This window comes from Streptomyces sp. NPDC050448 (assembly GCF_040655295.1).
Lineage (GTDB): Bacteria > Actinomycetota > Actinomycetes > Streptomycetales > Streptomycetaceae > Streptomyces.
On record NZ_JBFAJR010000009.1, the window covers coordinates 1 to 115,343 of the forward strand.

General features: G+C 71.9%; 97 protein-coding genes and 1 pseudogene. 37 read left to right on the top strand and 61 right to left on the bottom strand.

The features are described from left to right. Positions 1–10: 10 nt before the first annotated feature. The 3 genes from AB0I68_RS13525 to AB0I68_RS13535 form a co-directional block, all read right to left on the bottom strand. Positions 11–544: a flavoprotein gene (locus AB0I68_RS13525; protein WP_363177415.1), complete on the bottom strand. Its 534-nt coding sequence runs from the start codon at positions 542–544 to the stop codon at positions 11–13. Positions 545–584: 40 nt separating this feature from the next. Beyond that, a complete protein-coding gene (locus tag AB0I68_RS13530) occupies positions 585–731 on the bottom strand; it encodes a hypothetical protein (RefSeq protein WP_363177416.1) in 147 nt (48 codons plus the stop codon). A 276-nt stretch (positions 732–1,007) separates the two neighbouring features. Next, the gene (locus tag AB0I68_RS13535; RefSeq protein ID WP_363177417.1) at positions 1,008–2,024 is read right to left on the bottom strand and encodes an alpha/beta hydrolase; all 1,017 of its coding nucleotides are present in this window, start codon (positions 2,022–2,024) and stop codon (positions 1,008–1,010) included. Positions 2,025–2,099: 75 nt separating this feature from the next. On the opposite strand from AB0I68_RS13535, the gene AB0I68_RS13540 reads away from it, so the two are divergent. From AB0I68_RS13540 to AB0I68_RS13550, 3 genes are all read left to right on the top strand, one after another. Further along, positions 2,100–2,681, top strand: a complete 582-nt coding sequence (locus AB0I68_RS13540; protein ID WP_363177418.1) for a TetR/AcrR family transcriptional regulator — start codon at positions 2,100–2,102, stop codon at positions 2,679–2,681. A gap of 157 nt (positions 2,682–2,838) precedes the next feature. Next, on the top strand, positions 2,839–4,071 hold the full coding sequence (locus tag AB0I68_RS13545) for an MFS transporter (protein WP_363177419.1): 1,233 nt from the start codon (positions 2,839–2,841) through the stop codon (positions 4,069–4,071). 464 nt (positions 4,072–4,535) lie between these two features. Continuing rightward, a complete protein-coding gene (locus AB0I68_RS13550) occupies positions 4,536–5,201 on the top strand; it encodes an HAD family hydrolase (protein ID WP_363177420.1) in 666 nt (221 codons plus the stop codon). Here AB0I68_RS13550 and AB0I68_RS13555 read toward each other — a convergent pair. Continuing rightward, a complete protein-coding gene (locus AB0I68_RS13555) occupies positions 5,182–5,457 on the bottom strand; it encodes a hypothetical protein (protein WP_363177421.1) in 276 nt (91 codons plus the stop codon). The genes AB0I68_RS13550 and AB0I68_RS13555 overlap by 20 nt on opposite strands. A gap of 205 nt (positions 5,458–5,662) precedes the next feature. Here AB0I68_RS13555 and AB0I68_RS13560 point away from each other — a divergent pair, with 205 nt between their 5' ends. The 5 genes from AB0I68_RS13560 (at position 5,663) to AB0I68_RS13580 (ending at position 12,001) form a co-directional block, all read left to right on the top strand. Further along, positions 5,663–6,166 (top strand): hypothetical protein, encoded by a 504-nt coding sequence (locus AB0I68_RS13560; RefSeq protein WP_363177422.1) that lies wholly within the window; start codon positions 5,663–5,665, stop codon positions 6,164–6,166. A gap of 475 nt (positions 6,167–6,641) precedes the next feature. Continuing rightward, a complete protein-coding gene (locus AB0I68_RS13565; RefSeq protein ID WP_363177558.1) occupies positions 6,642–7,940 on the top strand; it encodes a DUF692 domain-containing protein in 1,299 nt (432 codons plus the stop codon). Further along, a complete protein-coding gene (locus AB0I68_RS13570; protein ID WP_363177423.1) occupies positions 7,937–9,052 on the top strand; it encodes a TIGR04222 domain-containing membrane protein in 1,116 nt (371 codons plus the stop codon). The genes AB0I68_RS13565 and AB0I68_RS13570 overlap by 4 nt, the downstream gene beginning before the upstream one ends. A gap of 32 nt (positions 9,053–9,084) precedes the next feature. Next, positions 9,085–9,837 (top strand): TIGR04222 domain-containing membrane protein, encoded by a 753-nt coding sequence (locus tag AB0I68_RS13575; protein ID WP_363177559.1) that lies wholly within the window; start codon positions 9,085–9,087, stop codon positions 9,835–9,837. A 97-nt stretch (positions 9,838–9,934) separates the two neighbouring features. Further along, positions 9,935–12,001 (top strand): alpha/beta hydrolase, encoded by a 2,067-nt coding sequence (locus tag AB0I68_RS13580; RefSeq protein WP_363177424.1) that lies wholly within the window; start codon positions 9,935–9,937, stop codon positions 11,999–12,001. 169 nt (positions 12,002–12,170) lie between these two features. On the opposite strand, the gene hemQ is transcribed toward AB0I68_RS13580, so the two are convergent. From hemQ to AB0I68_RS13595, 3 genes are all read right to left on the bottom strand, one after another. After that, positions 12,171–12,884: a hydrogen peroxide-dependent heme synthase gene (gene hemQ, locus AB0I68_RS13585; protein WP_030294100.1), complete on the bottom strand. Its 714-nt coding sequence runs from the start codon at positions 12,882–12,884 to the stop codon at positions 12,171–12,173. Positions 12,885–12,907: 23 nt separating this feature from the next. Beyond that, positions 12,908–14,398, bottom strand: coding sequence for a protoporphyrinogen oxidase (gene hemG / locus AB0I68_RS13590; protein WP_363177425.1), 1,491 nt, complete (start codon positions 14,396–14,398; stop codon positions 12,908–12,910). A gap of 93 nt (positions 14,399–14,491) precedes the next feature. Next, positions 14,492–14,734 carry a hypothetical protein gene (locus AB0I68_RS13595; RefSeq protein ID WP_363177426.1) on the bottom strand — a complete coding sequence of 81 codons (243 nt, stop codon included), beginning with the start codon at positions 14,732–14,734 and terminating at the stop codon, positions 14,492–14,494. A gap of 52 nt (positions 14,735–14,786) precedes the next feature. On the opposite strand from AB0I68_RS13595, the gene AB0I68_RS13600 reads away from it, so the two are divergent. Further along, complete coding sequence (locus AB0I68_RS13600; protein ID WP_363177427.1) at positions 14,787–16,187, top strand: FAD-dependent oxidoreductase; 1,401 nt, start codon at positions 14,787–14,789, stop codon at positions 16,185–16,187. Between the two features lie 116 nt (positions 16,188–16,303). Here AB0I68_RS13600 and hemE read toward each other — a convergent pair whose 3' ends face one another. After that, positions 16,304–17,311: a uroporphyrinogen decarboxylase gene (hemE, locus tag AB0I68_RS13605; protein WP_363177560.1), complete on the bottom strand. Its 1,008-nt coding sequence runs from the start codon at positions 17,309–17,311 to the stop codon at positions 16,304–16,306. A 187-nt stretch (positions 17,312–17,498) separates the two neighbouring features. Between hemE and AB0I68_RS13610 the strand changes: the two genes are divergently transcribed. The 11 genes from AB0I68_RS13610 (at position 17,499) to AB0I68_RS13660 (ending at position 32,385) form a co-directional block, all read left to right on the top strand. Continuing rightward, positions 17,499–18,155: a DUF3000 domain-containing protein gene (locus AB0I68_RS13610; protein ID WP_363177428.1), complete on the top strand. Its 657-nt coding sequence runs from the start codon at positions 17,499–17,501 to the stop codon at positions 18,153–18,155. A gap of 341 nt (positions 18,156–18,496) precedes the next feature. After that, positions 18,497–19,159: a response regulator transcription factor gene (locus AB0I68_RS13615; protein WP_069922445.1), complete on the top strand. Its 663-nt coding sequence runs from the start codon at positions 18,497–18,499 to the stop codon at positions 19,157–19,159. Positions 19,160–19,284: 125 nt separating this feature from the next. Continuing rightward, positions 19,285–20,559, top strand: coding sequence for a ribonuclease D (locus tag AB0I68_RS13620; protein ID WP_363177429.1), 1,275 nt, complete (start codon positions 19,285–19,287; stop codon positions 20,557–20,559). A 309-nt stretch (positions 20,560–20,868) separates the two neighbouring features. Then, the gene (locus tag AB0I68_RS13625; protein WP_363177430.1) at positions 20,869–22,095 is read left to right on the top strand and encodes an acetyl-CoA C-acyltransferase; all 1,227 of its coding nucleotides are present in this window, start codon (positions 20,869–20,871) and stop codon (positions 22,093–22,095) included. After that, on the top strand, positions 22,092–24,230 hold the full coding sequence (locus AB0I68_RS13630) for a 3-hydroxyacyl-CoA dehydrogenase NAD-binding domain-containing protein (RefSeq protein WP_363177431.1): 2,139 nt from the start codon (positions 22,092–22,094) through the stop codon (positions 24,228–24,230). Before AB0I68_RS13625 ends, AB0I68_RS13630 begins: the two co-directional genes overlap by 4 nt. Before the next feature lie 271 nt (positions 24,231–24,501). After that, positions 24,502–25,407: a signaling protein gene (locus tag AB0I68_RS13635; RefSeq protein ID WP_363177432.1), complete on the top strand. Its 906-nt coding sequence runs from the start codon at positions 24,502–24,504 to the stop codon at positions 25,405–25,407. 159 nt (positions 25,408–25,566) lie between these two features. Further along, a complete protein-coding gene (locus tag AB0I68_RS13640) occupies positions 25,567–27,561 on the top strand; it encodes a hypothetical protein (protein ID WP_363177433.1) in 1,995 nt (664 codons plus the stop codon). Positions 27,562–27,633: 72 nt separating this feature from the next. After that, entirely contained in the window at positions 27,634–29,139 is a 1,506-nt protein-coding gene (locus AB0I68_RS13645) for a bifunctional cytidylyltransferase/SDR family oxidoreductase (RefSeq protein WP_363177434.1), read from the top strand. Between the two features lie 2 nt (positions 29,140–29,141). Then, complete coding sequence (locus AB0I68_RS13650; protein ID WP_363177435.1) at positions 29,142–29,948, top strand: rhamnogalacturonan acetylesterase; 807 nt, start codon at positions 29,142–29,144, stop codon at positions 29,946–29,948. Positions 29,949–29,960: 12 nt separating this feature from the next. Further along, on the top strand, positions 29,961–30,770 hold the full coding sequence (locus AB0I68_RS13655) for an Ig-like domain-containing protein (protein WP_363177436.1): 810 nt from the start codon (positions 29,961–29,963) through the stop codon (positions 30,768–30,770). Between the two features lie 13 nt (positions 30,771–30,783). After that, positions 30,784–32,385, top strand: a complete 1,602-nt coding sequence (locus tag AB0I68_RS13660; RefSeq protein WP_363177437.1) for a glycosyltransferase family 2 protein — start codon at positions 30,784–30,786, stop codon at positions 32,383–32,385. A gap of 36 nt (positions 32,386–32,421) precedes the next feature. Here AB0I68_RS13660 and AB0I68_RS13665 read toward each other — a convergent pair whose 3' ends face one another. Beyond that, the gene (locus AB0I68_RS13665) at positions 32,422–33,567 is read right to left on the bottom strand and encodes a hypothetical protein (RefSeq protein ID WP_363177438.1); all 1,146 of its coding nucleotides are present in this window, start codon (positions 33,565–33,567) and stop codon (positions 32,422–32,424) included. Positions 33,568–33,693: 126 nt separating this feature from the next. Between AB0I68_RS13665 and AB0I68_RS13670 the strand changes: the two genes are divergently transcribed. After that, positions 33,694–34,758 carry an LCP family protein gene (locus AB0I68_RS13670; protein WP_363177439.1) on the top strand — a complete coding sequence of 355 codons (1,065 nt, stop codon included), beginning with the start codon at positions 33,694–33,696 and terminating at the stop codon, positions 34,756–34,758. An 84-nt stretch (positions 34,759–34,842) separates the two neighbouring features. On the opposite strand, the gene AB0I68_RS13675 is transcribed toward AB0I68_RS13670, so the two are convergent. The 6 genes from AB0I68_RS13675 to AB0I68_RS13700 form a co-directional block, all read right to left on the bottom strand. Beyond that, the gene (locus tag AB0I68_RS13675; protein ID WP_363177440.1) at positions 34,843–36,339 is read right to left on the bottom strand and encodes an amino acid permease; all 1,497 of its coding nucleotides are present in this window, start codon (positions 36,337–36,339) and stop codon (positions 34,843–34,845) included. Positions 36,340–36,467: 128 nt separating this feature from the next. Continuing rightward, entirely contained in the window at positions 36,468–38,417 is a 1,950-nt protein-coding gene (gene dxs, locus AB0I68_RS13680) for a 1-deoxy-D-xylulose-5-phosphate synthase (RefSeq protein ID WP_363177441.1), read from the bottom strand. A gap of 253 nt (positions 38,418–38,670) precedes the next feature. Further along, the gene (locus AB0I68_RS13685; protein WP_363177561.1) at positions 38,671–39,930 is read right to left on the bottom strand and encodes a sugar ABC transporter permease; all 1,260 of its coding nucleotides are present in this window, start codon (positions 39,928–39,930) and stop codon (positions 38,671–38,673) included. Positions 39,931–39,974: 44 nt separating this feature from the next. Next, positions 39,975–40,763: an ATP-binding cassette domain-containing protein gene (locus AB0I68_RS13690; protein ID WP_363177442.1), complete on the bottom strand. Its 789-nt coding sequence runs from the start codon at positions 40,761–40,763 to the stop codon at positions 39,975–39,977. A gap of 276 nt (positions 40,764–41,039) precedes the next feature. Then, positions 41,040–42,155, bottom strand: coding sequence for a substrate-binding domain-containing protein (locus tag AB0I68_RS13695; protein ID WP_363177443.1), 1,116 nt, complete (start codon positions 42,153–42,155; stop codon positions 41,040–41,042). Between the two features lie 117 nt (positions 42,156–42,272). Then, the gene (locus tag AB0I68_RS13700) at positions 42,273–43,475 is read right to left on the bottom strand and encodes an ROK family transcriptional regulator (protein ID WP_363177444.1); all 1,203 of its coding nucleotides are present in this window, start codon (positions 43,473–43,475) and stop codon (positions 42,273–42,275) included. Positions 43,476–43,848: 373 nt separating this feature from the next. Here AB0I68_RS13700 and AB0I68_RS13705 point away from each other — a divergent pair. Next, positions 43,849–44,252 (top strand): annotated as a pseudogene (locus AB0I68_RS13705) (hypothetical protein); the annotation flags it as partial. On the opposite strand, the gene AB0I68_RS13710 reads toward AB0I68_RS13705, so the two are convergent. The 5 genes from AB0I68_RS13710 to AB0I68_RS13730 form a co-directional block, all read right to left on the bottom strand. After that, positions 44,245–45,180, bottom strand: coding sequence for a carbohydrate ABC transporter permease (locus AB0I68_RS13710; protein WP_363177445.1), 936 nt, complete (start codon positions 45,178–45,180; stop codon positions 44,245–44,247). The pseudogene AB0I68_RS13705 and the gene AB0I68_RS13710 overlap by 8 nt on opposite strands. 13 nt (positions 45,181–45,193) lie before the next feature. Continuing rightward, positions 45,194–46,138, bottom strand: a complete 945-nt coding sequence (locus AB0I68_RS13715) for a sugar ABC transporter permease (RefSeq protein ID WP_363177446.1) — start codon at positions 46,136–46,138, stop codon at positions 45,194–45,196. A gap of 23 nt (positions 46,139–46,161) precedes the next feature. Next, positions 46,162–47,595 carry an N-acetylglucosamine/diacetylchitobiose ABC transporter substrate-binding protein gene (ngcE, locus tag AB0I68_RS13720; protein WP_363177447.1) on the bottom strand — a complete coding sequence of 478 codons (1,434 nt, stop codon included), beginning with the start codon at positions 47,593–47,595 and terminating at the stop codon, positions 46,162–46,164. 297 nt (positions 47,596–47,892) lie between these two features. Next, entirely contained in the window at positions 47,893–50,622 is a 2,730-nt protein-coding gene (gene acnA / locus AB0I68_RS13725) for an aconitate hydratase AcnA (RefSeq protein ID WP_363177448.1), read from the bottom strand. Between the two features lie 351 nt (positions 50,623–50,973). Continuing rightward, a complete protein-coding gene (locus AB0I68_RS13730) occupies positions 50,974–51,879 on the bottom strand; it encodes a S41 family peptidase (RefSeq protein ID WP_363177449.1) in 906 nt (301 codons plus the stop codon). Between the two features lie 57 nt (positions 51,880–51,936). Between AB0I68_RS13730 and AB0I68_RS13735 the strand changes: the two genes are divergently transcribed. Next, positions 51,937–52,491 (top strand): winged helix-turn-helix domain-containing protein, encoded by a 555-nt coding sequence (locus tag AB0I68_RS13735; protein ID WP_363177450.1) that lies wholly within the window; start codon positions 51,937–51,939, stop codon positions 52,489–52,491. Between the two features lie 92 nt (positions 52,492–52,583). On the opposite strand, the gene AB0I68_RS13740 is transcribed toward AB0I68_RS13735, so the two are convergent. Further along, a complete protein-coding gene (locus AB0I68_RS13740; protein WP_363177451.1) occupies positions 52,584–53,870 on the bottom strand; it encodes an MFS transporter in 1,287 nt (428 codons plus the stop codon). A gap of 74 nt (positions 53,871–53,944) precedes the next feature. Between AB0I68_RS13740 and AB0I68_RS13745 the strand changes: the two genes are divergently transcribed. From AB0I68_RS13745 to AB0I68_RS13755, 3 genes are all read left to right on the top strand, one after another. After that, entirely contained in the window at positions 53,945–54,925 is a 981-nt protein-coding gene (locus tag AB0I68_RS13745) for a DUF5937 family protein (RefSeq protein ID WP_363177452.1), read from the top strand. 216 nt (positions 54,926–55,141) lie between these two features. After that, positions 55,142–55,384, top strand: a complete 243-nt coding sequence (locus tag AB0I68_RS13750) for a hypothetical protein (protein WP_363177562.1) — start codon at positions 55,142–55,144, stop codon at positions 55,382–55,384. A 102-nt stretch (positions 55,385–55,486) separates the two neighbouring features. After that, on the top strand, positions 55,487–57,016 hold the full coding sequence (locus tag AB0I68_RS13755) for a UDP-N-acetylglucosamine 1-carboxyvinyltransferase (RefSeq protein WP_363177453.1): 1,530 nt from the start codon (positions 55,487–55,489) through the stop codon (positions 57,014–57,016). A 145-nt stretch (positions 57,017–57,161) separates the two neighbouring features. Here AB0I68_RS13755 and AB0I68_RS13760 read toward each other — a convergent pair whose 3' ends face one another. Then, positions 57,162–57,752, bottom strand: a complete 591-nt coding sequence (locus tag AB0I68_RS13760; RefSeq protein WP_363177454.1) for a hypothetical protein — start codon at positions 57,750–57,752, stop codon at positions 57,162–57,164. Between the two features lie 462 nt (positions 57,753–58,214). On the opposite strand from AB0I68_RS13760, the gene AB0I68_RS13765 reads away from it, so the two are divergent. Continuing rightward, positions 58,215–58,859 carry an excalibur calcium-binding domain-containing protein gene (locus AB0I68_RS13765; RefSeq protein WP_363177455.1) on the top strand — a complete coding sequence of 215 codons (645 nt, stop codon included), beginning with the start codon at positions 58,215–58,217 and terminating at the stop codon, positions 58,857–58,859. 115 nt (positions 58,860–58,974) lie between these two features. Then, positions 58,975–60,366 (top strand): cytochrome P450, encoded by a 1,392-nt coding sequence (locus tag AB0I68_RS13770; RefSeq protein ID WP_363177456.1) that lies wholly within the window; start codon positions 58,975–58,977, stop codon positions 60,364–60,366. A 29-nt stretch (positions 60,367–60,395) separates the two neighbouring features. On the opposite strand, the gene AB0I68_RS13775 is transcribed toward AB0I68_RS13770, so the two are convergent. Continuing rightward, positions 60,396–61,943, bottom strand: a complete 1,548-nt coding sequence (locus AB0I68_RS13775) for an MFS transporter (protein WP_363177457.1) — start codon at positions 61,941–61,943, stop codon at positions 60,396–60,398. Positions 61,944–62,040: 97 nt separating this feature from the next. Here AB0I68_RS13775 and AB0I68_RS13780 point away from each other — a divergent pair, with 97 nt between their 5' ends. Continuing rightward, complete coding sequence (locus AB0I68_RS13780) at positions 62,041–64,122, top strand: prolyl oligopeptidase family serine peptidase (RefSeq protein WP_363177458.1); 2,082 nt, start codon at positions 62,041–62,043, stop codon at positions 64,120–64,122. 199 nt (positions 64,123–64,321) lie between these two features. On the opposite strand, the gene AB0I68_RS13785 is transcribed toward AB0I68_RS13780, so the two are convergent. From AB0I68_RS13785 to AB0I68_RS13860, 16 genes are all read right to left on the bottom strand, one after another. Next, complete coding sequence (locus AB0I68_RS13785; protein WP_363177459.1) at positions 64,322–65,107, bottom strand: class I SAM-dependent methyltransferase; 786 nt, start codon at positions 65,105–65,107, stop codon at positions 64,322–64,324. A gap of 177 nt (positions 65,108–65,284) precedes the next feature. Beyond that, complete coding sequence (locus AB0I68_RS13790) at positions 65,285–66,220, bottom strand: oligopeptide/dipeptide ABC transporter ATP-binding protein (protein WP_363177563.1); 936 nt, start codon at positions 66,218–66,220, stop codon at positions 65,285–65,287. A gap of 98 nt (positions 66,221–66,318) precedes the next feature. Next, positions 66,319–67,368 (bottom strand): ABC transporter ATP-binding protein, encoded by a 1,050-nt coding sequence (locus tag AB0I68_RS13795; protein WP_363177460.1) that lies wholly within the window; start codon positions 67,366–67,368, stop codon positions 66,319–66,321. Next, entirely contained in the window at positions 67,368–68,354 is a 987-nt protein-coding gene (locus AB0I68_RS13800; protein ID WP_363177461.1) for an ABC transporter permease, read from the bottom strand. Before AB0I68_RS13800 ends, AB0I68_RS13795 begins: the two co-directional genes overlap by 1 nt. Then, positions 68,351–69,355: an ABC transporter permease gene (locus AB0I68_RS13805; protein ID WP_363177462.1), complete on the bottom strand. Its 1,005-nt coding sequence runs from the start codon at positions 69,353–69,355 to the stop codon at positions 68,351–68,353. Before AB0I68_RS13805 ends, AB0I68_RS13800 begins: the two co-directional genes overlap by 4 nt. A 22-nt stretch (positions 69,356–69,377) precedes the next feature. Beyond that, positions 69,378–71,120 (bottom strand): ABC transporter substrate-binding protein, encoded by a 1,743-nt coding sequence (locus tag AB0I68_RS13810; RefSeq protein ID WP_363177463.1) that lies wholly within the window; start codon positions 71,118–71,120, stop codon positions 69,378–69,380. 178 nt (positions 71,121–71,298) lie between these two features. Further along, positions 71,299–72,015 (bottom strand): hypothetical protein, encoded by a 717-nt coding sequence (locus AB0I68_RS13815; protein ID WP_363177464.1) that lies wholly within the window; start codon positions 72,013–72,015, stop codon positions 71,299–71,301. A gap of 182 nt (positions 72,016–72,197) precedes the next feature. Beyond that, complete coding sequence (locus AB0I68_RS13820; RefSeq protein ID WP_363177465.1) at positions 72,198–72,908, bottom strand: GntR family transcriptional regulator; 711 nt, start codon at positions 72,906–72,908, stop codon at positions 72,198–72,200. Positions 72,909–72,963: 55 nt separating this feature from the next. Then, positions 72,964–73,923 (bottom strand): ornithine cyclodeaminase family protein, encoded by a 960-nt coding sequence (locus tag AB0I68_RS13825; protein WP_363177466.1) that lies wholly within the window; start codon positions 73,921–73,923, stop codon positions 72,964–72,966. Beyond that, positions 73,920–74,963 (bottom strand): proline racemase family protein, encoded by a 1,044-nt coding sequence (locus tag AB0I68_RS13830; RefSeq protein ID WP_363177468.1) that lies wholly within the window; start codon positions 74,961–74,963, stop codon positions 73,920–73,922. Before AB0I68_RS13830 ends, AB0I68_RS13825 begins: the two co-directional genes overlap by 4 nt. Continuing rightward, a complete protein-coding gene (locus tag AB0I68_RS13835; RefSeq protein ID WP_363177469.1) occupies positions 74,960–75,964 on the bottom strand; it encodes a proline racemase family protein in 1,005 nt (334 codons plus the stop codon). Before AB0I68_RS13835 ends, AB0I68_RS13830 begins: the two co-directional genes overlap by 4 nt. 16 nt (positions 75,965–75,980) lie before the next feature. Continuing rightward, a complete protein-coding gene (locus tag AB0I68_RS13840; protein ID WP_363177470.1) occupies positions 75,981–76,907 on the bottom strand; it encodes a dihydrodipicolinate synthase family protein in 927 nt (308 codons plus the stop codon). 76 nt (positions 76,908–76,983) lie between these two features. Continuing rightward, positions 76,984–78,372, bottom strand: coding sequence for an FAD-dependent oxidoreductase (locus AB0I68_RS13845; protein ID WP_363177471.1), 1,389 nt, complete (start codon positions 78,370–78,372; stop codon positions 76,984–76,986). A gap of 127 nt (positions 78,373–78,499) precedes the next feature. Beyond that, entirely contained in the window at positions 78,500–78,814 is a 315-nt protein-coding gene (locus AB0I68_RS13850; protein WP_363177472.1) for a (2Fe-2S)-binding protein, read from the bottom strand. Positions 78,815–79,098: 284 nt separating this feature from the next. Beyond that, a complete protein-coding gene (locus AB0I68_RS13855) occupies positions 79,099–80,289 on the bottom strand; it encodes an FAD-binding oxidoreductase (protein ID WP_363177473.1) in 1,191 nt (396 codons plus the stop codon). Between the two features lie 250 nt (positions 80,290–80,539). Beyond that, positions 80,540–82,939 carry a collagenase gene (locus tag AB0I68_RS13860; protein WP_363177474.1) on the bottom strand — a complete coding sequence of 800 codons (2,400 nt, stop codon included), beginning with the start codon at positions 82,937–82,939 and terminating at the stop codon, positions 80,540–80,542. A gap of 192 nt (positions 82,940–83,131) precedes the next feature. On the opposite strand from AB0I68_RS13860, the gene AB0I68_RS13865 reads away from it, so the two are divergent. Next, on the top strand, positions 83,132–84,502 hold the full coding sequence (locus AB0I68_RS13865; protein WP_363177475.1) for an aminopeptidase P family protein: 1,371 nt from the start codon (positions 83,132–83,134) through the stop codon (positions 84,500–84,502). Here AB0I68_RS13865 and AB0I68_RS13870 read toward each other — a convergent pair whose 3' ends face one another. The 3 genes from AB0I68_RS13870 to AB0I68_RS13880 form a co-directional block, all read right to left on the bottom strand. After that, positions 84,503–85,105 (bottom strand): hypothetical protein, encoded by a 603-nt coding sequence (locus tag AB0I68_RS13870; protein WP_363177476.1) that lies wholly within the window; start codon positions 85,103–85,105, stop codon positions 84,503–84,505. Between the two features lie 101 nt (positions 85,106–85,206). Beyond that, positions 85,207–85,605 carry a RidA family protein gene (locus tag AB0I68_RS13875; RefSeq protein WP_363177477.1) on the bottom strand — a complete coding sequence of 133 codons (399 nt, stop codon included), beginning with the start codon at positions 85,603–85,605 and terminating at the stop codon, positions 85,207–85,209. After that, positions 85,602–86,711, bottom strand: coding sequence for an acyl-CoA dehydrogenase family protein (locus tag AB0I68_RS13880; RefSeq protein ID WP_363177478.1), 1,110 nt, complete (start codon positions 86,709–86,711; stop codon positions 85,602–85,604). The genes AB0I68_RS13875 and AB0I68_RS13880 overlap by 4 nt, the downstream gene beginning before the upstream one ends. Positions 86,712–86,849: 138 nt before the next feature. Here AB0I68_RS13880 and AB0I68_RS13885 point away from each other — a divergent pair, with 138 nt between their 5' ends. The 5 genes from AB0I68_RS13885 to AB0I68_RS13905 all read left to right on the top strand — a co-directional run bounded on the left by AB0I68_RS13885 (position 86,850) and on the right by AB0I68_RS13905 (position 91,245). Continuing rightward, entirely contained in the window at positions 86,850–88,616 is a 1,767-nt protein-coding gene (locus tag AB0I68_RS13885) for an AMP-binding protein (protein WP_363177479.1), read from the top strand. Then, entirely contained in the window at positions 88,586–89,392 is an 807-nt protein-coding gene (locus AB0I68_RS13890) for a PaaX family transcriptional regulator C-terminal domain-containing protein (RefSeq protein ID WP_363177480.1), read from the top strand. The genes AB0I68_RS13885 and AB0I68_RS13890 overlap by 31 nt, the downstream gene beginning before the upstream one ends. Positions 89,393–89,518: 126 nt before the next feature. Then, complete coding sequence (locus tag AB0I68_RS13895; protein ID WP_363177481.1) at positions 89,519–89,902, top strand: hypothetical protein; 384 nt, start codon at positions 89,519–89,521, stop codon at positions 89,900–89,902. Between the two features lie 42 nt (positions 89,903–89,944). After that, on the top strand, positions 89,945–90,784 hold the full coding sequence (locus AB0I68_RS13900; protein WP_363177482.1) for a GNAT family N-acetyltransferase: 840 nt from the start codon (positions 89,945–89,947) through the stop codon (positions 90,782–90,784). Then, on the top strand, positions 90,781–91,245 hold the full coding sequence (locus AB0I68_RS13905) for a hypothetical protein (protein ID WP_363177483.1): 465 nt from the start codon (positions 90,781–90,783) through the stop codon (positions 91,243–91,245). The genes AB0I68_RS13900 and AB0I68_RS13905 overlap by 4 nt, the downstream gene beginning before the upstream one ends. Before the next feature lie 7 nt (positions 91,246–91,252). On the opposite strand, the gene AB0I68_RS13910 is transcribed toward AB0I68_RS13905, so the two are convergent. From AB0I68_RS13910 to AB0I68_RS13970, 13 genes are all read right to left on the bottom strand, one after another. Continuing rightward, on the bottom strand, positions 91,253–93,538 hold the full coding sequence (locus AB0I68_RS13910; protein ID WP_363177484.1) for a bifunctional salicylyl-CoA 5-hydroxylase/oxidoreductase: 2,286 nt from the start codon (positions 93,536–93,538) through the stop codon (positions 91,253–91,255). Between the two features lie 4 nt (positions 93,539–93,542). Further along, positions 93,543–94,370, bottom strand: a complete 828-nt coding sequence (locus tag AB0I68_RS13915) for an enoyl-CoA hydratase family protein (protein WP_363177485.1) — start codon at positions 94,368–94,370, stop codon at positions 93,543–93,545. Positions 94,371–94,529: 159 nt separating this feature from the next. Then, the gene (argF, locus tag AB0I68_RS13920; RefSeq protein WP_363177486.1) at positions 94,530–95,543 is read right to left on the bottom strand and encodes an ornithine carbamoyltransferase; all 1,014 of its coding nucleotides are present in this window, start codon (positions 95,541–95,543) and stop codon (positions 94,530–94,532) included. A 103-nt stretch (positions 95,544–95,646) separates the two neighbouring features. After that, positions 95,647–96,873 carry an arginine deiminase gene (locus AB0I68_RS13925; RefSeq protein WP_363177487.1) on the bottom strand — a complete coding sequence of 409 codons (1,227 nt, stop codon included), beginning with the start codon at positions 96,871–96,873 and terminating at the stop codon, positions 95,647–95,649. 100 nt (positions 96,874–96,973) lie between these two features. Beyond that, the gene (locus tag AB0I68_RS13930) at positions 96,974–97,471 is read right to left on the bottom strand and encodes a hypothetical protein (RefSeq protein ID WP_363177488.1); all 498 of its coding nucleotides are present in this window, start codon (positions 97,469–97,471) and stop codon (positions 96,974–96,976) included. A 188-nt stretch (positions 97,472–97,659) separates the two neighbouring features. Continuing rightward, positions 97,660–100,251: a polynucleotide kinase-phosphatase gene (locus AB0I68_RS13935; RefSeq protein WP_363177489.1), complete on the bottom strand. Its 2,592-nt coding sequence runs from the start codon at positions 100,249–100,251 to the stop codon at positions 97,660–97,662. Next, on the bottom strand, positions 100,248–101,729 hold the full coding sequence (locus AB0I68_RS13940) for a 3' terminal RNA ribose 2'-O-methyltransferase Hen1 (RefSeq protein WP_363177490.1): 1,482 nt from the start codon (positions 101,727–101,729) through the stop codon (positions 100,248–100,250). The genes AB0I68_RS13935 and AB0I68_RS13940 overlap by 4 nt, the downstream gene beginning before the upstream one ends. 38 nt (positions 101,730–101,767) lie before the next feature. After that, positions 101,768–102,667, bottom strand: coding sequence for a homocysteine S-methyltransferase (gene mmuM / locus AB0I68_RS13945; protein WP_363177491.1), 900 nt, complete (start codon positions 102,665–102,667; stop codon positions 101,768–101,770). A gap of 15 nt (positions 102,668–102,682) precedes the next feature. Then, complete coding sequence (locus AB0I68_RS13950) at positions 102,683–103,606, bottom strand: LLM class F420-dependent oxidoreductase (RefSeq protein WP_363177492.1); 924 nt, start codon at positions 103,604–103,606, stop codon at positions 102,683–102,685. A 309-nt stretch (positions 103,607–103,915) separates the two neighbouring features. Further along, complete coding sequence (locus AB0I68_RS13955) at positions 103,916–104,401, bottom strand: DUF6099 family protein (RefSeq protein ID WP_053788447.1); 486 nt, start codon at positions 104,399–104,401, stop codon at positions 103,916–103,918. A gap of 123 nt (positions 104,402–104,524) precedes the next feature. Continuing rightward, entirely contained in the window at positions 104,525–104,866 is a 342-nt protein-coding gene (locus AB0I68_RS13960; protein ID WP_363177564.1) for a nucleotide pyrophosphohydrolase, read from the bottom strand. A 95-nt stretch (positions 104,867–104,961) separates the two neighbouring features. Further along, complete coding sequence (locus tag AB0I68_RS13965; protein WP_363177493.1) at positions 104,962–106,242, bottom strand: ATP-binding protein; 1,281 nt, start codon at positions 106,240–106,242, stop codon at positions 104,962–104,964. A 67-nt stretch (positions 106,243–106,309) separates the two neighbouring features. Next, the gene (locus tag AB0I68_RS13970) at positions 106,310–106,705 is read right to left on the bottom strand and encodes a cell division protein SepF (RefSeq protein ID WP_030293940.1); all 396 of its coding nucleotides are present in this window, start codon (positions 106,703–106,705) and stop codon (positions 106,310–106,312) included. A 162-nt stretch (positions 106,706–106,867) separates the two neighbouring features. Between AB0I68_RS13970 and AB0I68_RS13975 the strand changes: the two genes are divergently transcribed. Together AB0I68_RS13975 and AB0I68_RS13980 are read left to right on the top strand one after the other, a co-directional pair. Next, entirely contained in the window at positions 106,868–107,581 is a 714-nt protein-coding gene (locus AB0I68_RS13975) for a DUF2470 domain-containing protein (RefSeq protein WP_363177494.1), read from the top strand. A gap of 53 nt (positions 107,582–107,634) precedes the next feature. Next, positions 107,635–108,555, top strand: coding sequence for an NADP-dependent oxidoreductase (locus AB0I68_RS13980; RefSeq protein WP_363177495.1), 921 nt, complete (start codon positions 107,635–107,637; stop codon positions 108,553–108,555). Positions 108,556–108,648: 93 nt separating this feature from the next. Here AB0I68_RS13980 and AB0I68_RS13985 read toward each other — a convergent pair whose 3' ends face one another. From AB0I68_RS13985 to AB0I68_RS14010, 6 genes are all read right to left on the bottom strand, one after another. Continuing rightward, positions 108,649–109,980 (bottom strand): LLM class flavin-dependent oxidoreductase, encoded by a 1,332-nt coding sequence (locus AB0I68_RS13985; RefSeq protein WP_363177496.1) that lies wholly within the window; start codon positions 109,978–109,980, stop codon positions 108,649–108,651. Positions 109,981–110,456: 476 nt separating this feature from the next. After that, positions 110,457–111,578, bottom strand: a complete 1,122-nt coding sequence (locus AB0I68_RS13990) for an ABC transporter permease subunit (RefSeq protein ID WP_363177497.1) — start codon at positions 111,576–111,578, stop codon at positions 110,457–110,459. Beyond that, positions 111,575–112,390, bottom strand: coding sequence for an ABC transporter ATP-binding protein (locus AB0I68_RS13995; protein WP_363177498.1), 816 nt, complete (start codon positions 112,388–112,390; stop codon positions 111,575–111,577). The genes AB0I68_RS13990 and AB0I68_RS13995 overlap by 4 nt, the downstream gene beginning before the upstream one ends. Before the next feature lie 6 nt (positions 112,391–112,396). Next, a complete protein-coding gene (locus AB0I68_RS14000) occupies positions 112,397–113,443 on the bottom strand; it encodes an ABC transporter substrate-binding protein (RefSeq protein ID WP_363177499.1) in 1,047 nt (348 codons plus the stop codon). A 49-nt stretch (positions 113,444–113,492) separates the two neighbouring features. Continuing rightward, a complete protein-coding gene (ssuE, locus tag AB0I68_RS14005; RefSeq protein WP_363177500.1) occupies positions 113,493–114,053 on the bottom strand; it encodes an NADPH-dependent FMN reductase in 561 nt (186 codons plus the stop codon). 45 nt (positions 114,054–114,098) lie between these two features. Beyond that, positions 114,099–115,049: a TauD/TfdA family dioxygenase gene (locus AB0I68_RS14010; protein WP_363177501.1), complete on the bottom strand. Its 951-nt coding sequence runs from the start codon at positions 115,047–115,049 to the stop codon at positions 114,099–114,101. Positions 115,050–115,343: the final 294 nt, after the last annotated feature.

The window sequence follows — 115,343 nt, forward strand, 5'->3', positions numbered from 1 at the left end:
GCCTCGGCCTTCAACCAGGGGCCCACCGTGTTGACGAGGAAGGCCGCGGCCATCGGGCGGGCGTGGCCCGCGCCGAGTTCGTCGAGGATGTCCGCAAAATCTCCAGCGACAGCGGGAACTGCGGGTGCTGGGCGTACGCCGAGTTCACGCACGGCATCGTGGTCAGTGGGATGCCCTTGCCGATCGCCTCGGCGACGAACCCGACGAGCCACGCGCCGGTGATCCCGAGCGCCCACGAGTTGATCGTGTTCATCGTCGCCGGAGCCACGAGGACGGCGTCCGCTGGCGGCCACACGTCCGGGTGGCTGGGCCGCTTATAGCGCGAGCGCACCGGGTGCCCAGTCAGGGCGGCCGGCCCGGGCAGGGAATCCTCCAGCCAGTCGGCGGCCGTCGGCGTCAACCCCAGACAGACATCCCAGCCGCGGCGCTGCGCCTCCTCCACCACCCCGGCAATCTCGAAGATGGGCGGTGCAGCCGAGCAGAGATACGACCTCGGGCCGAAACCAGACCTCGCAAAGGTCCGGCCGGAGCCGGTCCTCGTCACCGAGGCCGACACCCTGTGCCAGCAGGTACGGGCCACCCACCTACGCGAGAGCGCTGACCACGGCCCCCCAGCCGTAGAGGCGGTCGTCGAGGTCGCGGACGTACTGCTCGTGCTCCCACGGGCCGAGTGCGCGCCGCACCTCACGGACCCGCTCCAGCAACGGGCCCGGGCAACGGGCATGGGGCAAGGGCCGATCGGGAGAAGTGGATCACGACAGGCCGTAGCCTGCCGTGACCTCTCCCCGGCCCGTCCGGCAGGATGCGGGCACGCCCGCACCGCTTGGCCGCAGCCGAGTACCTGCACGTGATGCCTGTATGCCGCGAGGGCCCACAGGTTGCGTCCGCCTGGGGTACCGATTGCCCTCTGGCAGGTGATCATGACCGTTTGACAGACGACTTTGACCGCCCGGTTCGGGCCGCAGGTCGTCGGCGGACGCCGCGGCCCGTCCGTCGGACTCACATGGTCAGCGGCCGCCAGGGCGACCGAGGGCATCGCGGAGGAACTCGGCGATCTCCGCCCGTGCCGCCTCGGCCTGCGGCACTACGGCCGGCATGCTGAGGAAGGCGTGCGTGGTCTCGGGGAACTCGGTCAGCCGCGCGGGTGTCCCGGCCGCGCGCAGGCGCTCGGCGTAGCGGCGGCCGTGGTCGGCCAACGGGTCATGGGTCGGCACCACCACCAGCGCCGGGGCGATCCCGGTGAGATTGCCGGCGTGCAGCGGAGACAGTGCACGGGGATCGGTTCCCGAGGGGACGGCGAGCCGGTGCAACAGCCGCAGTTGGGGAACGGTCAGGGTCGGGCTGTGGGCGTGCTCGGCGACCGAGGGGTGGTCGAACATGGTTTCGGTCAGGTCCGCAACGGGATTGACCAGCACCTGCGCCCGCAGTTGCAGGTCGGCCCGCCTGGCGCGGATGGCGGCCAGGGCGGTGATCAGTGCGCCGCAGCTCTCGCCGAACACAGCGATGCGCGCCGGGTCGATGCCCCAGTCGGCGGCGTGCCGCACCAGGTGGTCGAGCGCGTCCCAGCCGTCGTCGGCGGCGGCCGACAGCGCAGTGTCCGGGGCGAGGAGGCGGTGCTCGACCGAGACGACAAGGGCCGGCAACTGGGCGGCGAGATGACTGTTGATCCAGTCGCTCTGCACCGCCGTGCCCACGAACCCGCCGCCGTGGACGTGGAGTACGAGGGGCAGGGCCGCCGCCTGGTCGGCGGAGCCGGCGCCGCGTTCGCGCACCGGCCGGTGGACCCGGACCGGCAGGCGGCGGCCGGGCAGCGCCAGCGACTGCCAGTCGATCGCGGCACCGGGGTCCGGCATCCCGGTGATCGCCCGCATCGCAGGCGACGCCCGCCTGCGGTTCTCCGCCTCGCGGTAGGCGGCCAGTTCCTCGACAGTCATCGCCGCCCAGTCCGGCTCGCCCCCCAATGCCTGCTGCCGCAACCCGCTGCTGCTCGCCGACGGCTGCCGCGCACCACTGTCCCCGCTCATGCCTTCTCCTCCCCCAATGGTTCCGCTACCTTAGGTATCGATACCTAAGGTAGCGGAACTAGCTATGGTGAGGGAATGACTCGAATGCCTCCTCCCGCCCGACCGCCCGGACGCCCGCGCACCGGCATCGACGCCGAGGTCTTCACCGCCACCCTGAGCGCGGTCCACGAAATCGGCTACGCGCGCGCCACGGTCGAGCGCATCGCCGCCGCGGCCGGCATCGCGAAGACGACGATCTACCGCCGCTGGCCGTCGAAGGGCGCGCTGATCGTGGACTGCCTCCTCGACGCGTTCGGCCCGGTGCCGCTGAAAGAGGGCGCCGACCGGGCCGAGCTCATGTCCTCGACCATCCGCTGGATCGCGGCGAAGATCGGCGAGCCCGGGGTGGGCGACGCGTTCGCGGGCGTGTTCAGCGACGCCGTCAGCGACCCGGCCCTGCGCGAGGTCCTCTCCGCACGGTTGCAGGACCCCTACCGCCTCGCCCTCCAGGACGCGCTCGACGAGCCGGAGAACAGGGTCCTGTTCTTCATCGATGCCGTCGTCGGCACCCTGCTCCACCGGATGGGCATGACCGGCGAACCCATGGTCGATGCCGATGTCGACGCCCTGGTCGCGATGGTGCTGCCGCACTTCGCCCGCGGCGTCGATCCGACCTGACGGTGGATCGCCGACCCGGCAGCGCAGACCGATGCTACGGCCGGCACAGACGGCGTCAGGGCTCGCAGGTCACACGAGGACGAGACGGACATCGGCGCACGTACCCCCGCCCCCCGCTGATCACTGACATTGACGATTCACGAGAACAGGAGGCGCCGTGTCGCGCTCCGAACCACTGCCCCGCACCGTCCGCCTGCTGTTACTCGCCCGGGTCGTCAACCGACTCGGGGCTTTCTCACTGCCCTTTCTCACCGCGCTGATCAGCACCGACCACGGCGCGAGCCTGACCGCCGCCGGGCTGGTCAGCGCCGCCTTCGGGCTCGCGACGATCCCCTCGCGGCTGGCCGGAGGACACCTGGCCGACCGGATCGGCCGGCGCACGACCATCGTGCTCGGCCTTGGCGGATGCGCCGCCGCACAGCTGGCGATCGCGGTCTGCACATCGCTCACCTGGGCGGTCGTCGGGGCGGTGCTGCTCGGGCTGGCCTTCGAGCTCTATGAGCCCCCGAGCCAGGCGATCATCGGCGAGTCCGTGCCAGAGGAGCAACGGGTGCGCGCGTTCAGCCTGTTCAGCGCCGCGCTCGCGGCGGGCGGGATGGGCGCCGGGCTGCTCGCCGCCCTCCTCGGCCGCTGGGACCTGCGCTGGCTCTTCGTCACCGACGCCGCCACCTGCCTGGCCTGCGCACTGCTGATCCGGCTGGCCCTGCCTCGCGACCGCCCGGCACCGCCTGGAGCGGACCAGGACGGCACCGCCGTACGACCGCTGCGCGACCGAGCCCTGCTGAGCGTCCTGGCCACCGGAACCGCCTACGCCCTGATCAACCAACAGGCCGTGATCACCCTGCCGCTCGCACTCGCGCGGCAGGGCCTGCCCGCCGCCGACGCCGGGCTGTTGTTCACCGCCGCCGCGGCCACCACCGTGCTCGCCCAACCACTGATCCGCCTCCCCTGCGCGACCAGGCTCACCACGCCCGTCGCACTCGCCCTCGCCCACCTCCTCCTGGCCGCGGGGCTGACCGGCTACGCCCTCACCCGCACCCTGCCGGCGCTGCTCGCCTCAGCCGCTGTGAAGAGCCTCGGCGACCTGCTGGTCATGGGCCGCGTCTACGCGCTCGTCACCGACCTCGCGCCACCCGGCGGAACCGGACGCTACCTGGCCGTCTTCGGCACCAGCTGGGGCGTCGCCGCGACGCTCGCACCCGTCCTCGGTACCCAACTGCTCGCCCACGCGGGGACGACCGCACTGTGGTCGGCCATGGCCGCGTTCTGCCTACTGCTCGCCGCACTGCATCTTCGTGTGACGCCGGAGTCGGCCCCGTCGCTGCAACGTCTCGCATCAAGGGAGCGCAGGTCGACCAAGACAGTGGCTGAACCCAGCCCGCGACGCTGACCAACAGCAGAAGGGACCGCCACCCGCAACCGCGGCGGCTGCGCGGTTGCGGGTGCGCCACGCATCGAGCCGTAGCCGCCACAAGCCCTGAAGGCCGGCGCGGGCCCGCTCGCCGCCTGGCCCACCGGCAGCCGACGACGCTCACCGACCTCGACGAAGTCCAGCTCGAACATCGACAACGTCGCATCGCCGTACGCCGGCGCGGCAACAGACGCCATCTCACGACCGTGGTCGCGGACCACCCGGCCCTGCGGGCGCGGCTGCGGGCGCGGCTGCGGGCGCGGCTGCGGGCGCGGCTGCGGGCCTGACAGGGCGCCCCGACGGAGAGCACCGTACCGCCGCCGGTGACCCGCACGGCGCCCGGGCTCGCTGGGGCTGATCGTGAACAGCACGACCACCGGCCCCCTCGCGGCCTGCGGGCCGGGGGACGCTTTCGTGCGTCCAGGCCCGCGTACGCTGACGCCATGACGATTCGCGCTGTGGTGTTCGATGTCGGTGAGTGCCTGATCGACGAGACCCGCGAGTACGGAACGTGGGCCGACTGGCTCGGCGTACCGCGCCACACCTTCGCTGCCATGTTCGGCGCGGTCATCGCCCAGGGCCGCGACTACCGCGAAGTCTTCCAGCCGTTCAAGCCGGGGTTCGACCTCACGGCCGAGCGAGAGGCCCGCGCGGCCGCCGGTAAGCCAGAGTGGTTCGGCGAGGACGACCTGTACCCGGACGTCCGGCCCGCCCTCGCGCAGCTCCGCGCCGACGGGCTGTGGCTCGGAATCGCCGGCAACCAGACCGTACGAGCAGGCGGCCTGCTCCGCGAACTGTTCACGAAGGACGTGGACCTCATCGGCACATCGGACGACTGGGGGGCGAGCAAGCCCGACCCCGAGTTCTTCGAGCGGGTCGCCGCCGTCGTTCCGGCGGCTCCATCGGAAATCTTGTACGTGGGCGACCGCGTCGACAACGACCTCCGCCCCGGCGCCGCCGCGGGCATGCACACCGCGCTCGTCCGCCGGGGCCCGTGGGCAACGATCGAGTGGGACACCACCGAGGCCCGTGAGCTGCCGACGTTCCGCATCGACAGCCTCGCCGAGTTGTCCCCCCTGATCGCCGAGTTCAACACGCGAGAGCGCTGACCACGGCCCCCCAGCCGTAGAGCCGGTCGTCGAGGTCGCGGACGTACTGCTCGTACTCCCACGGGCCGAGTGCGCGCCGCACCTCACGGACCCGCTCCAGCCCGGTCGCGTACCAGTGGACCTCCAGCAGTTCCAGCGCGCGGAGCGCGTACTCGGCGGCGGCCTCCGGCTGGCCGGCCGCGGCTTCGACGGCGCCGAGGTCGCCGAGGATGACGGTGCGCTGCTTGTCGTCGTCCCCGGTCAGTCCGTCCAGCACGCCCAGCAGCGTCTCGCGAGCCTGTGGCAGGGGCTCCGGGCGCGGCTGCGGGCCTGACAGGGCGCCCCGACGGGGAGCACCGTGCCGCCGGACCGAAACCGCGGAACTGACGTCTAGTCATATTGGTTACTGCATAGGCATTTTCCAGCCGTCTCGCTAACGCCATTCGAAGCAGGGGCCGGCGGCACGCCGCTATGATCAGATAATGGGACCCCTGAAACCGAATCTGATTGAGCTCATACTCGGCCTCATCGCCTTCTTCGCAGTCTTCGCCACCCTGACCAAGGTCCTGCTTCCCAGGATCGAGAAGACCCTCGCGGAGCGCGAAGAGGTCACCGCGGGCACGCTTGAGCGGGCCGAGGAATTCCGGCTGGAGGCGCAGCGCATTCACGCGGAGTACCAGGCCGAATTGAGTGCCGCCCGTCACGAAGCCGCACAGATCCGTCAGGCTGCGCACGAGGAAGGCGCAACTCTGCTCGCCGCTGTTCGCGCGGAGGGGCAGCGGGCGCGTGAGGAACTGGTCGCCGCTGCCACCGTGCAGCTCGAAGCTGACCGGGTCATCGCCGAGGCCGAGCTTCGCGAGGACGTTCTCGGACTGGCCACCGAACTGGCAGGGCGCATCATCGGCGAACCGCTTACCGACGTTGACCGTGCCCGCGCCATTGCCGACGAGTTCTTCGCCAATACGGAGGCCAATGCCAAGAGCTGAGCTCAAGGCAGGCTCCTGCACACCAGCGGCCGACCGGCAAAGCGACCCCCTGGAGCCGACAACGCGCAGGCATTTCGAGGCAGGCCCGGATCCACTGGATCCGGGCCTGCCTTCTGCGTGCGCACACCGATGCACCGCCGCGCCCGGGCAGTCGGGGCGCCAGAAGAACACGCTTCGTCCCGTACTGCGGCAGGTTCGCGATGGTTTCGCACTCGGCCCGGATGACCTCGGCCTGTGGTGCGGACCCTCCGACGACGTCGGCAGGTGCCACTGCGCCTGAAGGCCGGAGCAACAGTGGCGGTGCTGACACTGATCGCGACTTCGCCCGGTGCCCCGCCGGGCCCGGCGGGCCCCGGGCCCGGCGGCGGAACCTCAAATGTTGCTCTGAACGTCCCTTTCCGCGGTTGGCCTGACTCCGTCGGGGCCATGACATCGGCACACGACCGATGAGAGGGGGCGAGGGGACATGAAGACCATGGCGCACCTGGGGGTGGGCATCGGATGGCGACCGGAGATCGCTGACGCGGTGGAGCGGCTGCCGGGTCTGGACTGGGTCGAGGTGGTGGCCGAGAACATCTGCCCCGGCCACCTGCCCGCATCGCTGCTGCGGCTGCGCGAACGCGGGGTGCGCGTCGTGCCGCACGGGGTGTCGCTGGGCCTCGGCGGGGCCGACCGGCCCGACGCGGGGAAGCTGGCCGCCCTCGGGGAGCGGGCGGTGGCGCTGGGGGCGCCGATCGTCACCGAGCACATCGCGTTCGTACGGACGGCCTCGCCGGCGCTGGAGGCGGGTCACCTGCTGCCCGTCCAGCGGACGCGGGACGCGCTGGACGTGCTGTGCGAGAACGTCCGGATCGCGCAGGACGCCCTGCCGGTGCCGCTGGCGCTCGAGAACATCGCCGCACTGATCTCGTGGCCCGGGGAGGAGCTGACGGAGGCGCAGTTCCTGACGGAGCTGGTGGAGCGGACGGGGGTCCGGCTGCTGATCGACGTCGCCAACCTGCACACGAACCGGGTGAACCGGGGCGAGGACCCGTTCGCCGTGCTGAACGCGATCCCGCTGGAGGCGCTCGCGTACGTGCACGTCGCCGGGGGCGTGGAGCGGGGCGGGGTGTGGCACGACACGCACGCGCATCCGGTTCCGGCGGTGGTCCTCGACATCCTGGCGGAGCTGCGGAAGCGGGTCGACCCGCCCGGTGTGCTGCTGGAACGGGACGACGACTTCCCGGCGGAGGCCGAACTGGCGGGGGAACTGGCCGCGATCCGGGAGGTGGCCGGCCCTGCGGGGCTGTCCCCCACCCGCCCTTCCTCTCCTCCCCGGGGCTCCGCCGCGGACCCTGCGCCCGGAGCGCGGGCAGGGCAGCTGGAGCGGGCGCGGCTGCGCGTCGGGGTGGAGCAGGCTGCCCTGTTGTCGGCCCTGGTGGCCGGGACACCCGTGCCCGAGGGGTTCGACCGGCAGCGCGTACGGGTGCAGGCGCGGGCCCTGGCCGCCAAGCGGGCCGGGGTCGTCGCGAAGCTCGCGCCCGAGCTGCCCGGGATCCTCGGCGGGGAGGACCCGTACCGCGAGGCCTTCCTCGGGTACGCCCGCAACCGCCCCATGACCGCGGGATACCGGCGGGACGCGCTGGACTTCGCCGAGCACCTGCTGATCCAGGACCTGCCCGCCGACCCCGCCGCCCGGCGGCGGCTCACCTCCTGGTGGCAGGACCGGGTCGGGGCGCGGCCGCCGCGCCGGATCGTGCGCTGGGCCCGGACCCTCGTGGGGCGTGCGGCGTGAACGTGCTCGCCCTCGCGATCTGGATCGCCGTCGTCGTCTCCACCGTCCTGCTCTTCCGCGGCGTACGGCGCTCCCGGCCGCCCGCGGCCGGTCTGGCGCGCCTGCACGACCTGTCCGAGGCCGCGTTCATGGCCGGCGGCCCCGGCGCGGTCGTGGACACCGCGCTCGTCTCGATGCTCGGGGACGGCCGGCTGGTGGTCGGCGGTCCCGGGATCGTCCGGGTACGCCCCGGGGCGCGGGCCGTCGACACCGCCGAACGGGCCGTGCTCGAGGCCCATCGGCAGGCCCCTTCCGGCTGGCTCTACCAGGTGCGGTACGCCGCCATGGTCGCTCCCGCCGTCCAGGAGACCGGCGACGCGCTCGCCGCCCGCGGGCTGATCGCGGCGCCCGGCACCGGGCGGAAGTGGCGGCGCCGGGCGGTGATCCAGGCCGTGGTGTGCGGGGTGTGGGTGGTGTTCTCGCTGCCCCTGACGTTCGTGGCACTGGCGATTGATCCCGGCCCGCAGGTGCCTTTCGCCCTCAAGGTGCTCCCCGCGCTGGCGGGCGGGATCGTGATGGGCTGCGCCCTCGCCGCCCGGGCCAGGCAGCGGCTGACCCCGGCGGGGCGGACGGCGCTGCGCGAGATCCGCACGCGGTACCTGAACGACCAGACCCCGCACGTGCAGACCGCTCTGTACGGGCTGCGCGGCCTGCGGGACCCGTACCTGCGGGAGCAGTTGGTGCCGGCCGCCCGCAGCACCAGGCTGGCGGCCGCCCAGTCGCGCGCTGCACGCCGCGGCTCGTCGTCGGCCCCGTCGGTCCCGTCGGCCCCGTCGTCGGCTTCCCCCGCCGACTCCTGCGGGTCTTCCGCCGCGATCCTGCCCGTCATATGGTGCGCGGGCAGCGACGGCGGGGGAAGCACGGGGTCCGGCTGCGGATCCACGGGATCCGGCTGTGGGTCCTCGGGGTCGAGCTGTTCCCCGGGCTCCGGCTGCGGCTCCTGCGGCGGCAGCAGCTGCGCGAGCAGCAGCTCCAGCTGTTCCAGCAGCTCCAGTTGTTCCAGCGGTTCGAGTTGTTCCAGCAGCTCCAGTTGCAGCAGTTCGTCCGGTTCGAGCTGCGGCAGCAGTTCCTGACCGGGCACTTCTACACCTCGTGGGAATCAGCCATGTTCTGGGTCCTGCTCCTCCTGATGGCCTGGGCAGGGGTGCTGGCGTCGTGCACCCTGCTGCTGAGAGCCGCCGCCGTGGCCGCGGTGCCCGCGCCGGACTGCGGTGCGGGCGCCGGACGCCGCCATGACGAGCTGAACCTGTACGAGGCCGCCTATCTCGCCGGCGGCCCCCGCCGGGTCGCCGAGCTCACGCTGCTGTCCATGCAGCGCCAGCGGCGGCTGCTGCTGGCCCACACCGGGTGGGCGACCGTCGTCGACCCGGTGGGGCAGGATCCGCACGAGCGGTCCGTGCTGGGCGCGTTCGGGCCGGACGGGCAGTCGCCGGTACCCGCCGTACGGAGCGCGGCGGCCCGCGACGAGGCCGTACGGGCCCTCGCGGACCGGCTCCGCGAAGCCGGCCTCGCCCTGCCGGCCGCCGCACGCAGCGGGGTGGCCGGCGGGGTCCGGGCCGTGCGGCGGGCCACCGTGCTGGTGCTCGCGACGGCCGCGGCCGCACTGTGCGTTCCGGCGGACGGGACCGGCGCCACGGTGATCCTGTGCTGGTTCGCGCTCCCGCTGCTGCTCACCGTGGGATGCCTGGCCATCGCCCGGTTCGAGACCTACCCGTACTCCGCATGGGCCTCCCCGGCCGGGCAGCGGCTGCTCGTCGCGCTGGACGGGGAGGCCGGCCACGGGGACTCCCTCACGGCCGTGGCGCTGCGCGGGGTCCGCGCGCTCACGGATCCCGCTCTACGGGCGGCACTGGCCTAGGCAACGGGGGGATTGCGGCCGACACCCCGGCGGTGATCCTGTACAGGGAACCGCCCAGCGCATCTCATCAGCTCACCCGAAGAGATGAAGGCGGCCCATGATGCGGACTCAGCTCGCACGCTGCGGAGTCGCCGCGGCGGTGCTCTGCCTCACCCTGTGCGCCCCGACCCCACCGGCCCACTCGACCGCCCCCGGCCCGGACCCCGCCGGCTCCGCCGCGAAGGCGGCCGCCGAACCCACCACCGGCCGCGCCGGAAAAGGCGCCGGAGGCAGCGGTACCGCAGAGGCACCCACCAACCCCACCGCCGGACGCCCTGGCGCCGCCGGGAGCACCGGAACCACCGGGAGCACCGGGAGCGCCGGAAGCGCCGGCACCACCGGGAGCGCCGGAAGCGTCGGAGGCGTCGGAGGCGTCGGAGGCGCCGGAGGCGCCGCGAGGGCGGCCGCCGCGAACGCCGGAGCCGAAGTCGTCGCCCGCCGCGCGGCCGAGGCCGCCACGGCCCGACGCGCCTCGGCCACCGGCGCAGCCAAGGCCACCGAGGGCCGCGGCCCCGCCGAAGACCGTGACGCGCCCGGCGGCGCAGAAGGCCGCGGCCCCGCCGAGACATCCACCCACCCCGGGTCCGGAGGCCCTGGCCCCGCCAAGGCCGCCAAGGCCGCCAAGGCCGCCGGGACCGTCGGGCTCGATTTCCGGGCCTGTGCCGCCGTCGAGGAGCTGCCCTCCCCCGTGCGCTGCGCGACCCTCCGGGTCCCGCTCGACTACGCCCGGCCCGACGGCCCGCAGATCTCCCTCACCGTCAGCCGGGTCGCCGCCACCGGCCGCGGCGGCGCCGCGCGCCAGGGTGCGCTCGTCTACAACCCCGGCGGTCCCGGCGCCTCCGGCATGTTCTTCCCGCTCGTCGCCGACCTGCCCGAGTGGGAGCGCATCGGCGCCGCCTACGACCTCGTCGGCTACGCCCCGCGCGGAGTCGGCCGCTTCGCCCCGCTGTCCTGCGAGGACCCCGCCGCCCGCGGCCAGGGCCCCACCCAGGTCCCGGCGGAGCCCCCGGCCGCGTACAAGCAGCAGCGCATCGCCGCCGCCCAGGCCTACGCCCGCGGCTGCGCGCAGCGCACCGGCGCGGCCCTGCCGTACTACTCGACCCTCGACAACGTCCGCGACCTGCACGTCCTGCGCGCCGCGCTCGGCGAGGAGAAGCTGACCTTCATGGGCGCCTCGTACGGCACGTACCTGGGGGCCGTCTACGCCACGCTCCACCCCGGCCACGTCCGCCGGATGGTCCTCGACTCCGCGGTCGACCCCGATCCGCGCCGCATCTGGTACCTCGACAACCTCGACCAGGCAACGGGGTTCGAGCGCCGCTGGCACGACTTCCGCGCCTGGGCCGCCCGGCACCACGCCACGTACCGGCTCGGCGCCACCCCGGCGGCCGTACAGGCGAGCTACGAGCGCGTGCGGGACGCGGTGGCGCGCACTCCGGCGGGCGGGGCCGTCGGCACCGGCGAGCTCCAGGCCGCCTTCCTCCAGGCCGCGTACTACGACGACGTCTGGCCGGAGCGGGCGGCCGCGCTCAGCGCCTTCCTGGCCGGCGATCCGGGCCCGCTGGCCGAACAGGCCCGCCCGGACCCGAAGTCGGCGGCCGCGCGCGAGAACGCGCGGGCGGTGTACACGGCGGTGCTCTGCAACGACGCCGCCTGGCCCGCGGACTGGGAGACCTGGGACCGCGACAACACCGAACTGGCGCGCCGGGCGCCCTTCGAAACCTGGGCCAACGCCTTCCTGAACCTGCCGTGCGCGTACTGGCCGGTCAGCGAACGGCAGCAGCCGGTGGCGGTGGGGGCGCAGCCGGCGGTGATCCCGCGCACGCTGATCGTCGCGGCGGAGCGGGACGGGGCGACTCCGTACCCGGGCGCGCTGGAGCTGCAGCGGCGGCTCGGCGGCGGGGCCGCGCTGGTCACGGAGGAGGGGGCCGGCACTCACGGAGTGGTCGGCGGACGCAATGACTGCGTGGACCGTCACGTGGAGCGGTACCTGCTGACGGGTGACACCTCAGGGTGGCGTGTCACGTGTGCGCCGCATCCGGAGCCCGCACCGGTGTCGCTGGACGACCGGGCAGCAAAGACTCCCGGGAAGGTACCCAGGGCTCTGCTGCCGCCAGTCGTCTGAACTTCCGGGCGGGGTCTCCGGCTGCGTCGTTTCGGGGGTTGGGGCCTGTCTTCCGGACCAGGCCGGGTCCGCGGCGCCGGCCTGGTCCGGCCTGATCCGAAAGACAGGCCCAGCCTCCCGATCCACCGGAGGAGGTCAATCCTCCGGTTCCTTCCCCCCAGGGGAGGTATCAGGCGAGCCCGGCCACCAGATCGGCGACGGACTTGCGGCGTCCGGTGTAGAAAGGCACCTCTTCACGGACGTGCATACGGGCCTCGGAGGCACGCAGGTGACGCATGAGGTCGACGATGCGGTACAGCTCGTCGGCCTCGAAGGCCAGCATCCACTCGTAGTCGCCCAGCGAGAAGGACGCGACGGTGTTGGCGCGGACGTCGGGGTAGCCGCGGGCCATCTTGCCGTGGTCCGCGAGCATGCGGCGGCGGTCCTCGTCGGGCAGCAGGTACCAGTCGTACGAGCGTACGAAGGGGTAGACGCTGACGTAGTCGCGCGCGACCTCGTCGGCCAGGAAGGCCGGGATGTGCGACTTGTTGAACTCGGCCGGGCGGTGCAGGGCCATGTTCGACCACACCGGCTCCAGCGCGCGGCCCAGCCTGGTCCGGCGGAACAGGTTGTACGCGGTCTGCAGCTCGTCCGAGGTCTCGGCGTGCCACCAGATCATGATGTCCGCGTCGGCGCGCAGGCCGGAGACGTCATAGGTGCCGCGGACGGTGATGTCCTTGGCGGCCAGCTGGTCGAACAGCTCCTGGACCTCGTCGGCGTAGCCGGTGCGGTCCTCGGGCAGGACGTCCTTCAGCTTGAAGACGGACCACAGGGTGTAGCGGATGACCTCGTTGAGGTCCTTCGCCTTCTTCCCCGCGTTGGGAATCTTCTCTGGTGCAGTCATGTGTCCATTGTCCCGTGTGCTGATCAGTGGTCGGTGCCAGGGGTGCCCAACGTGGCCATCACCACGTCGGCTGCCTTGCCGGCACTCGCGATGCACGCCGGGATGCCCACGCCGTCGTACAGCGCGCCGCACAGGGCGAGGCCGGGCAGGGCCTCGACGGCGCCGCGGATCCGGGCCACGCGGGCGAGGTGGCCGACCGGGTACTGGGGCAGACCGCCGTCCCAGCGGGTGACGGTGGAGGCGACCGGCCGGGCCGCGAGGCCCACGGCCTCACCGAGGTCGAGCAGCGAGACGTCGACCAGCTCGGAGTCCTCGCGCCCCAGGTCGCCCTCGTCGCCGTACCGGCCGACCGAGGTGCGCAGCAGGAAGAGCCCGGGGTCGGCGCCGGCCCAGGCCCACTTGTTGCTGGAGAAGGTGGAGGCCTTGATGGTCCGGCCGTCGACGGGCGGTACGAGGAATCCGCTGGCGCCGCCCTCGGTGATCGCGGCGGGCAGCTCGGAGCGCCGGAAGGCCATCGTCACCAGGGCCATCGAGGCGTACTCGACGGCCCGCAGCTCGGCGGCCGCGGCCGGCGCGAGCCCGTCCAGAAGCCGGGCGGCGGGCCCGGCCGGGACGGCCAGGACCACGGCGTCGGCGTCGATCACCTCCGCGTCGGTGACGACCTTCCAGCCTCCGGCGCCGCGCTGGACCTCGCGCACGGCGGTGCCGGTGCTGATCCGCGCCCCGGCCGCCCGGCAGGCCTCGGCCACGGCCTGCGGGAGCCGTCCGATGCCGCCGTCGATGCCGGAGAAGACGGGACCGGCCTGCTGGGGCTGCTGCGCGGCCCGGTGCTGGATTTCGCGTACGCCGTCGCCCAGCGAGCGGTGCGTACGGGCGGCCTCGAAGAGCTGCGGAACGGCGGCGCGCATGGAGATGCGGTAGGCGTTGCCGGCGTAGACCCCGCCGAGGAGGGGTTCCACCAGGCGGTCGACGACCTCGCGGCCGAGGCGGGCGGCGACGTACTCGCCGACGGCGACGTCCTCGCCGATCTCGGCGGGCGGCAGCTCGCGTTCGGCCTCGATCCGGGCCAGACCCTCGGCGGAGAGCACCCCGGACGCGGCGAGCGGGGCCAGGTCGCCGGGGACGCCCATCACGTGGCCGCGCGGCATGGGCCGCAGCGCGCCGCGGGTCCACAGGTGGGCGGTGGCGGTGGCGGGCGGCTGGAGGGCCTCGGCGAGGCCCACGGCCCGGGCCAGCTCCAGGGCTTCGGGGCGGCGGGCGAGCACGGATTCGGCGCCGAGGTCGACGGGGGCGCCGGCGAGCTCGCCGGCGAGCAGCTTGCCGCCGAGGCGCGGCCCGGCTTCCAGGAGGGTGACCCGCAGGCCGTCGGCGAGCAGCCGGTGGGCCGCGGCGAGGCCCGCGATGCCGCCGCCGATGACGACGGCGTGGCCGGCCGGGGCCGGCCGGCCGTTCCCGGCGCCGTCCGCGACCGCCGCGCCTGCCGCACCGTCCGTACGCATGTCCGCTTCGTGCATGGACACATCGTCTCAGACCGTTCACCGGACGATCACCGAGGCCGGACCGTGACCGCATCGGGACCGCCGGAGCGAAACCCGCGGCGGAACCCGCTACGTCACACCGGCGACATCGGCCGATCCTCGGGGGGGGGGACCGCTGCTGCCGTTCGCGGTGACGGCCGCGCGGGTGCTGCTGTGCTCGCGCGTGTACCGGCGGCTGCGCCCGGCGAAGCCGAAGGCGGGGCCGAAGGCGGGGCTGAAGGCGGGGCTGACGCCGACGCGGGTCCCGGCCGTCCCGACGGCGAGGCCCGCGGACCCGACGGAATCGGCGCACGTTCCGGACTGAACACGCATTCGGCCGTAGCGTGTTCCCCACGAGACGGCGGTGCGGAGGACGGGGCGGACGATGGCGACGGAACGACTGGTGGTGATCGGCGGTGACGCGGCGGGGATGTCCGCCGCGTCACAGGCCCGGCGGCTCAAGGGCCCGGCGGAGCTGGAGATCGTGGCCTTCGAGCGCGGGCACTTCACCTCGTACTCGGCGTGCGGGATCCCGTACTGGATCGGCGGCCAGGTCGCCGGGCGGGACGAGCTGATCGCCCGCACGCCCGAGGAGCACCGTGCCCGGGACATCGACCTGCGCATGCGCACGGAGGCGGTGGAGCTCGACCTCGCCGGGGGGCGGGTCCGTACCCGCGATGTGGAATCCGGATCCGAATCCTGGACGGGCTACGACAAGCTCGTGCTGGCCACGGGGGCCCGGCCCGTCCGGCCCCGGCTCCCCGGGATCGGCGCGCACGGGGTGCACGGCGTCCAGACCCTGGACGACGGCCAGCGCCTGATGGCCTCTCTGGAATTCACCGAGGGGCTGGAGCGTACGGAGGGCCGCAAGGCGGTCGTCGTCGGCGCGGGCTACATCGGCGTGGAGATGGCGGAGGCGCTGGTCGCGCGGGGGTACGAGGTCACGGTCCTGCACCGCGGGCAGCAGCCGATGGCGACCCTGGACCCGGACATGGGCGCCCTGGTGCACGGCGCGATGAACCGGATGGGGATCCGTACGGTGTCCGGGGCGGAGGTCACGAAGATCCGCACGGACGAGGCGGGCCGGGCCTGCGCGGTGGCCACGGCCGCGGGGGACGAATACCCGGCGGACGTGGTCGTCCTCGGCATCGGCGTGGAGCCCCGCACCGCGCTGGCCCGCGCGGCGGGGCTGCCGCTCGGCGAGTCCGGCGGCGTCCTCACGGACCTCTCCCTGCGGGTCCGGGGCCACGAGAACATCTGGTCGGGCGGCGACTGCGTGGAGGTCCTGGACCTGGTGGCGGGCCGCATGCGGCACATCCCGCTGGGCACGCACGCCAACAAGCACGGCCAGGTGATCGGTTCGGGCGTGGGTGGCGGCTACGCCACGTTCCCGGGGGTGGTGGGCACGGCGGTGAGCAAGGTCTGCGACCTGGAGATCGCCCGTACGGGCCTGCGCGAGAAGGACGCGCTGGCCGCGGGCCTGCGCTTCGTCACGGCGACGATCAGCTCCACGACGACGGCGGGCTACTACCCGACGGCCGCGGACATGACGGTCAAGATGCTCGCGGAACGCCGCACGGGCCGCCTGCTCGGCGTCCAGATCGTCGGCGGCGCGGGTTCCGCGAAGCGGGTGGACATCGCGGCGGTCGCCCTGACGGCGGGTATGACGGTGGACCAGGTCGTCTCCCTGGACCTGGGCTACGCCCCGCCGTTCTCCCCGGTCTGGGACCCGATCCTGGTGGCGGCCCGCAAGGCCGTCTCGGCGGTCCGCGCAACGTCCTCCTGAGGCCCGCCCCCCGCGGCGCACGGCTCGGGGCCGGACCAGCTCCGGCCCCGTCGGCGTCCCGCAGGGCCGGGCCGTCCCTTTCGGATCTTGCTCCTGCAAGATCCGAAAGGGGAGGGTTAGCGCTGGGTCCGGGTGTGGACGTAGTCCACCAGGCGGGTCAGGGCGTCCGGGGGGGTCGTCGGGAGGACGCCGTGGCCCAGGTTGAAGACGTGGCCCTCCAGGCCGGACGCCGCCGCGAGGACCTCGTCCGTCTTCGCCCGTACGGCCTCCTCGGTGGAGAAGAGCACCGCCGGGTCCAGGTTCCCCTGGAGCGCCTTGCCCGGTCCGACCCGCTTGACGGCTTCGTCCAGCGAGACCCGGTAGTCGACGCCCATGACGTCCGCGCCGGCCTCGCCCATCAGGCCGAGCAGTTCGCCCGTGCCCACGCCGAAGTGGATCCGGGGGACGCCGTAGTGCTCGACGGCGGAGAAGACCTTCGCCGACGCCGGCATCACCGAGCGGCGGTAGTCCGCCGGGGCGAGCGCACCGACCCAGGAGTCGAAGAGCTGGACGGCGGAGACGCCTGCCTCGATCTGGACCTTCAGGAAGGCGGAGGTGATCTCGGCGAGGCGGTCCAGCAGGTCGGCCCAGAGCTCCGGGTCCCCGTACATCAGGGCCTTGGTGTGCTCGTGGTTCTTCGACGGGCCGCCCTCGACCAGGTAGCTCGCGAGAGTGAAAGGCGCACCGGCGAAACCGATCAACGGCGTGGAGCCCAGTTCACCCGTGAGCATGCCGATCGCCTCGGTGACGTACGAGACGTCCTCCGGGGTGAGGTCGCGCAGCTGTGCGAGGTCCTCGCGGCGGCGGATCGGCTGGGCGACGACCGGGCCGACGCCCGGCTTGATGTCCAGGTCGACGCCGATGGCCTTCAGCGGGACCACGATGTCGGAGAAGAAGATCGCCGCGTCCACGTTGTGGCGGCGGACCGGCTGCAGCGTGATCTCCGTGACCAGGTCGGGCCGCATGCACGACTCCAGCATCTGGGTCCCCTCGCGCACCTTGCGGTACTCGGGGAGCGAGCGCCCTGCCTGCCGCATGAACCACACCGGGGTGTGCGGCACCGGCTCTCGCCGGCACGCCTTCAGGAAGGCGGAATCGTACGTCTGACTCGGCTGGCCCGTGAAGGGGGTCTCCCCAGCTCGGGCGGAGCCTCGAGCGAGGGGAAGGTCGTTGGCGCTCACGCCGCAAATCTTCGCACGTATGAAGAAGTGCCCGGCCCGGCACGGGTGTCCCTGCGCCGCGAGGACGCTCGTTCCGCCTAGTCTTCCCCGCATGGCTGCGGCTCAGGGACGATTTTCAGATGGCGCTGACGGTATGGACAGCGCGAAGGAGAGCTCCGTCCCGCTCCCGTTCCGACGCGCGGTCGAAGGCTTGAAGAAGGCTCGCCTGCGTCCGGGGATCGAGATCGACCCCGCGAGACCGCCCCAACGCCTGGCCCCGCACGCCTACGCCCTCGAGGCCGCGGTCGTGGACGGCGAGGACGACCTGGCCGACGGCCGGCTCATCCTGCTCCACGATCCGGCCGGGCACGACGCCTGGCACGGGACCTTCCGGCTGGTGACGCTCGTACGCGCCGAGCTCGAGCCCGAGATGGCCGCGGACCCCCTCCTGCCCGAGGTGTGCTGGTCCTGGCTGACGGGAGCGCTGGAGGTGCGCAGTCTCGCGTACGGGGAGGCGAGCGGGACCGTGACCATGGCGAGCTCGCACTACTTCGGCGGGCTCGCGGAGCGGCGGCCGGCCACGCAGATCGAGATCAGAGCCTCGTGGACGCCGCGCGAGGGCGTGGGAGGGGTGCCGGACACCTCGGCGCACCTGTCGGCGTGGTGCGAGCTGCTGTGCCAGATCGCGGGGCTGCCGCCGGTCGGGCCGACGGACTCGGGGACGGGTGTGGTCTCCCTGCCACAGCGGCGCGGTCCGCACCACCCGTAGCCGTGGCGCCGTACGGCGGCATGCGGGCGGTGCCGGCCCTCCGCACGCTCCGACCTTCCGACCCCCTGCGAAGCCCCGAAACCCTCCGATATGCACCGCGCCCCGTAGAACGGTCGATCGAGCACATGCGGCGGAGTGTCGGAACCGGGCGCCCGTTGTGGGCTTCTGATCACCCGATGATCGATCGTGCGTCCGAATTGCCCGAATTGTTACTCACCAAATCGTGATCATTCCCTAAAGCCGGGCGGGTGACGTGCCGAAGGAGTCAGTGACCATCCGCACGGTTCGCACCGGCTTCCTTCCCCGAGCCGGCCGTCCCGCCACTCCCCCAGGAGGCCTAGGTGTCCGTTCTTCTCGAGCAGCCCGCAAGCCTGGTCGCCTACCGCCCGAACAAGCCGACGGCCATGGTCGTCGTGGCCGACCCGCGCGTCCGCTCCACCGTGACCCGCCATCTGTGGGCCCTCGGAGTCCGTGACGTGATCGAGGCGTCGTCCATCGCGGAGGCCCGCCCCCGCGTCGGCAGCCCGCGCGACATCTGCGTGGCCGACGTACACCTGCCCGACGGTTCCGGTCTCACCCTGCTCTCCGAGACCCGCGCCGCGGGCTGGCCGAACGGCCTGGCCCTGTCCGCCGCCGACGACATCGGCGCCGTACGCAACGCCCTCGCGGGCGGAGTGAAGGGCTACGTCGTCACCGGCACGCGGACCAACATCGGGCTTCCGAGCCGGCCCGGCGCCGCCCCCATCGGTGCCGCCGCCGCCCGTATGCACCGCCGCCCCCCGGGTGCTCCGAGCCACCCGGGCGGCTACCGCGAGCTCTCCGGCCGCGAGGTCGAGGTCCTGCGCCTCGTCGCGGAGGGCCAGTCCAACAAGGCCATCGGCGTCTCGATGGGCCTGTCCGCCCTGACCGTCAAGTCCCACCTCGCCCGGATCGCCCGCAAGCTGGGCACCGGCGACCGGGCCGGGATGGTCGCCGTCGCACTGCGGACCGGGATCATCCACTGACACCCGCCCGGCAGCTCCCGGGGAAACATCCGGGGGAGCCGGGGAAACGCCCGCGCCTCCACCTCGCGCCCGTCGCCGGAACGTTCCGGCGACGGGCGCGCCGTATCCGCGGATACCCTTGAGCGGTGACCGACGCCCAAGAGACCGCAGCAGACCTGCGCACCACCACCGGGGGCGGCCCCCCGGACGACGTCGAAAAGGCGCCGATTCCGTTGCTCGAGCCCCGTGAGGGGATCCCTCCGGTGGTCGCCGACGAGGACGCACTCGCCCGGGTGGTCGCGGCCTTCGCCGCGGGCACCGGGCCCGTGGCCGTCGACGCCGAGCGCGCCTCCGGATACCGCTACGGCCAGCGCGCCTATCTGGTGCAGCTGCGCCGCGAGGGCGCAGGATCCGCGCTGATCGACCCGGTCGGCTGCCCCGACCTGTCCGCACTGGGCGAGGCCCTGTCCTCCGCCGAGTGGATCCTGCACGCCGCCACCCAGGACCTGCCGTGCCTGCGCGAAATAGGCATGGTTCCCACCTCCCTGTTCGACACCGAGCTGGCCGGCCGCCTCGCCGGCTTCCCGCGGGTCGGACTGGGCGCGATGGTCGAGAGCGTGCTCGGCTACGCGCTGGAGAAGGGCCACTCCGCCGTCGACTGGTCCACCCGCCCGCTCCCCGAGCCGTGGCTGCGCTACGCCGCACTCGACGTGGAGCTGCTGGTGGACCTGCGGGACGCGCTGGAGAAGGAACTGGACCGGCAGGGCAAGCTGGAATGGGCCCGGCAGGAGTTCGACGCCATCGCCGCCGCCCCGCCCGCGCCGCCGCGCAAGGATCCGTGGCGCCGTACGTCCGGCATGCACAAGGTGCGCCGGCGCCGGCAGATGGCCGTCGTACGGGAGCTGTGGGAGTCCCGGGACCGGATCGCGCAGCGGCGTGACGTATCGCCCGGCAAGGTGCTGGGGGACGCCGCGATCGTCGAGGCCGCGCTCGCGCTGCCGGCGCACGTGCACGCGCTGTCCGCCCTGCCCGGGTACGGGCAGCGGATGGGCCGGCGCCAGCTGGACCTGTGGATGGCCGCCGTGGACCGTGCGAAGGCCTTGCCGGAGAGCGAGCTTCCGCAGCCGGGGGCGACCCCGGCGGGTCCGCCGCCGCCGCGTTCCTGGGCGGACAAGGACCCGGCGGCCGCGGCGCGGCTGTCGGCGGCACGGACGGCCGTCTCGGCGCTCGCGGAGGGGCTGAACCTGCCCCAGGAGAACCTGATCACCCCCGACACGGTCCGCCGGCTGTGCTGGGAGCCGCCGCAGCGGCTCGAGGCGGACGCGGTGGCGCAGGCCCTCGCGGGCTACGGCGCACGCCCCTGGCAGATCGAACAGGTGACGCCGGCCCTGGTCACGGCCCTGGCCGCGGCCGGCGCCTGACCGGCCGGCCTGCCGCATGCGTGCGCGGGGTCCTCACTCCAAGGGAGTGGGGACCCCGTTCTCGTCCCGGTCGTGGCTTCCGCTGGTCGCACCCTCGGCCTTGCCCTCGGCCGGGCTCACCGCCGCGCGCGCGGCCGGGGCGCACGGCGCGGCGGCGCGGGCCGGAGTGTGACGTTCGCCGCTCCTCGGGGAGGGGGTGTGCACATTGGTTACCCGCAAGTAGCATGGGCCGGGTGAGCGGGCGCTCAGCAACGTATGCCGAGGCGCCCCCGCGCAGCAGCGCCATCCCGTACCTGGAGGAGAGCCAACGTGCCTCGTACCGTCAGGGACGTCGTCTTCGTCGACGGCGTCCGCACCCCGTTCGGCAAGGCGGGCCCGAAGGGCATCTACCACGAGACCCGCGCCGACGACCTCGTCGTGAAGGCGATCCGGGAGCTGCTGCGCCGCAACCCGGACCTGGACCCCAAGAAGATCGACGAGGTCGCCATCGCCGCGACCACGCAGATCGGTGACCAGGGCCTGACGCTGGGCCGCACCGCCGGGATCCTCGCGGGCCTCCCGCAGTCCGTCCCGGGCTACTCCATCGACCGCATGTGCGCCGGCGCGCTGACCGCCGTGACCGCCGTCGCGGGCGGCGTGGCCTTCGGTGCGTACGACGTCGCCCTCGCCGGCGGTGTCGAGCACATGGGCCGCCACCCCATGGGCGAGGGCGTCGACCCGAACCCGCGCTTCGTCTCGGAGAAGCTGGTCGACGAGTCCGCCCTCTTCATGGGCATGACCGCCGAGAACCTGCACGACCGGTACCCGACGATCACCAAGCTCCGCGCCGACGAGTACGCCGTGCGCTCGCAGGAGAAGGCCGCCAAGGCGTACGCCGACGGCAAGATCCAGCAGGACCTGGTCCCGATCTCGGTGCGCAACACCAACGAGGCGGCCGGTGAGACGGGCTGGGGCCTGGTCACCACCGACGAGCCGATGCGCCCGGGCACCACGCTGGAGAACCTGGCCGGCCTGAAGACCCCGTTCCGTACGCACGGCCGGGTCACCGCGGGCAACGCCGCCGGTCTCAACGACGGTGCCACCGCCGCGATCATCGCGTCCGAGGACTTCGCCCGCGAGAACAACCTCCCGGTCAAGATGCGCCTCGTCTCGTACTCCTTCGCGGGTGTCGAGCCGGAGGTCATGGGCTACGGCCCGATCCCGGCCACCGAGAAGGCCCTCGCCCAGGCCGGCCTGTCCATCGAGGACATGGGCCTGTTCGAGATCAACGAGGCCTTCGCGGTCCAGGTCCTCGCCTTCCTGGAGCACTACGGCATCGCCGACGACGACGCCCGCGTGAACCAGTACGGCGGCGCGATCGCGTTCGGCCACCCGCTCGCCTCCTCCGGCGTCCGCCTGATGACGCAGCTGGCCCGCCAGTTCGAAGAGCAGCCGCACGTCCGCTACGGCCTGACCACCATGTGCGTCGGCTTCGGCATGGGCGCGACGGTCATCTGGGAGAACCCGCACTTCAACACCGAGGGAGACTCCAAGTGAGCACCACCACTGAGCTCCTGAAGGGCGCGGCCGAGCTGTTCCCGGACGAGGTCGTCACCGCCGCGCACGTCCGCCACCTGGACCTGCCCTTCGGCGCCGGGCGCTTCGCGCTCATCACGCTGGACAACGGCTTCGACCACACCAAGCCGACCACCTTCGGCCCGCAGTCCCTCGCCAACCTGAACGCGGCGATCGACCAGGTCGAGCAGGAGGCCCTCGCGGGCTCCATCATCGGTGCGGGCATCACCGGCAAGCCGTTCATCTTCGCGGTCGGCGCCGACCTCAAGGGCGTCGAGCTGCTGAAGCAGCACGACGAGGCCCTCGCCATCGGCAAGGGCGGCCACGACGTCTTCAAGCGCCTCTCGGCGCTGGCCGTCCCCACCTTCGCGTACTACAACGGCGCGGCGATGGGCGGCGGCGTCGAGGTCGGCCTGCACTGCACCTACCGCACCGTCTCGAAGGCCATCCCGGCCTTCTCGCTCCCCGAGGTCTTCCTCGGCCTGGTTCCCGGCTGGGGCGGCTGCACCATCCTGCCGAACCTGATCGGCGCGGACCGCGCGGTCTCGGTGATCATCGAGAACTCGCTGAACCAGAACAAGCAGCTGCGCGGCAAGCAGGTCTTCGAGCTCGGCATCGCCGACGCGCTGTTCGAGGGCGCGGACTTCCTGGAGCAGTCGCTGCTCTGGACCGCGAACGTGCTGAACGGCACCACCGAGGTCTCCCGCCCGGAGATCGACCGCGGCGAGGGCTGGGACGCGGCGGTCGCCCGCGGCCGCTTCATCGCGGACTCCAAGGTGCACGGCGCGGCCCCGGCCGCCTACCGCGCCCTGGAGATCATCGAGGCGTCGAAGGACGGCGACCTGCAGAAGGGCTTCGACGCCGAGGACACGGCCCTGGCCGACCTCATCATGGGCGGCGAGCTGCGCTCCGGCATCTACGCCTTCAACCTGGTCCAGAAGCGCGCCAAGCGCCCGGCCGGCGCCCCGGACAAGTCCCTGGCCCGTCCGGTCACCAAGGTCGGCGTCGTCGGCGCGGGCCTGATGGCCTCGCAGCTGGCGCTGCTCTTCCTGCGCCGCCTCGAGGTGCCGGTGGTCCTCACCGACATCGACCAGGAGCGCGTGGACAAGGGTGTGGGCTACGTCCACGCCGAGATCCAGAAGCTGCTCGGCAAGGGCCGCATCAACCAGGACAAGGCCAACCGCCTGACCGCCCTGGTGACCGGCGTCCTGGACAAGGCCGAGGGCTTCGCGGACGCGGACTTCATCATCGAAGCCGTGTTCGAGGAGATGTCCGTCAAGCAGAAGGTGTTCGCGGAGGTCGAGGCGGTCGCCCCGGCGCACGCGATCCTCGCCACCAACACCTCCTCGCTGTCGGTGTCGGAGATGGCCTCCAAGCTCCGGCACCCGGAGCGCGTGGTCGGCTTCCACTTCTTCAACCCGGTCGCGATCCTCCCGCTGCTGGAGATCGTCCGCGGTGAGCAGACCGACGACGCCTCGCTGGCCACGGCCTTCGGTGTCGCCAAGAAGCTGAAGAAGACCGCGGTCCTCACCAAGGACGCCCCGGCGTTCGTCGTGAACCGCATCCTGACCCGCTTCATGGGCGAGATCCAGAACGTCATCGACGAGGGCACCCCGGTGGTCACCGCCGAGAAGGCCATCGAGCCGCTCGGCCTGCCGATGTCCCCGCTGGTGCTGCTGGAGCTCGTCGGCCCGGCGATCGGCCTGCACGTCTCCGAGACCCTGAACCGCGCCTTCCCGGAGCGCTTCACCGTCTCGCCGAACCTGGCGGCGGTCGTCAAGGCCGGCAAGCGCGGCTTCTACGTCTACTCCGCCGAGAACGACTTCAAGCCGGAGCTGGACCCCGAGGTCGCCGCCCTTCTGGTGCAGGGCGACTCCGTCCTGACGGAGGAGCAGGTCCGCGACCGTGTCCTGGACGCGGTGGCGCAGGAGATCGGCCTGATGCTGGAGGAGGGTGTCGTGGCCGAGGCCCAGGACATCGACCTCTGCCTCATCACGGGCGCCGGCTGGCCCTTCCACCTGGGCGGCATCACGCCGTACCTGGACCGCGAGGGTGTCTCGGAGCGCGTGAACGGCAAGAAGTTCCTCGCCCCGGGTCTGGCGAGCGTCCCGGCCTGAGGCCCGTACGCCCCTGCGCCTGGCGGTGCGTGAGCACCGCGGACGCCCGTCCCCTCGCGGGGGCGGGCGTCCGCCGTTCCGCGGGCGGGCGGGCCCGGCTCCGGCCCAGCCCGCCCGAGCTGGCAGAATACGGTCCATGGCGGATGGCACGACACCTTTCAGCCGCCGGACCCTGCTGTTCGCGGGCGGTGCGGTGGCCGCCGGCCTCACCACGGGCGGTCTGTCCTGGGCGCTGCGTGCCGGGGCCGGCGAGCAGGACGGCTCACGGCCGATGGCCGGCGAGTTCGACATGCGGACCGGTGCGCAACTGCTCGCTTCGACTCCGCTGTTCAATACGACGGGACCGCAGTCGTTCGCGTTCGACGACACGAACGGCCAGGTCTACACCCTGCAGACCGTTCAGGCGGGAATCCGCCTCGACGGCGAGGAGGACCCGGTCGACTCGGGCGACCGGAAGACTGCCGGCGATATGTGCCTGACCCGGCTGAGCAGTTCCGGGAAAACGCTCGGGCATATGTATCTGCGCGGCTTCGGCCACGGAATTTCCTGCGGCGTCGAGCCGACGGGCCAGCACACGTACATATGGGTAGAGGGCCGGGCCGACACCGAGAGCGGCTACGGCCGCACGGTGGTCCGGGTGCCGTTCGAGGACGGTTCGATCCTCGACAGTTCCGACAAATCCGTCCGCCATTTCGATCCGGTGCCCGGATCCACCGACGTCTCCCCCACGCTCGACCTGCCCGGCGAGCGGGTTCTGGTGAGCCACGAGGAGGAGGGCGTGCACCGGTTCTCGGTGTACGGGATGGCGGATTTCCTGGCCGGGCGCTTCGACGCCGCGCAGGTCATCAGGGCCGGGGTGCAGGTCAAGCAGGAGGAGTGGTTCCAGGGCTGCGCGCTGTACGGGGACTACGTCTACGTGCTGACCGGCGGCCCTTACACCGGCAAGAACGGGGACAATCCGCGGAAGTCCGGCGGAAATACATATGTCTCGGCAATTGACGTGCGCACCGGCAAGGCACAGGGGCGTCATCACGTGACTGTGGCCCCGGATCTGGTGTACCGGGAGCCCGAGGGAATCGCGGTCGCCCTCGCGGGCGGGCAGCCGGCATTGTGCGTCGGATTTTCCGTGAAGACGAAGGACCGCCGCGAGCTGGTGCTGTATCGGTTCACGGCCTGAGGACCCTCTTCCGAGGGACCGTCGTCACATTCGCGGGCGAGGAAGCCCGAAATCATTGGCCTTGGGTTCACTGGACGTTCTAGAGCCGTCCACAAGACTGCTTATACTACTGCGACACTTCACAGGACCCTTATACCTCCATGGGGGAGGCACCGCACCATGGGCTCCAAGCGGCTGCGTGCCGTACTCGGCGTTCTGATCACCTCCGGGCTCATCCTCAGCTTCGTCGGGATGCTGGTCGCCGTCGCGTTCGCCTCCCTCCCCCTGTTCGCGGGCTGTGCCGCGCTCAGCTACGTCGCCGACCTGATGCTCCACAACACCGAGTCGCCGACGCTGGAGAAGCTGCGCGACTCGCGCTTCGGCCTGACGATGCGGTTCCTCATCCGGCAGTTCCTGCTGCTGGGCCTGTGCGGGGCCATCGCCAACATCGAGTCGTTCGTGGCGCAGATGACCACCATCGGCCTGCTCCTGCTGTTCATCCTCCAGCTCGCGTACGGCGCGCTCCTCAAGCACGTCCGCAAGATGCGCAACGAGCTTCCCTTCACCACGCGCGGGCTGGACCTGGAGGCGCTCGGCATCCGCCGCATGCCGCACCCGTTCCTGATGAACAAGCACGTCCGCAAGACGCTGCACCTGGACATCCCGCTGGTGGCCGGCGCCCTCATCACCGTCGCGACGGACGACTGGCGCTTCGTCACGTACGGCATGATCATCACCGTCTTCCTCGCCTACTTCTCACTGCTGGTGCTGGTGCCCGACGCGCGCAACGCGCTCAAGCTGCCCACCACCGATGAGGCCATCGAGGAGCTCAACCACCAGCTGGCCGAATACCGCCCCCAGGTCGCGCTCTACTTCACCTTCGCCGCCGTCTCCAAAGACTTCATGTACCAGGTGAACATGTGGCTGGAGTCGCTGGAGTCACTGGAGCTGCGGCCCATCATCGTGCTGCGCGAGCGGGCCACCCTGCGCTTCCTGGACGCGACCTCGGTTCCCGTCATCTGCATTCCGAAGGCGGACAATCTCGCACGTATCGAGATGAACGAACTCCGTGTCGCCCTCTACCCCGGCAACGCGGGCAAGAACGTGCACATGCTCCAGCGCGCCGAGGTCAAGCACGTCTTCATCGGCCACGGCGACAGCGACAAGCTCGCGAGCAGCAACCGGGTCAGCAAGGTCTTCGACGAGATCTGGGTGGCCGGCCGGGCCGGGCGCGACCGCTACGAGCGCATCAAGCACGCCGTGTCGCACCACCAGATCGTCGAGGTCGGCCGCCCGCAGCTGATGCCCCTGCACCGCTGGACCGGCAAGGTCGCCAACCCCGTGCCCACCGTCATCTACGCCCCCACCTGGGAGGGCTGGACCGATGACGCCTGCTACACCTCGGTCATCCCGGCCGGCGAGAAGCTGATCAAGGCGCTGCTCGACTACGAGCGCGACATCCGCATCATCTACAAGCCGCACCCGCTCACCGGCTCGCGCTCCGCCGAGGCCGCCGCCGCGCACCGCCGCGTCATCGCCCTCCTCGAGGAGGACAACGCCCGGCGCTTCGGCCGCAACCTCACCGACTCCAAGGCCGCCGCCAAGAAGCTCGCCCGGATCGACCAGCGCATCGCCGACCTCTCCGAGCGCGGCGTCCGCTCCAAGTACCCGGACCTCACGGAGGAGGAGCGGACCGCGCGCATCCGGCGCAGCCGCAACCAGGCCGGTGCGCTGTACTGGAGCGCCGTTCCCGACGCCGCGCACCACGTGGTGACCGAGCGGATCCCGGCCCTGTACGACTGCTTCAACCAGTCCGACCTGCTCATCGGCGACATGTCCAGCGTCGTCTCCGACTTCGTCGCGACCCTGAAGCCGTACGCGATCTTCAACCTCGACGGGCTGCCGGACGACCAGTTCCGCAACGAGCAGCGGACGGCGTACGCCTCCTACCTGCTGGACGGAGACTGCAACGGTCTCGCCGAGGCCATCGAGGCCACGCTGAACCCGCGCCAGGACGTCATGGCCCCGTACCGCGAGCAGCTCAAGGAGTACCTCCTCGGCGAGGAGTACCCGCCCTCGATCGTCCGCTTCAACGCGGCCGCCAACAACCTCTACCGGCGGGGGCTGCGCGATTTCCCCATCGAATACCCGGAGCAGTCCGCCTTCTCCGTGTAGTCGAGTCGCACAGCCCGCCCACCCACCGCCCTCCCCACCGCCGCGCCGCACCCAGCCCAGGAAGAAGGAGCCTTGTCCTCCAGACCTGTCCCCCACCGCACCATCGCCGTCGTTCTCGCTGGGGGCACCGGCCAGCGCATCGGTCTCGAGATACCGAAGCAGCTGCTCAAGATCGCCGGCAAGCCGATCCTGGAGCACACGCTTCACGTCTTCGAGAACGCGCCGGACGTCGACGAGGTGATCCTCCTCATGACGCCCGCGTACGTGGAGGACGCCCGCCGCATCGTCGAGCGGGCCCGGCTGGGCAAGGTCACCCAGGTACTGGCCGGAGGCTCGACCCGCAGCGAGACCACCCGGATCGCCATCGCCGCCGCGGCCGCCGGCCTCGGCGAGGGCGAGGACTGCAACCTCCTCTTCCACGACGCGGTCCGCCCGCTGCTCTCGCAGCGCGTGGTGCGCGAATGCGTCGAGTCCCTCGAGCGCTACCAGGCCGTCGACGTCGCCATCCCGTCCTCCGACACCGTCATCGTGACCCGCACCCACGGCAACGACGGCGAGTTCATCACCGAGGTACCCGACCGCTCCCGGCTGCGCCGCGGCCAGACGCCGCAGGGCTTCCGGCTCTCCACGATCCGCACCGCGTACGAGCGGGCGGCCGCGGACCCCTTCTTCCAGGCCACCGACGACTGCTCCGTCGTCGTCAAGTACCTGCCCCACGTCCCGGTCCACATCGTCACCGGCGACGAGTACAACATGAAGGTCACCCAGCCGGTCGACGTCTTCATCGCCGACAAGCTCTTCCAGCTCGCCTCCCACGCCGCGCCCGCCCAGGCCGGCGAGGCCGCGTACCGCGAGCAGCTGGCCGGCAAGACGATGGTGGTCTTCGGCGGCTCGTACGGCATCGGCGCCGACATCTCCCGCATCGCCGAGGGCTTCGGCGCCCGCGTCTTCGCCCTGGGCCGCTCCAGCACCGGCACGCACGTCGAGAACCTCGAGCACGTCGAGGAGGCCCTGGCCAAGGCCTACGCCGAGACCGGCCGCATCGACTTCGTCGTCAACACCGCGGGCGTGCTGCGCGTCGGCCGCCTCGACGCGACCGACAACGACACGATCCGGGAAGCGCTCGAGGTCAACTACCTCGCCCCCGTCAACATCGCCCGGACCTCGTACAAGTACCTGAGCGAAACCCAGGGCCAGCTGCTGCTCTTCACCTCCAGCAGCTACACCCGCGGCCGCGCCGAGTACAGCCTGTACTCCTCGACCAAGGCCGCCATGGTCAACCTGACCCAGGCTCTGGCCGACGAGTGGGCCGACGACCGCATCCGCGTCAACTGCGTGAACCCGGAGCGCACCGCCACCCCGATGCGCACCAAGGCCTTCGGCCAGGAGCCCTCGGGCTCCCTGCTCACGTCCGAGTCGGTCGCCCTGACCTCCCTGGACGTCCTGCTGTCCGAGATGACCGGCCACGTCATCGACGTACGCAAGCAGGACCCGACCACGACGCCGGCGCAGCGCTCCGGCTTCGAGGCGGCGCTGGAGTCCGTGCTGATCCAGACCACGGAGGACCAGGGGGTCTAGGCATGACGTACGTACCCGGGCAGCAGCACGGCCGACGCCCGAAGATCTTCGTGGCCGGCGACTCCGAAGCGGTCACCCGGCCGAACAGCTATCTGCCGATGGCGGGCTGGGCCCAGGCGCTGCCCCTCTTCCTCACCGATGCGGTCGAGGTCGTCAACTGTGCCCGCGCCCGCGCCAGCTCCAAGAGCTTCCGCGAGCGCGGCCGGCTCCAGTGGATCCTCGACAACCTGGAGCCCGGCGACTACCTGCTCTTCGGCTTCGGCCAGATCGACTGGAAGACGGACCCGGGCCTGCACACCGACCCGTTCTCCACCTTCCTGGAGCACATGCGGGCGTACGTGGACGGCGTGCGGGAGCGCCAGGGCCACCCGGTGATCTACCTGCCGTACGAGCGGCGGCGGATCGACCGGCACGGCAACGTGGCCCGGTTCCTCGGCGACTACCCGGTCGCCGCCCGGCAGCTGGCCGAGGACGAGCACGTCCCGGTCGTCGACATGTACGGGCAGAGCATGCAGTGGTGGGAGGAGCTCGGGCCGGAGGCGACCAAGTCCGTGTTCATGTACCTGCGGCGCGGCGAGCCCCTGCTCAAGGACGTCCTGGACGGGGACAACGTGCACCTGCGGGCCGAGGGCGCGATCGAGTGCGCCCGGTTCGTCGCCCGCAGCATGCTCGAGCAGGGCATCGTCCCGTCCCACTGGGGCCGGGACCTCGACCGCACGCGCTTCTCGTACGACGAGATGGGCTGGCTGGACGAGGAGACGTTCGAGCACCGCACCACGTCCCGTGTGTCCCAGTTCCCCGGTACCTAAGGAGTCCGGCACGTGAATCACCTCCTGTGCCGGGGCCGGGCCCTCGGGAACGACCCGTCCCCGGGCGCCGCCTACGCGGCCCTGTACAGCTCCGCCGATCCGCGCCGCGGCGTGGCACCCGGCGAGACGGTCCAGCTCGGCCTGTCCGTGGCACCCGACCAGGGTGCCGCGCGCGGCTGCGCCTACCTGTTGGAGGCGCCGCTGGCCGACTCCGCGGACATCGTGGCCGTCCAGGGGCTGGAGTACTTCCCTCGGCAGCGCTGGTTCCGGATCCGCGCCGACGCCGGCGGGACCGGCACCGGCGTCCTGCACCTGCGGGTCCACGACACGGCCACCGCGCCCCGGATCCGGCCCCAGATCGTGGTCGCCGTCCCGGACGCGACGGGTCGCAAGCTCGTCCGGACGGCCAAGCTCGACGCCGATGCGCTGCCGCTGCGCCCGGCGACGGCCCGGAGTCTGCGCATCGCGGCCGAACCGGGCCGGCCGGGCACGGTCAACGTGCTGTCCGCCGCCCCGGCGGGGAGCACGGCCGTCTCCGTGACGCAGCCCCGCGGCGGCGACGCACAGCTGTCGTACGACGGCTGGGTGACGTACAGCCCCGCTCCGTCCTTCACCGGCTACGACCGCTTCGCGTACACGGTGGCGACCCCGGCCGGGGAGCAGCAGACCTCGCACGTGAACGTCTTCGTGGGCTCGCTGGACTACACGCCGGGGGTGTTCCCGGCGCATCCGACGGACGTCGCCTTCCGGCCCTGGCAGTGGCCCGAACTCAGCGGGGAGATGCCGTGGCCCCGGCCCGGCCGGCCCGCGCGCAACCGATGAGGAACACAGGACCATGAACACCACCGCCGTGCGCCCCACCGATGTCAAGGACGTGACCGTCGCGGTCCGCGTCTCCAACCAGGCAGCCGCGCTCGACGCCTGCCTGGCCTCCGTCCTCGTGCAGTCGATCGGCACGGACCGGCTGGAGGTCATCGGCGTCGACGACGGGTCGACGGACGAGAGCGGGTCGGTCCTGGCCCGTGCGGCGCACCAGTACCCCTCGTTCGTCCGCGTGGGGCAGGTCTCGCACGGGCTGAGCCCGGCCGGGGCGCGCAACTGGGCGCTGAGCCAGGTCCGCGGACGGTACGTCATCTTCCTGGAGGCCACGGACCGGCTGGCGCCGGACGCGCTGGAGCGGATGGTCGCGGCGGCCGACGCGAACGAGGCCGACGTCGTCCTGGGCAAACTGGAGAGCTCCGGCCGGCACCCGGTCGCGACCTCGATGTTCCGCAAGAACCAGGCGTACACCGACGTGTACGCCACGCGCGTGTACTGGTCGCTGACCCCGGACAAACTGTTCCGGACCAGCCTGCTGCAGCGCCGGGGGCTGGCCTTCCCCACCGACATGCTGATCGGCGACGACCAGGCGTTCACCGCCGGCGCGTTCATCGGGGCGGACAACGTGTCGGTGGTCGGCGACGCGACCTGCGTGGTCAAGGGCCCCTCCCCGGCGGCCCGCGCGACGCTGCCGGACCGGGTCGCCCTGGCGTCCCGGATGCTGACGCTGATCGCCTCGCAGCTGCCCGAGGGGCCGCGCCGGGACAAACTCCAGTCGCGCCACCTGGAGGTCGAGCTCGGCAAGGCGACCGCGGCCGCGCTGCTGTCCGCCACGGACGCGGCGGAGCGCGACCAGGCGCTGTGGGCCGCGGCCGAGGTGCTGCGCACCCAGGCCTCCCCGGGCGCGCTGGCACTGCTGCCGCGCATGGTGGCCGTACGGTTCGCCCTGCTGGCGCAGGGCCGCTTCCCCGAGGCGCAGCAGATGGCCTCCTTCGAGGCGGACAAGGACCGGCCGGCGGTGCGCAAGACGGTCGAGAACGGCCGGGTTTTCACGACGCTGCCGTTCTTCCGCGACCCGCAGGTGGGGCTGCCGGACGAACTGTTCGACATCACGGGCGACATGACCGTCACCCAGCAGCTGCAGAAGGCCCGGTGGGAGGGGCCGATGCTGATGCTGGACGGCTTCGCGTTCTACGAGCAGCTGTCCACGAAGGAACGCACCACCCGGGTGGTGCTGCGGGAGCGGACGAGCGGCGCGCAGGAGAGCTACGCCGTGACGGCCCGGCGGGACGAGGCGCTGGCCAACGCCAAGGGCAAGCCGCGGGCGATGGGCCGGTTCTCGGCACGGGTCAACCTGGCGCAGACCTCCGCCGGCTGGCCGCTGCCGCCGGGTACCTGGGACCTCTACCTCGCGGTCGGGTTCGAGGGCGTGACGCAGGAGGTGCGGCTGGGGCCGAAGCGCTCCGGCGATCTCGACACGACCGCCCGGATGCCGGTGCCGATCGGGGCGGCGCCCGGTGCGCGGGGCATGGAGCTGGCCGCCGTGCCGTTCTACACGGAGTCGGGCGGGTTCAGCATCGAGGTGTCCCAGCGGACCCCGCTGCCGCGGCACACCTGAAGCCCGGTGCCCGCCGCCTGACGCCCGCCACCCGGCTCAGGCGGCGGCCCAGGGGCCGAACACCAGCCCCTGCTGAGTGGTGTCCTGCCGGCTGCAGATCAGGGAGCCGTCCGCGTCGAACGCGGCGACGACGATCCGGCCCGAGGTGTCGACCGCCACTTGGGGGGCGTACGCGCCGTGGCCGCCGAGCGAGACCCACCAGGTGCCGTAGCCCTCGTTCTCGGTGACGTAGGCGGTGACTTCGATGTCGCCCTGCGCGCCGGTCTGCGCGAGCACCGTGCAGTCGTAGCCTCCGAGGTCGGCGCGTACGACGCCCGGGGCTCCGCGGCCGCCTGCTCCGCCGAGGCTCATCAGGCCGCCCTGGACGCCCTGCTGGCCGGCCCGCCAGGCGACCAGCGAGCCGTCGCCCGGGTAGCGCCAGAAGTACGTCACGCGGCGCGGGCCCGTCTCGCAGACGACCGGGGTGCCGGGGACGACCGGGGTGGGGATGCGATGCGCGAGCGCGAAGCGGCCCTGGCCGATGCCCGCCCAGCGGTCCGCGCCGGCCGGGCCCAGGGCGAGCATCTCCAGCTGCCCGCCGGCGGGCATCAGCGGGGTCACGCCGCTCTCGTACGCCTCCGGGGCCACCTGCTTCCAGCCGCCCCACGCGCCCTCGGCGTTGCGGCTGCGCCGCAGGATGCCGCCGCGGCGCAGGGAGACGAGGACGTGGGTGGAGCCGGAGCGCTGGTTGACGGCGATGCGGGGCGGGCCGGCGAGCCGGTCGTCGGTGGGGCCGCCGCGCAGGCCGGGGGTGCCGAGATTGTGCCAGTCGATCATGCCGCGGCCGGGCTGGAACTGGGTGGAGACAATGACTTCCGGCCGCCCGGAACCGTCCTGGGTGGCCTGCAGGGCGACGAAGTGCACGTACCCCTCGCGGCTCTGCGCCATCGAGGCGGTGCCCATCCAGCCCGGGACCTCGAATACGTCGGGGCCGGTCCAGCCCGTGCGGGGAGCCGCGGCCTCGGTCCAGCGCAGCAGGCCGTTCGGGGTGCAGGCGTAGGCCGTCAGGCGGCCGTCGCTTCCCTTGAACAGCCAGTTTCCGGCCGGCGGCGAGGAACGGCGGGGGCCCGGTCCGCCCGGGGACGCGTCCTGCGCCCCGCGGACCGAAGGAGCGGTACGGCTACCGCCTTTGCCTCGGATCACGCCGCTGTCCACCCTTCTGCCGAATATGTCCTGCTCAAGCGACAGGGTTCTTCACCGTAAAGAACCAGCCACTCGAAAGTGTGTCTTATGATGCACCCCATTCGATAATAGAAGGGCTCTGCCTCCATGACCGACCAGCCCTCGGCCACTTCTCCTTCGTCCCGCCGCAGGCCGCGGCGCGGCGGCAGGCGCGCCCTGCGGATCGTGCTGCTGACGGTGGCCGTGCTCATCCTCGCGGCCGGCGGCGCGGGCTGGTGGGCCTACAGCCACCTCAACGGCAACATCGACAGCGTCGACCTCGACCAGGCGATCGGCGACAACCGCCCGAAGAAGGTCGTCGCGGGCGCGCAGAACGTCCTCGTACTCGGCTCCGACTCGCGTGCCGGGGCCAACGCGGACCTCGACCACGGCGATGTGAGCGGCGCCCGCTCGGACACCGCCATGCTGGTCCACATACCCGAGGGCCGGTCCAAGGCCACGGCGGTGAGCATCCCGCGGGACACCCTGATCAGCCGGCCCGAATGCAAGGACGCCGACGGCAAGACCGTCGAGGCCGCGAACCGGGTCATGTTCAACTCGGTCTACTCGCTCGCCGGTCCGGCCTGCGTGGTCAAGACCGTGGAGCAGATGTCCGGGATCCGCGTGGACCACTTCGTCGAGGTCGACTTCGCCGGGTTCAAGGGCCTGGTGGACGCGCTCGGCGGGGTCACGGTCACCCTGGACAAGCCGATGAGCGGGGCGAAGGGCGGCCTCAAGCTCGACGCCGGCACGCACCGGCTCAACGGCACCGACTCGCTCAAGTTCGTCCGTACCCGCTACGGCTACGGCGACGGCAGCGACCTCGGGCGCATAGGCCTCCAGCAGCAGTTCATGATGGCGATGCTGTCGGAGATCAAGAAGCAGGACGCGCTCGGCAACCCGGCCCGGCTCTACAAGCTCGCCGACGCCGGCACGAAGTCGCTGACCACCGACTCCGACCTCGCCTCCCTCACCTCCCTGGCCGACTTCGCCCAGAGCATGAAGGGCGTGGACCCGGACACGATGGAGACGATCATGCTCCCGGTCGCCTACGACAAGGTGGACCCGAACCGCGTGATCGTCGCGGAACCGCAGGCGGGCCAGCTGTGGGAGGCCCTGCGCACCGACCAGAAGATCCCGGCGGAGGCGAAGAAGTCCCCCGCCAAGGGCTGACGGCACGCATCACACGCCATACGAAAGCGGGCCGTACGGGACACCTTCCGTACGGCCCGTTTCGTCGTGGGCGAGGCCGGGGTGCTAGTACCTCGCGTCCATGCCCTCCTTGGCGAGACGGCTGTTGTGGCGGCCGTACAGGAAGTAGACGACGAAGCCGATGACCATCCAGATGCCGAACCGGATCCAGGTCTCGACCGGCAGGTTGAGCATCAGCCAGAACGAAGCGGCGATCGACAGGATCGGGACCACCGGCACCCACGGGGTACGGAAGGCCCGGTGCAGGTCGGGGCGGGTCCGGCGCAGGACGATCACGCCGAGGGCGACCACCACGAAGGCGAACAGGGTGCCGATGTTCACCAGTTCCGCGAGCTTCTCGAGGCTGGTGAAGCCCGCGATGACGGCAATGACCGACCCGAGCAGGATGGTCGCCCGGTAGGGCGTGCGGAACTTCGGGTGGGTGACGGAGAAGACGCGCGGCAGCAGTCCGTCGCGGCTCATCGCGAAGAACACCCGGGTCTGGCCGAGCAGCAGGATCATGCACACGGTGATCAGGCCGACGGCCGCCCCGAGACTGATGGCGCCGGAGAAGAAGGGCTGGTTCACGGACTTGAAGGCCTCGGCGAGCGGGGCGCTGGCCGACATCTCCGTGTACTTCTGCATGCCGGTGACCACCAGCGTCACGGCGACGTAGAGCACGGTGCAGATGATCAGCGAGCCGAGAATGCCGCGCGGCATGTCCCGCTGGGGGTTCTTGGTCTCCTCGGCCGCGGTGGCCACGACGTCGAAGCCGATGAACGCGAAGAAGATGAGAGAGGCCGCGGTGAAGATGCCCATGACGCCGAAGTTGGTGGGCGCGTAGCCGAAGAGCACCTGAACCAGAGGCGCCGTCAGGCCGCTCCCGGCGGGCTGTGGCTGGGCCGGGGGAATGAACGGGCTGTAGTTGTCCGCCTTGATGAAGAACAGGCCCGCGACGATGACCAGCAGCACCACGGTGACCTTGATGGCGACGACGATCGCGGTGATCCGGGCCGAGAGCTTCGTCCCCACGACCAGGATCGCGGTGAGCAGCAGGACCAGCAGGAAGGCCAGCAGGTCGAAGGTTCCTCCCTCGTCGGGCCCGGACAGCGCGGTGGGCATGTCCCAGCCGAGGTTGGTGCTCATGAGGTGGCGCACGTACCCGGACCAGCCGACGGCGACGACGGCGGTGCCGAGCGCGAACTCGAGCACCAGGTCCCAGCCGATGATCCAGGCGGGCAGCTCACCGATCGAGGCGTACGAGAAGGTGTACGCCGAGCCGGCCACCGGCACGGTGGACGCGAACTCGGCGTAGCAGAGTGCTGCGAGGGCACAGACGATGCCCGCTGCGACGAACGCAACGGACGTGGCGGGTCCGGCATTGTTGCGGGCTGCGATGCCCGTGAGGACGAAGATGCCGGTGCCGATGATGACACCCACACCGAAGACCGTCAGGTCCCAGGCGGAGAGCGACTTCCGGAGCGCGTGTTCCGGCTCCTCCGTGTCGCGGATGGACTGCTCCACCGTCTTGGTGCGGAAGGGGCTGTTCAAATCCTTGCTCACCGACGCCTCCGACTGGTGACGACGCACACGAACGGGCCGGGAGGCCCACTCTTCAAGAGTGATCTCCCGGCCCGTGACGTGCAACCGCGCGGCGATCTACGGCCTGATGTGCCGGCCGGGTGCGTCGGCTAGTCGACGGCGGCGGCCGGCTCGCTGTCGAAGCGCCCGTCCAGCTTGGCGACCAGGCCGGTGACCTGCCGGGCGATGTCCGGCGCGGTCAGGCCGATCTCGGCCATGATCTCCTTGCGGAGGGCGTGGTCGAGGAACCGCTGCGGGATGCCGAAGTCGCGCAGCGGCACGTCGACTCCCGCGTCGCGCAGCGCCTGCGAGACGGCGGCGCCCACACCGCCGGTGCGGCCGTTGTCCTCGACGGTGACGACCACGCGGTGCCGGTCCGCGAGCGGGGCCAGGGCCTCGTCCACCGGCTTGACCCAGCGGGGGTCGACCACGGTCGTGGAGATGCCCTGCTTGTCGAGCAGGTCGGCGATTTCCAGGCACATCGGGGCGAGCGCACCGACCGAGACGAGCAGTACGTCCGTGAGGGCACCTCCCAGGCCCGCAGGGCCGAGGGGGAGGGTGACTTCGGGGGCCGGGGTGCGCAGTACGTCCATGCCGCCGATCCGGCCGACGGCCGGGACGGCCGGGCCGACGACGCCCTTGGAGTAGCGCACGACGGTCGGGGCGTCCTTGACCTCGACGGCCTCGCGGAGCTGGGCGCGCAGCTGCTCGGCGTCGCGCGGGGCGGCGAGCCTCAGGCCGGGTACGACCTGGAGGATGGACATGTCCCACATGCCGTTGTGGGAGGCGCCGTCGTCGCCGGTGACACCGGCGCGGTCCAGGACGAAGGTGACCCCGCACTTGTGCAGGGCCACGTCCATCAGGACCTGGTCGAAGGCACGGTTGAGGAAGGTCGCGTACACCGCGAAGACCGGGTGGACCCCGCCGGTGGCCAGACCGGCCGCCGAGGTGGCGCCGTGCTGCTCGGCGATGCCCACGTCGTAGATGCGGTTCGGGAAGGCCTCGGCGAACTTGTTGAGGCCGACCGGGTGAAGCATGGCGGCGGTGATGCCGACGATGTCCTCGCGCTCGTGGCCGAGCTTGACCATCTCGTCGGCGAAGACGGAGGTCCAGCTGGCGGCGGCGGTCTTGACCGGCAGGCCGGTGTCCGGGTGGATCACGCCGACCGCGTGGAAGCGGTCCGCCTCGTGCTCCAGGGCCGGGGTGTAGCCGCGGCCCTTCTGGGTGAGGCAGTGCACGATGACCGGGCCGCTGAAGCGCTTGGCGCGCTGCAGGGCGGACTCCAGGGCGTCGATGTCGTGCCCGTCGATGGGCCCGATGTACTTCAGGCCGAGGTCCTCGAACATGCCCTGCGGGGCGATGAAGTCCTTGAGGCCCTTCTTGGCGCCGTGCAGGGTCTCGAAGAGCGGCTTCCCGACGACCGGGGTGCGCTCCAGGATCTCCTTGCCGCGGGCCAGGAAGCGCTCGTAGCCGTCCGTGGTGCGCAGGGTGGCCAGGTGGTTCGCGAGGCCGCCGATGGTGGGGCCGTACGAGCGCTCGTTGTCGTTGACGACGATGACCAGCGGGCGGTCCTTGGCGGCGGCGATGTTGTTCAGCGCCTCCCAGGCCATGCCTCCGGTCAGCGCGCCGTCGCCGATGACGGCGGCGACGTGGTGGTCCTCCCGGCCGAGCACCTCGTTCGCCTTGGCCAGGCCGTCGGCCCAGCCCAGCACCGTGGAGGCGTGGGAGTTCTCGATCACGTCGTGGTCGGACTCGGCGCGCGAGGGGTAGCCGGACAGGCCGCCCTTGGTGCGCAGGCCGCCGAAGTCCTGGCGGCCCGTGAGCAGCTTGTGGACGTAGGCCTGGTGGCCGGTGTCGAAGAGGACCTTGTCCTTGGGCGAGTCGAAGACCCGGTGCAGGGCGATCGTCAGTTCGACCACCCCGAGGTTGGGGCCGAGGTGCCCGCCGGTCTTGGAGACGGCGTCGACGAGGAAGGACCTGATCTCGGCGGCGAGCTGGTTGAGCTCCTCCTGGCTGAGCCGGTCCAGATCGCGCGGTCCCTTGATGCGGGGCAGCAGCACCCGTGCCTCCTTGCAGTTGCTTGCTGGTCTGTCGAGTCTAATGTTCCGTCGGCGACCGCGGTCATCGGGCTGCCGTACACGGGTCACGGCGTTGTCATACCTGCATGCATCCCTGTGCAGATCACCCCGAGGTCACACATCACATTCGGGCGTATACCCACACAGGTGTACGCACATTTGTACGCACAGGTGCCCGGTGCCACTCGGGGTGGCACCGGGCACTGTGACCGGTCTTACCGCATCGGATGCGGTGTCAGGCGCGTCCGGCCGTCTTCTGGGTCTTGCGGGTGACCGAGTCGATCACCACGGTGGCCAGCAGCACCGCACCGGTGATCATGTACTGGATCGGCGTGGCGATGCCCTGGAGAGCCAGACCGTACTGGATCGAGGTGATGACCATGACGCCGAGGAGGGCGTTCCAGGTCCGGCCCCGGCCGCCGAAGAGGCTGGTGCCGCCGATCACGGCCGCCGCGATCACGTTCATCAGCAGGTCGCCGCCGCCGGCGCTCTGGTTGGCCGCCGCGATCTTGGAGGCCCAGAAGAGCCCGCCGATGGCCGCGAAGGTGCCCGAGATGGTGAACACCGCGATGCGGATCCCGATGACGCTGATACCGGCGCGGCGGGACGCCTCGACGCTGCCGCCGAGGGCGAAGACGTTCCGGCCGAACGTGGTGCGGCGCAGGAGGAAGTCCGTGCCGACCAGCACCACCACGAAGAGCACGACCGCCAGCGGCAGGCCCTTGTACTGGTTGAACACGGCCGCGGGACCGAAGGTGACGACCGCCAGCAGACCCGTGCGCAGGGCGAGCTCGCTCATCGGGCGGGACGGGACCCCCGCGGCCTCGCGGCGGCGGTTGTCGAAGAAGCTGGCCAGGAAGTACCCGATCACCGCGATCGCGGCGAGGCCGTAGCCGGCCGCCACGTCCGTGAAGAAGTACGTGGTGAGCTGGCCCACCACGCCGTCGGAGTCGATGTTGATCGTGCCGTTGCTGCCGAGGATCTGCAGCATGGCGCCGGACCAGAAGAGCAGGCCCGACAGGGTGACCGCGAAGGCCGGTGCGCCGATCTTGGCGAAGAAGAAGCCGTGGATTGCGCCGATCAGGGCACCGCCGGCGACCGCAGCCAGGATCGCCACCCACTCGTTGACCCCGTGGGTGACGGCCAGGACGGCGAAGAGGGCACCCGCGACACCGCTGACCGAGCCGACCGAGAGGTCGATCTCGCCGAGCAGCAGCACGAAGATGATGCCCACGGCCATCATGCCGGTGGCGACCATGGTGATCGCGATGTTGGTGAGGTTCTCCGGGGACAGGAAGTTCGCGTTCAGCCCCTGGAAGATGCCGCAGATGATGATCAGGCCGACCACGACCGGGAGGGAGCCCAGGTCACCGGCCTTCATCTTGCGGCCGAACTCGCTCAGGTAGCCGGCCAGACCCTGCTCGCGGACGAGCAGCCGGGGGTCCACCGCGGGAATGGCGTCCGCCGGGGCGGCCGGGTTGGCCAGCTGGGCCACCTCTTCCGCCGAGGTGTGGTGTGCCGAGGTGTGGTGTTCGGTGCTCACTTGCGAGCCTCCCCGGTGCGGGCCGCCCGACGGGTCACGGCGTTGTCCGTGGCTCCCGTGATGGCGGAGATGATCTCTTCCTGCGACGTGTCCTTGACGTTGAAGACGCCGTTGTTGCGGCCCAGCCGCAGGACCGCGACCTTGTCGGCGACGGCCTTCACATCGGCCATGTTGTGGCTGATGAGGATGACCGCGTGGCCGCGCTCGCGCAGCCGCTCCACGAGGTCGAGCACCTGTGCGGTCTGCTCGACGCCGAGGGCGGCGGTGGGCTCGTCGAGGATGACGAGCTGGGGCTCACCGAGCATCGAACGGGCGATCGCCACGGTCTGGCGCTGACCGCCGGAGAGCGAGGCGATCGGGATGCGGACACTGGGGATCCGGATGGACAGGGTGGTCAGGAGCTCGCGGGCGCGGCGCTCCATCTCCACCTCGTCGAGGACGCCGCGGCGCTTGAGCTCGCGACCCAGGAACAGGTTGCCGACGACATCGATGTTGTCGCACAGCGCGAGGTCCTGGTAGACCGTCGCGATGCCCAGGTTCTGGGCGTCGTGGGGCTTGCTGATCGAGACCGGCTTGCCTTCCCACTCGATGACTCCGTCATCGATGGGGTGGACGCCGGCGATCGTCTTGACGAGCGTGGACTTGCCGGCGCCGTTGTCGCCGACCAGGGCGACCACCTCGCCGGAATGGATCTCGAGCTCTACATCGGTGAGCGCCTGGACGGCACCGAATCGCTTCGAGACCCCTCGCAACGCCAGCACGGGCGCAGCGGACACATGAACCATCTCCTTCGCCGCCTGACCGGCGGGGATGTCGTGCAGTAAGTGCAGGAGCGGGGTGGGTGGGGGAATCGTTTCTGCCCAGCGCCCCGCGGGTGGCGGGGAAAAGGGAGCGGGGCGCCGGGCAGGCGCGGGGGTCCTGGGGACCGGAGGCCGCGGGGGCGGGCCTCCGGCCGGCAGGACGCTGGGGCCTCGGCAGGCCCGGAGGGACCTGCGTGCGGCCGGACCGGCCCTTTCGGGCCGGGGTGGCCTACAGCGGGCCCCGGGTGAGGCCCGGCCGGCCTACTTCAGGCCGAGGGTGGTGCAGGCGGCCGCGTACTTGTCGGTGCAGATCTCGTCGGCCGTGTAGACACCGTCCTTGATGACAGTGTCCTTGATGTTGTTCTTGGTCAGCGAGACAACGGGGACCAGAACCGAGGGAATGCCCTGGGCGGAGGGGCTGTCGACCTTGGATGTGGTGACACCGTCCAGCTTCTCGCCCTTGGCGAGCGCGACGGCCATCTTCGCGGCGGCCTCGGCCTCGGGGGCGTACGGCTTGTAGACGCTCATGAACTGCTCGCCCGCAACGATCCGCTGCACACCGGCGAGCTCCGCGTCCTGGCCGGTGACCGGGGGCAGCGGGTCCATGCCGGCCGCCTTGAGGGCGGTGATGATGCCGCCGGCCATGCCGTCGTTGGCGGAGTAGACGCCGACGATCTTGTCCTTGCCGAGCGCGGAGATGGCACCCGCCATGTTGGTGTTGGCGTTCTCCGGCTTCCACTCCTTGGTGTCGTACTCCTTGCCGATGGTCACCTTGCCATCGAGGACGGAGTGCGCACCCTTCTTGAAGAGGGCGGCGTTCGGGTCGGTGACCGACCCGTTCATCATGACGATCTGGCCGTCCTTGGCCTTGTCGCCCAGGGCCTCGAGCAGGGCCTTGCCCTGGACCTTGCCGACCTCTTCGTTGTCGAAGGAGGTGTAGGCGTCGATCGGGCCCTCGGCGAGGCGGTCGTAGGAGACGACGGGGATGCCCTTGTCCTTGGCCTTCTTGACCGCGCCGGCGATGGCCTTGGAGTCGACCGCGTCGACGACGAGGACGTTCACCTTGTTGGTGATCATCGTGTCGACCTGCGAGTTCTGCGTGGTCGCGTCCTGCTTGGCGTTGGCGTAGACGACCTCGGCCTTGCCGCCGGTGAGCTCGGCGACCTTCTTCTCGAAGAGCGGCTTGTCGAACTTCTCGTAGCGCGCGGTCTGGTTCTCCGGCAGGAGCAGACCGATCTTGATCGCCCCACCCGCGGCGGCCGAGCCGGACTCCTTCGGCTTCTCGCCGGCTTCCTTGGCGCTGCCACAGGCGGCAAGGGAAGCGGCCATGGCGGTGGCGGCGACGGCTACGGCGGCTCTACGCATGAGCGTGTTCATTTCTTGAACCTCCCTGACGAGGCCGCAACAGCGCGGCCGAGGTGGACGTGAGTCAACCTCGGCCGCAGTTTGCCGTCAAGGAGTGAATCCTTAACGAGATGACAACGGTGCCATCCGTTATCTAACTGAAGGCAAGAGCTTGAGGTTCGGCGAACCGGCCAGAAGGGTCGAATCGCCCATCTCGCTCAGCACCAGGGCCAGCGCGCCCAGCACCTCGGCCCGACCGCCCAACGACCCGGTGAGCACGGACAGTTGCCGTGCCGCGCTGGGGATCGCGTACCGCCCCACAGACTCGCGTATGGGGGTCAGGATCAGTTCACCGGCCTCCGCCAGCGAACCGCCGAGCACCACGCGGCTCGGGTTCAGAACGTTGCACAGGTTCGCGACACCACTACCCACATGGCGGCCCACGTCGGCGATGACCCGGCGGCATCCCGGATCACCCTCCCGGGCCAGTTCGACCACCCGCTCCATGGTGAGTTCGGGCCCGTGCGTGCTCTGGAGCAGCGGCAGCACGTACCGGGCCGCGGCGAAGGTCTCCAGGCAGCCGCGGTTGCCGCAGCGGCAGACCGGGCCGGACTCGTCCAGGGTGATGTGCCCGATCTCGCCCGCGGTGCCGCCGGGCCCCCGGTAGATCTGGCCGTTGATCACCAGGCCGGCGCCGACACCGCTGGCGACCTTGATGTACGCGAGGTCCTTGACCCCCCGGCCGCTCCCCCACACCAGCTCCCCGAGCGCTCCGAGGTTGGCGTCGTTGTCCACGTACACGGGCACGCCGAGGCGCTGCGAGAGCTCCTGGCGCGGGTTGATCCCGGCCCAGCCCGGCAGGATCGCGGTGGAGCCCAGGGTGCCGGACTCCACATCGATGGGGCCGGGGACGCCGAGCCCGACGCCGATGACCTTCTCCAGGCCCACCCCGATGCCCGCGATCAGCTCTCCGACCAGGGCTTCCGCCCGGTCGAAGCCGTCCGCCCAGGAGGCGTCCACGTCCAGCGGGGCCGACTCCTCGGCCAGTACCTGGTGGGCGAGGTTGCCGACCGCCACCCGCAGGTGCGTGTGGCCGAAGTCCACGCCGATCACGATGCCCGCGTCGCCGCTGAGCGAGACGCTGCGCGCCCGCCGGCCGCCGGCCGAGGTGTCCGTGACCTCGACGGTCCCACCGTCCTTGAGCTCGCGGACGATGTTGGAGACCGTGGCCGCCGACAGTCCGGTGGACCGGGCGATCTCCGCCTGGGTCAGCGAACCCGCGAGCCGCACCGCCCGCACGACCCGTTCGAGATTCGCGCGGTGCAGCGAAGACTGCGATCCGGGAGTCTGCACGACTCATCCACTCCTGCCCATGAGCGACGGCCGACCGTCGCCCCCCGAGCCGGCGATCGCGGCTTGGTACTCCGAAGACCCCGGCGTCTCTCCAACTTGTGAACCTTAAGTCGAGCCTTTGGCTCTCCAGACGTCAAGAGGCTGACACGGAACGAATCGGTCACTACCGGCCATAAGTATGAGAGACATCCTTCTAGATCATGCTACGGTCGCTGAGGCGCCGGTCCTCTGCGGCCTCTCCGGCCGGATCGGGCGCCCTGCAATGACAGCGCTACGCAAGGAGGTGTTCGGGATGAGTCCCGATCGAAGTCTTTGCAGCGCTCTCGTCGGCTGACCTTGATCAGCTGATCTTTCCCTGAGTGCGCACGGCTGCGACGCCGCCGCGCTGCGCGACGCCGATGCCGGCATCTCCGTCGACACCGCGGTCGACATCGCCAAGGAGTCGGCGGACATCATCCTGCTGGAGAAGGACCTGACCGTCCTGGAGCAGGGCGTGATCCAGGGCCGGACCACCTTCGGCAACACGGCGCCTCCTGGCCGGTGATGGTGATGACCGTGCTCGCGGTGCTGACCGGGCTGTACCTGCCCTTCTCGCCGCCGGCCGGGTCGCTGGGCTTCGTGGCCCTGCCGGCGAGCTACTTCCCGTGGCTGATCGGCGTACTGCTGGCGTACTGCACGCTCACGCAGTTCCTGAAGACCCTGTACATCCGCCCCTTCGGCACCTGGTTCCAGGGGGCGTCCGGCGTCGCCCCCGGCCGTCGCCGCCCCGCTACTTGAGGGTGGCGGAGGTCAGGCCGGCCTGGATCTGGCGCTGGAAGGACAGGTAGACCACCAGCATCGGGATCATCGCGATGGTCACGCCGGCGAACAGCACCGGCAGGTCCGTCTCGTACCCCATCTGGTACTGCAGCTGGATCAGGCCCTGGGTGAGCATGTAGCGCTCGGGGTCCGATCCGGTCTGCGGCTGCATCAGCACGGAGGGCAGGATGTACTGGTTCCACTGGCCCAGGACATTGAATATCCCGACGCTGATCAGGCCGGGCTTGGCCATCGGCAGCATCACCTGGAAGAAGATCCGCGTGTCGGAGGCCCCGTCGATCACCGCCGCCTCGTGCACGGCCGTCGGCAGCGTCCGGAAGAACGAATGCATGAAGAAGACGGTGAAGGGCATCGAGTAGGCCACGTACACCAGGATCAGACCCTGGTACGTGTTGAGCATGTCCAGGCGCTTGACCATGAAGAACAGCGGGACGAGTGCCAGGAAGACGGGGAACATCGCCCCGCTGACGAAGAAGTAGTAGAAGAGCCGGTTCCCCGGGAAGGGGTAGCGGGCCAGCACGTACGCCGCCATCGAGCCGAGCAGCATGGTCAGCGGGACCGAGAACACCATCACGATCAGCGTGTGGGCGAAGTAGTCGCCGATGCCCTTGTCCCAGGCCCGGGAGAAGGCGTCGAAGTGCCAGTTGGAGGGCCGGCTGAGGGCCGATCCGCCGATCTGGGCATCGGTCTTGAACGAGCCGAGCGCCAGCCAGATCAGGGGCAGGACGATCAGTATCGCCCAGACGGCGAGGAACCCGTGCGAGAAGACGTTCAGCACCGTGCCGTCGGAGCCGCGGTCCGCGCCCTCCCCGGGGCGCCCGCTGCCGCCGGACCGTTCGGCCGAGGCCTCGCCCGGTGCCTTGATCACTGTGGACTGTGCACTCATCGTGGGACCCCTCTCAGAACTCGATGCGCTCGCGGCGGGTGGCGCGCAGCGTGATGATGGAGAGGATCATGGTCAGGACGAGCATGACCACGCCCATGGCGCAGGCGTAGCCGCTCTTGCCGAAGTACAGGAAGTTGCGCATCAGCACCGTGGCCATGACCTCGCTGTGGTGGTCGGGTCCGCCGCCGAACTGCCCGGAAGTCATCGTCGACACCAGGACGAACATGTCCATCGCGGCGATGCCCAGGTAGACCGCGGAGGTCTGCACGGAGTCCCACAGCAGCGGCAGAGTGACCTTGAAGAAGGTCTGGGCGCGCCCCGCGCCGTCGAGCAGGGCGGCCTCGTAGATGTCCTTGGGTACGGACTGCATGGCGGCCGAGAAGAGGACCAGGTAGAAGCCGACTCCGTGCCAGACCACCACCAGGAGCAGGCACCACAGGACGAGGTCGGGCTGGTTGAGCCATTCGACGGGGTGGGCCGGGTCGACCAGGCCCAGCTTGGTGAGGAATCCGTTGAGCAGGCCGCCCTCGTCGCTGCGGTACACGGCGCCGAAGAGCACGGCGAGGATGGCGAGGGAGAGGACCTGCGGGAAGAAGTAGACGATCTTGTAGAAGGAGGAGCCGCGGACGCCCCGCACCCCGCCCGCCCCGCTGCGCCCTCCCGCGTTCACCATGAAGGCGAAGAAGAGGGCCAGCAGGATGGTGACGGTCGGGACGAACACCAGGAGCAGCAGGTTGTGCCACAGGGCGCCGCGGAAGACCTCGTCCTTCATCAGCGCCGCGTAGTTGTCCAGGCCGACGAAGTCGAACGTGGGCGACTGTCCCGACCAGTTGGTGAAGGAGTAGCCGAACGTCTGGATGTACGGCCAGATGACGAAAGTCAGATACAGCGCGAGCGGCAGGAACAGGAAGCCGGCGATGAAGCCGATCCGTCCCTTGCCCTGGGCTACTTGGCTCATGGTGTCCGCCTCTTGGACGTATGTCAGCTGCGGTGGTTGTTCTTGGCGTTCGGGTCCTTGGCAGCCTTGTCTACCGCAGCCTGGGCCCGCTTGATCCATTCCTTTGGCTGGATCCGCTTGGCCATCAGCTCATTGGACGCGTTCTGGATCTCGGTGTCCATCTCGCTGTACCAGTCGGGGTACAGGTAGCTGAAGGTGTTCGACCCGGCCGTCTTGACGGCCGCGACCGCCGATGCCGTGCCCGGGCGGAGCTTGACGTTCGGGTCGACGCCGTCCTTGACCACGGTGAGGGAGTTCGCCTGCTGGGCGAAGAGGGTCGACCATTCGCGGGACAGCATCGAGCGGAGGAACTCCAGGCCGCCGGCCTTGTTGGCGGCCTTCTCCGGGACGATGAAGGGCTCGCCCGCGCCGGCCCGGATGGCCTCGAAGGGCAGCTTGCTGTCGGCCAGCGTCGGCACCGGCAGGAACTTCATGTCGAAGTCGTCCGGGGTCTGCTTGAGCTGCTCGTTCTCCAGCCATGAGCCGGAGGGGATGAACGCGGCCTTGTACTGGTTCCAGGCGGTCTGGGACTCCGTGTGGGTGAGGCCGTTGGTGCCGGCCATCAGCAGGTCCTTCTCGACGATCTCGTAGACCGCCTCGATGGCGGCGAGGGCGGCGGGGTTGCCCTCGAAGGCGTTCGGCTCGAGGTTGTCGATCGCCTTCATGGCCTCCAGACCGCCCTTCTTGGCGATCAGGTCCATGATGACGACGTTGATGTAGTACGGGTACTTGCCCTGGTGGGCGAGTCCGCCGATGCCCGCGGCCTTGGCCTTGGTGCAGATGTCGAGGAACTGGTCCCAGGTCTTCGGCTCGGCCCAGCCCTTCTCCTTGAAGAGCTTGCCCGAGTACCAGAAGCCGAACACCGTGTAGACGTAGTAGAGGGCGACGAACTTGCCACCCTGGGTGCCCTGTTCGACGGTGCCGGGGATGAGCATGTCCCGGACCTTCTTGCCCGGGTCGTCGAGCGAGGGCGCCTCGAGCACCGAGGTGAGCTCGGCGAGCTGGCCGCCCTTGGCGAGGACGTCGACCTTGATCTGCTGGGCGCCGGAGTCGTCGATGACGTCCGGCGGGTTGCCGCCGTTGAAGCGTGGCTGGAGCTTGGCGGCGATCTCCTGGGTGCCCAGGTGGGAGGTGGTGGTGTTCCACTTCTTGTCGAAGGCGGCCTCCCAGGCCTTCGCGTAGTCGTCGCCGAACCCGCCCTTGAAGACGACGACGTCCAGCTTGCCGCCCTTGGCCACGCCGAAGGGGTTCTCCTTGGTCACCGCACCCTTGTCCGGACCCTTCGTGGAAGTGTCCTCACCGCCGGAGGCGCAGGCGGACAGGAAGCTCATCGTGGGCACCGAGATCAGTCCCAGCGCTGCGGAGCGCTTGATCAGGTCACGGCGGCCGATGCCCTCACCAGTGGATCCCATGCTCATGTCCTCGCCTTCGTCAGAAGTGTGAAGGAGGCCGGGACTCGGCGAAAGCCCGTGGTCACCGCACATGCGGACATCGCCGCAGGTCCCCGCCATCCCCCGGTCCGGTGCCGCTCGTAATGCGGTGATCCGGACGGGCACAGGTATAGTCCACTTCCGCTCGTGTGAGCAAGATCATGCACACGGATGTCCATCAGCTTTTCCGAGTTGAGACCTCCCCGAAACCTGGATCGGGCCCGGAAAAGCGGAAGGGCCGTACCCCCTTGACGGGGATACGGCCCTTTGGTGCCGCTACTGCGCTCAGCCTCGGATGAGGTTGCGGAGCACGTACTGCATGATGCCGCCGTTGCGGTAGTAGTCCGCCTCGCCGGGGGTGTCGATGCGGACGACCGCGTCGAACTCCACACCGGTGTCGGTGGTGACCTTGACCGTGCGCGGGGTGGTGCCGTTGTTCAGCTCCTCCACACCGGTGAAGGAGAAGGTCTCCTCGCCGGTGAGGCCCAGCGCGGCCGCCGAGGCGCCCTCCGGGAACTGCAGGGGCAGCACGCCCATGCCGATCAGGTTCGAGCGGTGGATGCGCTCGTAGGACTCGGCGATGACGGCCTTGACGCCGAGCAGCGCGGTGCCCTTGGCCGCCCAGTCGCGGGACGAGCCCGAGCCGTACTCCTTGCCCGCCAGGATGACCAGCGGGATGCCGGCGGCCTGGTAGTTCTGCGAGGCGTCGTAGATGAACGCGACCGGCGCGCCCTCGACCGTGAAGTCGCGGGTGAAGCCGCCCTCGGTGCCCGGCGCGATCTGGTTGCGCAGGCGGATGTTGGCGAACGTACCGCGGATCATGACCTCGTGGTTGCCGCGGCGGGAACCGTACGAGTTGAAGTCGCGGCGCTCGACGCCGTGCTCGGTGAGGTACTTGCCGGCCGGGGTGTCGGCCTTGATCGCACCGGCCGGGGAGATGTGGTCGGTGGTGACCGAGTCGCCCAGCTTCGCCAGCACGCGCGCGCCGGCGATGTCGGAGACCGGGGTGGTCTCCATCGTCATGCCCTCGAAGTAGGGGGGCTTGCGGACGTAGGTGGACTGCGGGTCCCACTCGAAGGTGTTGCCGGTCGGGATCGACAGCGCCTGCCACTGGGCGTCGCCCGCGAAGACGTCCTGGTAGGACTTGTTGAACATGTCCTCGCCGATGGCGTTCGCCACGACGTCGTTGACCTCGGCCTCCGACGGCCAGATGTCCTGGAGGAAGACCGGCTTGCCCTCGGTGTCGATGCCGATGGCGTCCTTGGTGATGTCCACCTTCATGGAGCCCGCGATGGCGTACGCGACGACCAGCGGCGGGGAGGCCAGGTAGTTCATCTTGACGTCGGGGTTGATCCGGCCCTCGAAGTTGCGGTTGCCGGAGAGCACCGAGGTGACCGCGAGGTCGTGCTCGTTGATCGCCTTCGAGATCTCCTCGTCCAGCGGACCGGAGTTGCCGATGCAGGTGGTGCAGCCGTACCCGACGAGGTTGAAGCCCATCTTGTCGAGGTACGGGGTCAGGCCGGCCTTGTCGAAGTAGTCGGTGACGACCTTCGAGCCCGGGGCCAGGGTGGTCTTGACCCACGGCTTGCGGGACAGGCCCTTCTCGACCGCCTTCTTCGCCACGAGGGCCGCGGCCACCATGACGTAGGGGTTCGAGGTGTTGGTGCAGGAGGTGATCGCGGCGACGGTGACGGCACCGTGGTCGATCTCGAACGAGGAGCCGTCGGCCAGGGTGACCAGCGTCGGGCGGGTCGGCACGCCGTTGACGGCGGCCGGGGCGTCGGACGCCGGGAAGGACTCCTTGCCGGCCTCCTCGTCCTCGCTGACGTAGTTGCGCACGTCCTGCGCGAACTGCTCGGCGGCGTTGGCCAGGACGATGCGGTCCTGCGGGCGCTTCGGGCCGGCGATGGAGGGGACGACCGTGGAGAGGTCGAGCTCCAGCTTCTCGGAGAAGTCCGGCTCGGCGGCCGGGTCCAGCCACAGGCCCTGCTCCTTGGCGTACGCCTCGACGAGCGCGACCTGCTGGGCGTCGCGGCCGGTCAGGCGCAGGTACTTCAGGGTCTCGTCGTCGATCGGGAAGATCGCGGCGGTGGAGCCGAACTCCGGCGACATGTTGCCGATGGTGGCGCGGTTCGCCAGCGAGGTGGCGGAGACGCCCTCGCCGTAGAACTCGACGAACTTGCCGACGACACCGTGCTTGCGCAGCATCTCGGTGATGGTCAGCACGAGGTCGGTGGCGGTGGTGCCGGTCGGCAGCTCGCCGGTGAGCTTGAAGCCCACGACGCGCGGGATCAGCATGGAGACCGGCTGGCCGAGCATCGCGGCCTCGGCCTCGATGCCGCCGACGCCCCAGCCCAGCACGCCCAGGCCGTTGACCATGGTGGTGTGCGAGTCGGTGCCGACGAGGGTGTCGGGGTACGCCACACCACCGCGGACCATGACCGTGCGGGCCAGGTGCTCGATGTTGACCTGGTGGACGATGCCGGTGCCCGGGGGGACGACCTTGAACTCGTCGAAGGCGGTCTGGCCCCAGCGCAGGAACTGGTAGCGCTCCTTGTTGCGGCCGTACTCCAGCTCCACGTTCTGGGCGAACGCGTCCTGGGTGCCGAACTTGTCGGCGATGACCGAGTGGTCGATGACCAGCTCGGCCGGGGCCAGCGGGTTGATCTTCGACGGGTCGCCGCCGAGGGCCTTCACGGCCTCACGCATGGTGGCGAGGTCGACGACGCAGGGGACGCCGGTGAAGTCCTGCATGATCACGCGGGCCGGCGTGAACTGGATCTCCTCGCTGGGCTGGGCCTGCGAGTCCCAGTTGCCGAGCGACCGGATGTGGTCGGCGGTGATGTTCGCGCCGTCCTCGGTGCGGAGCAGGTTCTCCAGCAGCACCTTCAGGCTGTAGGGAAGGCGGGCCGAGCCCTCAACCTTGTCCAGCCGGAAGATCTCGTACGACTCGTCGCCCACCTGCAGCGTGCTGCGGGCGTCGAAGCTGTTCGCCGACACGACAGTCTCCTTCATGCATGAATTCGCGCGTAGTACCGCAATCCTGCCGCGTGGCGCTCTGGCCAATCCGCTAAGGTGAGGCTAAGTTAGGTAACCCTTACCAGCGGGACGGCTGCGGTACGCCTTTGGCAGATATCTCGATGTCGAGATAACTCTAGTACATGTCCGGGGCAGGGACGAGGCACGCACTCGCTTGTCCCTTGTCATCCAAACGAGCCGTTTGACAACGAACCGAGCCGTTTCGGCTTCTCTGACAGCGAACCCAGTCGTGAGGGGTGAGCAGGCTGGGGGTGTCGTATGTCGGCGTCGGCTGGGCGTGGACAGGGGGAGGCACTGCGCGCAGTACTGCCGGTGGGCTGAACCGCGTCAGCCTGCCAGTCGGGCGAGGGCCAGCTTGTGCGCGTGGTCGAGGGAGTCAGCAGCGGCGCAAGGGATGTCCGGCTGCACACCAATGCCCTCCCAGTTGGTGCCGGAGACGGGGTTGACGGCACGGCCCGTAGGGATAGTGGCCTCCACATGCGGGTGCACCGTCCAGCCCTCCCGCGGGTGCGCGCCGCCGCGGGTGCGCTCGCCGACGACGACGGCGCGGCCGAGCTGCTGCAGGTCGTACGCCAGCTCCTCGGCGGCAGAGAAGGTGGTGCCGCTGGACAGCACGTACAACGGCTTGCTGCCGCCGAAGCAGGCGCCGGGAACGTGCGGCAGGCTCCAGGACTGCTCGCTGCGCTCGCCGGCGCGCCAGTACATGGTGTTGAGGTGGGTGCGCTTGTCCAGTAGGTAGCTGCAGACGAAGGCGACCGTGTCCGGGTCACCGCCACGGTTGGAGCGAAGGTCCACGATCAGCGCCTGGGCGCGGGAGGCCAGGGTGAGCGCGGCGCTCAGCGCTTCGGCGGTCCATTCCAGCGGGAACAGCATCGGTGCCAGCTCCAGTACGGCGACCCCTCCGTCGAGCAGTTCCACCCGGGGCGCACCGCCCAGCGAGGTCTCGAAGTCCCGGCGCATGGACTCCAGGACGGCCGCCCCCTGTTTGGGAGGCACCGGGTCGGCGTGGTATTTCAGGCTCAGGTGCCGGTCACCGTTGACCGACTGCAGGTCCGCGGTGACCAGCCGGGCGAGCTCCTCGGCGCCGTCGACGTCATAGGCGCCCTCGGTGAGGCGTCGTCGCAGGAGGCCGGCGAGCTGCTCGGCTATCTCGGGGAAAACATAGTGCTCGGTCAGGAGCCGGGCTGTCTCGTCGATGACACGGGGCGGCCGAAGCTTCGCAGAAGTCGTCATGGCGGGGAGTAGAACACCGCCCTTGCGAAAGCGTCAAGCAAATTAGACACTTTCGGTATGCGCGACCAGCCTTCCTACTTGCCGCCTCCTGAGGATGTCCTGGAGATCGGTGCGCCTGAGCAGTTCGCGGCGCTCGCTCACCCCTTGCGACAGCGGTTGCTCTTCGCGCTGGGCCAACGGCCTGCCACCATCCGCCGGCTTGCGGCTCAGCTCGACGCGAAGAAGGGCAACGTGGCCCACCACCTCAAAGTGCTCCGCGAAGCCGGGCTGGTCCACATCGCCGAGACCCGCCAGGTCCGCGGCGGTACCGAGCAGTACTACCAGCGCACGGCCCGCCACATGGTCGTCGCCGAACCCCAAGCGGCAGGCACCACCGCGATGCTCGCCGCGGTCGCCCAGGAGCTGGACCGCTCACCCGCTGAGACCCACCTGACACTGCGCCACCTGCGTCTCAGCCCCGCGAAGGCAAGAGAACTCGGCGAGACCCTCACCAAACTGGTCGACGAGGCCGAGGAAGACGCGGAGGACCAGCCCGTGCACGGCGTGTTGGTAGCGCTCTATCAGCAGGCTCTGCCGACCGGCACCACCCATTCCGTCGAAGGACACCGCTGACCTCTTGCAGCGAAGGCTGAGCATCCTGCTGCCACGCCCCGGTCGCACTCGGCGCCGAGGACCACATGCCTTCGACAGCCGGCCGAGACGTGTCACTTCGGCAGTGCGTGCGCGGTCCGCAGCGGCGAGAAGAAGATCGGCACCCAGACCGTGGCCAGCCCCACCGCGCCCACCCACAGCGCCGCCCTGACACTGACGGCCTGGCCGAGGAGGCCGGCCAGGGCGGAGCCGATGCAGAGCGCGCCGGTCAGCACGAACCGCATCGTGGCGTTCATCCGGCCCAGCATCGCGTCCGGTGTGACGCTCTGCCGGAAGCTCACCTTGAGCACGTTGTCGACGCCGACTTTGAACATCGCCACCAGCCAGGCCCCGGCGGCAAGCCAGAGAGCCGGTCCGCGGTCGATGAGCGCGACGGGAATCCCGAACGGCGACACGCCGAGCCCCATCATCCAAAGCACCCGGCCGGCGCCGAACCGCCCGGCCAGCCGGCGGGCGGACAGCGAACCGAGGAATATCCCGACGCCACCGACCGCGAAGAACAGGCCGAGGACCCAGTCAGGCAGTCCCAGCTGCCGAGTTACCAGGACCGGCAGCATCGTCTGGCAGAGCTGGATCGCCAGGTTGGTGCAGGCCCCTGCGATCGCGATGGGCCGAAGCACGGGGTCGGCGAAGACGAAGCCCAGGCCCGCGCGGATCTCGCGCACGAGATTCGCGTCGGCCCGGCGCTTGGGGACCGGTTCGGTTCGGCGGACACCCCGCAGACACGCCGCCGACCACAGGTAGCTGACCGCGTCGACGGCGACCGCCACCGGTGCGGTGACCACCGACAACAGGAAGCCACCGGCGCTGCGTCCGCCGACCAGGGTGAGCGCATCCGCCATCACCAGGTGGGCGTTCGCCTCACTCAGCCGGTCCCGTCCGACCAGGTCCGGGAGATGGCTCTGGGATGCCACATCGAAGAACACTGTGGCCATGCCCCCGAGCAGTACCACGGCGTAGAGCTGATCGACCGTGAGGACTCCGAGCCCCCAGGCGATCGGTACGGAGGTCAGAGCCGCGGCGCGGATCAGATCGGCAGCGATCATGACACGGCGCTTGCGCATCCGGTCGACCCAGGCTCCGGCGGGCAGACCGATCACCAGGAACGCGAGCGTGCTGAACGTCGCCAACAACCCGACCTGGGCCGGGGAGGCGTCCAGCGCCGATACCGCCACCAGGGGAATCGCGAGGTGGCCGACCGAGCTGCCGAGCTTGCTCACCCCGGCGGCGGTGAACAACCGCCGGAAGGCTTGGTCGCGGAACAGGGAGCGGGGCGGGCCGGGCTCTGCGGCCGATGCGGAGGGCGGTCCGGAGGTCAGTGCCTGCTGAGCTGTGGTCATGAGTCGACCATGCTGGCCGTGGGCGCGCCGGCTCCACGAATTTAGACTGCGCTGAATCGAAACGGGGGTCCGGCATGCTCGAACTGTCTTTCACCGCCAGCGACCTGGCACATACCCGGTTCGCCTTCTCCCCGCTGTGGGAGGTCGTGGCGAGCGCCAGGGTGCTGAGGGACCCGGCCGGCCACTGCCTCCACCGGCCCTGGGTCGAGCAGGTCCGACCACGACTCGCAGCATCCGGTCTGGACTGGCGGCTGCTGGCCGAACTCCTGCCGCAGCCGCCCAGGACGCTCCCGGTCTTCATCGCACCGCCGCCGTCCACTCCGGAGCCTGATCTCGGTCTGGAACTGGCCGTCCTTCGCAGCACACCTGCCGAGCGGGTCCGGGCCGGTCTCGATGGCATGGGCGGTCCGAGTTCGCAGCGCCTGGATGCGCTCCGAGCGGCTCCTGAGACCGGGCTGGCCGAGCTCTCCGGGATCATCGAGTCGTACTGGGAGCTCGCGCTGGCTCCGTACTGGCCGCGCATGCTCACGCTGCTCAAGGGGGAAGTGCTCCATCGGGCCACACTGCTCGCCGAGGGTGGCGCACATCGGCTGCTCAACGATCTCGACCCCGCCATCACCTGGACGAGCGAGACACTTCAGGTGCCCCTGCGACACGGCTCGGGCGCCAAGGGGCTGGGCGGGCGCGGCCTGCTGCTGGTGCCCTCCGTCTTCGCCTGGCCCCGGATCTTCTCCATCACCAGCCCGAACTGGCAACCGACGCTGCGCTACCCTCCGCGCGGCATCGCCACCCTGTGGGAGCGTACGGAGACACGGACGCCCGAGGCCCTCGCGGCGGTGGTCGGACGGTCTCGGGCGCTGCTCCTGACCGAGCTGCACGCCCCGGCTTCCACCACCGACCTGGCTCGGCGCACCGGTCTCACCGCGGGCGGCGTCTCCCAGCAACTGACCGCGCTTCGCGCCGCCGGGTTGGTCAGCGCCCACCGCACCGGCCGATTCGTGCTGTATGCGAGGACCAGCGCGGCCGAGGCACTGCTCCAGGCCGCCGCCCATTGATCCGTACAGCGGCAAGAGGCGGGACGGGACAGCGGCCCGCTCCTCCGTGTCCGTGTCGCGCGCGCGAGGACGTGCGCACGGTCAGCGCGGCCGGGACGGTCAGCCGGCCCGACGGCGCACCCCGCGCGGACTCCGGCAGCGCGACCACCGCGGCGACGACGCTCTCCCCGAGTGGAGCCGGGCAAGGCGGCGGACCTGGTGCTGCTGGACCGGGATGTGACCCGCCGTCCGGTGGCCGGCATCAGCGGGACCGGCGTACGGATGACCCTGGTCGGCGGCCGGGTGGTGCACGACGCGGACTCGGCGGCGGGCCGCGCGGCGGCGGCCCGGGCAGCCCGGACGGGATCCGGGCCGCGCCCGGCCTCGTACGCGGCGGTGCACGGCGGCCGGCACCACGCCTGCGGGCACCGACGGGTGACGACGGTTAGCCGATGCAGACAAAGGGGTAGATGTCCGTAATCAGCGAGATGCAGGAAAGATCCGGGTGAAACTGACGGTCCGTAACACCCGCCTGCCACACCCGAAGCAGGAGGCATCTCATATCTGAGATACGGTGCATCCATGGCAGACGACTACCTCGTACGCATCGGCAAGCTCATCCGTGACGCCCGGCAGCACCGGGGCTGGACACAGAGTCAGCTCGCGGATGCGCTCGGCACCAGCCAGAGCGCCGTGAACCGGATCGAGCGCGGCAACCAGAACATCAGCCTTGAGATGATCGCCCGAATCGGTGAAGCTCTCGACAGCGAAATCGTCTCTCTCGGCTACGCCGGCCCGATGCATCTGCGGGTCGTCGGCGGCCGCCGGCTGTCCGGCGCCATCGATGTCAAGACGAGCAAGAACGCGTGCGTGGCGCTGCTGTGCGCCACGCTGCTCAACAAGGGCCGTACGGTCCTGCGCCGGGTCGCCCGCATCGAGGAGGTCTACCGGCTCCTCGAGGTCCTGAACTCCATCGGTGTCCGCACCCGCTGGATCAACGAGGGCGTGGACCTCGAGATCGTCCCGCCGGCCAACCTCGACATGGACGCCATGGACGCGGACGCGGCCCGCCGCACCCGGAGCATCATCATGTTCCTGGGCCCGCTGCTGCACCGGATGGACCAGTTCCGCCTGCCGTACGCCGGCGGCTGCGACCTCGGCACCCGCACCATCGAGCCGCACATGATCGCCCTGCGCCGCTTCGGCCTGGACATCACCGCGACCGAGGGCATCTACCACGCGAAGGTCGAGGCGGGTGTCTCCCCGGGCCGCCCGATCGTGCTGACCGAGCGCGGGGACACGGTCACCGAGAACGCGCTGCTGGCCGCCGCCCGGCACGACGGCGTCACGGTCATCCGCAACGCCTCCAGCAACTACATGGTCCAGGACCTGTGCTTCTTCCTGGAGGCGCTCGGCGTCAAGGTCGAGGGCATCGGCACGACCACCCTCACGGTCCACGGCGTCCCGAACATCGACGTGGACGTGGACTACTCCCCCTCCGAGGACCCGGTCGAGGCGATGAGCCTGCTCGCCGCCGCGGTGGTCACGGAGTCGGAGCTGACGATCCGCCGGGTCCCGATCGAGTTCATGGAGATCGAGCTCGCGGTGCTGGAGGAGATGGGCCTCGACCACGACCGCTCCGCGGAGTACACGGCGGACAACGGCCGTACCCGCCTGGTCGACCTGACGGTCCGTCCCTCGAAGCTCGAGGCCCCGATCGACAAGATCCACCCGATGCCGTTCCCCGGGCTGAACATCGACAACGTCCCGTTCTTCGCGGCCATCGCGGCCGTCGCCCAGGGGCAGACCCTGATCCATGACTGGGTGTACGACAACCGGGCCATCTACCTGACGGACCTGAACCGCCTGGGCGGCCGCCTCCAACTCCTGGACCCCCACCGCGTCCTGGTGGAGGGCCCCACCCGCTGGCGGGCGGCGGAGATGATGTGCCCGCCGGCCCTGCGCCCGGCGGTGGTCGTCCTCCTGGCGATGATGGCGGCGGAGGGCACCTCAGTCCTGCGCAACGTCTACGTCATCAACCGCGGCTACGAGGAACTGGCGGAACGCCTCAACTCGGTCGGCGCCCAGATCGAAATCTTCCGCGACATTTAAACAAGCCGCAGGTCAGGACGCTTTCCTGTCCTCCTGGGCCGTCTCCGGGCCGTCGCCGGTGTCTCCGCCCACGCGGAAGACACCGGCGACGGGCTCGGCGACCGACCTGCTGTGAGGGCCGCGATGGCGCGGAGGGCGCCGCAGGTCACCCGAAATCGCGGGTCACGGGGCTGCCGTCCGCGGGCTTCTTGACCGCGAACGTCTTGGTGATCGTATTCTGCTCGTTGTCACTGTCCACGCAGGTGATCACGGCGGTGGCCTTCGTGCCGTTCGCCGGAATCCCTGTGAGCACGATCGAGTACGGCTCGGCCTCGTCCTCACCGGGGAGCTCGTCCGAGGCGGCGTTTCCCTTTCTGGGCGTTATCGTCACGATACTCGGTGTCGAATCCCCGAATTTGGCACAGCTCACGGTTCCGCTGACGGTAACCTTCACTGCGGCGTGTGCCGTGCCGGACGCCACCATGGGGGCGGCGAGCGCCAGCGAGGCCACGACCGCGACGGAGCCGAGCTTCGTCCTTGTATTGCTGAAATTTCGCATTTCAGACTCCCATTGATTGAAGACGGCTTTGCCGATGTCACCGGGCTGCGTAGGACGCAGGCCACGGCGCCGAATCGCGCATGTGCGGTGTGAACCGTCACGTGAGTTCAAGAGCCTGCCACTGAGGGCCTCGCCCGACCTCGCGCGTCCAGGATGCGGGGTCGACTGCGCTTCGCGCTGGATGGCGCTGAGCGCCATGGGGGAAGCGGCTGATCCGACTTCCGGCGCCAACTCCCTTACGCACTGAGTATTTCCACAGGCGTGGCATCCGTCACTCGACCATAGCCAGCGGCGAGCACCGTGTCCACTTTTGACCTGGCGGTCGAAATTGACCCCTCGATCACCGCGAAAACACCGCGACGTCCGGCCGAATACCTGAGTTCGAAAGTCGATGCCTACGGCAATCAAAAACGACGTTCGCTGCGGAGGCCGACCCGCCCAAAGAATCACCTCAACGAAATGCTCGGGAAAGCTGGGCGCACCACTGAAGGGCGAGGGGGTTGGGGGGCTCGCTCATTCGGTGCCGGCGTCCTCAGGTACATGCCTGGGAAATCGACGTGAAACAGCTTCACATGTGCTGGGATGGCACGCGTAGGCTGCGGCGGTTCCGCAGAGTGTTGATCTTGGGGGGCATCCATGTTCCACCGTCGGGGTTTTGCCGTGGCAGCGGTCGTCGGGGCGGTGGTCCTGCTCGGCAGCGGATGCGAGGATTCGGCGCCGGCGAAGGGCGCGGACAAGCCGCCCGCCGCCACGACCGGCGCCGCGCCCTCGCCGGGTACGTCCGCCACGGCCGCGCAGCCCGCGATGCCCGCGCTCGTCGGGCAGAAGTTCACCGACGCCGAGTCCGCCGTCAAGAAGCTGGTCACCAGACCCGTCGAGGCGCGCAGCGCCTACAGCGACGTCCCCCTGGCCGCGGACCACGGCCAGTGGGCGGTCTGCTTCCAGATCCCGGCGGCCGGGAGCCCCGTGGAGCCGACGTCCGCCGTCGAGCTCTCGCTGGTCGCGCCCGGCCGGCCCTGCCCGGACCAGGCCGGCGCCACCCTGGCCCCCTCCAAAGCCCCCGAGGCGAGCCGGACTCCCGCCCCGCCGAAGCCCAAGACCTCGCCGCCGACCGACGGCGGCTCCACCGGCGGTGACGGCGGCGGCAGCGGGGGCGGCGGCAGCGGGAGCAGCGGCGGGAGCAGCGTCTACTACAAGAGCTGCGCCGAGGCCAAGGCCGCCGGGGCGGCGCCCATGCGGCGCGGCGAGCCCGGCTACCGGGACGCCCTCGACCGGGACAAGGACGGCACCGCTTGCGACAAGTAGTGACGAAAGGGCAAGCCGACCGGCAGGTTTGAGCCGCAGGGCACAGCGATCCTCGGCGCCGCAGGCCCGGGCCGTGCAGAATCGAGCCCGTCGGTACGGTGTCGAGGGGGCGGCCATGGCTGGGGAAACACACACGGAAACCGGTACGGAGGCACCCGCGCTCGAGGGGGTCCCTCTGCTCGGTTCCCTGTTCGACCTGAAATCGGACTCGCTCGGGACCTATCTGCGCGCCCAGCAGCGGCACGGCGACGTCGTGCGGATCACCGCCGGCCCGCCGGGGCTGCGCGCCGAGCTCTACTGCGTCTTCTCCGCGGAGGGCGCGCAGCAGGTCCTGGCCTCGGAGTCGGCCAACTTCCGCAAGGACAACGCCTTCTACCAGGAGGTCCGGGACTCGTTCGGGAACGGCCTGCTGACCAGCCAGGACGAGGACTACCTGCGCCAACGGCGCCTGGTCCAGCCGCTGTTCACCAAGCGACGGGTGGACGGTTACGCCGACGCCGTCGCCGCCGAGACCCGGGCCGTCATCGCGGGCTGGGAGCAGGCCCCCGGCGGTGTGGTGGACGTCGGCGAGGAGATGATGCGGCTCGCCCTGCGCGCGGTCGCCCGCATCCTCTTCGGCACTGACGTGGAGGCCACCGTCGACGTCGTCGACCGGTGTTTTCCGGTCATCACGGATTACGTGCTGCGCCGCGGCTACTCACCCGCCAACATCCCGCGCACGTGGCCCACCCCGGGCAACAAGCGGGTGGCCGCCGCGATGGACGAGTTGTACACGGCGTGCGACAAGATCATCGCCGAGCGGCGCAGCGGGGCCGCCGCCCGGGGCGAGGACCTGCTGAGTCTGCTCGCCGCCGCCACGAGCTCGGACGACGGGGAGTTCGACGCCGCCGAACTGCGCGACCAGGTGCTGATCTTCCTGCTCGCCGGCCACGAGACGACCGCCACCTCGCTCGCCTTCTCCCTGCACCTGCTGGCCCGCCACCCCGAGCAGCAGGCCCGGGCCCGCGAGGAGATCTCCCGCGTGCTGGGCGACCGTACGCCGCAGGCCGCCGACCTGGACCGGCTCCCGTACCTCACGCAGGTCCTCAAGGAGGCGATGCGGCTCTACCCGGCCGCCCCGGTCATCGGCCGCAGCTCGGTCGCGGCCACCGAGGTCGGGGGCCGGACCATCCCGGCGGGCTCGGACGTGATCCTGGCTCCGTGGGTGACGCACCGACACCCCCGGTACTGGCCGGACCCGGACCGCTTCGACCCGGACCGCTTCACCCCGGAGGCGGAGGCCGGCCGCCCGCGGTACGCCTGGTTCCCGTTCGGGGGCGGCCCGCGCGCCTGCATCGGGCAGCACTTCTCGATGCTGGAGTCGGTGATCGCGCTGGCGATGATCCTGCGGGCGTACGAGTTCGAGGCCGTGGACACCGACATCCCGGTCAGCGCCGGGATCACCCTGCGGGTGAACGGCCCGACCCGCTGCCGGGTCCGGGGCGCGACCGGCGAGGCCGTGTCCTAGAACCGGCGGCCGGCCCCGCGGGGGGGGTCTCAGACGGCCGCCGGTGTGTGGTGGCCCTTGAGGCGTTCGAGGTCGGAGGGGCGGACCTGGATCGCGAACAGGGCGATGGCCGCCGCGACCAGGGCGAAGCAGGCCGCGACGATGAACGCGGCGCTCACGCCCGAGGTGAGCACCTGGTCGCCCCACGGGTCCGGGAGCCGGCCGGTGCGCAGGAAGAGGGCCTTCTGGACGGGTCCTGCCTGGCTCAGGAAGGCCGGGACCTGATCGTGGGCCTCGTTGCGGCTGGCCGTACCGAAGACCGTGACCAGGATGGACAGGCCCAGCGAGCCGCCCACCTGCTGCGACGTGTTGAGCAGTCCGGAGGCCGCGCCGGACTCCCGGTCGGCGACGTTGGACAGGGCCGTCAGGGTCAGCGAGACGAACTGCATGCCCATGCCGACGCTGAAGACGAGCATCGGCCCCAGGATGCTTCCGAGGTACGTCGAGTCGATGTTGGTCCGCGTCAGCCAGGCCAGCCCGGCCGCCGAGCACAGCGCACCCGTCACCATGAAGGGTTTCGGCCCGAGCCTGGGCAGGAGCTGCGAGGTGATGCCCGCACCGACGGCGATGACGGCGCTCACCGGCAGGAACGCGAGGCCGGCCTGGAGCGGGCTGAAACCCAGCACGTTCTGCACGAACAGGGTCAGGAAGAAGAACATGCCGAACATCGCACAGGCGAGGAAGAGCATGATCCCGTAGGAACCGGCCCGGTTCCGGTCGGCGAACATGTGCAGCGGGGTGATCGGCTGCGGCGAGCGGCGCTCGTTGAGGAAGAACAGCAGGAGCAGGACCACGGCCGCGCCGAAGGAGCCGAGGGTGATCGGGTCGGTCCAGCCCTCCTGCGCGGCGCGGATGAAGCCGTAGACGAGCGCGACCATGCCCGCGGTGGACAGCAGCGCGCCGGCGAGGTCGAAGTGCCCGGGGTGGCGTGCGGACTCGCGGATGACCCGGCCGGCCGTCACGGCGATGGCCACGGCGATCGGCACGTTGACGAAGAACACCCAGCGCCAGTTGAGCCATTCGACGAGGATGCCGCCGGCCAGCAGTCCGATCGCGCCGCCGCCCGCCGAGACGGCGGAGAACACGCCGAACGCCCGGTTGCGCGCCGGGCCTTCGCGGAAGGTGGTGGTGATCAGAGCCAGCGCGGTCGGGGAGGCGATGGCTCCGCCGACGCCCTGCAGGGCCCGGGAGGCCATCAGCTGGCCCTCGTTCTGAGCGAACCCGCCCAGCAGTGAGGCCAGGCCGAAGAGCAGCACGCCGGAGATGAACACGCGCTTGCGGCCGAGGATGTCGCCGGTGCGTCCGCCGAGGAGGAGCAGTCCGCCGAACGTGAGGGTGTAGGCGTTGACGACCCAGGACAGGCTCTCGGTGGAGAAGCCGAGGGCGGTCTGGATGTGCGGCAGCGCGATGTTCACGATGGTGATGTCGAGAACGACCATGAGCTGGCACGAGGCGATGACGAACAGCGCGAGCCCGTTGCCGCTTCCTCGGACCTTGCCGTCGGTCCCTTTGCTGGTCGGCGTCGTGTTCCGGTCCACCTGTTCGACGCTAAACCTGGTCGAGGGGGCACACCACTCGAATGGCCTAGGCTACATGACATGTACAGTGTACCATTTCACATGACACACTACGATCATGGATGACTTCCTCAGGCTCTCCGCGAGCACCGGCCGCTTCACGTACGGCGCCCCGCGCGCGTTCTCCTTCGGGGACGACGGCCGGCTGCTCTGGTTCCTCCGATCCACCGGCCCCGCCGACGCCCTCGACAGCCTCTGGGTCCTGGACACCGCCACCGGCACCGAGACACGCCTCGCCGACCCCCGCGAGCTGTCGCCCGAGCCGGGCACCCTGCCGGCCGCCGAGCGCCGGCTGCGCGAGCGGATCCGGCTCGTCGCCGCCGGGATCGGCTCGTACGCGCTCTCCGGCGACGGCCGGAGCGCGGTGTTCCCGCTGTACGGGCGGCTGTACCGGGTCGCCTACGAGGTCACCCCCGACGGGACCGGGCAGGCGGCCGGGCAGCCTGAGGAGATCCCGGCCGCCGGGCCCGCGTTCGACCCCCGCCTCAACGCCGACGGCTCCCGCACCGCGTACGTCGCCGACGACGCCCTCCACACCTTCCCGGGCGGCCGGGTCAGCCCCGCCGACGGAGCCCGCTGGGGCGTCGCGGAGTTCGCCGCCGCCGAGGAACTGGGCCGGGACCGGGGCCACTGGTGGTCCCCCGACGGGGAGACCCTGCTGGCCGCCCGCGTCGCCGAGTCCGCCCTCCAGCGACGCCACTTCGCCGACCCCGCGCACCCCGAGCTCCCGGCCGAGGACTTCGCGTATCCCGAGGCGGGCGGGCCCAACGCCGAGGTCGAGCTGTGGGTGCTCGGCCCCGGCGGCGCCCGGGTACGGCTCGACTGGGACGCCGCGGCGTACCCGTACGTCTCCGACGCCGACTGGGAGTCGGCCGAGGAGATCCTGCTGACCGTCCAGGACCGGCTCCAGCGTTGCGTCCTGCTGCTCTCCGCCGACCCGGCCACCGGCCGTACCCGGGAGCTGTCCCGTACCACGCACCCCCACTGGGTCGACCCGCTGCTGCCCGGCACCCCGGCCCGGCTCCCCGACGGGCGGATGCTCACCGCCGCCGACACTCCGGGCGGCGCCGCCCGCGCCCTCGCCGTCGACGGGAAGCTGCTGACCGGGGACGGGATCCAGGTCCGCCGGGTGGCCGGCATCCACCGGGACCGGCTGCTGATCGAGGCCGGGCAGCGCGACCCCGCCGAACAGCAGGTGCTGCTCCTCGACCCCGCCACCGGCGAGCCGACCCCGCTGGCCGACGGGCCCGGGGTGCACAGCGTCCTCGCGGCGGCCGGGGCTCTGCTGCTGACCTCCGCCGACGCCGACGGGGTGCGCCGCAGCGTACGCACCGCCGAGGGGCGCGCGTTCGTCCCCGCCGACCTCTGCGCGCCGCTGCCGTACCGGGTGGTCCCGCTGCTGGAGCGGGTCACCGAGCACGGCATCCCCACCTCCGTCGTGTTTCCCCGCGGCCATGTCACCGGCCGGCGGCTGCCCGTCCTCATGGACAGCTACGGCGGCCCCGGATTCCAGGACGTGTCCGCCGAGCCGCGCCGCTGGCAGCACCGCCAGTGGTGGGCCGACCGGGGCTTCGCGGTGGTGACCGTCGACAACCGCGGAACCCCGTACGTCTCCCCCGCCTTCACGCACGCCGTGTACCGCGGGTTCTCCGAGGTCACCCTGGACGACCAGGTCGCGGCCCTGCACGCACTCGGCGAACGCCACCCGGACCTCGACCTCGGCCGGGTCGGGGTGCGCGGGTGGTCGTACGGCGGCTACCTGTCCGCGATGGCGGTGCTGCGCCGCCCGGACGTCTTCCACGCGGCGGCCGCCGGGGCCGCGCCGACCGACTTCCGGCACTACGACACGGCGTATACCGAGCGCTACCTCGGGCTCCCGCAGGAGCACCCCGAGGTGTACGAGCGGGACTCGCTGATCCCGGACGCCCCGAACCTGACCCGGCCACTGCTGCTGATCACGGGCCTGGCCGACGACAACGTCCACCCCTCGCACACCCTGCGCCTCTCCCAGGCCCTGACGGACGCGGGCCGCCCGCACCAGCTCCTGGCCCTGCCCGGTGTCACCCACATGACCCCGAACGGCACGAAAGAGAAGCTCATGGCACTGGAACTGGAGTTCTTCCGCCGCGAACTGGCCTGACGGATGCCGCTGCGCCCCGCCGGCCCCACCGCCGGCGGGGCGCTGCACCTCCTCGCGCCGGACCGCATCGAGGTCTGCGCCACGTCGTGGTTCGCCACGGTGACCGGCTCCGAAGGGCGGGAGTTCCCGTGCGGCGACCGGGGTCCGGGCGGACACGAACCGGCCCGGCCCGATTCTCGACGGACCGCAGGCGTTCGGCTCACACGGTGCGGGCGAGGAAGAGGTCGCTCATGAGGTGCACGTCGATGCCGCCGCCGTGGGCGTCGAGCAGGCGGGCGGTCTCGGCCAGGGCCTGTTCGCGGCGCTCGTCCGGCAGGACCCGATAGGCGGTGAGCGAGGTGAGGTGTCCCAGGTAGCGGTCGGTGTCGTAGTGCAGGGCCCGACGGAAACGGACTGACCGCAGGTCGGTGAAGCGGCCGTCGCGGCGGCATTCTGCATCCGCCTCCTGGCACCAGCTCCCCGGATCGTCACGGTAGCCGGAAGCCGGCTCGCCGTGCGGTGAGTTGACGACGCCGTGGCGGCGGTCGATCTCGGCGAGCTCGCCGTGCAGCTCGACGTCGAGGACGCCCTGCGGATTCCAGAACAGCGCCAGCGCACCGCCGGGTTCGAGGGCGGCGTGGACCAGGTCCCAGCGTCGGTGCGGGTCCAGCCAGTGCCAGGAGGTGGCGGCGAACAGCAACCCGAAACGCCGACCGCCCGCCTCCCACTCCTCGAAGCCGCCGACCTCGACCCTGACGTCGGGGTACCGCGCGGTGTTGCGACGAAGCACCTCGGCCATGCGGGGATCGGGCTCGACGCACACCAGCGGGATCCCCCGCGAGGCGAAGGACACCGTGGCCTTGCCGGTGCCCGCACCGACCTCAACAGCCGCGTGACCGCCTGGTTCCGCGTAGGCCAGCACCTCGGAGACCAGGGCATCCGCGTACCCCGGCCGGGCGGCGTCGTACAGCTCCGCCACTTCACCGAAGACCTTGCTGCGAGTCATGTCGATGCGTCCTTGCGAGCCCATCCACGTCCCTCGTTTCCCCGGTCGGCAGTCGGTCACCCCAGCGGTCAAACGACGGCCGGGCCGCCTCGCGGCAGCCGCCGTCAGGACAGCGGGAGGACCCCGGAGCCGATCGTGTCGGCCCGGGGCCCTCCTCTTTCTTCCCCTGGATCCCCGTCAGTCACCGGGGAAGTGACAGGCCACCTCGCGTGAGGCGGTGACACGGAGCAGCGGGCGCTCCGTGCGGCAGATCTGCTGCGCCTTCGGGCAGCGCGGGTGGAAGGTGCAGCCCGGGGGCGGGGCGGCCGGGCTCGGCGGGTCGCCGAGCAGCACGATCCGCTCGCGCCGCCGCTCGGCCGCCGGGTCCGGCAGCGGTACGGCGGACAGCAGTGCCCGGGTGTACGGGTGCTGGGGGTTCTCGTACAGGGTGCGCTTCTCGCCGATCTCGACGATCCGGCCGAGGTACATGACGGCGACCCGGTCGCTGACCCGTTTCACCACGGACAGGTCGTGCGCGATGAACACGTAGGCCAGGCCCAGTTCGCGGCGCAGCCGTTCCATCAGGTTGACGATCTGCGCCTGGACGGAGACGTCGAGCGCGGAGACGGGCTCGTCGGCGACGATCAGCCGGGGGCTGGTGGCCAGTGAGCGGGCGATCCCGATGCGCTGGGCCTGGCCGCCGGAGAACTCGTGCGGATAGCGGTCGATGTGCTCCGGGATCAGCCCGACCAGGTCCATCAGCTCGGCCGCCCGGCGGCGTGCGTCGGATGCCGGCCAGCCCTGGACGAGCAGCGGGTCGGAGATGATCCGGGCCACCGTCTGGCGGGGGTTGAGGGAGGAGTGCGGGTCCTGGAAGACCATCTGGAGGTGCCGCCGCAGGGGGCGGAGCCCGCCCTGGGACATCCTGGTGATGTCCCGTCCGTCGAATGCGATGCTGCCCGAGGTGGGCTCCAGCAGCCTCACCAGCATCCGGCCGGTGGTGGACTTCCCGCAGCCCGACTCGCCCACCAGGCCGAGGGTTTCGCCCGCCGCGAGATCGAAGGAGATCCCGTCGACGGCACGCACGGGCGCCCCCCGGCGCCCGGACGCGGAGCGCCTGCCGGGAAAGGCCATGGTGAGATCGCGTACGGACAGCAGCGGCTCGGGCGGGGCCGGGTCCGGCCCGGTGCGGTCGGGCCGCGCGGTGGTGTCCGGGGGGCGTGCCTCTACGGTCATCGGGACGCCTCCGGGGCGGTCAGGGCGGTCGGGGCGCCGGGCACGGCGCCCGGCACGGCGTCGGCCCCCGCGAAATGGCATGCGGCGGTGCGCCCGCCGATCCCGTACGGCCGCAGCTCGGGGCGCTCGGTGGCACAGCGGCGCCGCTGCTCCGGGGTGGCCGCGGCGGCGAGGTGGCAGCGTGGGGCGAACGCGCAGCCCGGGGCGGGCGCGAGCAGGGAGGGCGGGGAGCCGGGGATGGCCCGCAGGGGCTCGTCGTCGGCGTCGTCCAGCCTTGGCAGCGAGTCGAGCAGGCCCCGGGTGTACGGGTGCGCGGGGTCGGCGAACAGCTCGTCGACCCCGGCCTGTTCGGCGGCCCGGCCGCCGTACATGACCAGCACCTCGTGGGCGACGCGGGCGACCACCCCCAGGTCGTGGGTGATCATCACGACGCCGAGGCCGCGCTCCTGCTGGAGCCGGGCGATGAGCTCCAGGATCTGCGCCTGGACGGTCACGTCGAGTGCCGTGGTGGGCTCGTCGGCGATCAGCAGATCGGGTTCGCAGGCCAGCGCCATGGCGATCATCGCGCGCTGGCGCATGCCGCCGGAGAACTGGTGCGGGTACTCCCCCGCCCGGCGGGCCGGCTCCGGGATGCCGACCTCGCCGAGCATGTCGACCGCGCGCCGGCGGGCAGCGGCCCGGCCGGCCTTGAAGTGCACGCGGACGTGCTCGGCGATCTGCTCGCCGATGGTGTAGTAGGGATGCAGGCTGGACAGCGGGTCCTGGAAGATCATGGCCATCTTCCGGCCGCGCAGCCGGGACAGCTCCTTCTCGGACATCCCGGTGAGCTCCTGCCCGGCCAGGGCGATGGAGCCGCCGATCTCGGCGCCCCGGTGCAGGCCCATGACGGCGAGCGAGGTGACCGACTTGCCGGACCCGGACTCGCCGACGATGCCGAGGGTCCGCCCGGCCTCCACCGTGAAGCCGAGCGCGTCGACGGCCCGTACGGGGCCGCGCGGGGTGGTGAACGTGACGCGCAGGTCGCGCACTTCGAGCAGGGCGGCCATCAGTACCTCACCCTCGGGTCGATGACGGCGTACAGGACGTCGACGACGAGATTGGCGACGACGATGAAGAAGGCGGCGAGCAGTGTGACCCCGAGGACCACCGGCTGGTCCGAGCTGACCAGGGCTCCGTAGAACAGCCGCCCGATGCCCGGGAGTCCGAAGATGGACTCGGTGATGACGGCGCCGGCGAGCAGCCCGCCGAGGTCCATGCCGAAGATGGTGAGGATCGGGGTCATCCCGGAGCGCAGGCCGTGTTTGACGACGACCGTGCGCTCGGGCATGCCCTTGGCGCGGGCGGTACGGATATACGGCTCGGCCATGGCCTCGATCATGGAGCCGCGGCTCTGTCGGGCGTACATGGCCGCGTAGAGCAGGGCGAGCGCGGTCCAGGGCAGCAGCAGGTTGGCCGCCCAGGCGAGCGGGTCGTCGGTGAAGGCCTGGTAGGTGGGGTAGGGCAGGAGCCCGGCGACCCGGATGACTCCGTAGATGAGCATGACGGAGGTGAAGTAGACCGGCAGCGAGGCGGCGGCGACCGCGCCGACCATCAGGGCCTTGTCGGTGGCGGTGTCCTTGCGCAGGGCCGCGGTGACCCCGGCGCCGAGGCCGAGGACGAGCCACAGCGCGGCGGCGCCGACGGCGAGTGAGGCGGAGACCGGGAGCCGGTCCATCAGCAGGTCCCACACGGGCAGGGAGTTCTCGTACGAGTAGCCCAGGCAGGGGAAGTCGCACTGGACGGCGTACTGGCCGGTGCCGAGGGTGCGGCCGGTGAAGATCCCGGTGAGGAAGTCGGCGAACTGCCGCCACACCGGCTGGTCCAGGCCGAGGTACTCCCGTACGTCGGCCAGCCGTTCGGCGCTGCAGGTCTTGCCGCAGGCGGCCGCGGCCGGGTCGGAGGGCAGGACGTAGAAGATGAGGAAGGTGACGGCGGCGATGGCGAGCAGGACGCCCGCGAGGGCGAGCAGCCGGCGCGCGAGGTAGAGGATCACGTGCGGCCGCCCCTCGGGTCGAGGATGTCGCGCAGGGCGTCGCCGAGCAGGGTGAAGGCGAGTACCGCGAGGAAGAGGAAGGTGCTCGGGATGACGAAGTACATGGGGTCGGTCTCGTAGAAGGCGACGGACTCGGCGATCATCTGGCCCCAGGACGGGGTGGGCGGGCGCACGCCCACGCCGAGGTAGCTCAGCGCGGCCTCGGTGCTGATCATGCCGGGGATGAGCAGGGTGGTGTAGGCGATGACCGGGCCCAAGACGCCCGGGAGGATGTCGCGGGTCAGGATCCGCCAGGCGCTCGAGCCGCCGACGCGGGCGGCGTCGACGTACTCGCGGTGTTTGAGGGAGAGGGTCTGGCCGCGGACGACGCGGGCGACGCCGGGCCAGCCGAAGACGCCGATGACGGCGGTCATCAGCACGATCCGGTTGACGTCCTTGGCCACCGACAGCATCGCGATCATGAAGATGAGGCTGGGGAAGGACATGGTCAGGTCCATCAGCCGGGACAGGACGGCGTCGGTGCGGCCGCCGAAGTAGCCGGCGACGATTCCGGCTGCGGTGCCGGTGACCACGACGATGGCGGTGGCGGCGAAGGCGATGAGGAGGGAGACCTGGGCGCCGTGGACGACGCGGGCGAACAGGTCGCGGCCGGTGACGGGTTCGACGCCGAGCCAGTGCTCGGGGCTGATCCCGCCGAGGGAACCGAGGGGCTGGCCGCCGAGGTAGGGGTCGATGGCGGACTTGTCGAACTCCTCGGGGGACCAGCCGCCGAGCGCGCCCAGCCAGGGGGCGGTGACGGCCATCAGGACGAAGAGGAGGACGACGCAGAGGCTGACGCGGACGGCGGGGCGGCGGCGCAGCTCCCGCCGGGCGAGCTGCCAGGGGCTGCTGCCGGTGGCTGCTGCCCCGGGTCCGTCCTGGGTGGCGCCGGGGGTCGGCGCCCCGTCCGGAACCGGAGCCGGGGCCGCCTGGCCGCCGGCGCCGGGTGCGGTGGTGGTCATGGTGTAGGGGGCTCCGTATTCCTCAGCCCTGGCTCTTCGAGGGGTCCTTGAGGCCGACCGTGCCGTAGTCGACGGTGCCGGTCCACACGGGGTGGCCGTAGGCACCCGCGATGTTGGGGCCGACGAGCAGCGGCTTGCGCTCCAGCAGGACCGGGATCGACGGGGACTTCTTCATGATCTCCGCGTCCAGGTCGATCCAGGCCTGGTTGGCCTGCTTGGCGTCGGCCATGGCGTTGATCTCGTCGATCCGCTTGATGGTGGCCTCGTCGCGGAACTGGCTGTAGTTGCCCTGGTTGCCCTTGTCCTTGATGGTGCGTCCGTCGAAGACGAAGGGGATCCAGGTGGAGCCGGAGGGGTAGTCGGGGCACCAGCCCGTGTACGTCATGTCGGGGGTGGTGGAGAGGTCGCCGATGACGTCGTAGTAGGCGCCGGGGTCGACGGTGTCGATGACGACCTCGATGCCGGCGCGGGACAGGCCCTGCTGGATGGCCTCCGCCTTGCCCTTGTCGCCGGTGGAGACCGCGAGGGAGACCTTCAGGTGCTCCTTGCCGGCGGCCTTGAGCAGTTCCTTGGCCTTGGCCGGGTCGCCCGCCGGGGGGATCTTCAGGGTGTCGGCCTGCTTGCCGCCGGAGAGGGCGGGGGGCAGGTAGGCGGTGGCGACCTCGTTGAGGGCGGGGCCGCCGCCCGCGGTGACCACGGCCTCCTTGTCGACGGCGTACTGGAGGGCCTCGCGGACCTTCGGGTCGTTGAAGGGGGCGCGGGAGTTGTTCAGGTGGAGCATGACCGTACAGCCCTGGGACTCGGCGAGCAGGCGCGCCTTGATCTCCGGCTTCGGCAGCACCTTCGGGGCGCTCTCGGGGCGCATGTTGAAGTACTCGACGGCGGAGGCATCGGCGCCCTCGCCGGCGATGATGCGGTCGTCGACCTGGCCGCCCTTGAGGCCCATGACCACGACGAACTTGTCGGGGTAGGCCTTGCGCACGGGGTCGGTCTTCGCGTCCCAGTGCTCGTTGCGGACGAGCACCAGCTTCTTGTCGCGGTCGTACGACTCGATCTTGTACGGGCCGGAGGAGAACGGGCGGGAGTCGTACTGGGTGCCCTTCTCCTGGGACTGCGGGACGGGCGCGAAGGTGGGCAGGGTCGCGGTCGCGGAGAACTCGGCGACCGGCCGCTTGAGTTCGAAGACGATGGTGCGGTCGTCGGGCGTCTTGACGGAGTCGAGGTGCTGCCCCTGGAGCGGACCCTTGTAGCCCTCGGTGCCGGCCAGGTACTGGGCGGCGTAGTCGGGGCCGCCGGTGAGGTCGGGGGCGAAGGAGCGCTCGACGTTGTACTTGACGTCCTGCGCCTTGATCGGCGAGCCGTCCTCGTACTTCACGCCCTCCTTGAGGGTGAAGGTCCAGGTCTTCCCGCCGTTGGAAGGGGTGCCGAGGTCGGTGGCGAGGTCGGGGACGAGCTCGCTGCCGGCCTTGCCGGGCTCGGCCTTGAAGGTGACGAGCGTGCGGTAGAGGAGGCGGGTGCCGAAGTCCATGGCCGGCATGACCCAGTTGCGCGCGGGGTCGAGGTGGGCGAAGTCCTGGTTGGACAGGACCGTGAGGGTGCCGCCCTTGACCGGCGTGCCGCCGAGTATCTTGCCGTCGTTGGCGGCGGCGGGGTTGCCCGCGCCGGCGCTGGTGGAGCCCTTCTTGGGGTCGGAGCAGCCCGAGGCGCCGAGTGCGAGTGCCGCCACCAGAGCGGTGGCGAGGGCGAGTTGGGTGCGCTTGGTCATGGGTCACTCCAGTGAAGGGCCGCGCTCTATGATGTGACCGGTAACATAGTAATGTGAAATTGTACTGACAAGGGGTTGGTGCCGCCGTTATCCAGCCGTGTCCAAACCTGGCCCGTTGAAGGCGAGTTGAGGCTCCGGGGCAGCCGCACTGCGGCGACCGCCCCGGCGGGGGATCAGCTCAACGCGGCGAACCGACCAGGGCCTTCTGTGCGTTCCGGGCCGGGCGGAAGTGACTGTTCGTCACGCAGCCCAGGTTCTGGTAGATGTTGGCGTTCGTCTGCGGGTCCTGGCCGGCCCAGTGGTACTGGCAGGCCCCCTGGATGTACCTGCCCTGGATCCCGCCGGGGAAGTCGATCTCCTTGTTCCACAGGTACTGCGAGTAGATGCCGGTCTGCCGCGCGGTGGCGTTCACGTCGATCCCGCCGGGAGCCTGGATCGCGTACACCCAGCCGTCTCTCCCGCCCCCCGTGGCGAACCCCTGCGCCACCCACCGCTCACAACTGGTGCTCACGTGCGCAGTGTTCTGCCCGCCGCCTCCGATGATCCACTTCGACAGCGGGGTGAGGTCCGTACCCAGCGGGGTGAAGCCGCTCCGGAAGATCGCCTCCGGGTCCGGCCGGGTGTCCCCCCGCCACAGCGTGTTGACGTCGTGACGCCAGTACCAGTCCTCGCGCAACGAGGCGAGGTCCACCTGCGTCCGGATCGATTGATCCGTCGCGGTCTGCGCCCACTCCGACGCACGGTAGGCACCGGTCGGACCGCAGGGGTCGGTGTTGCGGATCTGCTCCGGGGTGCCCGGGTACGGGTCCGCCGCGGCGCCGGCGGGTGAGCCGAACGCCAACGAGACGGTGACCAGGGCCGTGGCGGAAGCGATCCGAAGTGCAGTCTTCAACATGGTCGGGACAACCCATCACTCGGTGCACATGACCCAGTGTTCGTAGACGGATTCCGGGCGGAACCGGCCGCCGTTCGCCACAGTCACTCGTAGGCGCCGCGAGGTCCACCCGCCCGGCGCAGGCCCACCATCCCCGACCCGCCCCCTGGCCCCGGCCCCGCGGACCTCTGCGCTGACACCCCCTAGACGCCCGACCCGAGGCCTCCCGGGGTGCGGCCGACCGGCTCGTCGCGGCCCTGGGCCCAGAGGGAGCGGACGTGGCCGAGGTGGCGGACCATGCAGGCCTCCGCCGCCTCCGCGTCCCCGCTGAGCATCAGGTCCAGCAGCTCGATGTGCTCCTCGGCGGAGGAGACCAGCTTTCCGGCCTCGTCCAGGCCCGTCAGCCCGTACAGCCGCGACCGCTTGCGCAGATCGCCGACCGTCTCGACCAGGCGGTCGTTGCCCGCCAGGGCCAGCAGGGAGAGGTGGAAGCGGCGGTCCGCCTCCAGGTAGCCGATGAGGTTGTGCTCGCGGGCGCTGGTGACGATCTCCTGCGCGATGGGCCGCAGTGCCTCCAGCTGCTCCGCCGTGGCGATCTTCGTGATCCGGCCGATGGTCGGTACCTCGATCATCGTGCGCAGTTCGGTGTACTGGTCCAGATCGCGCTCGCTGACTTCGGTGATCCGGAAGCCCTTGTTGCGGACCGGTTCCACCAGGCCCTCGCGGGCCAGGTCGAGCATCGCCTCGCGGACGGGCGTGGCGGAGACCCCGAGTTCGGCGGCCAGGCCGGGCGCCGAGTAGACGCTGCCGGGGCGCAGTTCGCCCGCTATCAGGGCTGCTCGAAGGGCGTGGCCGACCTGGTCGCGGAGCCGTTCCTGAGCCTTGATGAGGCTGTGCTGCTTCAGGTCACCCATTGCTTTTCCTCCGAACACCTTTGCACCACCGAGCGCAGAGGAACAGCGTACAATGTCACGTTGCGCTTGTTCCCCGAGCGGTGGTGGCTCCCGCGGCGCGGTACATCGCCACCGCCACAGCGAGATCTTCCCAGGCCATGCCCACGCTCTTGAAGAGCTGTGGACAACCCGGCGGTCCCGCCGCCGGCATCCGGCCCGTCACCAGGTCGGCGAGGGTGCCGCTGATATGACCGGGCCCGATCGCCCCCTCCGCCTCCGGCACCAGCAGGTCCCCCGCCTCGCGCAGCGCCGCCGCCCGCGATTCCACGTACACGGCGGCCCGCCGCACCAGGGCGGTGTCGGTCTCCCGGGCGTCCGGCTCGTGCGAGCCGACGGCCACGACCGTCGCGCCCGGGGCCACCAGCCGCCCGTCGAAGAGGGGTTCCCGGGCCGTGGTGCAGCACAGCACCAGGTCCGCGTCGGCCACGTCCGCCGGGGTGCCCGTCCGGGCCGGGATCCCCAAGGAGCGGGCGTACGCCGCCAGCTTCTCCGCGGCCACGGGGTTGCGGGCGACGACCACGGCCTGCGCGGGCTCCCGTACGTCCCGCACCGCTTCGAGATGGCCGTACGCCTGCGGACCGGCGCCGAACAGCACCAGCCGCGGGGCCCGCCCGGCCGGCGTCAGGTACCGCAGGGCGAGTGCCGAGACCGCCGGGGTGCGCAGGGCGGTCAGCGCCGCGCCGTCGAACAGCGCGAGCGGGCGCAGCGTCGGGCCGTCCAGCAGGAGGTAGGAGCCGGTGATCCGGGGCAGGCCGAGGGCCGGATTGCCGGGCGCCACACCGGCGATCTTCACTCCCGCGTACGCCCCCGCCGCGGCCGGCATCAGCAGCAGCTCGCCGCCCGGCACGGGCAGGGCCGTGCGCTGCGGGCAGGCCTCCGGGTCCAGCCCGGCCCGCAGTACGTCGGCCAGCGCGTCGGCGGCTGCGGCCGGGGTGAGCAGCGCGGCCGTCTCCTCGGCCTCGAACTGCGGGATCACAGGAGGAATCCGGCGCCGAGGGCGTCCTGCGGGTCGACTACGAAGGCGTGCTCGCCGGTGCGGTACGCCGTGCCGGTGACCTCCGTGACGAGGCCGCCGCCCGGTGCGACGGCGCCGCCGTGCACCACCCGGCCGGTGAACACCGTGCCCACCACCGACTCGTGGAGCAGGTCCTCGCCCGCCCCGAGCCGCCCGTCCTCCGCGAGCAGCGCCAGCCGCGCCGAGGTCCCCGAGCCGCAGGGAGAGCGGTCGATCTGCCCGTCGGCGAACACGGTGACATTGCGCTGGTGCGGCCCGAAGGGAGTGCCGGGCAGTTCCTCGTGGAGGATCACCCCGTAGACCCCGGAGAGCAGCGGCCCGCCGGGGTGCCAGGTCCCGGGGTGGGCGGCCAGGGCGGCGCGGATCTCCTGTCCGGCCCGGACGAGTTCGGGCAGCGCGGCCCGGGAGACGTCCAGGCCGAGGTCCCGGGCGGCGGTGGACGCGTAGCAGGCGCCGGCGTGCGCGATGTCCACCTCCGCCATGCCCAGGGTGGTCGCCACCGGGACCTTGCGGGCGGCGACCCGGGCCGGGACGTTGCGGAAGGTGACCCCTGTGGTGCGGCCGCCGCTGCGGTGCACGGTCGCGGCGACCCGCCCCGACGGCACGTCGATCCGCACCTGTGCGTCCCCGTCGTCCGGGGCGGGGACGCGGCCGGTGTCCACGGCCCAGGCGCCGAGCGCCATCGTGCCGTGGCCGCAGGCGGTGGAGTAGCCGTCCTTGTGCCAGAACAGCACGCCGAAGTGGGCGCCGTCGTCGTCCGGGGGCACGACGAACCCGCCGTACATTCCGGCGTGCCCGCGCGGCTCCTGCACGAGGAGCCGCCGTACGTCGTCCAGCGGGCTCCGGCGCGGGGCCGTCCCGGAGCCGCCGGGGCCGATGGCGGTGGCGCAGCGCTCGGCGACGGTGTCCCCCGGTACGGGCGGCAGGCCTGCGGAGGCGACGTCGACGATCCGGAAGGGCTCCCCGGCCGTGTGGTAGTCCACGGTGCGTACGGCGGTCACAGGAGGAACCCTTCGGGGAAGGGGTCGGACGGGTCGAGGAAGTACTGGGCGGTGCCGGTGATCCACGCCCGCCCGGTGACGGTGGGGACGACGGCGGGGAGCCCGCCCACCATGGTCTCGCCGACCAGCCGGCCGGTGAACTCGGTGCCGATGAAGGACTCGTTGACGAAGTCCGCGCCGAGCTCGAGGAGGCCGCGGGCGTGCAGCTGGGCCATGCGTGCGCTGGTCCCCGTGCCGCAGGGCGAGCGGTCGAACCAGCCCGGGTGGATGGCCATGGCGTGCCGGGAGCGGCGGGCGTCGGAGCCGGGGGCGGCGAGGTAGACGTGCTTGACCCCGCCGATGGAGGGGTTCTCGGGGTGGACGGGCCGGTCGCCGGAGGCGTTGATCGCGTCCATGACGGCGAGTCCGGCAGCGAGCAGGTCGTCCTTGCGGTCCCGGTCGAAGGGGAGCCCGAGGGAGTCGAGTTCGACGAAGGCGTAGAAGTTGCCGCCGTAGGCGAGGTCGTAGGTGACCGTGCCGTACCCGGGGACCTCTGTCTTCAGGTCGAGACCGACGCAGAAGGAGGGGACGTTGGTGAGGGTGACGGCGGTGGCGGCCCCGTCCTCGACGCGGACGTCGACGCTCACCAGTCCGGCCGGGGTGTCGAGCCGGACGGTGGTGACCGGCTCGACGGCCTCCACCATGCCCGTCTCGACCAGGACGGTGGCGACCCCGATGGTCCCGTGCCCGCACATGGGGAGCAGGCCCGACACCTCGATGTAGAGCACGCCGAAGTCGGCGTCGGGCCGGGTGGGGGGCTGGAGGATGGCGCCGCTCATCGCGGAGTGGCCGCGCGGCTCGTACATGAGCAGGGTCCGGACGTGGTCCGTGTGCTCGATGAAGTGGAGCCGCTTCTCGGCCATGGTGGCGCCGGGAATCACCCCGACGCCTCCGGTGATCACCCGGGTCGGCATGCCCTCGGTGTGCGAGTCCACCGCGTGGTAGATGTGGCGCGTACGCATGGAGTCCCCCGGCTGGTTAGTTGAGGCCCTCGGCGAGGGCCTTCTCGGTCGCGGCGCGGACGGCCGCCTCGGTCTCCCCGGTGAGGGGGAAGCGCGGCGGGCGGGTGGCGCCGCCGGGGCGTCCCGCGAGGTCCATGGAGAGCTTGATGGCCTGGACGAACTCGGTCTTGGAGTCCCAGCGCAGCAGCGAGTGCAGGGACTTGTAGAGCGGCAGCGCGGTGGCGAGGTCGCCGGCGACGGCGGCCCGGTAGAGCTCGGCGCAGGAGCGCGGCAGGGCGTTGGGATAGCCGGCGATCCAGCCGACGGCGCCGGCGAGGGCGAGTTCGAGGAGGACGTCGTCGGCGCCGATGAGCAGGTCGAGGCCGGGGGCGAGTTCGGCGATCTCGTAGGCGCGGCGGACGTCCCCGCTGAACTCCTTGACGGCGACGATCGAGCCGTCCGCGTGCAGCCGGGACAGCAGGGCTGGGGTCAGGTCCACCTTGGTGTCGATGGGGTTGTTGTACGCGACGACGGGCAGGCCGGCGCGGGCGACCTCGGCGTAGTGGGCGCGTACGGTCTGCTCGTCGGCCCGGAAGGCGTTGGGAGGCAGCAGGAGCACGGAGCCGGCCCCGGCCTCGGCGGCCTGGTCGGCCCAGCGGCGGGCCTCGGCGCTGCCGTACGCGGCGACGCCGGGCATGACGCGGGCGCCGTCACCGCCGGCCGCTTCGACGGCGGTGCGGACGACGCGGGCGCGCTCCTCGTGGTTAAGGGTCTGGTACTCCCCGAGGGAGCCGTTGGGGACCACGCCGTCGCAGCCGTTCTCGATCAGCCAGGCCACGTGCTCGGCGTAGGCGTCGTAGTCGACTGTGAGGTCCTCGCGCAGGGGCAGCGCGGTGGCGACCATGATGCCGTGCCAGGGGCGGGTGCGGGGCGGGGTGGGCGCGGGGGTGTGCGCGTGGGTCATGAGAGAGCTCCCTAGAGTGGTGTGTGACATTTTACTAGTGGGTGCAAGGCGGCCACAAGGGCCCTGACCCGGCGGATCAGCCTTCCGCCGGGGGCAGTTCGGCGAGGTGGCGCAGCGGGACCGGACAGGACAGGGGCCGCCGGTCGGGCTTGGCGCCCTGGGATGGGGCGGCCTCCCCGGCGAGGGCTGCCACGGCCGGTCCGCACATGCGGCCCTGACACCAGCCCATGCCGCAGCGGGTGAGGAGTTTGACCGTACGGGCGTCCCGTGCGCCGAGGTCGGCGACGGCCTCGCGGATCCGGCCGGCCCGGACCTCCTCGCAGCGGCACACGTCGGTGTCGTCCCGGAGCCAGCCGGTCCAGCCGGACCCCGGGCGGTGGGCGGCGCCCATCGCGTCGGCGAAGGCGCGCAGCCGCGCGCGGCGGCGGGCCAGGGTGGCGGGGGCGGGCCGGCCTGCGATCGCGTGGGCGGCGATCTCCCCTTCGAGCAGGGCCAGTTGGGCGCCGCCGATACCGCCGGTCTCACCGGCGGACCAGATTCCGGGGACGGAGGTCCGCTGTTCGGCGTCCAGCGCCAGGGCGACGGCGGCGTCGGCGCCGGCGCGGGTGGCGCAGCCCAGGCCGGTCGCCAGCTCCAGCTGGGGGACGAGCCCGTGGCCGACGGCGAGGGCGTCGCAGGGGATCCGGCGGGCGGTGCCGGGCACGGGCCGCCAGTCCCGGTCCAGGCGGGCCACGGTGACGGCCTCGACCCGGTCGGTGCCGTGGGCCTCGGTCACGGCGTGCCGGGCGAGCAGGCGGATGTGGCGGTGGAGCAGGGCGCTGCCGTACGTGGCGGCCTCGGCGAGCTTGCCGGGGTTGCGCAGCAGGGCGGGGACGTGGCCGGCGTACCCGGTGTACGCGGCGGCTTCGACGACGGCCGGCACCCGGGCCCCGGCGGCGGCGAGGGACCCGGCGACGGCGAGCAGCAGCGGCCCGCTCCCGGCGACGACGATCCGCTTGCCCGGCAGCACGAGCCCGCTCTTGAGCATGGCCTGCGCCCCGCCGGCCCCGACCACCCCGGGCAGGGTCCAGCCGGGGAAGGGCAGTTGCCGCTCGTAGGAGCCGGTGGCGAGGAGTACGGCCCGGGCGTGCAGGGTCGCGGCCGCCTCCTCGGGGCCGGCGACGGCGTGCAGCGTCCAGGCGCCGCCGTCCGGGACCACGGTCCAGACGTGGTGGCCCGGCAGGTACGTGATCCGCCCGGCCGATACGTGGGCGCGCAGGGCGGCTTCGCGCGAGGCGAAGGCGGCCCACCCGTGGTGCAGGGCTTCGGGGCGGTCCGCCCCGAGCCCGGGTGCGGGGTGGCGGTAGTACTGGCCGCCGGGGCGCTCCCCCGCGTCCAGGAGGGTGACCCGCAGGCCGAGGCCCGCGGCCGTGACGGCGGCGGCGAGCCCGGCGGGGCCCGCGCCGACGATCGCGAGATCGGACACGGAGAAGCCGGGCACTGCCGGGCCGGGGGCTGCGGAGCCGGGGGCTGCCGGGCCGGGCACTGCCGGGCCGGGCACTGCCGGGCCGGGCGCTGCGGAGCCGGGGGCTGCCGGGCCGGGCACTGCGGGGTCAGAAGCCGAGCTCGGCATGGCCGGTTCCTTCCTGAGTGGTGACGGTGTCCCCGGGGCGGGCGGGGACGAGGCAGGCGCGCTGGTTCGGGCGGCCGTTGACGGTGACGAGGCAGTCGTAGCAGCTGCCGATCCCGCAGAACGCCCCGCGCGGGGCGCCGCCTTCGCGGGTGGTCCGCCAGGCGAGGATTCCGGCGCCCCACAGCACGGCGGCGATGCTCTGCCCCGCCTGCGCGGTCAGCTCCCGCCCGTCGAAGCGCAGGACGTACGTCGCCGCCGGGGCTCCGCCGACGAGGGTGCGGGGGGTCTGGGTCATCGGCCGTTCTCCTTGGGCGTGCGTGCGCGGGTCGGTGGGCCGGGACCGGGTTCCGCTGCGCGGAGCCCCCTCCCCGCCCCGCCCCTTCCCGAAACCGGGGGCTCCGTCCCCGGACCTCCGGTCCTCACACGCCGGACGGGCCGGAAAACCGGCCGCGCCGGCGGATCCGGGCAGAGTCCGGGTGCGGGTCCCCCCGGACGGGGGCACCTCCCGGCGGTGGCCGGGGGAGGGGGAAGGGCGGACAGGGGACGGCTCCGCGCAGCGGACGCCCGGCCCGGGGCGGGTCATCGGGCGGGTTCCGGGGCGGCGGCCGGGCCGAAGCGGTCGGGGCGGAACGGGTGCAGCGGCAGCGGGGGTTCGGAGCCGGTGAGGGCCGCGGCGATCAGGAGGCCCGTGGCCGGGGCCAGGCCGATGCCCGCGCCCTCGTGGCCGCAGGCGTGCAGCAGACCCGGGACCCGGGGGTCCGGGCCGATCGCCGGGAGGTGGTCGGGGAGGTACGGCCGGAAGCCGTGGTAGGTCCGCAGCACCCGGACGTCCGCCAGGACCGGGAACAGCGCTTGCGCCTGGACGGCGAGGCGGCGCAGCGCCTCCACCGACAGGGAGCGGTCGAAGCCGACCCGCTCCCGGGTGGCCCCGATCAGCACCGGGCCCGACGGGGTGCCCTCGACCACGGCCGAGGACTGCAGGGCCGCCGAGCCGCTGGCGACGTCCGCGATGTAGTCGGCGGCGTAGACCTTGTGCCGGACCACCCTCGGCAGCGGCTCCGTCACCAGGACGAACCCGCGGCGTGGGAGCACCGGGAGGGACACTCCGGCCAGTTCCGCGATGCGGCCGCCCCAGGTGCCGGCCGCGTTGACCACGGCCGGGGCCAGGAGTTCGCGGCGCGAGGTCCGCACCCCGCGCACCGCACCGGACCCGCCGGCGGTTCCGGCGGCCCCGGGCGGCAGAAGGATCCCGGTCACCTCCTCGCCGAGGTACACCTGTGCTCCCGATGCGGCCAGCAGCCTGGCCGCCGCCTGGGCCGGCTGGACCTGGGCGTCCTGCGGGTACAGGAATCCGCCCGCCTGCCCCGGGGCCAGATGGGGCTCCAGCTCGCGGAGGTCGAGGACCCCCGCCTCGACGGCTTCGACCCCGGCGGCGCGCTGGCCCTCGGCGAAGCCTCGCAGCGCCTTCAGCGAAGCCTCGTCGGGGGCGACGACGAGGCCGCCCTTGGCCTCGTACTCGATCTCCTGCGGGAGGACCGCGGCGAGTTCGCGCCACAGGCCGGCCGACAGCAGGGCCAGGTCGAGCTCCGGGCCCGCCTCCTTGTCGGAGACGAGCAGATTGCCTTCCCCGGCTCCGGTCGTGCCGCCGGCGACGGGGCCGCGGTCGACGACGGCCACGGAGAGTCCGGAGCGGGCCGCGTAGTACGCGATCGCGGCTCCGACGACGCCGGCGCCGATGATCACGACGTCCAGGGGATGTCTCTTGGGCACGGCAGTAATATGTCACATTCTTCAATGGGGTGCCTAGTAGCACTCGGTCGGTCCGGCTGAGGTGGTGCGCGCCTTTCGATCCGGGCGTCGGGGGGGCGCGACTCCGGCGGCGGATCATGGCCGGACACCCCTGGTAGTCCATGGACATCCGGCTCGGACACGTGGTCGACCGGGCCGGCCCCACTCCCCCGGCTGCCGCCGGGAGGTACCCCCGCCGGCTGCGGAAGGAGGGGCCGGCCCGGTCGCGGGATCAGCTGCGCAGCGGGCCCTCACAGCTGTAACCCGACGTTCCCGCCGCGTGGTTGGTCCAGATCTCCACGGGAGCGAAGGAACAGTTCATGTCGGCCAGGTTGTTGGAGGCCGCGCCCGCCCGGTCGAGGATGAAGTAGTCCACCGTCTCCGACATGTCCTTGAAGTTCTGGTCGTCGCTGCGCCAGTTCTTCAGGTTCGCGGTGATCCGGCCGGTGCAGATGAAACGGCGCTTGCCCGCGTCCCCGTTCTCCACGCAGTCCGGGGTGTTGTAGGTGGCCGCCGCGAAGGCAGACTTCACGTTCGCGAGCGCGGAGTCGCGCAGCTGGTCGTTGGCCGTGAACGAGGTGTTCGGCACGTAGAGCTGGTCGACCTTGGCGATCTGCGCGTCCAGGAAGCGGTCGTAGTCGTGCTGGAGGTAGGTGTCCGCGCCCATCCGGTGGCGCCAGGCGTCGTACCCGGCGACGTCGTTGGCCCGCAGGTGGGTGTACATCTCGCGCAGCAGCGAGGGGTGCTCGGTCCACAGGAACTCGAAGAAGGTCCCCGCGTAGTTGTAGAAGCGGAAGCCGTCGCCGTCGTACGTGGCGTTCAGCAGCTGCTCGACCGACATCCGCGGGCCGCCGCCGGCGGTGTCGCTGATGATGCCCTTGACCAGGGACTTGCGGACGGCGATGCCGTTGTCGCGGGTGGCGCCGTCGAAGAACTCGGCGGTGCCCTCGTCCATGGCGGTGGTGCGGTCGCCTTCGTACCAGGGGCCTTCACCGAAGAACCCGGGGACGGCGAACCGGCCGTTGAGGTAGTGCGTGTACTCGTGGCGGAAGAGCTCCTCGAGGGTGAGGGAGGAGTCCTGCGGGACGCGCCGCTGGTACGTGTAGAAGGTGGCGCCGTTCTCGATGTACATGCCGCCGTTGTTGGTGCCGTAGCCGTTGAGCATCGTCTGGTAGGTCACGTAGTCGGCGCGGGAGGCGTACAGCACGATGTTCAGCGTGGTGTTGGGGTCGCCGGTCAGCGGCTGGTCGGTCCCGATGACCCGGTGGAACTGCGTCTTGACCTGCTTGCTCGCGTAGTAGAGCTGGTCGACGGTGGCCCGGTCGAGGGCCGTGCGGACCTTGATGCCGCCGTTGTCGTAGGTGTAGGTGTTCGGGAAGAGCATCTTCTCGATGTCCTCCTTGCACACCCCGTACGGCTTGCACGCCTCGTAGGTGTTGAGCCAGGAGACGATCTTGGCCCACTGCTCGCTGCCGTTGCCCCAGCCGGACTTGACGGACTCCAGGAGGCCGCCGAGGTCGGCGACGACCTGGTCCTTGAGGCCGTCGACCTGGCCGAAGCGGCCGTACTCGCCGAGCGCGTCGCGGGCCACCCAGTCGTTGGCGCTGCCCTTGAGGTGGGTGTATCCGGCGAAGGCCTTGAACGCGGCGCGGTAGGCGGGGTCGGCCGTCACCGCGGCGTGGAAGGCGGCGTCGCTGTTGCCCGGGTAGACGCCGAGGTAGTTGGCGCTGAGGGCGGCGAGGACGGCGCCGCCCCAGTTCTGGTCCTTGTTGGTCGCGGTGTGCGACGCGTCCATGGTGGCCAGGACCTTCTTGATGAGGCCGAGCTGGTACTGGCGCAGGCCGGGGCCGGTGGCGTAGAGGGCCTCGCGCAGGGTCCGGGCGTTGGACGCGGTGGCGTCGAAGCTGTGCGCGGCGTCGCCGAAGTCGGCGATGGCCCGGCGCATGGCGTCCACGGTCGGGGCGTCGGTGAGGTCGATCTCGGGGCGCGAGAAGTCGTGGTAGACGGCCGCATGGAGGTAGGTGAACATCTCCTCGAGGTGCGAGGAGCCCTGGCCGTCGTGGGCGGCGGCCAGGCCGGATATCCGGCGGGAGACGGCCTGGACGTGCGCGTCGGACATGACGGGCGCGAGGCGCGCGTCCCAGGTCCAGATCAGCCCGCGCAGACAGCCGTCGGCGGTGACGGCCGGATCGGCCAGGAAGTCGGCGAACTGCTCGGGGCTGAGGCCGGTGATCCCGTCGAGGGTGCAGGGGACGCCCGCGGCGACGCTCTGCGCGGTGGGCGCGGCCTGGGCGGCGGCGAGCTTGCGGCTCTTCTCGGTGCGCTCGGTGCGCCCGGCGGGCGTGGCGGCGGCCGGAGCGGCCCCCGGGACGCGGCCGTCGGCGGCCAGCCCGCCGGGAGCCTGGCCCGTCGCCGGCGTGGCCTCCTTCGGCGAGGCGAGGTGGTCGACCTCGTCGAACGGGTTCGCGCCGGGCGCACCGGAGGTGAAGGTGCCGGGCACGGCGGCAGGGGCGGGGGCGGCCGCGGGGGCCCGTTCGGCGGTCTGGGACACCGCCTGGCCTGCGGAGGCGAGCAGCGTGACCGCGACGGCGGCGGAGAGGAGAGACGTACGCACAGCTCTGTACTGAGACACCAAGAACTCCTGGTTGGCAGGGGAGGTGGGGGAAGTGGTGCGTGAAAAGTGCGTGAATGCGCGAACTGCCCTGTGTCACACGGCGTTTGACGGGGATTAACGTGCCGCGATGTGAGCTGTAACATAGTAATGTGAAATTGCACTGACAAGACCTGTGCACCCATCAGTTCGCATCTTCTTGAGGGAGCCCCCATGGCCGACACCCCCTCCCGCCTCAACATCGGCAGCCACGACCTGCCGGTATCGGCGGAGTTGTCCCGCTTCATGGCCGCCGACTGGGCGGCCTCACCCCTCCCCGACGCAGCACGGGTATCCGCGTACGAGGTCACGCCGGCCCGGCGCGCCCGGCTCTCGGCGCGCTTCCCGGGCGAGCGGCTGATCATCCCGGCCGGCGAGCTCAAGGTCCGCTCGAACGACTGCGACCACCGCTTCCGCCCGCACAGCGCGTACGCCTGGCTGACCGGGCTGACGGGCGAGGACCAGGTGGGCCACGTCCTGGTACTGGAGCCCTCGGGCCCCCACGGCCACGAGCCCGTGCTGTACCTGCGCCCCCGCTCCCCGCGCGCGGACGGCAACGAGGAGTTCTACCGGGACCGGCGGTACGGGGAGTTCTGGGTCGGCCGCCGCCCCGACCTGGCGGAGGCGCAGCGCCTGACCGGCCTGCGCTGCGCCCACCTGGACGAACTCGGCTCCCCGGCGGGCCGCAATGCGGCATCGGACACCGAACTGGCCGCCGCGCTCTGCGAGTTGCGCCTCGTGAAGGACGCCTGGGAGGTCGGGCAGCTCCAGCTCGCCGTCGACCACACGGCGGCCGGTTTCGAGGACGTCGTACGGGCGCTGCCGCGCGCACTGGCGCACCCCCGCGGCGAGCGGTGGATCGAGGGGGTCTTCGGCCTGCGCGCCCGGGCGGAGGGCAACGGCACCGGGTACGACACGATCGCGGCGTCGGGCGCGCACGCGTGCGTCCTGCACTGGATCCGCAACGACGGCCGGCTCGACCGCGGCGATCTGCTGCTGCTGGACGCGGGCGTGGAGACCGACAGCCTCTACACGGCGGACATCACGCGCACCCTCCCGCTGTCGGGGCGCTTCTCCCCCGTCCAGCGGCAGGTGTACGAACTGGTGCTGGCGGCGCAGGAGGCGGGCATGGCGGCGCTGCGCCCGGGCGCGAGCTTCCGGGACTTCCACCGGGCCGGGATGCGGGTGATCGCGGAGGGCCTGGCGGAGTGGGGCGTCCTGAAGGACGCGCAGGGCGACCTGCACCGGCGGTACACGCTGTGCAGCAGCGGTCACATGCTGGGGCTGGACGTGCACGACTGCGCGAAGGCGCGGGCGGAGACCTACCTGGACGGGGTCCTGGAGGAGGGACAGGTCCTGACCGTCGAACCGGGCCTGTATCTGCAGCCGGACGACGAGACCCTGCCCCCGGAGCTGCGCGGCATCGGCGTCCGCATCGAGGACGACCTGGTCATCACGGCGAAGGGCGCCCGACTGATGTCAGGCGCCCTTCCCCGCACGGTCGCGGGCATCGAGGAGTGGATGGGGACGCTGCTGGAGGGCTGACTAGCGGCCGCCACCGCCACCGCCGCCACCATCGCCGCCACCGCCGCCACCGTTGCCACCGCCGCCGTCGCCGCCACCGCCGCCGTCGCCGCCGCCACCGCCACCGCCGCCACCGTCATCGTGGCCACCGCCACCGCCGCCGCCGTCGTCGTGGCCGCCACCGCCGCCGCCGTCGTCGTGGCCGCCACCGCCGCCGCCGTCGTCGTGGCCACCGCCACCGCCGCCGCCTTCATCGTGGCCGCCGCGACCGCCGTTGTCATGGCCGCCGAAGCCGCCGTCATCGTGGCCGAAGTTGCCGATGTCGCGGTCTCCGCGGTCAAATCGGTTGCCGCTCCAGGAGTCGTTGTCCCAGTTGCGGTTGCCGTTGAAGGAGCCTACGTCCCTGCACCAGTCGGGGCGGTCGTTCCGGTCGTTCCAGTTCCAGTTCCAACGGGCGAAGTCGCAGCAGTCGCGCCTGTCGTTCTCGCGCCAGTTGTCGGAACACCACCCGTGATTGTGCTGGGTCTGCGGGACACTCGCGGCAAAGGCGCCGCCAACAGGCATCAGGCCGAGCGTTGCGCCGGCAGCCCCTGCCACGATGGCCGCCTTGATCCCACGGCGCATAACCATGCACCTCCGAGCATTCGTGGTGTTGATTGCAAACGGGTCATTTCCACCCTCACCCCTCTCTGGCCCTCTGTCAAAACCACCAGGTCAGAGGACCGCTACTGAAGTACGGCCATACCGTCCAGTTCGACCAGGGCCGGCTCGTCCCAAAGGCGCACGACGCCGATGACCGCCATGGCCGGATAGTCGCGGCCCGCCAATCGGCGCCAGATGCGGCCGAGTTCGCGCGCATGCGTGCGGTACGCATCCACGTCGACCGTGTAGACCGTCACGCGGGCCAGGTCCGCCGGGGTGCCGCCGGATGCGGCCAGGGCCGTCAGGAGGTTGGCCAGGGCGCGTTCGAACTGCTCGGGCAGGGTGTCCCCCACCACCTTGCCCGACGCGTCGAGTGCGGTCTGGCCCGCCAGGAAGACCAGCCGGGAGCCGCTCGCGGCCACGGCATGGGAGAAGCCCGCCGGCGGGGAGAGCTCCGCCGGGTTGATCCGCTCGAGACTCACCGGTAGAGCTCCTTCGCGATGATCGTGCGCTGGACCTCGCTCGCGCCCTCGTAGATGCGCGGGGCCCGGACCTCCCGGTACAGGTGCTCCAGCAGGTGGCCGCGCTGGAGGGCGACGGCCCCGTGCAGCTGGACCGCGTGGTCCACCACGTACTGGGCCGTCTCCGTCGCGAGCAGTTTCGCCATCGCCGACCGGCGCGGGACGTCCGGCGAGCCGGCGTCGTACGCGCCCGCCGCCGCGTAGACCAGGAGCCGGGCGGCCTCGGTGCGGGTGGCCATCTCGGCCACCCGGTGGCCCACCGCCTGGAGGTCGCCCAGTACGCCGCCGAACGCGGGCCGCCCCGCCGTGTACGCCAGGGTCGCGTCCAGCGCGGCCCGGGCCATGCCGACCGCGAAGGCGCCCACGCTCGGCCGGAACAGGTTCAGCGTGTCCATCGCCACCCGGAAGCCCCGGCCGGGCTCGCCCAGGAGGTCCTGCGGGCCGACCGGGACCCCGTCGAAGGCCAGGCGGCCGATCGGATGCGGGGAGAGCATGTCCAGGGGCTCGCCCGACAGGCCGGGGCGGTCGGCCGGGACCAGGAAGGCGGTGACCCCCTTGGCGGCCGGCCCCTCGCCGGTCCGGGCGAACACGGTGTAGAAGTCCGCCTCGGGGGCGTTGGAGATCCAGCACTTCTCGCCGCTGAGCCGCCAGCCGTCCTCGGACCGGACCGCCTCCAGCGCCAGCGCCGCCGCGTCCGAGCCCGCCCCCGGCTCGCTCAGCGCGAAGGCCGCCACCGCGCGCCCGGCCCGCACCTGCGGCAGCCACCGTGCACGCTGCTCCGGCGTCCCCGAGCGGAGCACCGGATGGGCCCCCAGGCCCTGGAGGGCGAGGGCCGTCTCCGCTTCCGTACACCCGTACGCGAGGGATTCGCGGAGCAGGCACAGCTCCAGCGCCCCCGAGGTGAAGACCCGCTCCAGCAGGCCCAGCTCACCCAGTGCCGAGAGCAGCGGGCGGTTGACCCGTCCCGGCTCCCCCTTGTCGGCGAGCGGCCGCAGCCGGTCCGCCGCCAGCGCGCGCAATTGCCCGCACCACTCCTCTTGTTCCACCCCGAGCGCGAATCCGGTCATCCGAATATCCCCGCTTCTATCGCGTCCTGTTGACTGCCGTCACCATCACGATACGCTCGTAGCGCACGTGCACGGCCTGCTCCGCCACTTCGGTCCCCCGCCCGGGGGCCGCTGCCGTTGCAAGGGGGCGAACCCGCCTTGGAGCTCAAGCCTTCCGCCCACGCCGACACCTTCGCGCGCGACCACCTGCCACCGCCGCACGCCTGGCCGCGGCTCGTCTTCGAGCTCCCCGAGCTGGCCTATCCGGACCGGCTCAACTGCGGCGCCGAGCTGCTCGACGCCACCATCGCCCGCTTCGGGCCCGACCGCCCGGCCTTCCGCAGCGGCGCCGGCGAGGTGTGGTCGTACGGCGGGCTGCGCGAGCGCGTGGACCGCCTCGCCCACGTGCTCACGGCCGATCTCGGCGTGGTCCCCGGCAACCGGGTGCTCCTGCGCGGCCCCACCGGCCCCTGGCTCGCCGCGTGCTGGCTGGCGGTGATGAAGGCGGGCGCGGTGGCGGTCACCGTCCTGGCCCAGCAGCGGGCGCAGGAACTGGCCACGGTCTGCGCGATGGCCCGGGTGCAGCACGCGCTGTGCCATGTGGGCGTGCTGGACGATCTGGCGAAGGCCGAGGTGCCCGGCCTGCGGATCACCCCGTACGGCGGCGAGGCCCCGGACGACCTGCTCCGGCTGGCCGAGCGGCACGAGGAGCCCTTCGCCGCCGTCGAGACCTCCGCCGACGACGTCGCCCTGATCGCCTTCACCTCGGGCACCACCGGCCGCCCCAAGGGCTGCATGCACTTCCACCGCGATCTGCTCTCCGTCGCCGACACCTTCTCCCGCACCGTCCTGCGCCCCCGCCCCGACGACGTCTTCGCGGGCAGTCCGCCGCTCGGCTTCACCTTCGGCCTGGGCGGCCTGGTCGTCTTCCCGCTGCGCGCCGGCGCCTCCGCGCTGCTGCTCGATCGGGCGGTCCCGCGCCGGCTGCTGCCCGCCCTCGCCGAACACCGGGTCACGGTGCTGTTCACCGCGCCCACCGCGTACCGGGCGATGCTGGACGACCTGGGCGCGTACGACGTGGGCGCGTACGACCTGTCGGCGCTGCGCCGCTGCGTCTCGGCGGGCGAGAACCTCCCGGCGGCCACCTGGCAGGCCTGGTACGAGCGCACCGGACTGCGGATCATCAACGGCATCGGCGCCACCGAGCTGCTGCACATCTTCATCTCCGCGGCCGACGAGGACATCCGCCCGGGGACGACCGGCCGGGTGGTGCCGGGCTGGCAGGCACGGGTGGTGGACGCCGCCGGCCGCCCCGTCGCGGACAACGAGCCGGGGCTGCTGGCCGTTCGCGGCCCGGTGGGGTGCCGGTATCTGGAGGATCCCCGGCAGGAGGAGTACGTACGGGACGGCTGGAACCTGACCGGGGACACCTACGTCCGCGATCCGGAGGGCTATTTCCGGTACGTTGCCCGCGCCGACGACATGATCGTCTCGGCGGGCTACAACATCGCGGGCCCGGAGGTGGAGGAAGCCCTGATGCGCCACCCGGACGTGGTGGAGGCCGCGGTGGTGGGCCGCCCGGACGAGCGACGCGGGCAGATCGTGGTGGCGTACACCGTCGTGCGGGCGGGCGCGGCACTGACGGAGGAGGTCCTGCGCGCGTTCATGCGGGCGGAACTGGCCCCGCACAAGTGCCCGCGCTCCTTCGTGTTCCTCCCCGCGCTCCCCCGGACCGCGACCGGGAAACTGCAACGGTTCCGGCTGCGCGATGGAGGGGGCGTCGTGCCGGTCGGCCCGGATCAGGGAGCGGCGTCGACCGGCGAGAACGCCGCGAGGCGCGGCTGCGGACGCGGCGAGCCCGGGCCGACCGGCGAGACGCCCCCTACAGTGAACCCGTGGTCGAGCAGCACACCCCGCGATCCCTGATCGTCACGTTCTACGGAGCCTACGGGCGGGCCTTCGCGGGCCCGGTCCCGGTGTCCGCGCTGGTCCGCCTGCTGGGCGCGGCCGGCGTGGACGCCCCGTCGGTCCGCTCGTCGGTGTCCCGGCTGAAGCGGCGCGGCTTCCTGCTGCCCGCGCGCGCCGCGGACGGCTCGGCGGGGTACGGGCTCTCCGCGGAGGCGCGGCAGCTGCTGGACGACGGCGACCGGCGGATCTACGGGGACCGCGACGCGCACCCGCCGGGGGAATGGCTGCTGGCGGTGTTCTCCGTACCGGAGCAGGAGCGGCACAAGCGGCACCTGCTGCGCTCGCGGCTCGCCCGGCTCGGCTTCGGCGCGGTGGCACCGGGGGTGTGGATCGCCCCGGCCCACCTGTACGAGGAGACCGGGCACACCCTGGACCGGCTGCACCTGACGGCGTACGTGGAGCTGTTCCGCGGCGGCCACCTCGGCTTCGCCCCGACCGCCGAGGCGGTGGCCCGGTGGTGGGACCTGACCTCCCTGGCCAAGCAGCACGAGGAGTTCCTCGACCTGCACGAGCCCGTGCTGCGCGCCCTCCAGTCGGGCCCGGCCCCCACCCCGGAGGACGCCTACCGCTGCTACCTGCTCGCCCTGGACACCTGGCGGCGCCTGCCGTACGCCGACCCGGGCCTGCCGCGCGAACTGCTGCCCGCGGACTGGCCGGGCGACCGGGCGGCGGCCGTCTTCGCCGAACTGCACTCCCGGCTGCGGGACATCGGGGCGGGGTTCGTGGAACCGTAGGCAACGGCCGCCGCGTCACGAAGTGTTGTGACACATCGTGATCTTCCTCCGCCGCCACCGCTCCCGACCCCGCGGCGGCCTTCGAACCCGCCGCAGCCCCAGCCCCAGACCTGGTACCAGCCGCCCGTGACACCGCCCGGGCGGTGGACCGCACGCCTGCAGCTGGCCGGAGCGGCGCTGGTGGGTGCCGCGGCCGGGTTCACGGCCTCCCGGCTCGCCGCCAACGCCCGCGCGTACTGCGACGCGGGCTGGGAGGCGGGCGGGAAGTTCGAGCTGAACTTCGAGATGCTGTTCCTCGTGCCGGGCTGCGCGCTCCTCGCGCTGGTCCTCGCCCTGCTCACCCGCCGCCTGCCCCTGTTGCTGCGGGCCGTGCCGATCCTGGCCGTCCTGGCCGCGGTGGTGGTCTGGTACTTCGCGGTCAAGGGCACCTTGGACGGCTACCCCGGGGATTCGGGGCTGTGCGGGCCCGACAACGTGCCGCCGTGGTGGCCGGACTGGCTGCCCGCGTAAAACCGACGTGCGCGGGGAAACGATCCGGCGCCATCATGAGCCATGACGTGGACATTCACCCATGACCTGGCGGCCTATCTGGCCGCGGCGGGCCCTGCCGTGACCGGCGAGCCCGTCGCCAACACCTCTCTGCTGACCGTGACCGACGCGCTGGAGCGGCGGGGCCTGGACGCCTACGGATCCGCCGAGCCCTTCTTCGGCTGGTGGACCGCCGCCGACGGGAGCGTCGCCGGCGCCCTGCTGCGCACCCCGCCGCATCCGCTGCTGATCGGGGCGCTGCCGGACGAGGCCGTCCGCGCGCTGGGGGCGGCGCTCGCCACGGAGCCGCTGCTCGCCGGGGTCGACGCGCTCAACGCCCGCCGCTGCGACGCGCAGGTGCTGGCCGCGGCGTGGGGGAAGCCGAGCGAGGTCACCGAGGAGAACCGGCTGTACCGGCTCACCGGGCTGATCGCCCCGGATCCCGCCCCGGCCGGGCGGGCCCGGCTCGCCACCCCGGCCGACCTGCCGCTGCTGCTGGACTGGGCCGGCGCCTTCAAGCGGGAGACCGGGGAACCGGGCGGCCCCTCCGAGGTCTTCCTGCGCGACCGGCTCTCGTACGGGGGCATGCTGCTCTGGGAGGATGCCGCGGCGCCGGTGTCGATGGCCGGGTTCTTCCGCCCGATCGGCTCGGTGTCCCGCGTCGGCCCGGTGTACACCCCGCCGGAGCTCCGCGGCCGCGGGTACGCCGCCGGGGTCACGCACGCGGTGAGCGAAGCGGCGTACGCGGCCGGCGCCTCGGAGGTGCTCCTCTACACGGACCTGGCCAACCCCACCAGCAACGGCATCTACCGGCGCCTGGGCTACACCCCGGTCGAGGACCGGGTCGAGGTGGCCGCCGTATGAGCACCTCGGAGGAAGCCGATGAACCCGACGAACCCGACGAACCGCTCTGGATGCTGGCCGCGAACGTCGTGCAGTGGCGCCGCTGGGGCGAGGGCGGCCAGGGCCTGCGCCCGGGCACGAAGACGTTCAAGGGCGGCACCAAGGTCTACGTCTTCGACACGCTGGACGGCTGGGAGTACTGCATGGTCGTCGGCCGCCCCCGGCACACCCGGCGCTACGTGCAGGAGTACGTCCACACCCGCCATCTGCACACCTTCCGGCCGAAGCTGGTGCGCAGCCCGGCCGTGCTGCGCACCGCCGAGTGGTCGAGGTTCTGGGGCGCGACGGGTGAGGCGGACGCGGCGGGGGCGGCGCCCGTGCTGGAGCGCTGCGCCCGGGAGCTGCGCAGCGAGCAGTGGCCGGACCGGCCGCATCCTGAGCCCTGTCTGTGCCACGAGTGCCTGACGCTCGGCGGCGGGTGATCCCGCCTCAGCCGCGCCCGGTCGGCGGTTTGCGGCTGCCCGCCCGGTACGGGGCGGGCCAGGGCGCGGCCGGGCCGGCGTAGGACTGGTCGGCGGCCGCGTGCAGGGTCCAGTGCGGGTCGTACAGGTGGGGGCGGCCGACGGCGCAGAGGTCGGCGCGGCCCGCCAGCAGCAGGGAGTTCACGTCGTCCCAGGAGGAGATGGCGCCGACGGCGATGACCGGGACGCCCAGCGCGTTGCGGATCCGGTCCGCGTACGGGGTCTGGTACGAGCGCCCGTACTCGGGGGTCTCGTCCGCCACCACCTGGCCGGTCGACACGTCGATGGCGTCGGCGCCGTGGGCGGCGAAGGCGGCCGCGATGTCCACCGCGTCCTGGGCGCAGGTGCCGCCCGGGGCCCAGTCGGTGGCAGAGATGCGGACGGTCATCGGGCGGTCGTCGGGCCAGACGGCGCGGACGGCGTCGAAGACCTCCAGCGGGAACCGGAGCCGGTTCTCCAGCGGGCCGCCGTAGGCGTCCGTGCGGTGGTTGGTGAGCGGGGACAGGAAGCCGGACAGCAGATAGCCGTGGGCGCAGTGCAGTTCCAGCAGGTCGAACCCGCAGCCGGCGGCCCGTACCGCGGCTGCGGCGAAGTCGGAGCGGATCGACGCGAGGTCCTGTGCGGTCAGCGCGCGCGGGACGGCCGAGACGCCCGGCCGGTAGGGCAGTTCCGAGGCGGCCGCCACCGGCCAGTTTCCCTCCGGGAGGGGGTCGTCCATGCCCTCCCACATCAGCCGCGTCGAGCCCTTGCGGCCTGAGTGGCCGAGCTGGACACCGAGCGCGGTGCCGGGCGCGGAGGTGTGCACGAAGTCCGCGATCCGGGTCCAGGCCGCCGCCTGCTCCCCCGTGTACAGGCCGGTGCAGCCGGGGGTGATCCGGCCCTCGGCGGACACGCAGACCATCTCGGTCATCACCAGGGCGGCTCCGCCGAGGGCCCGCGCGCCGAGGTGGACCAGGTGGAAGTCCCCGGGAGTCCCGTCGCCGTCCTGTGCGCTGTACATGTCCATCGGGGAGACCACGACCCGGTTGCGCAGGGTCAGCCCGCGCAGCTTCAGCGGCGTGAACATCGGCGGGGTGTTCTCGTCCGGGCAGCCGAAGTCCCGCTCCACGGCGCGGGTGAACCGCTCGTCGCGCAGCCGCAGGTTGTCGTGGGTCACCCGGCGGCTGCGGGTGAGCAGGTTGAAGGCGAACTGCCGGGCGGGCTGGTCCACGTACCCGGCGATCTCCTCGAACCACCGCATGCTGGCGGCTGCGGCCCGCTGGGTCGAGGCCACCGCCGGCCGCCGCGCGGCCTCGTACGCGGCCAGGGCGGCGGGTACGTCCGGCTCTGTGGCCACGGCTTCGGCGAGCGCGAGCGCGTCCTCCACCGCCAGCTTGGTGCCGGAGCCGATCGAGAAGTGCGCGGTGTGCGCCGCGTCGCCGAGCAGCACGACGTTGCCGTGGGACCACCGCTCGTTGACGACCGTACGGAACTCCGTCCACGCCGAGCGGTTTCCGTGCAGCGGCCGGCCGCGCAGGGCCTCGCTGAAGATCTTGGCGCAGCGGGCGGCCGATTCGTCCTCGTCGCACAGGTCGAGGCCGGCCGCCCGCCACACCTTCTCGTGCATCTCGACGATCACCGTGGAGGCGTCCGCGGAGTACGGGTAGGCGTGCAGCTGCATGACGCCGTGCTCGGTCTCCGCGATCTCGAAGCGGAAGGCGTCGAAGGCGAAGTCGGCGGCGAGCCAGATGTACCGGCAGTGCCCGCTCGTCAGCGTCGGCCGGAAGTGCGCGGCGCCGCTCTGCCGGGTCGCGCTGTGCACTCCGTCGGCCGCGACCACCAGGTCGTACGAGGCAGCCAGTGCCGCGGCGGCCGGTGCCCCGGTGCGCAAGCGCAGCTGCACTCCGAGCCCGGCGCAGCGCTCGTGCAGGATCTCCAGCAGCCTGCGCCGCCCGAGGGCGGCGAAGCCGTGGCCGCCGGAGGTCAGCAGCCGCCCCCGGTGCACGATGTCGATGTCGTCCCAGCGCACGAACTCCGCGCCGAGGGCGGCGTAGACCAGGGTGTCGGCCCGTTCGATGCCGCCGAGCGTCTCGTCGGAGAGCACCACGCCGAAGCCGAAGGTGTCCTCGGGGGCATTGCGTTCCCAGACCTCGACGGTGTGGCCCTGGCGGGCCAGCAGTGCGGCGGCGTACAGGCCCCCCGGCCCGCCGCCGACGACGGCGACCCGCAGGGTGGTGCGCCGGGAGCCGTCGACCGGCATGGTGCCCGCAGCCATGGCGCTACCTGCCCTTCCACTCCGGGGGCCGCTTCGCGGTGAAGGCGGCGTGGAACTCGGCGTAGTCCCGGCCGTTCATCAGCAGGGCCTGGGTGTTGGCGTCGAGCTCGACCGAAGCGGCCAGCGGCATGTCGAGCTCGGCGGTCAGCAGTGCCTTGGTCTGCGCGTACGCGAGGGCCGGTCCGGCGGCGAGGTGCGCGGCGAGTTCCGCGGCCCGCACGTCGGCCTTGCCTTCTTCGGTGAGCTCGCTGAGCAGGCCGATGCGCTCGGCCTCCGGCGCCCGTACGGGCTCTCCGAGCATCAGCAGCCGGGTGGCGTGGCCGAGGCCGACGACGCGGGGCAGCAGGTACGCGGCGCCCATGTCCCCGCCGGAGAGGCCGACGCGGGTGAAGAGGAACGCGAAGCGGGCGGTGGGGTCGGCGATCCGGAAGTCGGCGGCGAGGGCGAGGACGGCGCCGGCGCCGGCGGCGACCCCGTGCACGGCGGCGATCACCGGGAAGGGGCATTCGCGGATGGCCCGCACCACCTGGCCGGTCATCCGGTTGAAGTCGAGGAGCTGGGCGGTGTCCATGGCCAGGGTGGCGCCGATGATCTCGTCGACGTCTCCGCCGGAGCAGAAGCCGCGCCCCTCGCCGCCGAGCACGAGGGCGCGCACGGATCGCTCCCGGGAGAGCTCGGCGAGCAGATCGCGCAGGTCGGCGTAGGCGCCGAAGGTGAGGGCGTTGAGTTTCTCGGGGCGGTCGAGGGTGACGGTGGCCACGCCGTCCTGCCGGGACACCCGCAGGTGGCGCCACCGTTCGGTCGCTGCTGTGGAACCGATGAAGGGGCTCACACGATCGACGGTATCACCGCATCGTGACTGCCGTCACAGAAACGCGACACGTGAGTGAGGGCGCACGCCCCCACGGCAGGGACACGGCGGAGCCGCCGGCCGCGAACGGGAAGGCCGTCTGGTTCACCCTGCCGGCGCGGCCCGCATGACTATGCGGTACTAGGCGGCAACCGGCTGGGCGAGGGTGGCGACGAGCACGGCCTTGATGGTGTGCAGCCGGTTCTCGGCCTCGTCGAAGACGAGGGAGTGCGCGGATTCGAACACCTCGTCCGTCACCTCCAGCGAGTCCAGCCCGTGCCGCTCGTGGATCTCCCGGCCGACCTTGGTGCCCAGGTCGTGGAAGGCGGGCAGGCAGTGCAGGAACTTCACGTCCGGGTTGCCGGTCGCGCGGAGCACGTCCATCGTGACGCTGTACGGGGCCAGGGCGCCGATCCGCTCGTCCCAGACCTCCTTGGGCTCGCCCATGGAGACCCACACGTCGGTGGCGACGAAGTCCGCCTGGGACACCCCCTCGGCGACCTCCTCCGTCAGGGTGATGCGGGCCCCGCTGGCGGCCGCGAGCTCGCGCGCCCTCGACACCACGGACTCGGCCGGCCAGTAGGCCTTCGGTGCGACGATGCGTACGTCCATGCCGAGCAGCGCACCGGTGACCAGGTAGGAGTTGCCCATGTTGAAGCGGGCGTCGCCGAGGTAGGCGAAGGCGATCCGGTCCAGCGGCTTGGCGCAGTGCTCGGTCATGGTGAGCACGTCGGCCAGCATCTGGGTGGGGTGCCAGTCGTCGGTGAGCCCGTTGAACACCGGCACGCCGGAGTGGGCGGCGAGCGCCTCGACGGCCTCCTGGCTGTCCCCCCGGTACTCGATGCCGTCGAACATCCGGCCGAGCACCCGCGCCGTGTCCTTGACCGACTCCTTGTGGCCGATCTGGGAGCCGGCCGGGTCGAGGTACGTGGTGTGGGCGCCCTGGTCGGCTGCGGCGACCTCGAACGCGCAGCGGGTGCGCGTCGAGGTCTTCTCGAAGATCAGCGCGATGTTCCGGCCCTGGAGGCGGCGCTGCTCGGCCCCGGCCTTCTTGGCCGCCTTGAGGTCGGCGGCGAGCTCGACCAGACCGCGGAACTCGGCGGCGGAGAAGTCGAGCTCCTTGAGGAAACTGCGGCCGACGAGGTCGGTGGCCATGGGGACACTCCAGGGTCGCACTGGCAGGGGATGCTGGAAGTCTATACGATCCCCCGTATTGATATTCAGCCCCTGTTCCCGTTCCGGTCAGGCCGGGTCCCGATCAGGCCGGGTCCCGCTCCACCGGGCAGCTCATGCACCGCGGCCCGCCCCGGCCCCGCCCCAGTTCGCTCCCCGGGATCTCGATGACCTCTATGCCCTCCTTGCGCAGGTGGGTGTTGGTCGTCACGTTCCGCTCGTACGCCACCACGACCCCCGGCTCGACGGCCAGCACGTTGCAGCCGTCGTCCCACTGCTCGCGCTCCGCCGCGTGCACGTCCTGCGTGGCGGTCAGCACCCGGATCGAGGCCAGCCCGAGCGCCGCCGCGATCGCCCGGTGCATGTGCTCCGGCGGATGGTCGGTCACCTTCAGCTCCTGCAGGCCCGCGCCCGGCTCGATCGTGTAGGAGCGCAGCATGCCGAGGCCCGCGTACTGGGTGAACGTATCTCCGTCCACCATCGTCATCACCGTGTCCAGGTGCATGAAGGCCCGCCGCTTCGGCATGTCCAGCGCCACGATGGTGGTCGCCGACCCGGCCGCGAACAGGCCGCGCGCGAGCATCTCCACCGCCTGCGGCGTGGTCCGCTCGCTCATCCCGATGAGCACCGCGCCGTTGCCGATGACGAGCACGTCCCCGCCCTCGATGGTCGAGGGGTAGTCCGCCTGCCCCTGCGACCAGTAGTGGAAGGCCCCCGACGAGGTGAAGAGCGGGTGGTGCTTGTAGATCGCCTCGAAGTGCACGGTCTCGCGCTGCCGGGCCGGCCAGCGCATGGCGTTGATGGACACCCCGTCGTAGATCCAGGCGGAGGTGTCCCGGGTGAACAGGTGGTTGGGCAGCGGCCCCAGCAGGAAGTCGTCCAGCTCCATGGCGTGGAAGCGGACCGACACCGGCTCGGCGTGCCGCTCCAGGTACTCGCGCTTGGTCATCCCGCCGACCAGCGCCTCGGCCAGCCCCGTCGCCGGCAGTCCGTCGAAGACCGCGCGCAGGTGGTCGGTGGCGAGCGGCCCGTACTCCTTCTCGTCGAACACCCGGTCCAGGACGAGGTGTCTGGCCTCGGGGATGGCCAGGGCCTCGCACAGCAGGTCGCCGAAGAGGTGCACCTCCACGCCGCGGTCGCGCAGTACGTCGGCGAAGCCGTCGTGCTCCTGACGGGCCCGGCGCACCCACAGCACGTCGTCGAAGAGCAGTGCGTCCTTGTTGGTCGGTGTGAGCCGCTTCAGCTCCAGGTCGGGCCGGTGGAGGATGACGCGGCGAAGCCGCCCGGTCTCGGAGTCGACATGGAATCCCATGGCGTACACGTTCGCAGACCGGACGACTTTTTGACGTGGCGTTCGCTCAGGAGACCGGGTGGGACCGGCAGCCCCTGCGGACCCGGCAGTCCCCGCGGGGTCAGCGCAGACCGAGGAGCGTCGTCGGGGCCCCGGCCGGCTCCGGGGTGGTCAGGCCCAGCTTGGGGACGGCCAGGTCCGGGATCCCGAAGTTGTCGCCGTCCGGCATCGTCAGCGGGGCGCCGACGGCCGCACCGGGGGTGCGGGCGAGCAGATCGGTGGCCGGGGCCTCCAGCGTGCCCTCGGCGTCCGTCTTCGGGTCGCCGAGCAGGTTCGGCACCGGCGCCCCGACCAGGGTGCTGCCGAGCTGGGTGCCGATCGGCAGTACCGGGAGGACCGGGCTGGGGAGCAGATCGCCCGTGTGGTGTCGGGGTGCCTCCGGGGCGCCGACGACCGGCACCGGCACCGCCGTGGCCACGCGCGGGGTGTCCACGCCCAGCGTGGTCTTCACGGCGTCCAGGGGGACACCCACCGGCACCGAGTCGGCCATGGCCGGGGTGGCCGCGCCGGCCGCGGCCATACAGGTCATGAGTACCGCCATGCTTCCGCGCGCGGTCATCTTCATAGGTGACGTTCCGTTCTTCCAGGGTCGCGGACATTCCGCTGCCCTGGATGAACGATCCCGCAGGTGGGTTTCCCGGCGTTCTTCGGGAAAGTTCCCCCATACGACCGAATTCGGGGCCGTACGGGGGCCTCGCCTTTACGGCGGCGTGCGACGCGCCGTCACCGTCGGCGTCACGCTCGGCGTCACAACCGGGGGTCCACCGGCTCCGATTCGAGGGCGAGCACCGCGAAGACCGCCTCGTGCACCCGCCACAGCGGCTCCTCGCCGGCCAGCCGGTCGAGGGCCTCCAGCCCGAGTGCGTACTCGCGCAGGGCCAGCGAGCGCTTGTGCCCCAGGAACCGCTGGCGCAGCTTCTCCAGCTGCTCCGGACGCGTGTATTCCGGGCCGTAGATGATCCGCAGGTACTCGCGGCCGCGGACCTTGACGCCGGGCTGGACCAGGCGGCCCCTGCCGTCCCGGGCGTACGCCTGGAGCGGCTTGACGACCATGCCCTCGCCGCCGGCGGCCGTGAGCGCGAGCCACCAGTCGGTGCCCGCCCGTACGGAGTCCTCGTCGGCGGTGTCCACCAGGATCCGGCCGGTGCGGCGCAGCAGCCCGGTGCCGGCCGGTTTGCCGGGGTCATCGGCTTCAACGAGCCGGTCCAGCCAGAACAGCTGCTCGTCGTGCGGTACGTCGGCCAGCGAGCGCCCGGCTGCCGCCAGGAGCTGGAAGGGCGCGAACCGTACGCCGTCGAGCCCGTCGGTGGTCCAGCAGTAGCGCCGGTAGGCCTCGGTGAACCGCTCGGCGTCGACGGCCCGGTCCCGCTGGCGGGCGAGCAGACCGCCGGTGTCGATGCCCCGCTCGGTGGCCGCGGCCAGGGCGGTGAGGGCGTCCGGGAAGACGGCGCGGGAGGCCGCGCCGACGGCGGCGTACTGGTTGCGCAGCAGGCCGGTGGACTTCAGCGACCAGGGCAGGAGCTCCCCGTCCAGCAGCAGCCAGTCGGTGGCGAGCTCCTCCCACAGGCCCGCGCCGGTGAGGGCGCCGCGGAGCCGGGCGAGGACCTCCTCGGTGACCTCGGGGTCGTGGAAGAAGGGCCGGCCGGTGCGGGTGTAGACGGAACCGGTGGCCCCGTCGACGCCGAACCGCTCGCGGGCCGTCCCGGCGTCCTTGCAGACCAGGACGGTGGCGCGGGAGCCCATGTGCTTCTCCTCGCAGACGACCTGGGCGATGCCGTCCTTGCGGTACTGGGCGAAGGCCTCGGCCGGGTGCTCCAGGTAGCCCTCTTCGTGCGAGGTGGCCGTGGGCGCCATGGTGGGCGGCAGGTACGGAACCAGCCGCGGGTCCACCGCGAAGCGGCTCATGACCTCCAGGGCGGCCGCCGCGTTCTCCTCGCGCACGTTGACGTTGCCCAGGTGCCGGGTCTCGACGATCCGGCGCCCCCGGACGTCGCCCAGGTCGAGCGGCCGCCCTGCCCCGGACTCCGTCCGGGGGGACCCCCAGCCGCCCGGCGCCTCGCCGGCGAGCGGCTTGACCGGCTCGTACCAGACCTTCTCGGCCGGTACGTCGACCAGTTCGCGCTCGGGCCAGCGCAGGGCGGTCATCTTCCCGCCGAAGACGGCGCCGGTGTCCAGGCAGATGGTGTTGTTGATCCAGGCGGTGTCCGGGACCGGGGTGTGGCCGTAGACCACGACCGCCCTGCCGCGGTAGTCCTCGGCCCACGGGTAGCGCACGGGCAGGCCGAACTCGTCGGTCTCGCCGGTGGTCTCCCCGTAGAGGGCGTGCGAGCGGACCCGGCCGGAGGTGCGGCCGTGGTACTTCTCGGGCAGACCGGCGTGGCAGACCACCAGCTTGCCGCCGTCGAGGACGTAGTGGCTGACGAGGCCCGCAATGAACGTGCGGACCTCCTGGACGAACTCCTCCGGCTCCAGGCGAAGCTGCTCGATCGTCTCGGCGAGCCCGTGGGTCTGCTGGACCTTGGAGCCCTTGAGGTGACGGCCGAGCTTGTTCTCGTGGTTCCCGGGCACGCACAGGGCGTTGCCCGACCCGACCATGCCCATCACCCGGCGCAGTACGCCGGGGCTGTCCGGGCCGCGGTCGACGAGGTCGCCGACGAAGACGGCGGTGCGGCCCTCCGGGTGGACGCCGTCCTCGTACCCGAGCTTGCCGAGCAGGGTCTCCAGCTCGGAGGAACAGCCGTGGATGTCGCCGATGATGTCGAAGGGGCCGGTGAGGTGGGTGAGGTCGTTGAAGCGCTTCTCCAGGACGACTTCGGCGGTCTCGACCTCCTCGACGGAGCGCAGCACGTGCACCTTGCGGAAGCCCTCGCGCTCCAGTCCGCGCAGCGAGCGGCGCAGGTCGCGGCGGTGCCGCTGGATGACGGCGCGGGGCAGCCCGGCGCGGTCGGGGCGGGCTGCGTTGCGTTCGGCGCAGACCTCCTCGGGCAGGTCGAGGACGATGGCGATGGGCAGCACGTCGTGCGCGCGGGCGAGCTGGACCAGCTGGCGGCGCGCCTCCTGCTGGACGCTGGTGGCGTCCACGACGGTGAGGCGCCCGGCGGCGAGGCGTTTGCCCGCGATGTAGTGCAGGACGTCGAAGGCGTCCTTGCTGGCGCTCTGGTCGTTCTCGTCGTCGGCGACGAGGCCCCGGCAGTAGTCGGAGGAGATGACCTCGGTGGCCTTGAAGTGCTTGCGGGCGAAGGTGGACTTCCCGGATCCGGTGGCGCCGATCAGGACGACGAGGGACAGGTCGGTGACGGGAAGTACGCGTCGCCTGCCGTCGGAGTCGGTGGTGGTCATGCTGCCTCGCCCTCCTTCGGGGTGTCGGTGGTCTCGGTGCCGGTCCGGCTGAAGACGGCCATCTGGGTCGGCGGCCCCACCTCGGGGTCGTCGTCCCCGACGGGAACGAACTCGACGGCGTACCCGTACCGTCCGGCGATCTCGCCGGCCCAGGTACGGAACTCCGCGCGGGTCCACTCGAAGCGGTGGTCGCCGTGCCGGACGTGCCCGGCGGGCAGGGTCTCCCAGCGGACGTTGTATTCGACGTTCGGGGTGGTGACGAGGACCGTGCGGGGGCGGGCCGCGCCGAACACCGCGTACTCCAGGGCGGGCAGCCGCGGCAGGTCCAGGTGCTCGATGACCTCGCTGAGTACGGCCGCGTCGTACCCGGCCAGCCGCTTGTCCGTGTACGCGAGCGAGCCCTGGAGCAACTGCACGCGGCTGCTCTGCCGCTCGCCCATCCGCTCCAGCCGCAGCCGCTTGGCGGCCATCCCGAGGGCCCGCATGGACACGTCGACACCGACGATCTCGGTGAAGGCCACGTCCTTGAGGAGCGCCTGCACCAGCTGGCCCTGTCCGCAGCCGAGGTCGAGGACCCGGGCCGCGCCGGCGGCGCGCAGTGCGCCGAGGATCGCCTCGCGCCGCTGCACCGCGAGCGGTACGGGCTTCTCCTCGGTGTCGCTGTGCTCGTCGACCGCGTTGTCGATCTCCTCCACCTCACTGCCGTCGGCCTCGGCCAGGCGGACCAGCTCCAGGCGGTCGAGGGCGTCCTGGGTCAGCCGCTTGTGGCGGGCGAGGTAGCGGGAGGTGATCAGCCCGTTCTCGGGGTGCGCGGCCAGCCAGCCGTCTCCGGCGCGCAGCAGCTTGTCCACCTCGTCGGGGGCGACCCAGTAGTGCTTGGCGTCGTCGAGCACGGGCAGCAGGACGTAGAGCTGCCGCAGCGCGTCGGCGAGCCGCAGCTCGCCCTCCAGGACGAGCCGTACGTACCGGGAGTCCCCCCACTCGGGGAACTGCTCGTCGAGCGGCACGGGTTCGGCCCGTACGAGGTCCCAGCCGAGCGGGTCGAACAGCCGGTGCACCAGGGCCGCCCCGCCCCGGGCGGGCAGTGCCGGGATCTCGATCCGCAGCGGGCGGGCCTGCTCCGGCAGCTCCGGGCGGGCGGTGCACTGGCCCTTCAGCGCACTGCGGAAGACCCCGCTGAGCGCGACGGCGAGCAGCGAGGAGGCGGCGTACGGGCGGTCGTTGACGTACTGCGCGAGCGCGGCGTCGGGCGCCCCGCCCCGGCCCTTGCCCTGGCCGCGCCGCACGAGTGCGACGGGATCCACCTCCAGCAGCAGGGCCGCGGTGCACCGCTCGGCCGTGGCCTCGGGGTAGAACACGTGGGCGGTGCCGTGGGAGGTGGCGAACGCCTGCGCCTTGCCGGGATGCTTGTGCAGCAGAAAGCCCAGGTCGGTGGCGGGTCGTTCAGGGGTACCGGTGGCGGAGATCGTCAGGAACACACGACCGATTCTTGCTGGTCGCCTGCCGTGTCCGCGCCCTATTTTCCGGCAGCCAGCCGCGCGATACGGGCCGGGCCGATGCGGCAGCAGCCGCCGATGAGGCGGGCGCCGGTGCGGCGCCAGGCGGCCGTGGGCCAGGGGGCGGGGTCGGCCGGTGCGTGCCATTCACGGGTGGCGGCGTCCCAGACGGAGCCGTCGTTGGGGTAGGCCAGGAGCGGCTTGGCGGTGACGGCCGCGGCCGCCTCGAGGGCGGGCTGCACATCCGCCGGGTCGCAGCAGTTGACGCCGAGGGCGATGATCTCCGGGGTGCCGGCCGCGAGGGCGAAGGCCTCGGGGAGGGGCTGGCCGGCTCGGGTGCGGGCGTCGGCCACGGTGTAGCTCAGCCAGGCGGGCGCGCCGGTCCCGGCGAGGACGGTGAGGAGGGCCTCGGCCTCGTCGGCGTCCGGGACGGTCTCCAGGGCCAGGACGTCGGGGCCCGCCTCGAGCAGGGCCTCGATGCGGGGGCGGTGGAAGGCGGCGAGCTCGCGCACGCTCAGCCCGTACCGCCCCCGGTACTCGGAGCCGTCCGCGAGCACCGCCCCGTACGGGCCGACGGAGGCGGCGACCCAGACGTCGTGGTCCGCGGCCTCGGCCGCCCGGGCGGCGAGTGCGACGCCGCGGTGCAGCAGGGCGGTGGTCTCGGCCCGGTCGTGGCCGTGGGCGGCGAAGGCCTCGTACCCCACCTGGTAGCTGGCGGTGATCAGCACCTCGGCGCCGGCCCGCGCGTACGCCGTGTGGGCGGCCTCCACCTGGTCCGGCCGCTCGGCGAGCACCCGGCCCGACCAGAGGCCGCCGGACAGGTCGCAGCCCTGGTCGGTGAGCTGGTTGCTCAGCCCGCCGTCCAGGAGCACGGTCCTGCGGGCCAGGGCCTCGGCGAGCGGGCCGGACGCGCGGGGCATCGGTCTCCGCCTCCCTCAGCCGAGCTGGGACAGCACCTGGGCCGAGATCAGCTCCAGGTGGTCCAGGTCGTCGAGGTCGAGCAGCTGGAGGTAGACGCGGGAGCAGCCGACGGCCGCGTAGGCGCCGATCTTCTCCACGACCTCGGCCGGGGAGCCGGCCAGGCCGTTGGCCTTGAGTTCGTCCACGTTCCGGCCGATGGCGGCGGCCCGGCGCGCGACCTCGGCGTCGTTCTTGCCGACACACACCACGAGGGCGTTGGAGTAGACGAGCTCGTCGGCCCCCCGCCCGGCCTCCTCGGCGGCCCTGCGCACCCGGCCGAACTGCCGCTCGCTGTCCGCGATCGACGCGAACGGCATGTTGAACTCGTCCGCGTACCGGGCGGCGAGGCGCGGGGTGCGCTTCGCACCGTGGCCGCCGATGAGCACGGGCACCTTGGCCTGGGCCGGCTTGGGCAGCGCCGGGGAGTTCTCCACCTGGTAGTGGGTGCCCGCGAAGTCGAAGGTGGCCCCGGGCGCGGTCGCCCACAGGCCGGTGACGATGGCCAGCTGTTCCTCCAGCCGGGCCATCCGCTCCGCCGGGAAGGGGATGCCGTACGCCTTGTGCTCCCCCTCGAACCAGCCCGCGCCCAGGCCCAGTTCGACCCGGCCGCCGGACATCTGGTCGACCTGGGCCACCTGGATGGCGAGCACGCCGGGCAGCCGGAAGGTGCCGGCCGTCATCAGCGTGCCCAGCCGGATCCGCCGCGTTTCCCGGGCCAGGCCCGCAAGGGTGATCCAGGCGTCGGTGGGCCCGGGCAGGCCGTCCGCCGAGCCCATCCGCAGATAGTGGTCGGACCGGAAGAACGCGTCGAATCCCAGGTCCTCGGTGGCCTTGGCGACGGTCAGGAGGGTGTCGTAGCTCGCGCCCTGCTGGGGCTCGGTGAAAATACGGAGATCCATGACTCCCATCCTGCCTCCCCCGGCCACCTCCGGCGGGTGCCACGGTCCCACCCCGGCAGGGTGAATCTGCGTCAACCCGACGGTCCGCCCCGCGCCCGGCCAGTGGCCGGCCCGGATGGGGCTCGTCGGCTCGGACGGAGCCGGACCGCCCGGCCCGCGCGCCGGCGGCATTTCGCCGGTGCGTCCACCGCCCCCTTCCGCCCGGGAAGGGCCAGGGCCGAGGAGGCCGCCAGGGGGCGCCCGTCCTACCGGTCGAACTGACCGAGCGGGTCGCGTCGCGCGCGGCGGCCCCTCGACCCCGTTCTCCCGTCAGGCCACGCCGGAGGCGGACCCCCGTTCGCGGACCGCCAGGCGGCGCAGGACGGCCCGGACCCGGTCGCTCGATTCGTCGGCCGCGTCGATGGACTCTATGCACTGCCAGTACAGGCCCTCGTCGTCCGTCGCACAGGCCACCCCGACCAGGGCTATCCCCACTTCGCCGAGCAGCGCCTGCAGTCCGAGCAGAGCCTGGCGCACGTCCGCCACCTCGGTCAGCTGCGCCGCTCTCGGCGGATAATCGGGCGCGCTGCCCTCGCCGCGCAGGGCGGCTCTGTCGAGCACCCCGCAGCCTCTGCCTCCCGCTTCACCCAGTCCCCTTGCCTCCGATCTCAGCTCCGGCGGCCCGGTGACCGCCAGCCAGCTCCCTATCCCCTGCGCGAGCGCCTGGGCCTGCCAGGCCTCGCCCACGATGTCCATCGCCGCCCCGCTCTGCGCCAGCGCGTGCCTGCCGGCCGCGATGAGCCGTACCGCATCCATATGCCGTCCCCCGTCCGCACGACATCCGCCGTTCTCACCACTACCCAGAGTGAGGGCAATGGGCCAGTAAAGCCAGGGGTATTCGGAAATCTATGGACACAAACATGGTTGTGGATGACGCCATCACTCCGAAGAGTGACAATTTGATGAAGGTGGCCCTGTCACCGGGAAGCGGAGCTCGTTCCTCTCGATCTTCGCGGCGAGCGCATCCAGCACATCCACCCCGAGAACCTCACAGAATTGCAGCAGATACGCCAGCACGTCGGCCACCTCATCGGCCACGCGGTGCGCGGTTTCCGGCTTCTCCATAACCTTCGCCGACTGTTCCGGGGTCAGCCACTGGAAGATTTCGACCAGTTCGGCCGCCTCCACGCTCAGCGCCGCGGCCAGGTTCTTGGGCGTGTGGAACGGCTCCCAGCCGCGCGCCGCGGCGAACTCGGCCAGCCGCCGCTGCAGTTGGGTCAGCCGTTCGCCCGGGTGCGGCGGGTTCGCGCCCCCTGTGCCGTGCGTGCCGTGCGTGTCGGGCGTGTGGTGCGTGTCGGGCGTGTCGGGCGTATCGCTCATGGCGTCAGGTCTACCACCGTGACCCCCGGGGCCACGCGGGCGGCCGCGGCCGTCTCCTCCCCCACCGCCGCGACCAGGCGGACATGGCCGCGTCCGCAGGACAGCAGGGCCAGCCGCAGCAGTTCGGCGTTCTGCCGCCGGTCCAGGCCGCGGTCGAAGCCGTCGGCGAGGACGGTCAGCGCCTGCCGGGCGGAGAGCAGTTCGGCGGCCGGGTCCATGGCCAGTACCCCCGGGCCGGTCAGCAGGACCAGCGCCAGCGCGAGGAAGCGGAGCTCGCCCGCGCCAAGCCGCCCCAGTTCCGTGGCCGGCCCGGCGGAGCCGCGGTCCAGGAGCGCCGTGACCGGGCCGTTCGCGGGAGTCCGTACGTCCAGGCCCTGCACCGGGCCCGCGCAGCCGGTCCGCGCCGCCGCGGCCAGCAGCGCGTGGCGGGTGCCGCATTCGTGGCGGGTCCGGCGCAGGACGTCGGCGAGATTGGCGCAGTCGCCCAGCAGCCGGCCCTCGCCCGGCGGGACGGGTGCGCGCATCCGGTCCGGGCGCGGGTCGCAGGGGAACACCGAGCGCAGGGCCACCACCACCTGCTCGGCGGCGGCGAGGACCTGCCGCTGTCCGGCCGTCGAGCCGGCCACGCGCAGCGGGAGGAGGGCGGTGCCGAGCCGGTCGTCGGGCAGCGGGGCCCGGGTCACGCCGATGGCTCCGCCGGTCAGCCAGGAGGCATGTACGGAGCGCCGGCCGGGGTCGCGCAGGGCGGTGCTGAGCAGGACCCGCCCGTCCACCGAGAGCCGTTCGCCGGCGATCCGCAGCGCGGGCTCGGCCTGTACGGCGAGGTCGAGGCGGACGGGCCCGGCCGGGCCGTCGACGGTGCAGCCGATGCGGAATCCGCGCCGCCCCTGGCCGTCGGGCAGGGCCCGGTCGGGGATGCGGGCCGGCGGGTCGGGAAACGCCTCCTCCAGGGTGGCGCCGGATCCCAGCCCGGCCAGGGCCTCGTAGGCGGCCAGGGCCTGGGACTTGCCGCTGCCGCTGGGCCCGGAGAGGAAGGTCACGGGCCCGAGCGGGAAGGCGGCCGCGCGGTGCCTGCCGAAGGCGGAGAGCCGCAACTCGGTGACGGCGGGCCGGTGGTGCACGACACCCCGGTCGGCAACCGCCGCAGCGGCGGATGCGGCGCCGCCTGCCGACACGGCGGCAGCGGCGGAGGGGGCGGCAGGGGCAGCGGCTAACGCGGCAGGGGCAGAGGCGGAAGCAGAGGCCGAGGCCCCTGCCGCGTCCAGGGTGGCGTCCATGCGCCGGACGGTACGGGCCGCCGGGCCCCCGGTGGGCACGGCGAACCGTTCCGTCGAGGCGACCTTCCTACGATCGGGGGACGGCGGCCGCCGCGATCCCCTCCACCTCGGTCCCGACGGGCGCCAGCAGGAAGACGTTCCGGTCGACCCGGTGCATCCCGCTGCCCAGTCCGAAGACCACGCCGCTGCTGAAGTCGAGGATCCGCTTGGCCACTTCGCTGTCCGCACCGGTGAGGTCGAGCAGCACCGGGATCTGCGCTATCAGGTACTCGGCCACCTCCCGGGCATCGGCGAAGATCTGGACCCGGATCACGACGAAGCGCCGCTGTTCCGCCGCGGCAGCTCCCGGCGCCGTGGGGATCGTGCGGTGGTCCACCCGGGAGGGCCACTCGTTGCGACTGCGCAGGGGGACCACCTGCGCGAGCCCCTCCCACTGTTCGTCCGTGACGTCGTACCTGCTCACCGGGCCGCCTCGGCCGTGCGCTTCATGTGCATCCCGCCATCCTCTCGCGTTTCACCCGTTCAGCCCAACAACGACACGAGGGACACGGGGTACGCCCACCGATCCGAGTAGGTTAAGTTAGGCATACCTAAGTCACTTGCCCAGGACGATGGAGAGACCCGCATGCGCATGTCCGGTGCTGCCCCCGCCACTCCGGCCGCCGGCCGGCCCGCCGACGCCGAGCGGGTCCGGTCGATCCTGGCCGCCGCCCACTCCATGACCGTGGTCACCGGCGGGCTGCGCAGCGAAGTCCGCCACCTCGACGGGGCGGACCCGATGGGCCGGCTGCACCTGCACCCCGCCGAGCCCGGCGGCGACTGCGCGCACCGGCCGTCGATCCGGCTGGAGTTCACCGACATCGCCCCCACCCCCGTACGGGACAGGGTGCGCGCCCGCGTCACGGTCCTGGGCCGCCTGCTCACGCCCTACACGGACGAAGGCACCGACTCCACCTGCATGGAATTCGGCCGGGTCGTCCTGGAGACCGCGGAGGGCCGCTCGTACGTCGGCCTCGACGAGCTCGACGCGGCCTGCCCCGACCCCCTCGCACCGTTCGAGGCCGGGATGCTCACGCACCTCCTCGACGACCACGCCGAACTCGTCACGCTCCTGCTGCGCCTGGTCCGGCCGCTGCCCACCGCGGCGATCGTCCGCGTCCTGCCGCTCGCCATGGACCGGTACGGGATCACCCTGCGCCTGGAAGAGCGGCGCGGCCACCGCGACGTACGGCTGCCCTTCCCCTCGCCGCTCGACGACGTCGAGCAGTCCGGGGTGCAGATCCAGGCCCTGTTCAGCGCGGCCCGGCGGAGCTCGCACCGCAACAGCCTGCCCGCGTGAGGAATGCGCCCGCCTGAGGAATAGGTCCGTGTGCGGCCCCGTTGGGGACGATCATGAAGGCAATCACGTACAGCGCATACGGAACTTCCGGGAACCTCACGCTCGTTGACTTACCGCAGCCCAAGGTGGGCCCCGGCGAGGTACTGGTCAGGGTCAGGGCCGCCGGCGTCAACCCGGTGGACTGGAAGCTCGCCGCCGGATACCTCGACCCCACCCTCGAAGTCCGCTACCCGGTCATACCCGGCTGGGACGTCGCCGGAGTCGTCGAGGCCGTCGGCCCCGACACCTTCGACTACGCCGTCGGCGACGAGGTCTACGGATACGTCCGCAAAGACTGGGTCGAGCTCGGCACTTACGCCGAACTGGTCGCCGCCCCCGTCCGGACCCTGGCCCGCAAGCCGCACGAGCTGACCTTCGAGCAGGCCGCGGGCATCCCGCTGTCCGGCCTCACCGCGTACCAGTCCCTCACCCGCGCGGGCCTCAAGGCGGGCGAGACCGTCGTCATCCACTCCGCGGCCGGCGGCACCGGCTCCTTCGGCGTGCAGATCGCCGTCGCCCTCGGCCTGCGCGTCATCGGCACGGCCGGCGCGCACAACCACGACTACCTGCGCGCGCTCGGCGCCGAGCCCGTCCTGTACGGGGAGGGCCTGGCGGACCGGATCCGCGCACTCGCCCCCGAAGGCATCGACGCGGGGCTGGACTTCTTCGGGGACGGCGCCGTCGAGATCCTCCAGTCGCTCGTCAAGGAGCGCAGCCGGGTGGTGTCCATCGCCGACTACGAGGCCGCCGCCAAGGGCGCGCACCAGCTGTGGGTGCGCCCGGACACCGCGGACCTGACGTTCCTGGCCGAACTGGCGGACGCGGGGAAGCTCACGGTCAACGTGGAGCACGCACTGCCGCTCGCCGAGGCGGCGAAGGCCTGGGACCTCAGCGCAGCGGGCCGCACCCGCGGCAAGATCGTCCTGACGGTCTGACGGCACGCCGGGCCGCCGCCGCGCGGGCGCCGCCGGAGCAGCGTGCTCCGGCGGCGCGGCCGGCCCCGGCGGCGGGCAGCGGCCGAGGGCGGCTCAGGCGGCGGCCCCGGCATGGCGGTTGGCCGGGCGCGGGAGACCGTAGTTCTCGCGCAGGGTCGTCCCGGTGTACTCCGTACGGAACAGGCCGCGCTCCTGGAGGATCGGCACGACGTGGTCGACGAAGGCGGTGAGCCCGGTCGGCAGGACGGGCGCCATGATGTTGAAGCCGTCGGCGGCTCCGTGCGTGAACCACTCCTCCAGCTGGTCCGCGATCTGCTCCGGCGTGCCGGCGAAGACGCGGTGCCCGCGGCCGGCGCCGAGGCGGGCGATCAGCTCGCGCAGGGTGAGGCCGTCGCGGCGGGCCAGTTCGGCCACGAGGGTGAAGCGGCTCTTGTTGCCGTTGATGTCCCGCTCCTCGGGGAGCTCGGGCAGCGGGCCGTCGAGGGGGTGGCCGGTGAGGTCGGTGCCGAGCATGCCGGAGAGCTGGGCGAGCCCGTACTCCGGCACCTGGAGGTCGGTGAGCTCCTGCTCCAGGGCCTTCGCCTCGGCCTCGGTGGAGCCGATGACGGGCGCGATGCCGGGGAGGACGAGCAGGTCGGACCCGGCCCGGCCGTACTTGGCGAGGCGCGACTTGAGGTCCTTGTAGAAGGTCTGCCCGTCGGCGAGGGTCTGCTGGGCGGTGAAGACGGCCTCGGCGTACTGGGCGGCGAACTCCTTGCCGTCCTCGGAGGATCCGGCCTGCACGAGGAGCGGGTGGCCCTGCGGGGAGCGGGGCACGTTGAGCGGGCCGGCGACGCCGAAGTACGCGCCGCGGTGGGCGGCGGGGTGGAGCTTGTCGGTGTCGGCATAGATGCCGCGTTCCTTGTCGAGGACGATCGCGTCGTCCTCCCAGCTGTCCCAGAGCTTGGTGGCGACGTCGAGGAACTCGCGGGCGCGGTCGTAGCGGAGGCTGTGCTCGAGGTGCTCGTCCTGGCCGAAGTTGCGGGCCTCGTCGACGGTGCCTGAGGTGACGATGTTCCAGCCGGCGCGGCCGTTGCTGATGTGGTCGAGGGAGGCGAACTTGCGGGCGAGGTGGAACGGCTCGTTGAAGGTGGTGGAGACGGTGGCGATGAGCCCGATGTGGTCGGTGACTGCGGCGATGGCGGCGAGCAGGGTGAGCGGCTCGAACCCGCCGAGGGCGTTGTGGCGGGCCTTGCCCCAGAGGGCGAGCCCGTCGGCGAAGAAGATCGAGTCGAGCCGCCCACGCTCGGCGGTCCGGGCCAGCTCCTGGAAGTACCGCAGATCGGTGACCCGCTCGGGGCTGCTGTCGGGGTGCCGCCAGGCGGCGTCGTGGTGGCCGGCGTTCATGAGGAAGGCGTTGAGGTGGAGGGTCCGGGGTGCGGTCATGGCTGATGTTCCTCGGGTCGTGGAGACGGATGCGGTGCGGGGCGGGGCCGGGGTCCTCCGGCCGGTCGGGCCGGTCAGGCCGGTCAGGCCGGTCAGGCCGTCGTACGGGCCACGCCGTCAGCCGGAGGGCGGTGCTGCGGCACAAGGGCCCGGTTGCCCGGGGCGGGCTGGTCGTACGGGCTGCGTCGCGGCCTCCGGAAGGCCAGGCGCTACGGGCGCAGGGCCGGTCGGGCGGAGGCCGCTGTAGCGACGCCCGCCGCAGGGACGGGTGCGGGACAACGGGCCGGGTGATCCGGGACGGACGGCTTCGTCGGGGCGCGGGCCGGTCGGCCGGCACGGGCGGAGGCCGTCGTACGGGCTGTACGGCGGCCGCCCGGAGGGGCCGGCCGGACCGTCGGGCCGACGGCCGGCCGGCCCGGCCCCGGGGCCGAAAGGCCCGGGCGGCCTCCGGGGCCGGGCGGCGAGCCCGTAGGGCGTCAGGCTGCGGGGACGCGCCAGACGCTGAGGCGGCGTTCGATCGTGACCAGGAGCTGGTTGAAGGCCACGCCGACGGCGGAGATGGTGACGATGCCCGCGTACATCTGCGGGATCGCGAAGTTGAACTGCGAGGCGTTGATCAGATAGCCGAGGCCCGCCTTGGCCCCGATCATCTCGGCGGCCACGAGGACCAGGATCGAGACGGCCCCGGCCAGCCGGATACCGGTGAAGATGGCCGGTACGGAGGCCGGCAGGATCACCTTCTGGAAGAGCTTCGGCGTGGACAGGTCCATGGACCGGGCGAGTTTGACCAGGGTCGGATCGGCGTTGCCGACGGCGCTGATGGTGTTCAGCAGGATCGGCCAGACGCAGGCGTAGACGACGATCGAGACCTTCGAGGTCTCGCCGATGCCGAGCAGCAGCACGAACACCGGCAGCAGCGCGAGGGCCGCCGTGTTGCGGAACACCTCCAGCAGCGGACCGAGCAGCGCCGCGACGGGGCGGTACCAGCCGATGAGCAGGCCGAGTGGGACGGCGACGACGACGGCGATGCCGAAGCCGCCGAAGGAACGGACGAGGCTGGCCCGGGCGTGCTCGCCGAGCTGGCCGTCGACCAGCAGCCCCCACCAGGCCTCGGCGACCTCGCTGACCGGCGGGAGGAACGTGGCGTCGACGAGGCCGAGCCGGGGCGCGGCCTCCCAGAGGGCGAACAGGGCGACGAGCGCGGCGGACCGAAGCCCGAGGGCCCTCACCCAGCGCCCCATCGCCCTGGCCCGGCGTCGTACGGGAGATACCGGGCCCGTGCCCGGGGCCTCGGGCGGCGCCGCCCGGTCGGCCTTCCTGGAGGCCACCCCCGAGACCGGCTCGGGGGCGCTCGCCGCGGGCTCCGCACGACCGGTGGCATCCGTTGCGTGTTCCACCGCGCGCCCGGAGACACGCACCGGCTCCGCCACGGCCGAGGCCGCCGGCCGGGCAGGCTCCAGGGCGGGCTCCGCGAGGCGGGCGTCGCCCGGTGTGGGTTGCGCCGGGGGGACGGAGGTGTGCACCGGCTCCGGGGCGGACGCGTCGGGCGGGGGCGTTGCCGGGCCCGGTAGGGCGGTGGCGGTGGTGTCGGTGGTCATGCCGTTGCCTCCTCCTTCTCCAGCTGCCGGGCACGCGCCACCTCGTCGTGGAGCAGGGTCCAGATCTCGTGGCGGTAGCGGGCGAACTCCGGGCTGGAGCGCAGGTCCTCGCCCTCGATCCCGGACCCCCGGGCGCCCAGGGAGACCGGGACGACCTCCTTGACCCTGCCCGGACGGGAGGTGATGACGGCCACGCGCTGCCCGAGGTACACGGCCTCCTCGATGCCGTGCGTGATGAAGACGACCGTCTTGCCGGTGCGCTGCCAGATCCGGCGCAGCTCGTCCTGGAGCGACTCCCGGGTCTGCGCGTCGAGCGCCGCGAACGGCTCGTCCATCAGCAGCACGTCCGGGTCGTACGCGAGCGAGCGGGCGATCGCGACCCGCTGGCGCATCCCGCCGGACAGTTCGTGCGGGTGCCGGTCCTCGAAGCCGGTGAGGCCGACGAGGTCCAGGAACTCCCTCGCCCGGTCCGCTCGTTCACGCCGTGGGGCGCCCGTCGCCTCCAGGCCGAACTCGACGTTGCCCAGCGCGGTCCGCCACGGCAGCAGCGCGTACTGCTGGAAGACGATGCCCCGGTCCAGGCCGGGCCCGGTGACCGGCTTGCCGTCGAGCAGGATCCGGCCCGACGTGGGCCGGGTCAGACCGCCGAGGAGGTCCAGGAGCGTGGATTTGCCGCAGCCGCTGGGGCCGACGACGACCACGAACTCCCCCGTCTCGATCCGCAGGTCGATGCCGTCCAGGGCGGTGAACTCACCTCCCCCCTTCTTCGCGGGAAAGGCCTTGGTCACGGACTGGAATTCGATGGTGGCCATGGCCGGTCAGCCCTTCCCGTAGCCGTTGAACTCGTTGGTGTAGAGGTCGGCCGCCTTCAGCTGCCCCGCCTTGATCTCGCCGCGCCCGGCGAGCCAGTCGATCCAGAGCTGGAACTCCTTGTCGGAGATCCGGCCGCCCGTCTCGGCGACCCCGTACGAACGCCAGTACTGGAGGGTGGCCGTGTCCTCGTTGCGCCCGCGCTTCTTGATGATGTCCGTCATCCGGGCGATGACCTCCTCGCGCGGGGTGGTGCGGGACCACTCGATGGCCTTGGCCACGCCGGTGGTGAAGGTCCGTACGGTGTCCGGGTTCTCCTCGATGAAGCGCCGGGTCATGACGTACGTGCCGGCGCTGAACGCGCCCAGCAGGTCGAAGTCGCTGAACAGCGGGCGGATCCCGCCGGCGGCCAGGGCCTTGTCGCGCAGGACACCGGTCAGCACGCCCACCTCGATCTGCTTCTGGCGCAGCACCTGCTCGGTGTTCACGGGCGGGACGACGAGCGGCTCGACCTTGCCGGCGTCGGTCTTGGAGAGGCCGCCCCGGCTGAGGTAGATGTCGAGCAGGGCCTGGTAGTGGGCGCCCAGGGTGTTCATGCCGACCTTCCTGCCGATCAGATCGCGGGCGGACCGGATCGGGCTGTCCTCCAGGACGTAGTAACCGCCGTACGCGTACTGGTCGACGCCGTAGGAGGAGATGACGGCCTCGATCGGGGCCTTGCCGGCGGCGAGTTTGATGACCGCCCCGTTGAAGGCACTGCCGAAGTGGGTCTGCCCGGTGGCGGCGGACTGGATGTCCTGCGGGCCGCTGATGGTGTTGCCGACCCACTCGAGGGTGAGGTCGCCGAGGTGGCCGAGGTCTGCGGCCAGCTCGGGCAGCGTGACCGTGCCGACCGCGCCCTGGTACTTGAGGGTGGTGACCTGGTGGCCCGTACGGCCGGAGCCGCCGGTGGCGGTGGCCGTGCCGCAGCTCACCGCGGCCGCCGAGATGCCGAGCAGGGTGAGGAACCCGCGTCGGGAGGTGAAGGTGGGGGTGGAGCCGAGGGCTGCGGGCATGGCGTTCCTTGTCCGGGGCGCGGGATGGCGTACGGGGTGGGCGGCGTCGTTACGGAGCGGTCGTCACGAAGGCGGCAGAGGCCTGGCTGTTCACCGCTTCGGCGAACTCGTCGACGGCCTGGAGGAGGTCCAGCTCCGCCTCGGGCCGCAGCCGGTCGGGGCCGGACCCGCGCTCGACGGAGGAGTCCAGGACGAAGCGGCCGGCGGTGACGTGCCGGGCGCCGAGGGCGGCGAGTACCGGGCGCAGGGCGTAGTCGAGGGTCAGGACATGGGCGAGGCTGCCGCCGGTGGCGATCGGCAGAACCGTTTTGCCGGCCAGCCCGTCCTGCGGGAGCAGATCGAGGAAGGCCTTGAGCAGGCCGGTGTACGAGGCCTTGTAGACCGGGGTCGCGACGATGATCCCGTCGGCCTCCGCGACGGCTTCGAGGGCCCGGCGGATCTCCGGCTCGCCGCGGCGGGCGGAGAGGAGGTCGGCGGCGGGGAGCTCCCGTACGGCGAGGTGGGCGGTGTCGTACCCGGCGTGGGCGAGGCGGTGCAGTACGTGGTCGGCGACGACGGCGGTACGGGAGTGCGGGGAGGGGCTGCCGGAGAGGGCGAGCAGAGTGGGCACGGGGCCTCCTTCTGGGCGTCTACGAGTGGGGCGGGCGGGGGCGGGTCAGGCGCCGGCGGACGCGCCGGAGGGGATGCCGAAGGACGGGTCGGGCACGGTCTCGGGGCTGATCAGGCGGGACGGGACCCCGTTCGGGCCGACCGGGACGTCTCCGTCCACCGTCACGCGGCGCAGGGTGCGCTCGTGGTCGTCGGAGTCGTCGACGCCGTAGTGCTGGGTGGCCCGGTTGTCCCAGATCGCGACGTCGCCGGCCCGCCATTGCCAGCGGACGGTGTTCTCGGGGCTCTCGATGTGCGCCTGGAAGAGGTCGAGGAGGGCGCGGGAGTCACGGCCGGTGAGACCGGCGATGCGCTGGACGAAGTTGCCGAGGAGCAGGGTGCGTTCGCCGGTCTCGGGGTGGACGCGGACGACGGGGTGCTCGGTGAGGAACGCGGTGGAGGTGAACACCTCGCGGTACTGGGCCAGCGCCTCGGGGAGGGCGCCGGGCTTGAGGGCGGCGTAGTCGTACTCGTTGGAGTGCAGGGCGCGCAGGCTGTCGGCGAGGGTGCGCAGCGGCTCCGGGAGGCCGGCGTAGGCGGCGGCGGTGTTGGCCCAGAGGGTGTTGCCTCCGTACGGGGGGATCGTGACGGCGCGGAGGATGGAGAAGGCGGGGTAGGCGGGGACGAAGGTGACGTCGGTGTGCCACTGGTTGGCGCGGGCGCCGTGGTGGGAGTCGATGCCGAGGGCGTAACGGCCGTCGGCGGAGGGCACGGTGGGGTGCGCGACGGGCGTGCCGAGGAGTTGGGCGAAGGCTTCGTGGCCGGCCTCGTCGAGGTGGTCCTGGTCGCGGAGGAAGACGACCTTGTGGGCGAGGAGGGCGGCCCGGATCTCGGCGACGGCATCGGCGTCGAGCTCGCCGCCGAGCCGCACACCACCGATCTCGGCGCCGATCCGGCCGCCGATCCGGGTGACGGCGGGCTGGGTGCGGGTGGGCTGGGTGCGGGTTGCGGTGGTCATGGGAACTCCCAGGGGTCTGGTTCTGCGGCGGAGGGATCGGGGCACGCATACGGCCCCGTCGGCCGGACCGGCCGGGGCCCGGTTCGGCCGTCCGGCCGGGCCCGGTAGGCCGGAGGCCGGACTGGCCGAAGGCCGGAGCTGGACGGGCCGGAGCTGGACGGGCCGGAGGCCGGACGGGCCGGAGGCTGGACGGGCCGGAGGCGGGGTCGGTCGGGGCGGACTGGCCGAAGGAGATCGGCTTGAGGGCGTGGACGGGGTCGGTCGGGGGCGCCGGATCGGCTGTCGGGTGAGGGA

Bases quoted from the DNA above. Each gene is read 5' to 3' on its own strand.
- AB0I68_RS13745 (WP_363177452.1), top strand. From the start codon at position 53,945: ATGCTCGAACTGTCTTTCACCGCCAGCGACCTGGCACATACCCGGTTC.
- AB0I68_RS13760 (WP_363177454.1), bottom strand. From the start codon at position 57,752: ATGGCGCTCAGCGCCATCCAGCGCGAAGCGCAGTCGACCCCGCATCCT.
- AB0I68_RS13980 (WP_363177495.1), top strand. From the start codon at position 107,635: ATGAAGGCAATCACGTACAGCGCATACGGAACTTCCGGGAACCTCACG.
- AB0I68_RS13695 (WP_363177443.1), bottom strand. From the start codon at position 42,155: ATGAACACGCTCATGCGTAGAGCCGCCGTAGCCGTCGCCGCCACCGCC.
- AB0I68_RS13950 (WP_363177492.1), bottom strand. From the start codon at position 103,606: ATGGATCTCCGTATTTTCACCGAGCCCCAGCAGGGCGCGAGCTACGAC.
- hemQ (WP_030294100.1), bottom strand. From the start codon at position 12,884: ATGACTGCACCAGAGAAGATTCCCAACGCGGGGAAGAAGGCGAAGGAC.
- AB0I68_RS13990 (WP_363177497.1), bottom strand. From the start codon at position 111,578: ATGACCACCGACACCACCGCCACCGCCCTACCGGGCCCGGCAACGCCC.
- AB0I68_RS13985 (WP_363177496.1), bottom strand. From the start codon at position 109,980: ATGACCGCACCCCGGACCCTCCACCTCAACGCCTTCCTCATGAACGCC.
- AB0I68_RS13815 (WP_363177464.1), bottom strand. From the start codon at position 72,015: ATGTTGAAGACTGCACTTCGGATCGCTTCCGCCACGGCCCTGGTCACC.
- AB0I68_RS13910 (WP_363177484.1), bottom strand. From the start codon at position 93,538: ATGGCTGCGGGCACCATGCCGGTCGACGGCTCCCGGCGCACCACCCTG.
- AB0I68_RS13595 (WP_363177426.1), bottom strand. From the start codon at position 14,734: ATGCGTGTTCAGTCCGGAACGTGCGCCGATTCCGTCGGGTCCGCGGGC.
- AB0I68_RS13560 (WP_363177422.1), top strand. From the start codon at position 5,663: ATGGGACCCCTGAAACCGAATCTGATTGAGCTCATACTCGGCCTCATC.
- AB0I68_RS13715 (WP_363177446.1), bottom strand. From the start codon at position 46,138: ATGAGCCAAGTAGCCCAGGGCAAGGGACGGATCGGCTTCATCGCCGGC.
- AB0I68_RS13965 (WP_363177493.1), bottom strand. From the start codon at position 106,242: ATGGACGCCACCCTGGACGCGGCAGGGGCCTCGGCCTCTGCTTCCGCC.
- argF (WP_363177486.1), bottom strand. From the start codon at position 95,543: ATGGCCACCGACCTCGTCGGCCGCAGTTTCCTCAAGGAGCTCGACTTC.
- hemG (WP_363177425.1), bottom strand. From the start codon at position 14,398: ATGCACGAAGCGGACATGCGTACGGACGGTGCGGCAGGCGCGGCGGTC.
- AB0I68_RS13975 (WP_363177494.1), top strand. From the start codon at position 106,868: ATGCGCATGTCCGGTGCTGCCCCCGCCACTCCGGCCGCCGGCCGGCCC.
- AB0I68_RS13880 (WP_363177478.1), bottom strand. From the start codon at position 86,711: ATGACCGGATTCGCGCTCGGGGTGGAACAAGAGGAGTGGTGCGGGCAA.
- AB0I68_RS13610 (WP_363177428.1), top strand. From the start codon at position 17,499: ATGGCTGCGGCTCAGGGACGATTTTCAGATGGCGCTGACGGTATGGAC.
- AB0I68_RS13550 (WP_363177420.1), top strand. From the start codon at position 4,536: ATGACGATTCGCGCTGTGGTGTTCGATGTCGGTGAGTGCCTGATCGAC.
- AB0I68_RS13770 (WP_363177456.1), top strand. From the start codon at position 58,975: ATGGCTGGGGAAACACACACGGAAACCGGTACGGAGGCACCCGCGCTC.
- AB0I68_RS13955 (WP_053788447.1), bottom strand. From the start codon at position 104,401: ATGGATGCGGTACGGCTCATCGCGGCCGGCAGGCACGCGCTGGCGCAG.
- AB0I68_RS13795 (WP_363177460.1), bottom strand. From the start codon at position 67,368: ATGGCCGCCCTGCTCGAAGTGCGCGACCTGCGCGTCACGTTCACCACC.
- AB0I68_RS13580 (WP_363177424.1), top strand. From the start codon at position 9,935: ATGATGCGGACTCAGCTCGCACGCTGCGGAGTCGCCGCGGCGGTGCTC.
- AB0I68_RS13850 (WP_363177472.1), bottom strand. From the start codon at position 78,814: ATGACCCAGACCCCCCGCACCCTCGTCGGCGGAGCCCCGGCGGCGACG.
- AB0I68_RS13710 (WP_363177445.1), bottom strand. From the start codon at position 45,180: ATGAGTGCACAGTCCACAGTGATCAAGGCACCGGGCGAGGCCTCGGCC.
- AB0I68_RS13635 (WP_363177432.1), top strand. From the start codon at position 24,502: ATGGCCGGCGAGTTCGACATGCGGACCGGTGCGCAACTGCTCGCTTCG.
- AB0I68_RS13935 (WP_363177489.1), bottom strand. From the start codon at position 100,251: ATGACCACCACCGACTCCGACGGCAGGCGACGCGTACTTCCCGTCACC.
- AB0I68_RS13865 (WP_363177475.1), top strand. From the start codon at position 83,132: ATGGCCGACACCCCCTCCCGCCTCAACATCGGCAGCCACGACCTGCCG.
- AB0I68_RS13670 (WP_363177439.1), top strand. From the start codon at position 33,694: ATGACCGACCAGCCCTCGGCCACTTCTCCTTCGTCCCGCCGCAGGCCG.
- AB0I68_RS13870 (WP_363177476.1), bottom strand. From the start codon at position 85,105: ATGCGCCGTGGGATCAAGGCGGCCATCGTGGCAGGGGCTGCCGGCGCA.
- AB0I68_RS13600 (WP_363177427.1), top strand. From the start codon at position 14,787: ATGGCGACGGAACGACTGGTGGTGATCGGCGGTGACGCGGCGGGGATG.
- AB0I68_RS13905 (WP_363177483.1), top strand. From the start codon at position 90,781: ATGAGCACCTCGGAGGAAGCCGATGAACCCGACGAACCCGACGAACCG.
- AB0I68_RS13735 (WP_363177450.1), top strand. From the start codon at position 51,937: ATGCGCGACCAGCCTTCCTACTTGCCGCCTCCTGAGGATGTCCTGGAG.
- AB0I68_RS14010 (WP_363177501.1), bottom strand. From the start codon at position 115,049: ATGACCACCGCAACCCGCACCCAGCCCACCCGCACCCAGCCCGCCGTC.
- AB0I68_RS13995 (WP_363177498.1), bottom strand. From the start codon at position 112,390: ATGGCCACCATCGAATTCCAGTCCGTGACCAAGGCCTTTCCCGCGAAG.
- AB0I68_RS13565 (WP_363177558.1), top strand. From the start codon at position 6,642: ATGGCGCACCTGGGGGTGGGCATCGGATGGCGACCGGAGATCGCTGAC.
- AB0I68_RS13930 (WP_363177488.1), bottom strand. From the start codon at position 97,471: ATGACCGCGCGCGGAAGCATGGCGGTACTCATGACCTGTATGGCCGCG.
- AB0I68_RS13805 (WP_363177462.1), bottom strand. From the start codon at position 69,355: ATGACCACCACCGCACCCGGCGCCGGCGGCCAGGCGGCCCCGGCTCCG.
- AB0I68_RS13820 (WP_363177465.1), bottom strand. From the start codon at position 72,908: ATGGGTGACCTGAAGCAGCACAGCCTCATCAAGGCTCAGGAACGGCTC.
- acnA (WP_363177448.1), bottom strand. From the start codon at position 50,622: ATGAAGGAGACTGTCGTGTCGGCGAACAGCTTCGACGCCCGCAGCACG.
- AB0I68_RS13535 (WP_363177417.1), bottom strand. From the start codon at position 2,024: ATGAGCGGGGACAGTGGTGCGCGGCAGCCGTCGGCGAGCAGCAGCGGG.
- AB0I68_RS13840 (WP_363177470.1), bottom strand. From the start codon at position 76,907: ATGACCCACGCGCACACCCCCGCGCCCACCCCGCCCCGCACCCGCCCC.
- AB0I68_RS13810 (WP_363177463.1), bottom strand. From the start codon at position 71,120: ATGACCAAGCGCACCCAACTCGCCCTCGCCACCGCTCTGGTGGCGGCA.
- AB0I68_RS13650 (WP_363177435.1), top strand. From the start codon at position 29,142: ATGACGTACGTACCCGGGCAGCAGCACGGCCGACGCCCGAAGATCTTC.
- AB0I68_RS13790 (WP_363177563.1), bottom strand. From the start codon at position 66,220: ATGGCCTTTCCCGGCAGGCGCTCCGCGTCCGGGCGCCGGGGGGCGCCC.
- AB0I68_RS13835 (WP_363177469.1), bottom strand. From the start codon at position 75,964: ATGCGTACGCGCCACATCTACCACGCGGTGGACTCGCACACCGAGGGC.
- AB0I68_RS13780 (WP_363177458.1), top strand. From the start codon at position 62,041: ATGGATGACTTCCTCAGGCTCTCCGCGAGCACCGGCCGCTTCACGTAC.
- AB0I68_RS13900 (WP_363177482.1), top strand. From the start codon at position 89,945: ATGACGTGGACATTCACCCATGACCTGGCGGCCTATCTGGCCGCGGCG.
- AB0I68_RS13740 (WP_363177451.1), bottom strand. From the start codon at position 53,870: ATGACCACAGCTCAGCAGGCACTGACCTCCGGACCGCCCTCCGCATCG.
- ngcE (WP_363177447.1), bottom strand. From the start codon at position 47,595: ATGAGCATGGGATCCACTGGTGAGGGCATCGGCCGCCGTGACCTGATC.
- AB0I68_RS13925 (WP_363177487.1), bottom strand. From the start codon at position 96,873: ATGGGATTCCATGTCGACTCCGAGACCGGGCGGCTTCGCCGCGTCATC.
- AB0I68_RS13785 (WP_363177459.1), bottom strand. From the start codon at position 65,107: ATGACTCGCAGCAAGGTCTTCGGTGAAGTGGCGGAGCTGTACGACGCC.
- AB0I68_RS13690 (WP_363177442.1), bottom strand. From the start codon at position 40,763: ATGGTTCATGTGTCCGCTGCGCCCGTGCTGGCGTTGCGAGGGGTCTCG.
- AB0I68_RS13640 (WP_363177433.1), top strand. From the start codon at position 25,567: ATGGGCTCCAAGCGGCTGCGTGCCGTACTCGGCGTTCTGATCACCTCC.
- AB0I68_RS13540 (WP_363177418.1), top strand. From the start codon at position 2,100: ATGACTCGAATGCCTCCTCCCGCCCGACCGCCCGGACGCCCGCGCACC.
- AB0I68_RS14000 (WP_363177499.1), bottom strand. From the start codon at position 113,443: ATGCCCGCAGCCCTCGGCTCCACCCCCACCTTCACCTCCCGACGCGGG.
- AB0I68_RS13575 (WP_363177559.1), top strand. From the start codon at position 9,085: ATGTTCTGGGTCCTGCTCCTCCTGATGGCCTGGGCAGGGGTGCTGGCG.
- AB0I68_RS13755 (WP_363177453.1), top strand. From the start codon at position 55,487: ATGGCAGACGACTACCTCGTACGCATCGGCAAGCTCATCCGTGACGCC.
- AB0I68_RS13660 (WP_363177437.1), top strand. From the start codon at position 30,784: ATGAACACCACCGCCGTGCGCCCCACCGATGTCAAGGACGTGACCGTC.
- AB0I68_RS13730 (WP_363177449.1), bottom strand. From the start codon at position 51,879: ATGACGACTTCTGCGAAGCTTCGGCCGCCCCGTGTCATCGACGAGACA.
- mmuM (WP_363177491.1), bottom strand. From the start codon at position 102,667: ATGCCCCGCGCGTCCGGCCCGCTCGCCGAGGCCCTGGCCCGCAGGACC.